76 protein-coding genes and 1 pseudogene are annotated in these 88,207 nt (G+C 73.1%); 29 read left to right on the forward strand and 48 right to left on the reverse strand.

Features of this window, described 5'->3' with window-relative positions; genetic code table 11:
- Nucleotides 1-414 precede the first annotated feature (414 nt).
- Entirely contained in the window at nt 415-1,419 is a 1,005-nt protein-coding gene (locus P3T41_RS31110) for a stage II sporulation protein M (RefSeq protein ID WP_280693922.1), read from the reverse strand.
- A 185-nt stretch (nt 1,420-1,604) separates the two neighbouring features.
- Here P3T41_RS31110 and P3T41_RS31115 point away from each other — a divergent pair, with 185 nt between their 5' ends.
- Complete coding sequence (locus tag P3T41_RS31115) at nt 1,605-2,492, forward strand: RDD family protein (protein ID WP_280693923.1); 888 nt, start codon at nt 1,605-1,607, stop codon at nt 2,490-2,492.
- Nucleotides 2,493-2,502: 10 nt separating this feature from the next.
- Here P3T41_RS31115 and P3T41_RS31120 read toward each other — a convergent pair whose 3' ends face one another.
- Nucleotides 2,503-3,132: a hypothetical protein gene (locus P3T41_RS31120; protein ID WP_280693924.1), complete on the reverse strand. Its 630-nt coding sequence runs from the start codon at nt 3,130-3,132 to the stop codon at nt 2,503-2,505.
- Between the two features lie 91 nt (nt 3,133-3,223).
- Between P3T41_RS31120 and P3T41_RS31125 the strand changes: the two genes are divergently transcribed.
- Nucleotides 3,224-3,745, forward strand: a complete 522-nt coding sequence (locus P3T41_RS31125; protein WP_280693925.1) for a SigE family RNA polymerase sigma factor — start codon at nt 3,224-3,226, stop codon at nt 3,743-3,745.
- Complete coding sequence (locus P3T41_RS31130) at nt 3,745-4,803, forward strand: hypothetical protein (protein ID WP_280693926.1); 1,059 nt, start codon at nt 3,745-3,747, stop codon at nt 4,801-4,803. The genes P3T41_RS31125 and P3T41_RS31130 overlap by 1 nt, the downstream gene beginning before the upstream one ends.
- A gap of 76 nt (nt 4,804-4,879) precedes the next feature.
- Here P3T41_RS31130 and ahcY read toward each other — a convergent pair whose 3' ends face one another.
- From ahcY to P3T41_RS31160, 6 genes are all read right to left on the reverse strand, one after another.
- The gene (ahcY, locus tag P3T41_RS31135; protein ID WP_280693927.1) at nt 4,880-6,328 is read right to left on the reverse strand and encodes an adenosylhomocysteinase; all 1,449 of its coding nucleotides are present in this window, start codon (nt 6,326-6,328) and stop codon (nt 4,880-4,882) included.
- Nucleotides 6,329-6,567: 239 nt separating this feature from the next.
- Nucleotides 6,568-7,773 carry a mannose-6-phosphate isomerase, class I gene (gene manA, locus P3T41_RS31140; RefSeq protein WP_280693928.1) on the reverse strand — a complete coding sequence of 402 codons (1,206 nt, stop codon included), beginning with the start codon at nt 7,771-7,773 and terminating at the stop codon, nt 6,568-6,570.
- A gap of 78 nt (nt 7,774-7,851) precedes the next feature.
- Complete coding sequence (locus tag P3T41_RS31145; RefSeq protein WP_280693929.1) at nt 7,852-9,057, reverse strand: SIS domain-containing protein; 1,206 nt, start codon at nt 9,055-9,057, stop codon at nt 7,852-7,854.
- Nucleotides 9,058-9,095: 38 nt separating this feature from the next.
- Nucleotides 9,096-9,278, reverse strand: a complete 183-nt coding sequence (locus P3T41_RS31150) for a Trm112 family protein (RefSeq protein ID WP_280693930.1) — start codon at nt 9,276-9,278, stop codon at nt 9,096-9,098.
- A gap of 94 nt (nt 9,279-9,372) precedes the next feature.
- On the reverse strand, nt 9,373-10,764 hold the full coding sequence (locus P3T41_RS31155) for a phosphomannomutase/phosphoglucomutase (protein WP_280693931.1): 1,392 nt from the start codon (nt 10,762-10,764) through the stop codon (nt 9,373-9,375).
- 161 nt (nt 10,765-10,925) lie between these two features.
- Nucleotides 10,926-11,297, reverse strand: coding sequence for a DUF3499 domain-containing protein (locus tag P3T41_RS31160; RefSeq protein WP_280693932.1), 372 nt, complete (start codon nt 11,295-11,297; stop codon nt 10,926-10,928).
- A gap of 139 nt (nt 11,298-11,436) precedes the next feature.
- On the opposite strand from P3T41_RS31160, the gene P3T41_RS31165 reads away from it, so the two are divergent.
- On the forward strand, nt 11,437-11,922 hold the full coding sequence (locus P3T41_RS31165) for a metallopeptidase family protein (RefSeq protein WP_280693933.1): 486 nt from the start codon (nt 11,437-11,439) through the stop codon (nt 11,920-11,922).
- Between the two features lie 26 nt (nt 11,923-11,948).
- Here P3T41_RS31165 and P3T41_RS31170 read toward each other — a convergent pair whose 3' ends face one another.
- The 3 genes from P3T41_RS31170 to P3T41_RS31180 all read right to left on the reverse strand — a co-directional run bounded on the left by P3T41_RS31170 (nt 11,949) and on the right by P3T41_RS31180 (nt 18,120).
- Nucleotides 11,949-13,574: a DUF5719 family protein gene (locus tag P3T41_RS31170; protein ID WP_280693934.1), complete on the reverse strand. Its 1,626-nt coding sequence runs from the start codon at nt 13,572-13,574 to the stop codon at nt 11,949-11,951.
- Nucleotides 13,571-17,437 (reverse strand): glycosyltransferase family 2 protein, encoded by a 3,867-nt coding sequence (locus tag P3T41_RS31175; protein WP_280693935.1) that lies wholly within the window; start codon nt 17,435-17,437, stop codon nt 13,571-13,573. The genes P3T41_RS31170 and P3T41_RS31175 overlap by 4 nt, the downstream gene beginning before the upstream one ends.
- A 413-nt stretch (nt 17,438-17,850) precedes the next feature.
- Entirely contained in the window at nt 17,851-18,120 is a 270-nt protein-coding gene (locus P3T41_RS31180; protein ID WP_280693936.1) for a WhiB family transcriptional regulator, read from the reverse strand.
- Between the two features lie 796 nt (nt 18,121-18,916).
- Here P3T41_RS31180 and P3T41_RS31185 point away from each other — a divergent pair.
- Genes P3T41_RS31185 through P3T41_RS31195 form a run of 3 tightly spaced genes read left to right on the forward strand, consistent with a single transcriptional unit; the run spans nt 18,917 to nt 21,818 of the window.
- On the forward strand, nt 18,917-19,543 hold the full coding sequence (locus P3T41_RS31185; protein WP_280693937.1) for a cysteine dioxygenase family protein: 627 nt from the start codon (nt 18,917-18,919) through the stop codon (nt 19,541-19,543).
- A gap of 20 nt (nt 19,544-19,563) precedes the next feature.
- On the forward strand, nt 19,564-20,523 hold the full coding sequence (gene cofD, locus P3T41_RS31190) for a 2-phospho-L-lactate transferase (RefSeq protein ID WP_280693938.1): 960 nt from the start codon (nt 19,564-19,566) through the stop codon (nt 20,521-20,523).
- A complete protein-coding gene (locus P3T41_RS31195; RefSeq protein WP_280693939.1) occupies nt 20,520-21,818 on the forward strand; it encodes a coenzyme F420-0:L-glutamate ligase in 1,299 nt (432 codons plus the stop codon). The genes cofD and P3T41_RS31195 overlap by 4 nt, the downstream gene beginning before the upstream one ends.
- Before the next feature lie 73 nt (nt 21,819-21,891).
- Here P3T41_RS31195 and P3T41_RS31200 read toward each other — a convergent pair whose 3' ends face one another.
- Entirely contained in the window at nt 21,892-22,809 is a 918-nt protein-coding gene (locus tag P3T41_RS31200; protein WP_280693940.1) for a DNA-3-methyladenine glycosylase 2 family protein, read from the reverse strand.
- Between the two features lie 31 nt (nt 22,810-22,840).
- The gene (locus tag P3T41_RS31205) at nt 22,841-24,028 is read right to left on the reverse strand and encodes a peptidoglycan recognition protein (protein ID WP_280693941.1); all 1,188 of its coding nucleotides are present in this window, start codon (nt 24,026-24,028) and stop codon (nt 22,841-22,843) included.
- 181 nt (nt 24,029-24,209) lie between these two features.
- Here P3T41_RS31205 and P3T41_RS31210 point away from each other — a divergent pair, with 181 nt between their 5' ends.
- Nucleotides 24,210-24,986 carry a TIGR03089 family protein gene (locus tag P3T41_RS31210; protein ID WP_280693942.1) on the forward strand — a complete coding sequence of 259 codons (777 nt, stop codon included), beginning with the start codon at nt 24,210-24,212 and terminating at the stop codon, nt 24,984-24,986.
- A 45-nt stretch (nt 24,987-25,031) separates the two neighbouring features.
- Here the strand turns inward: P3T41_RS31210 and P3T41_RS31215 are convergent, their stop codons facing one another.
- From P3T41_RS31215 to P3T41_RS31230, 4 genes are all read right to left on the reverse strand, one after another.
- Nucleotides 25,032-25,631, reverse strand: coding sequence for an acyltransferase (locus P3T41_RS31215; protein ID WP_280693943.1), 600 nt, complete (start codon nt 25,629-25,631; stop codon nt 25,032-25,034).
- 26 nt (nt 25,632-25,657) lie between these two features.
- Nucleotides 25,658-26,689, reverse strand: a complete 1,032-nt coding sequence (locus P3T41_RS31220; RefSeq protein ID WP_280693994.1) for a glycosyltransferase family 2 protein — start codon at nt 26,687-26,689, stop codon at nt 25,658-25,660.
- Between the two features lie 153 nt (nt 26,690-26,842).
- Nucleotides 26,843-29,410: an FtsX-like permease family protein gene (locus tag P3T41_RS31225; RefSeq protein ID WP_280693944.1), complete on the reverse strand. Its 2,568-nt coding sequence runs from the start codon at nt 29,408-29,410 to the stop codon at nt 26,843-26,845.
- Between the two features lie 17 nt (nt 29,411-29,427).
- Entirely contained in the window at nt 29,428-30,216 is a 789-nt protein-coding gene (locus P3T41_RS31230) for an ABC transporter ATP-binding protein (protein ID WP_280693945.1), read from the reverse strand.
- 303 nt (nt 30,217-30,519) lie between these two features.
- Between P3T41_RS31230 and P3T41_RS31235 the strand changes: the two genes are divergently transcribed.
- Nucleotides 30,520-31,659: an LCP family protein gene (locus P3T41_RS31235; RefSeq protein WP_280693946.1), complete on the forward strand. Its 1,140-nt coding sequence runs from the start codon at nt 30,520-30,522 to the stop codon at nt 31,657-31,659.
- A gap of 109 nt (nt 31,660-31,768) precedes the next feature.
- Here the strand turns inward: P3T41_RS31235 and P3T41_RS31240 are convergent, their stop codons facing one another.
- Both P3T41_RS31240 and P3T41_RS31245 read right to left on the reverse strand, forming a co-directional pair.
- Nucleotides 31,769-32,455, reverse strand: coding sequence for a DUF4232 domain-containing protein (locus tag P3T41_RS31240; RefSeq protein ID WP_280693947.1), 687 nt, complete (start codon nt 32,453-32,455; stop codon nt 31,769-31,771).
- Between the two features lie 162 nt (nt 32,456-32,617).
- Entirely contained in the window at nt 32,618-33,781 is a 1,164-nt protein-coding gene (locus P3T41_RS31245; RefSeq protein WP_280693948.1) for an acyl-CoA dehydrogenase, read from the reverse strand.
- Between the two features lie 197 nt (nt 33,782-33,978).
- On the opposite strand from P3T41_RS31245, the gene P3T41_RS31250 reads away from it, so the two are divergent.
- The gene (locus P3T41_RS31250; RefSeq protein WP_280693949.1) at nt 33,979-35,319 is read left to right on the forward strand and encodes a UDP-glucose/GDP-mannose dehydrogenase family protein; all 1,341 of its coding nucleotides are present in this window, start codon (nt 33,979-33,981) and stop codon (nt 35,317-35,319) included.
- Between the two features lie 41 nt (nt 35,320-35,360).
- Nucleotides 35,361-35,816, forward strand: a complete 456-nt coding sequence (locus P3T41_RS31255) for a CoA-binding protein (RefSeq protein ID WP_280693950.1) — start codon at nt 35,361-35,363, stop codon at nt 35,814-35,816.
- Nucleotides 35,817-35,822: 6 nt separating this feature from the next.
- Here the strand turns inward: P3T41_RS31255 and P3T41_RS31260 are convergent, their stop codons facing one another.
- The 3 genes from P3T41_RS31260 to P3T41_RS31270 are packed head-to-tail and all read right to left on the reverse strand — an operon-like array spanning nt 35,823 to nt 38,705.
- Nucleotides 35,823-37,022 carry a dipeptidase gene (locus tag P3T41_RS31260; RefSeq protein WP_280693951.1) on the reverse strand — a complete coding sequence of 400 codons (1,200 nt, stop codon included), beginning with the start codon at nt 37,020-37,022 and terminating at the stop codon, nt 35,823-35,825.
- A 13-nt stretch (nt 37,023-37,035) separates the two neighbouring features.
- Nucleotides 37,036-37,569, reverse strand: a complete 534-nt coding sequence (gene purE / locus P3T41_RS31265; protein ID WP_280693952.1) for a 5-(carboxyamino)imidazole ribonucleotide mutase — start codon at nt 37,567-37,569, stop codon at nt 37,036-37,038.
- On the reverse strand, nt 37,566-38,705 hold the full coding sequence (locus P3T41_RS31270) for a 5-(carboxyamino)imidazole ribonucleotide synthase (RefSeq protein ID WP_348533711.1): 1,140 nt from the start codon (nt 38,703-38,705) through the stop codon (nt 37,566-37,568). Before P3T41_RS31270 ends, purE begins: the two co-directional genes overlap by 4 nt.
- Nucleotides 38,706-38,948: 243 nt before the next feature.
- Between P3T41_RS31270 and P3T41_RS31275 the strand changes: the two genes are divergently transcribed.
- Nucleotides 38,949-39,491, forward strand: a complete 543-nt coding sequence (locus P3T41_RS31275; protein WP_280693953.1) for a GtrA family protein — start codon at nt 38,949-38,951, stop codon at nt 39,489-39,491.
- A gap of 3 nt (nt 39,492-39,494) precedes the next feature.
- On the opposite strand, the gene P3T41_RS31280 is transcribed toward P3T41_RS31275, so the two are convergent.
- Both P3T41_RS31280 and P3T41_RS31285 read right to left on the reverse strand, forming a co-directional pair.
- Complete coding sequence (locus P3T41_RS31280) at nt 39,495-40,736, reverse strand: ATP-binding protein (RefSeq protein ID WP_280693954.1); 1,242 nt, start codon at nt 40,734-40,736, stop codon at nt 39,495-39,497.
- Nucleotides 40,737-40,753: 17 nt separating this feature from the next.
- Nucleotides 40,754-41,428 carry a response regulator transcription factor gene (locus P3T41_RS31285; RefSeq protein ID WP_280693955.1) on the reverse strand — a complete coding sequence of 225 codons (675 nt, stop codon included), beginning with the start codon at nt 41,426-41,428 and terminating at the stop codon, nt 40,754-40,756.
- A gap of 446 nt (nt 41,429-41,874) precedes the next feature.
- Between P3T41_RS31285 and P3T41_RS31290 the strand changes: the two genes are divergently transcribed.
- Nucleotides 41,875-43,386, forward strand: coding sequence for an oligopeptide:H+ symporter (locus P3T41_RS31290; RefSeq protein WP_280693956.1), 1,512 nt, complete (start codon nt 41,875-41,877; stop codon nt 43,384-43,386).
- A 74-nt stretch (nt 43,387-43,460) separates the two neighbouring features.
- Here the strand turns inward: P3T41_RS31290 and hutI are convergent, their stop codons facing one another.
- The 6 genes from hutI to P3T41_RS31320 all read right to left on the reverse strand — a co-directional run bounded on the left by hutI (nt 43,461) and on the right by P3T41_RS31320 (nt 50,591).
- Nucleotides 43,461-44,627: an imidazolonepropionase gene (hutI, locus tag P3T41_RS31295; protein ID WP_280693957.1), complete on the reverse strand. Its 1,167-nt coding sequence runs from the start codon at nt 44,625-44,627 to the stop codon at nt 43,461-43,463.
- Nucleotides 44,628-44,660: 33 nt separating this feature from the next.
- Nucleotides 44,661-46,082, reverse strand: coding sequence for a formimidoylglutamate deiminase (locus P3T41_RS31300; RefSeq protein ID WP_280693958.1), 1,422 nt, complete (start codon nt 46,080-46,082; stop codon nt 44,661-44,663).
- Nucleotides 46,070-47,257, reverse strand: coding sequence for an allantoate amidohydrolase (locus P3T41_RS31305; RefSeq protein ID WP_280693996.1), 1,188 nt, complete (start codon nt 47,255-47,257; stop codon nt 46,070-46,072). Before P3T41_RS31305 ends, P3T41_RS31300 begins: the two co-directional genes overlap by 13 nt.
- A 17-nt stretch (nt 47,258-47,274) precedes the next feature.
- A complete protein-coding gene (gene hutU, locus P3T41_RS31310; protein WP_280693959.1) occupies nt 47,275-48,945 on the reverse strand; it encodes a urocanate hydratase in 1,671 nt (556 codons plus the stop codon).
- Nucleotides 48,946-49,280: 335 nt separating this feature from the next.
- Complete coding sequence (locus P3T41_RS31315) at nt 49,281-49,631, reverse strand: hypothetical protein (protein WP_280693960.1); 351 nt, start codon at nt 49,629-49,631, stop codon at nt 49,281-49,283.
- Nucleotides 49,632-49,721: 90 nt separating this feature from the next.
- Nucleotides 49,722-50,591 carry a MurR/RpiR family transcriptional regulator gene (locus P3T41_RS31320; protein ID WP_280693961.1) on the reverse strand — a complete coding sequence of 290 codons (870 nt, stop codon included), beginning with the start codon at nt 50,589-50,591 and terminating at the stop codon, nt 49,722-49,724.
- A gap of 167 nt (nt 50,592-50,758) precedes the next feature.
- Here P3T41_RS31320 and P3T41_RS31325 point away from each other — a divergent pair, with 167 nt between their 5' ends.
- Nucleotides 50,759-51,211 carry a hypothetical protein gene (locus tag P3T41_RS31325; protein ID WP_280693962.1) on the forward strand — a complete coding sequence of 151 codons (453 nt, stop codon included), beginning with the start codon at nt 50,759-50,761 and terminating at the stop codon, nt 51,209-51,211.
- A 24-nt stretch (nt 51,212-51,235) separates the two neighbouring features.
- Here the strand turns inward: P3T41_RS31325 and hutH are convergent, their stop codons facing one another.
- The gene (gene hutH / locus P3T41_RS31330; RefSeq protein WP_280693963.1) at nt 51,236-52,810 is read right to left on the reverse strand and encodes a histidine ammonia-lyase; all 1,575 of its coding nucleotides are present in this window, start codon (nt 52,808-52,810) and stop codon (nt 51,236-51,238) included.
- A 126-nt stretch (nt 52,811-52,936) separates the two neighbouring features.
- On the opposite strand from hutH, the gene fdhD reads away from it, so the two are divergent.
- Nucleotides 52,937-53,869 carry a formate dehydrogenase accessory sulfurtransferase FdhD gene (gene fdhD / locus P3T41_RS31335; RefSeq protein ID WP_280693964.1) on the forward strand — a complete coding sequence of 311 codons (933 nt, stop codon included), beginning with the start codon at nt 52,937-52,939 and terminating at the stop codon, nt 53,867-53,869.
- Nucleotides 53,870-54,617: 748 nt separating this feature from the next.
- Here fdhD and P3T41_RS31340 read toward each other — a convergent pair.
- From P3T41_RS31340 to P3T41_RS31350, 3 genes and pseudogenes are all read right to left on the reverse strand, one after another.
- Nucleotides 54,618-55,706: pseudogene (locus P3T41_RS31340) on the reverse strand (sensor domain-containing diguanylate cyclase); the annotation flags it as partial.
- Nucleotides 55,707-55,992: 286 nt separating this feature from the next.
- The gene (locus P3T41_RS31345) at nt 55,993-57,129 is read right to left on the reverse strand and encodes an adenylate/guanylate cyclase domain-containing protein (RefSeq protein ID WP_280693997.1); all 1,137 of its coding nucleotides are present in this window, start codon (nt 57,127-57,129) and stop codon (nt 55,993-55,995) included.
- 216 nt (nt 57,130-57,345) lie between these two features.
- Complete coding sequence (locus P3T41_RS31350; RefSeq protein WP_280693965.1) at nt 57,346-58,242, reverse strand: biotin--[acetyl-CoA-carboxylase] ligase; 897 nt, start codon at nt 58,240-58,242, stop codon at nt 57,346-57,348.
- 199 nt (nt 58,243-58,441) lie between these two features.
- On the opposite strand from P3T41_RS31350, the gene P3T41_RS31355 reads away from it, so the two are divergent.
- From P3T41_RS31355 to P3T41_RS31375, 5 genes are all read left to right on the forward strand, one after another.
- Nucleotides 58,442-60,046 (forward strand): acyl-CoA carboxylase subunit beta, encoded by a 1,605-nt coding sequence (locus P3T41_RS31355; RefSeq protein WP_280693966.1) that lies wholly within the window; start codon nt 58,442-58,444, stop codon nt 60,044-60,046.
- 133 nt (nt 60,047-60,179) lie between these two features.
- Nucleotides 60,180-60,404 carry an acyl-CoA carboxylase subunit epsilon gene (locus P3T41_RS31360; RefSeq protein WP_280693967.1) on the forward strand — a complete coding sequence of 75 codons (225 nt, stop codon included), beginning with the start codon at nt 60,180-60,182 and terminating at the stop codon, nt 60,402-60,404.
- Between the two features lie 48 nt (nt 60,405-60,452).
- Nucleotides 60,453-61,052, forward strand: coding sequence for a nucleoside triphosphate pyrophosphatase (locus tag P3T41_RS31365; RefSeq protein ID WP_280693968.1), 600 nt, complete (start codon nt 60,453-60,455; stop codon nt 61,050-61,052).
- 66 nt (nt 61,053-61,118) lie between these two features.
- Nucleotides 61,119-61,874 carry a hypothetical protein gene (locus P3T41_RS31370; protein ID WP_280693969.1) on the forward strand — a complete coding sequence of 252 codons (756 nt, stop codon included), beginning with the start codon at nt 61,119-61,121 and terminating at the stop codon, nt 61,872-61,874.
- Nucleotides 61,875-62,099: 225 nt separating this feature from the next.
- On the forward strand, nt 62,100-63,875 hold the full coding sequence (locus P3T41_RS31375) for a biotin carboxylase N-terminal domain-containing protein (protein ID WP_280693970.1): 1,776 nt from the start codon (nt 62,100-62,102) through the stop codon (nt 63,873-63,875).
- Nucleotides 63,876-63,981: 106 nt separating this feature from the next.
- Here the strand turns inward: P3T41_RS31375 and P3T41_RS31380 are convergent, their stop codons facing one another.
- Both P3T41_RS31380 and P3T41_RS31385 read right to left on the reverse strand, forming a co-directional pair.
- The gene (locus P3T41_RS31380; RefSeq protein WP_280693971.1) at nt 63,982-64,941 is read right to left on the reverse strand and encodes a DeoR/GlpR family DNA-binding transcription regulator; all 960 of its coding nucleotides are present in this window, start codon (nt 64,939-64,941) and stop codon (nt 63,982-63,984) included.
- Between the two features lie 162 nt (nt 64,942-65,103).
- On the reverse strand, nt 65,104-66,558 hold the full coding sequence (locus P3T41_RS31385; RefSeq protein WP_280693972.1) for an NAD(P)H-quinone dehydrogenase: 1,455 nt from the start codon (nt 66,556-66,558) through the stop codon (nt 65,104-65,106).
- A 125-nt stretch (nt 66,559-66,683) separates the two neighbouring features.
- On the opposite strand from P3T41_RS31385, the gene P3T41_RS31390 reads away from it, so the two are divergent.
- From P3T41_RS31390 to P3T41_RS31400, 3 genes are all read left to right on the forward strand, one after another.
- A complete protein-coding gene (locus P3T41_RS31390; protein ID WP_280693973.1) occupies nt 66,684-67,121 on the forward strand; it encodes a gamma-glutamylcyclotransferase in 438 nt (145 codons plus the stop codon).
- A 185-nt stretch (nt 67,122-67,306) separates the two neighbouring features.
- Nucleotides 67,307-68,128 (forward strand): purine-nucleoside phosphorylase, encoded by an 822-nt coding sequence (locus tag P3T41_RS31395; RefSeq protein ID WP_280693974.1) that lies wholly within the window; start codon nt 67,307-67,309, stop codon nt 68,126-68,128.
- A gap of 181 nt (nt 68,129-68,309) precedes the next feature.
- Nucleotides 68,310-69,992 (forward strand): phospho-sugar mutase, encoded by a 1,683-nt coding sequence (locus P3T41_RS31400; RefSeq protein ID WP_280693975.1) that lies wholly within the window; start codon nt 68,310-68,312, stop codon nt 69,990-69,992.
- A gap of 71 nt (nt 69,993-70,063) precedes the next feature.
- On the opposite strand, the gene P3T41_RS31405 is transcribed toward P3T41_RS31400, so the two are convergent.
- The gene (locus tag P3T41_RS31405) at nt 70,064-70,744 is read right to left on the reverse strand and encodes a PH domain-containing protein (RefSeq protein WP_280693976.1); all 681 of its coding nucleotides are present in this window, start codon (nt 70,742-70,744) and stop codon (nt 70,064-70,066) included.
- Nucleotides 70,745-71,107: 363 nt separating this feature from the next.
- Here P3T41_RS31405 and P3T41_RS31410 point away from each other — a divergent pair, with 363 nt between their 5' ends.
- Nucleotides 71,108-72,907 carry a carbohydrate-binding module family 20 domain-containing protein gene (locus P3T41_RS31410; protein ID WP_280693977.1) on the forward strand — a complete coding sequence of 600 codons (1,800 nt, stop codon included), beginning with the start codon at nt 71,108-71,110 and terminating at the stop codon, nt 72,905-72,907.
- Nucleotides 72,908-73,203: 296 nt separating this feature from the next.
- Here P3T41_RS31410 and P3T41_RS31415 read toward each other — a convergent pair whose 3' ends face one another.
- Nucleotides 73,204-73,518: a hypothetical protein gene (locus tag P3T41_RS31415; protein WP_280693978.1), complete on the reverse strand. Its 315-nt coding sequence runs from the start codon at nt 73,516-73,518 to the stop codon at nt 73,204-73,206.
- Nucleotides 73,519-73,700: 182 nt separating this feature from the next.
- Between P3T41_RS31415 and P3T41_RS31420 the strand changes: the two genes are divergently transcribed.
- On the forward strand, nt 73,701-74,402 hold the full coding sequence (locus tag P3T41_RS31420; RefSeq protein ID WP_280693979.1) for a hypothetical protein: 702 nt from the start codon (nt 73,701-73,703) through the stop codon (nt 74,400-74,402).
- A gap of 64 nt (nt 74,403-74,466) precedes the next feature.
- On the opposite strand, the gene P3T41_RS31425 is transcribed toward P3T41_RS31420, so the two are convergent.
- Together P3T41_RS31425 and P3T41_RS31430 are read right to left on the reverse strand one after the other, a co-directional pair.
- Entirely contained in the window at nt 74,467-75,306 is an 840-nt protein-coding gene (locus P3T41_RS31425; RefSeq protein WP_280693980.1) for an ABC transporter permease, read from the reverse strand.
- Nucleotides 75,303-76,214, reverse strand: a complete 912-nt coding sequence (locus P3T41_RS31430) for an ABC transporter ATP-binding protein (RefSeq protein ID WP_280693981.1) — start codon at nt 76,212-76,214, stop codon at nt 75,303-75,305. The genes P3T41_RS31425 and P3T41_RS31430 overlap by 4 nt, the downstream gene beginning before the upstream one ends.
- A gap of 145 nt (nt 76,215-76,359) precedes the next feature.
- Here P3T41_RS31430 and P3T41_RS31435 point away from each other — a divergent pair, with 145 nt between their 5' ends.
- Together P3T41_RS31435 and P3T41_RS31440 are read left to right on the forward strand one after the other, a co-directional pair.
- A complete protein-coding gene (locus P3T41_RS31435) occupies nt 76,360-76,821 on the forward strand; it encodes a hypothetical protein (protein ID WP_280693982.1) in 462 nt (153 codons plus the stop codon).
- Nucleotides 76,818-77,180, forward strand: coding sequence for a transcriptional regulator (locus tag P3T41_RS31440; protein WP_280693983.1), 363 nt, complete (start codon nt 76,818-76,820; stop codon nt 77,178-77,180). The genes P3T41_RS31435 and P3T41_RS31440 overlap by 4 nt, the downstream gene beginning before the upstream one ends.
- Here the strand turns inward: P3T41_RS31440 and P3T41_RS31445 are convergent.
- From P3T41_RS31445 to lxmK, 8 genes are all read right to left on the reverse strand, one after another.
- Nucleotides 77,177-79,708, reverse strand: a complete 2,532-nt coding sequence (locus P3T41_RS31445) for a M16 family metallopeptidase (protein ID WP_280693984.1) — start codon at nt 79,706-79,708, stop codon at nt 77,177-77,179. The genes P3T41_RS31440 and P3T41_RS31445 overlap by 4 nt on opposite strands.
- Complete coding sequence (locus P3T41_RS31450) at nt 79,705-80,691, reverse strand: hypothetical protein (protein WP_280693985.1); 987 nt, start codon at nt 80,689-80,691, stop codon at nt 79,705-79,707. Before P3T41_RS31450 ends, P3T41_RS31445 begins: the two co-directional genes overlap by 4 nt.
- The gene (locus P3T41_RS31455; RefSeq protein ID WP_280693986.1) at nt 80,688-81,341 is read right to left on the reverse strand and encodes a flavoprotein; all 654 of its coding nucleotides are present in this window, start codon (nt 81,339-81,341) and stop codon (nt 80,688-80,690) included. The genes P3T41_RS31450 and P3T41_RS31455 overlap by 4 nt, the downstream gene beginning before the upstream one ends.
- Entirely contained in the window at nt 81,338-82,300 is a 963-nt protein-coding gene (locus P3T41_RS31460; protein WP_280693987.1) for an LLM class flavin-dependent oxidoreductase, read from the reverse strand. Before P3T41_RS31460 ends, P3T41_RS31455 begins: the two co-directional genes overlap by 4 nt.
- A 132-nt stretch (nt 82,301-82,432) precedes the next feature.
- A complete protein-coding gene (locus tag P3T41_RS31465; RefSeq protein ID WP_280693988.1) occupies nt 82,433-82,636 on the reverse strand; it encodes a hypothetical protein in 204 nt (67 codons plus the stop codon).
- Nucleotides 82,637-82,679: 43 nt separating this feature from the next.
- A complete protein-coding gene (locus P3T41_RS31470; RefSeq protein WP_280693989.1) occupies nt 82,680-82,889 on the reverse strand; it encodes an LxmA leader domain family RiPP in 210 nt (69 codons plus the stop codon).
- 141 nt (nt 82,890-83,030) lie between these two features.
- Complete coding sequence (locus tag P3T41_RS31475; protein ID WP_280693990.1) at nt 83,031-84,005, reverse strand: T3SS effector HopA1 family protein; 975 nt, start codon at nt 84,003-84,005, stop codon at nt 83,031-83,033.
- Nucleotides 84,002-85,123 carry a class V lanthionine synthetase subunit LxmK gene (gene lxmK, locus P3T41_RS31480; RefSeq protein WP_280693991.1) on the reverse strand — a complete coding sequence of 374 codons (1,122 nt, stop codon included), beginning with the start codon at nt 85,121-85,123 and terminating at the stop codon, nt 84,002-84,004. The genes P3T41_RS31475 and lxmK overlap by 4 nt, the downstream gene beginning before the upstream one ends.
- Nucleotides 85,124-85,296: 173 nt before the next feature.
- Here lxmK and P3T41_RS31485 point away from each other — a divergent pair, with 173 nt between their 5' ends.
- Nucleotides 85,297-87,030: an ABC transporter ATP-binding protein gene (locus tag P3T41_RS31485; RefSeq protein ID WP_280693992.1), complete on the forward strand. Its 1,734-nt coding sequence runs from the start codon at nt 85,297-85,299 to the stop codon at nt 87,028-87,030.
- On the forward strand, nt 87,027-88,207 hold a 1,181-nt coding region (locus P3T41_RS31490; protein ID WP_280693993.1), incomplete at its 3' end, for an ABC transporter ATP-binding protein. The genes P3T41_RS31485 and P3T41_RS31490, both read left to right, overlap by 4 nt.

Genomic DNA, 88,207 nt, shown 5'->3' on the forward strand with positions numbered 1-88,207 from the left:
GGATGTCAACATATCTGGCGTTGACTTTTGGCACGCTGTTGAGTTCTCAAGGAACGGACACTTCCTTCGCAGCCACTTCCGTGACCCCTCCGGGCGCTTCGTTCTTTCGTGTTCTCAGCTTATCAGATCCGATCCGCACCGTTTACCGGTCGTTTTCTTCTCCGAATTCCCGCTGAGGGGATTCCCTTCGGCTTACCAGCAGAGCTTATCAAAGGATTCGCACTGCTTTTGCCTGGGGCAATTTGACTTGCCGGGCCGCATCCATGGACGCGTTTCCTCAGCCTGTCGTGTCGTAGACCCTACAACCGGCCGACCCTGTTGTCCAGTCGACCTAACCGTTCGAATCTACTAGCCGACCGGACCCGTGTCAACGGCTCTGGCGGCGTGAAGAGAAGACTACCAGGTCAGAAGGGGTCAGCCCGCCACCGGCTGGAGGTCCGCACGATCGGCGGCGGCCACGTCGCCGGTCTCGCCTGCGGCGGCGGCGCGGCGGCCGAGGACCAGGGCGTAGAGCAGGAAGAGCGTCTCGGCGGTGACCCCGATGCCGACCCGGGCCCAGGTGGGGAGGCCGGAGGGGGTAACGAACGCTTCGAGCAGGCCGCTGACGAAGAGGACGGCGGTCAGGCCCATGGCCATGCCGATCGTGGCGCGGCCCTGTTCGGCCAGGGCGACGGTGCGCGGGCGCGGGCCCGGGTCGATCACGGTCCAGCCGAGGCGCAGCCCGAGGCCGGCGGCGACGAAGACCGCAGTGAGTTCGAGCAGGCCGTGCGGCAGGAGCAGGCCGAGGAAGAGGTCGAGGCGGCCGGCGGAGGCCATCAGGCCGACGCCGATGCCCAGGTTGAGGATGTTCTGGGCCAGGACGTAGAGGACCGGCAGGCCCAGGAAGACGCCGAAGACCAGGCACTGGGTGGCGACCCAGGCGTTGTTCGTCCAGACCTGGGCGGCGAAGGAGCTGGCCGGGCGGTCGGAGTAGTAGGCCTGGTAGGCGCCGCCTGGGCGGGTCATCTCGCGCAGTTGGCTGGGGCTGGCCAGGCTGTCCCGGACTTCGGGGTGCGCGGCCACCCACCAGGCGATCAGCGCGGCGCCGAGCAGCGAGACCAGGGCTATCGGGAGCCACCAGCGGCGGGAGCGGTACAGGGCGGCGGGGAAGCTGACCGTGAAGTAGCGGCCCACGTCGCGCCAGCCGGCGACCCGGCTGCCGGTGACGGCGTTGCGGGCGCGTGCCACCAGCGTGGTCAACCGGCCGACCAGGGCCGGATCGGGCGCCGTGGCCTGCACCTTGGCCAGGTGGCCGGTGGTCCGCTGGTAGAGCGCGACCAGTTCGTCGGCCTCCGCGCCGGTGAGTTTGCGCCGCTTGCTGAGAGCCTCCAACCGCGCCCACTGCGCCTGGTGGGCGGCGACGAAGACGTCCAGGTCCATGCGGGTCACTCCAAGGTGGGCGGTGGCGGCGCGGGGTCAACGGCTGGGGTCAGCTTGCCAGAGGTCGTCGCGGGTGGGCTGGGAGCCTTCCCCGGCTTTCGGGCGGCCCCGTATGTTGGGCACCTGAAGATCGGGGGTCGGGCGGCTGCTCTGCTCCGTGACGTCGAGTGGAACGGGCTGGTGCGGTGAGCGACCTGGTGACGGGTGAGGCCGTGGTCCTCGGACTGCGGCCGGCGAAGTTGCCGAGCCGGGCGCTGGCCGTACTGCTGGACCTGGTGGTGGAGTTCGCGGCGTTCTTCCTGCTCTCGCTGTTGTCGCTGGTGCTGCTGCCGGGCCTGGACGGGGCGGCCGCCGCGGCGCTGGTGATCTGCCTGATGGTCCTCCTCCTGGTCGCGGTGCCGGTGCTGGTGGAGACGCTGTCGCGCGGACGGTCGCTGGGGAAGGCGGCGCTCGGGCTGCGGGTGGTGCGGGTCGACGGCGGGCCCGCGGGGTTCCGGCACGCGCTGGTCCGGGCGCTGGTCGGGGTCTTCGAGATCATCCTGCTGACCGGGGTACCGGCCGCGCTCTGCTCGTTGGTCTCGACCGACGGCCGGCGGCTCGGCGACATCTTCGCGGGCACCCTGGTGGTGCGCGAGCGAGTGCCGGAGACGGCCGCACCGGGGCTGGCCGTCGCGCCGCCGCCGCAGGTGCTGGCCGCGCTGGGCGCCGATCTGGTCCGGCTCGACCTGTCGACCGTGCCCCCTGGGCTCTGGCTGGCGATTCGCCAACTGCTGAACCGGGCAGATCAGTTGGATGCCCAGGCGGCGCTCGGGATGGCGCAGCGGCTGGCCGGTGACGTGGCCGAGCGGACCGGCTGGCCGGTGCCGGCCGGGCTGCATCCGGCGCTGTACCTGGGCGCGGTGCTGACCGAGCGGCAGCGCCGGGAGTGGCAGCGCGCGACCGGCACGGGTGCCGTGCCCAGCCCGCCGCCCGCACCCGGCCCCGGCGCACCCACCGCCCCGGCCGCACCCACCGCGCCGCCGGTGCCGCCCGCCTCCCCCGCCGTCGACGGCGGGTTCTCGCTGCCCGGCTGAGCCGGCCGCGTCACTCCCAGCTCGGCCAGGCGTTGGGCGGGTTGTCCAACTCCTCCAGTTCGATGCCCGGGGCCGCCAGCAGCACGTCGCCCGCGAGGTGCAGTTCGCGCTGCTCGCCGGTCTCCAGGTCGGCCACCTGGTAGCGCTCGACCAGCAGCGGGCCGCTGTCGGTGGCGTGCTGCTCCACGCTCTGCAGGGTCCAGCCCTGGTCGAAGGTCCGGGGGGCCAACGCGGCGCCGCTGAAGGCGACCAGTCGCACCCGCGCGCTCGCGCCCTCGGCCGGCCGCAGCAGGCGGGCGGTGGCGATCAGGAAAGCGGGCGAGTCGCCGGCGAAGCCGTGGGCGCGGTCGTGCCCTTCGGTGGCCGCGGCGCCGGTCGGGTCGGCCGGGTCGGTACGCACCCAGGCCACCCCGTCCACGGCTCCCCCGCGGACCTGCCAGCCACCGGAGCGCAGTTCCATCCGCAGCGGGCGGGCCCGGGAGTCGAGCGTGAGGTCGACGGTGCCCAGCGGCGTGCCGTCCGGGGCGTAGGACTTGCCGACGTAGCGCCAGCCGGCGGGGCCGGGCGCGCAGCTGAACCGTTCCTCGCCGAGGGGGGTGCCGTCGTGCGGGTCGTGGAGGGAGTAGCGGCCGGTGGGCATGGTCAGCAGCCTACGTGCAACCTTTCGCAGTGCGGTCGCATCAGTGTGGCGGGCAGTGCGGGGAGCACTCCCCGGAGAGGAGTTGCCGGCGATGGCGAAGCCGAAGCGCGACGCGGAATTCATTGAATTCGCCAGCACCAGGGCCACTTGGCTACGCGGTGTCGCGTACTTGCTCTGTGCCGACTGGCACCGGGCGGATGACCTGGTGCAGGAGACGATCACCAAGCTGTACGTCCACTGGCCCCGGCTGGCGCGGGTGGAGAACATGGACGGCTATGCCAGAAAGGCCCTGGTGAACACCTTCCTTTCGGAGCAGCGCTCGCCATGGGAACGGTGGCGGGCCCGGTGGCAGGCGCAGGAGCTGCCGGATGCCCCGGTGTTCGCGCCCGACCTGGACGCCTCGGTGGACCTCAGGGAAGCGCTGGCCGCACTCCCGCCGCGGCAACGCACGGCGGTGGTGCTCCGGTACTACTGCGATCTGACGGTCGAGCAGACTGCCGAGGCGATGGGCTGCTCCACCGGAAACGTCAAGAGTCAGACCTCACGGGGGATCGACGCGCTGAGCCGCCGCCTGCTCGCGGGTCCGGCGACAGTGGCAGAGGGGGTTGTGTGATGGATTTCGACCTGAGCACGGGGTTGGCGGAGCTGGTGGGCTCGCCACCGCAGCAGAGCGTGGTGGACGTGGCCGCCGCGGTCCGGCAGGGGCGGTCGCGGCGGCGGCGCCGGAGGCTGGGGGTCGCGGCCGCGAGCCTGGCCTTCGCAGTCGGCGTCTCGGGGCTCGCGTTGGCGCTGCCAGGGCAGGGGCACGGTGTGACGGCGGCCGCTCCGACGACGACGGCCCCGGCTGATCTTCCGCCGGACACCGGGCACGATCCGCTGACCACCGAGGTGCAGTTCGGCTGGCTGCCGGACTGGGCGCGCGGCAGCGACGGCATCGGTTACTCCGCCGACTACCAGGGCCCCTCGCCGCAGGCCTTCGCCATGGTGCGCGGCAACCCCGCCCGGGGCTTCTCCGAGCTGCGGCTGACCCTGCTCCCAGCCGGGCAGGTGCCCGACGCCACCAAGCTGAACGGCCGTCCCGCGCAACGCTCCGCGGCACCGCAGGTCAACGGGGGCACGGCGTACTGGCTCACGCCGAGCGCGGACCCCAGGCTCCCGACGGACGAACACGCACTGCGCTGGCTGACGTCTTCGGGGCGGTGGGCTGAGCTCCAGGGCCAGTGGGGCGAGGACGCCGGCGCGACCGCGGTGGTGCTACGGGTGGCAGCCGGCGTGACCTACGGGAAGTGGGCGGTCCCGCTGCCAGTGCGACTGACCGGCCTGCCGGCCGACTTCAAGGTCGCGCTCGCCACCCTGGCGCCATCGATGAACGGCAGCGACTGGACCGTTGCCGTGGCGATGACGGTGGGGAACTCGCTGGTGACGATCAACGTCGGCCCCTCCCTGCCGCTGCCGCCGTCGGGCTCCCCGTACCCGGGCAAGTCGATCCACAACGGTGGCTATCCCGGAGCGCCGGGCTGCATCTCTCAGGCCGGTCTGGACGCCTGCGTCGACAGTCCACCTGGATACGAGACGGCGCTGCAGGCGGTCGGCGGGGTGCACGGGGTGGCGGACCGGCTCGTGCTGCTGGGCGGCGACCGGGCCAGCTGGACGACCGAAGTGACGAACTGATCCCCGAAGACGGCCGGGCGGCCGGTGCTCCCACGGGGGTGGGGCACCGGCCGCCCGGTTCGGTCGAGCCGACGGCTCAGTAGCGGTACTGCTCCGCCTTGTACGGGCCCTCGACCGGGACGCCGATGTAGTCGGCCTGGTCCTTGGTCAGGACGGTGAGCTTGACGCCCAGCGCGTCCAGGTGGAGGCGGGCGACCTTCTCGTCCAGGTGCTTGGGCAGCACGTAGACGCCGATCGGGTACTGCTCGGTCTTGGCGAACAGTTCGATCTGCGCGATGGTCTGGTTCGCGAAGGAGTTGGACATCACGAAGGACGGGTGACCGGTCGCGTTGCCCAGGTTCAGCAGGCGGCCCTCGGAGAGCACGATGATGGTGTGGCCGTCCGCGAAGCGCCACTCGTGGACCTGCGGCTTGACCTCGGTCTTCACGACGCCGGGCAGCTTGGCCAGGCCGGCCATGTCGAGCTCGTTGTCGAAGTGGCCGATGTTGCCGACGATCGCCTGGTGCTTCATCTTCACCATGTCCGAGGCGAGGATGATGTCCTTGTTGCCCGTGGTGGTGATGAAGATGTCGCCGATCGAGATGACCTCGTCCAGGGTGGTGACCTGGTAGCCGTCCATCGCGGCCTGCAGCGCGCAGATCGGGTCGATCTCGGTGATGATGACCCGGGCGCCCTGGCCGCGCAGCGACTCGGCGCAGCCCTTGCCCACGTCGCCGTAGCCGCAGACGACCGCGACCTTGCCGCCGATCAGCACGTCGGTGGCGCGGTTGATGCCGTCGATCAGCGAGTGGCGGCAGCCGTACTTGTTGTCGAACTTCGACTTGGTGACCGAGTCGTTGACGTTGATCGCCGGGAAGAGCAGCTTGCCGTCCCGGTGCATCTCGTACAGGCGGTGCACGCCGGTGGTGGTCTCCTCGGTGACGCCCTTGATGGTGGCGGCGACCTCGGTCCACTTGCGCGGGGACTCGGTCAGGGTGCGGTTGAGCAGCTCCAGGATGATCCGGAACTCGTCGTTGTCGGCGGTGGCCGGGTCCGGCGCGGCGCCGGCCTTCTCGAACTCGACGCCCTTGTGGATCAGCAGGGTGGCGTCACCGCCGTCGTCCAGGATCATGTTGGGCGTCTGGCCGTTCGGCCAGGTCAGCGCCTGCTCGGTGCACCACCAGTACTCCTCCAGGGTCTCGCCCTTCCAGGCGAAGACCGGGACACCGGCGGGGTTCTCGACAGTGCCCTCGGGGCCGACCGCGATCGCGGCGGCGGCGTGGTCCTGGGTGGAGAAGATGTTGCAGGAGCACCAGCGGACCTCGGCGCCCAGCGCGGTGAGGGTCTCGATCAGCACGGCGGTCTGCACCGTCATGTGCAGCGAGCCGGTGATCCGGGCGCCGGCCAGCGGCTGGGTGGCCGCGAACTCCTTGCGGATCGACATCAGGCCGGGCATCTCGTGCTCGGCGAGCTGGATCTCCTTGCGACCGAACGGGGCCAGGGAGAGGTCGGCGACCTTGAAGTCACCGGTGGTGTTGCCGGACATGCGGGGTACTCCTCGCTGCGTGGGGCCGATGCGTACGGGTGTGCTTGACGGCGGCGCGGCACCCGAGGGACGCCACTCCGCTGCGCGGCACAATCCGTCGGAGGACCTCTCTCCCTCGACCCGGGCCACACCCGGATCGACCGCCATCAGCAGCGACGTTTGGCACTGGTGACGAATCTACACCGAGGGCGCGCGGGGCCGGGGGCGGTTCGACCGGTTTCGGCCGCGCGCGGCGCCGGTCAGAGCGTGACGGTGGCGCGGAACAGCGTGCCGGTGCCGGTCAGCGTGGTGGCCGTGCCGGTGGCGGGCAGGTAGGCGGACTGACCCCGGGTCAGCTCCAGGCTCTGCCCCGCGGCGTCGGTCAGGGTGACCGAGCCCTCGGTGCAGAGCAGGATCTGGGCAGTGCGGCCGGCCACCTGGCGCTGGGCGCCGGCGCTCAGCACGAAGCGGGAGAGGCGGAACTCGTCGATCGGGACCGGGAACAGCTCCTCGCCGTCCTCGCTCGCGACCGGGCGCCGCACGCCCGGGTCGCCGGCCTCGAAGACGACCACCCTGAGCAGCTCGGGGACGTCGATGTGCTTGGGGGTCAGCCCGCAGCGCAGCACGTTGTCGGAGTTGGCCATGATCTCCACGCCGGTGCCCTTGATGTAGGCGTGCGGGACACCCGCGCCGAGGTAGAGCGCGTCACCGGGCTGCAACCGGACGAAGTTGAGCAGCAGCGCGGCCAGCACCCCGGCATCGCCCGGGAAGTGCTTGGCGGCGTACGCGTAGCCGGCCCAGGCGGGCGCCCAGGGCGAGGCGGGCTCGGCGGCCAGCGAGCGGTCCAGCGCCTCGGCCAGCTCCTTGACGGTGACCGCCACGACCGCGGGGTCGGTGGTGAGCATGGTGGCCAGCGTCTCGCGCAGCGCCTGCTCGGCGGGCTTGGTGCGCAGCAGGTCGATCAGCGGGGCCAGGCCCGGCAGGCCCAGCCGCTCCATCAGGTCGGCGGTGGCCAGCGGGTCGCGGAAACCGCATAGCCCGTCGAACTCGTCCAGCGCGCAGATCAGTTCGGGCTTGTGGTTGGCGTCCTTGTAGTTGCGGCGGCCCGCCTCGACCGGGATCCCGGCGGCCTCCTCCGCGGCGAAGCCGGCTCGGGCCTGGGCCAGGTCCGGGTGCACCTGGAGGGAGAGCGGGATCTCGGCGGCCAGCACCTTGAGCAGGAACGGCAGGGTCGGGCCGAACTTGGCCACGGTCGCGGCGCCCAGCTCGGCGGCCGGGTCGGCGGCGATCACCTGGTCCAGCGGCAGCGGACCCGCGCCGCGGTCCACCCGGGACGGCCCGCCGGGGTGGGCGCCCAGCCACAGTTCGGCCTGCGGCTCACCGGTGGGCCGCTCGCCGAGCAGGGCCGGGATCGCGGTGGTCGAACCCCAGGCATAGGGGCGGACGGTGTTGGCGAGGCGGTCCATCTGGCGGCCCAGCTCCTTGCTTCGGCTGACGTGTGCGGTGGTGACGTGTGGGGGACCCTGACGGTAGCCCACCGGGATTCAGCGCTGCTCGGCCAGGCCGAGGTAGACGGCGGCGAAGTCGGTCAGCGCGATCAGCTCGGCCAGCGCGTGCAGTGGTTCGGAGCGGGTGCCGGTCAGCTCGGTCAGCCGGACCTCGTGGTCGGCGGCCAGCCGGCGGGCCCGGCGCACCGTGGGGCCGGCGGGTGCCGGTTCGGGCGCGGCCTCGGGCGCGGCGGGCTCGGCCGGCTCCGGCTGCGGGACGTGCCGCAGCACCAGGACCTGGACGGCCAGCGGGTCCGGCTCCTCGACGCGGTCGCGGAAGAAGTCCCCGGGGTCGGCGCCGGCACCGAGCTGCCCGGTGATCATGCCGCGATGGGCGCTCAGCACCTGCGGCAGCTGGCCGGCGACGGCGGGACGCCCGGCCCGGTCGGCGAGCATCGCGGCGAACCGCTCGGCGGCCACCGCGGCCAGCGGCCCCTCGCTCCACAGCAGCGGGACGGTGCCGGAGAGCTGGGCGGCCAGGTCCTTGGCGGGGTTGAGGTAGGCGGCGGCGTCCGGGCGGTGGCGGACCGCCAGCTCGTCCAGCAGGTCGGCGGCGGCCTCCAACTCCCGGTCCGGGGCGTTCAGTACGCCGATCCGGTCGGCCAGCGCGAGCAGCGGGGTGAGGTGGGCCCAGAGCGCGCCGAAGTCCTCGGAGGGCAGGTCGGGTTCGGCCGCCTCGGCCCGCCCGTCCGCCTCGTCGCCGGCCGACGGGACGTACGGCAGCGGCAGCGCGCGCACCTGGAGCGCGGCCTCGGCCAGCGGGCGGTCCTCGGGCGCGATCACCGCGATCGCGCAGCCGCGCGCGTAGGCCTGCTCGGCGAGGCTGATCAGGCCGGCCTCGGTGCCGTCGGCGGAGGCCAGCACCAGCAGGTCGTTCGGCCCGGCCCAGCCGGGCAGTTGCCAGCTCAGGCCGTCACTGAAGAGCGCGGCGGGCAGCGCGTCCGTCGGCGGCAACGGCTGGACCAGGGTCCCGGTGCCGGACAGCGCGGCCAGCGCCTGACCGGCCGTCAGCACGCTGCCGTGGCCGGCCACCAGGATGCCGCGCGGGCGGCCGTCGGGCCGCAGCCCGGCCAGGCCCGAACTCTGGGCCTGGCGCAGCGCGGTGCGGATCCGGGCGCCGGCGCCGGCGAGCGCCAGCAGCGCGTGGTCCCGGTCGGCGCGCTGGAGGGCGGCCGGGTCGTCGAGCAGGCTGTCGTCGAGCATGCGGCTGGACCTCCGGGTCCGGTCCGGGTGTCGGGGGCTCAGGCGGGGCGGCGGGCCTCGTCCACGAGCAGCACCGGGATGCCGTCGCGAATCGGGTAGGCCAGGCCGCAGTCGGCACCGGTGCAGGTCAGCTCGGGCTGGTCCGCTGCGGTCTCTTCGCGCAGCGCGGCATGGCAGCTCGGGCAGACCAGGATCTCCAGCAGGAAGGGTTCGAGCGTCATGATCAGGGCTGCTCCGTTTCGAGGTGGACGGCGGGACGCGAGGCGCCCCGGCCGGTGGGTCCACCCTACCGGCCGGGGCGCCTCGGGTTGAGGATCAGGCGAGGACGATCGCCAGCACGCCGTCGCGCAGTTCGGCCATCTTGGCCGGGTCCTTGGCCTCGACGTTGAGGCGCAGCAGCGGCTCGGTGTTGGAGGCGCGCAGGTTGAACCACCAGTCGGGGCCGGCGACGGTCAGGCCGTCCAACTCGTCGACACTGACGCCCGCCAGCGAGCCGTACGCGGCCCGCACCTCGGCGGTCTTGCCCGCCTGGTCGGCGACCTCGCTGTTGATCTCGCCGGAGGCCGCGTAGCGGTCGTACTCGGCGGTCAGCGCGGAGAGCGTGCCGTCCTGGCCGCCGAGCGCGGCGAGCACGTGCAGCGCGGCCAGCATGCCGGTGTCGGCACGCCAGAAGTCGCGGAAGTAGTAGTGCGCGGAGTGCTCGCCGCCGAAGATCGCGTCGGTCTCGGCCATCCGCTGCTTGATGAAGGAGTGGCCGACCCGGGTGCGCACGGCCTTGCCGCCGTGCTCGGCGACGACCTCGGCAACGGTCCAGGAGGTGATCAGGTTGTGGATGATCGTCGCGTTCGGCTCGCCGTTCGCCCGGGCCCGGGCCAGCTCGCGCACCGCGACCAGGGCGGTGATCGCCGACGGGGAGACCGGCTCGCCGCGCTCGTCGATCACGAAGCAGCGGTCGGCGTCGCCGTCGAAGGCCAGGCCGATGTCGGCGCCGACCTCGCGGACCTTGGCCTGCAGGTCGACCAGGTTCTTCGGGTCGAGCGGGTTGGCCTCGTGGTTGGGGAAGGTGCCGTCCAGCTCGAAGTACATCGGGACGACGTCCAGCGGCAGGCCGGCGAGGACGGTCGGGACGGTGTGGCCGCCCATGCCGTTGCCCGCGTCCACCACGACCTTGAGCGGGCGGATCGAGGTCAGGTCGACCAGACCGAGCAGGTGGTCCGCGTAGCCGCGCAGGGTGTCCTGCTCGGTCAGCACGCCCTGCTTGGTGCCCTCGGGCGCCGCCGGGACGGTGACGCTGTTATCGGCACCGATCCAGCTCTGCACCAGCTCGCGGATCTCGGCCAGCCCGGTGTCCTCGCCGACCGGGGCGGCGCCCTTGCGGCACATCTTGATGCCGTTGTACTGCGCCGGGTTGTGGCTGGCGGTGAACATCGCGCCGGGCAGGTCCAGCTTGCCGCTCGCGTAGTAGAGCTGGTCGGTGGAGCAGAGGCCGATCTCGGTGACGTCCGCGCCGTAGCCGGCCGCGCCCTCGGCGAAGGCCCGGCTCAGGCTCGGCGAGGAGGGACGCATGTCGTGTCCGACCACGATCGCGGTCGCACCGGTGACCTGGACGAAGGCGGCCCCGAAGGCCCGGGACAGGTTCTCGTCCCACTGGTCCGGAACGACGCCTCGCACGTCGTACGCCTTGACGAGCTGCTTGAGGTCGCGCACTGCGGCTCCACCCTTGTTGTCTCTCGGAACGGGCTGTCCCTGGAACGGGCTCCGTAGGCCCACGGTCACGATACGTCGCGCCACGAACACGGCATGACCGCAGGGGTGTCCGGCCCGGGCAGTGGGCAGCGTACCGGGTGGCGGTGGCGGCGACTTAACGCTCAGCTGTCGGGCGAGCGCAGCACCCGCAGGTGACCGCGGCGGCCGACCTGGGCCGGATCACCCTCGGCGGGGCGCACCGGGCGCGGGCCGCGCTCCTGCGGGCGGGCCGCCTCGCGCACCGCGTTGGCCAGCGCTTCCAGGTCGTCGCTGCTGCGGCGCAGCGGTCCGCCCTCGGTGGCCAGACGGACCACCTCCCAGCCGCGCGGGGCGGTCAGGCGCTCGGCGTGCTCGGCGCACAGGTCGTAGCAGTGCGGCTCGGCGTAGGTGGCGAGCGGGCCGAGCACCGCCGTGGAGTCGGCGTACACGTACGTCAGGGTCGCCACGGCCGGTCGGCCGCACGCGGTCCGCGAACAACGACGTACAGGGCTCACGAGGGTGGACGGTACCGCACCGGCGGCCGACTGGCTAAGACCCGGGGGCGCAAGCCGGTTCGTGTCGCGTCCGCGGGCGCTCGGATCGGTGTTCGCGTGGTCCATTTCCTGGCCTCCTAGGGCTAGGCTCGTGATTGATATGGACAGCTCCACACCGCCCCCGTCCGCGCCCAGGCCGCCTGCCGGGGCCCCGCCCGCCGGGTCGCCGCGCGCTCGGCGCCGCGACCGGCACGGCCGCGGGCTGCGCGGACCACTGGCGCCGCCGCAGGTCCCGATCTCGCTGAGCCGCTCCGAGCTTTTCGAGGACTACGTCCGCGAGTCGGTGGAGCGACTGGAGCGCCGCTGGCCGCAGTTGATCGACGTCGAGTTCGAGGTCGACGAGGTGCCCGAGGCACTGCCCGGCGAGCCCGACCCGGTGCCCGACGGCGGGGTGCCGCTGGGCAAGGTGGTCCCGGCCGGGCAGGGCCGCAAGAGCCGGATCGTGCTCTACCGCCGGCCGGTGGAGATCCGCGCCAAGTCCCGCGAGGACCGGGCGGCACTGGTGCACGAGATCCTGATCGAGCAGGTCGCCGAGTTGCTCGGGCTGTCGCCCGACGCCATCGACCCCCGGTACGACGAGGAGTGACGCACCGCCCGGGCGCCCGGGCGGGCTCAGTGGACGAGCACTCCCGGGTCCTGGGCGGCCTGCGGGATCTGGACGTAGCTGTGGTCGTCCTGCAGGGCCTGGATGGTGAACATCGGGATGCCGCTGGTGGTGACCGCCAGCATCCGGGCGGCCGTCACCGGGCCGCCCGACTCGGTCTCGATCGTGACGCCGAACGAGCCGTTGCCGCCGGACGGTTCGGGTGACCCCATGGCGACCGTGGCACCCGCCGGAACCTGGACCTCCTTGCTGGTCGGGGTGCCGCCGCCGGTGCTCGCCGAGGCCGTCACCCGGACCGTGGCGGCGTCACCCGTCGAGGTGATCAGCAGAGTGGACGCACCACCTCCCCGGGTGTCGGCCACGCTGGCCCGCTTGCCCACCGGCGCACTGCCGGTCAGCCAGGCCGAGTCGCTCTTGCCGTTGGCGGCCCGGTCGATCCGCAGCGTGGCCACCACCGGGGTCGGGTGGGCCTTGTCGGTCGGGGTGAGCCGCAGTGCGGAGGCCTGCTGACGGGTGATCTGGCCACCGAGGTCGACGGCGGTCACCATGCCGGCCTTGACGTGGATCGTCTCGTGGCCGGCCGGGGTGAACCAGCCGTTCGGGCCGGAGAGTTGGATGTTCAGGTCGGCGTCGTCGGTGCCGCCGGGGGCGGCCACGACCAGCCGGGCCGCCGAGAGGTCGCCCGGCATGCCGGGCAGCACCACGCTGGGTGCCGGGTCGGCCGAGGCGGGGATCCAGTCGGCGCCGGCCGAGCCGTCGGCCGCGTGCAGGAAGGCGCCGACCCGGCCGCTGCGGACGGTCACCTCCACCGCGAGGTCGCTCACCTGAGCGGGGATCACCGTGGTCAGCAGCACGGACAGCGAGCTGCCGGACGGGACGGTCAGTCCGGTGCCGGCGTCGCTCTCGATCGGCCCCTGGTCGCCGTAGAGCCGCAGGTCGACCACGGCCGGGGTGCTCGCCACGTTGGTCAGGCTGACGTAGTCCTTGCGGTTGCCCGCGGTGCTGGCCCCGGCGAACCAGAAGTGGGTGCCGGAGGGCTCGCAGTTGACGCCGGACATGCCCTGGCCGTGCGAGTCGGTCACGGCGGTGGTCTGGGTGACCGTGAAGCCGGGGGCGAAGGCGCCGGTGGCGGTCGCCGAGGTGCCCACCGCGGTGTCGCCGTTGTCGGCCTGGCCGGCCACCGGCACGCCGGGCTTGGCCAGCGCCACCAGGGCGTTGGCGGCCTGGGCCGGAGCCTGACCGGGGGCGGCGGACGGAGCCGGCGAACCCGACGGCGCGGGCGAACCGGACGGCGCCGGCGGAGCCGACGGCGCGGCGGTCGACGGCGGCGCCACATCGCTCACCGTCGCGCTGCCGCCCTGGGCGGGCCCGCCGCTGCCGGGGGTGAACGCGGTGATCTGGGTGTTGCCGGTCACCCCCTGGATCGGCTGCGGGCAGACCAGCGCGGTCCGCTCCACCTGGGCGCCCACCGGCTGCCCGGTCGGCGGGGCGGCGGGGGCCGCCGGCGGACGCAACTCGGCGACCCCGAAGACCAGGGCGAGCACGGCGGCGCAGGCCAGCAGCGACAGTCCGGTGCGACTGCCACCCTGGGCCGCGCCGATCGAGCGGCCCAGGGAGGGGACAGGGAGTTTCATCGCGGGTCAGCTCCGTCGTGGTGCGGGTGGCCGCCGTAGGAGGGGTGCTCCGGGTCGTAGGGGCGGCCCTGGTCGGGCAGCCAGGGCTGCGGTTCGCCGCCCTGGTAGCCCTGCTGGTCGTAGCCGCCGTAGCCGTAGTCCGCCGCCGGATAGGGCTGCTGGGCCGCGTACGGGTCGCCCTGGTAGCCGGGCTCGGCATACGGCTCGTACGACGGCTCGGTGGCGTACGGCTCCGCCGGGTACTGCTCCGTGGCGTACGGCTCCCCGGCGTACTGGGGCTGCGCGGGGTAGCCGGCCTGGTAGGACTGCTGGGCCGCGTACGGGTCGTAGCCGTACGGGTCGGCCTGCTGGAAGTCCTCCCCGCCGTACCCGCCCTGCTGGTGGTGCGGCTGCGCGTACGGGTCGGGGTGGACCGGCGCGGGCTCGGCCTGCTCGGGGTGTCCGGGCCCGCCGGTGGGCTGCGGCGGGATGCCCTGGACGGTGCCGTAGACCCCGAGCTCGCCGTCGGCCGGCTCCGCCGCCTCGCCCTCGCTGCGTTCGGCCAGCCGGCGGGCCCGGCGGCTGCCGGGAACCGGAGGCTGGGCGGCCTGGGCGGCGGCCAGCGCGGCGGCGGCCACCACCTCCTCGGGCAGGTCGTCGTCCTTGGTGCTGCGCCGCCCGGGCAGCGCGAGCACCAGCACGGTGACGCCGAGCAGCAGTTGCAGCCCGATCCAACCGGTGTGCAGCAGCGGGGTGGCGCGGCTGACGCTGAGCTTGCCGCCGCCGGCCGGCAGTTGGAAGCCCTGCGCCCAGCCGTCCAGCGTGACCGGCGTGAGCGCGGTGCCGTTCAGCGTGGCCCGCCAGCCCGGGTCGGCCTGCTCGGCCAGGTGCAGCACCCGGCCGGCGGGGCCGGCCGGGATGGTCGCGTCGACCGACTCGGCGGCGGCGGGCACCGGGACCGGCGCGGCGTTCGGCGCGGTGATCACCACCCGGGTCGCCGGCAGGCCGTTGACCTGCCAGAGGGCGGAGCCGTTGTCCTGGCTGAGCGCGACCAGGCCGGGGGTGGTGTCCAGCACGTTCTGGACCTGGCCGACCATCGGGCCCTGCACCACCACGTACGCCACGCCGAAATTGGCCAGCGCGGCGGCCTGGTCGGCACCGGAGCCGGCCAGCAGGCTGCCGACCAGCTTGGTCAGCCGGTCCTTGGTGTCGCCGCCGGTGTCCACGGTGCCCTCGGCCTGACCGAGCGTCAGGCCGGCGCCGCGCACCACGGTGAAGCGCACCGAGCTCACCCGGGCGTCGCCGGTGAGCACCAGGGTGTTGGACCGGTCGGTGGTCCCGGCCTCCTCCGCGATGAAGGCGGGCACCTGGCCGGCACTGGTGCGGTGCACCGGGCCGTCGGCGCCGCTGACGGCCCACCACAAGCCGGTGCCCAGCGGGGCGAGCACGGCGGTGAGCACCACCAGGGCGGCCACCGGCTGGCGCCAGCCGAAGGCGATCCCGGCGACCCGCGCGTTGGCGCCGTCGGCGCCGATCGCGGCGGCGGCCAGCAGCGCGATGCCGGCCAGCAGGGTGGCCGGGCCGGCCCAGGCGGCGATCGGCAGGCCACCGGAGGCCGGGGTGACGCTGGTGCCGGCGACCGCGACGGCGAAGACCAGCCCGGCGCCGGCCGCGGCCCAGGCCGCCAGCACGGCGCGCCTGCGGTCGGCGCGCAGCAGGGCGGCGAGGGCGGCCAGCAGCACGCCGACCGAGAGCCAGGCCGGCGGCACCCCGGCGCCGCCGGGGTTGACCAGCAGCAGGTCCAGCGGGGTGGCGCGGTGGCCGCTGAAGACCGGCAGACCCGCTTCGAGCAGCAGTCGCGAGGGGTGCGCGAGCACCTGCGGGAACCAGGGCGCGAGCACCAGCACGGGCAGGCCGAGGATCACCGCGACCCGGGGGCCGAGCAGCCGCACGGCACTGACACCGCTGCCGTAGGCGCCGCCGCGCAGGATCGCCACCACCAGCGCGGCCAGCGACAGCGGCAGCGCTATGGCCCAGGACAGCGGCACGAAGGCGGTGCACACGGTGAGCAGCAGGACGGTCATCCAGGTGGAGCGCCAGCCGGGGCGCAGCCCTCGGGCGGCGGTCTCCCGGCGGATGCCCAGGCCCGCCGAGACGGCGGCGGCGCGGGCCAGCGGCGGCAGCAGCACGGCGAGCACCGCGGTGCCCAGCCGGCCCTCGGCGATGGCGCCGGTGGCGGCGGGCAGCAGCGCGTAGGTGGCGCTGGCCCAGGCCCGGACCAGCTTGGAGCCGAGCAGCGGCCGGGAGACCAGGTAGGCGCTGACCGCCGAGAGCGGGACGGAGAGCACCAGCAGCAGGGTGATCGCGAGGTCGGCGTGGTCGAAGAGCACCCAGGAGAGCACCGACAGGACCGCGAGGTAGGGCGGGGCGGTGGCGGTGGAGCCGGTGCCCACCGGGTGCCAGCTGCTCGCGTACATGTCCCACAGGCCGGACGCGCCGTCGGAGGCGGGCAGCAGCGAGCCGCCCTGCAGCGCGCCGGAGCCGAGCAGGTTGCGGCCGGCGACCAGCGCGAAGACCAGCAGGGCAGCGAAGAGCACCGGGGCCGGACGCCGGGCCAGGCGCTTGAGCAGCGCGAACTGCTCGATCTCCAGGACCTCGCTGTCCTCGTCGCCGCCGGTGGCCTCCACCGAGCCGTGCCGGCCGATCGAGTTGTCGTCCCCGCCGCCGATGCCGAGCGAGCTGATCGCGCCCTCGATGGCCAGGCGCGCGGTGGCGCCGGGCGGCGGGAAGAGGCCGCGGTCGTCCAGCGCGTCGTAGGAGCGGGTTCTGGCCCGGCGTTTGCGGGCCAGCAACAGCCGGGGCAGCCGGACCAGTTCGTGGCCCAGGCCCGCGATCTCGTCCAGTGCCTGGCGCGGGTCCTTGCCGACCAGGTTGGCCAGCACCCGCAGCAGGGTGCCGAGCACCAGCCGGAGCAGCACGTACGGGAAGACCAGCCGCCGGGAGTTGGCCAGCAGGGTGTAGACCGCGCCGGCCTTGTCGACCCGGTGCGGATGGGCGGCGCCGCAGTCGATCGCGCGGCGCTCACGGCTGGCGGCCTCGGCGTGCCGCAGCACCGCGTCGGGCGCCACCACGACCCGGTGGCCCGCGGCGTTGACCCGCCAGCAGAAGTCGGTGTCGTCGCGCATCAGCGGCAGCGCCTTGTCGAAGCCGCCGAGCTGCTCGAAGACGTCGCGGCGCACCAGCATGCCCGCGGTGGAGACCGCGAGCACCGGGCGGACCTGGTCGTGCTGGCCCTGGTCCTGCTCGCGCCGGTCCAGGCCGGTCCAGCGGCGCCCCGAGCGGGCGATGCTGACGCCGACCTCCAGCAGCTGGCGCCGGTCGTACCAGCTGCGCAGCTTGGGGCCGATCACGGCGGCGGACGGGGTGGTGTCGGCGACCTGCAGGAGCCGGCGCAGCGCGTCGGTCTGCGGCTCGCAGTCGTCGTGCAGCAGCCAGAGCCACTCGACCGGCTGGGTCTCGCGCGGACCGCCGGAGCTCAGGTCGTCCTCGGCGGAGAGCGGGTCGCCGAAGTCGTCCCAGCCGCCGGTGACCGGGTCGTAGCCGGACGGGTCGAGGCTGTAGGGGAGGTCTTCGGGGCGCAGCGGCGGGCTGTTGAAGACGGCCTCGGCGACGGCGGTGCCGAAGCCGGCCCGGCGGCCGAGCAGGGTGGGGCCCGACTCGGGCAGCCAGTCACCGAGGGTGTCGCGCAGCAGTTGCGGGGAGGTGTCGGTGCTGCCGGTGTCCACCGCGAGGATGCGCTGCACCTGGCGGTCCTGGCCGAGCAGGCCGGCCAGCGCCTGGGGCAGCCAGCGGGCACCGTCGTGGCTGACGATGACGGCGGTCACCAGGTGGCGCGGGTACGCGGGCGGTCGGCCGCTCCCGGGCCAGCCACGGTTCGCCGCCGCGGGCGGCTGGGGCCCCGCGGGCGGTTGTGGGCCTGACGGCTGGTCTGGGTAGCCGTGCTGCTGGCTGTAGGCAGTCATCGAGTGCGCGGGCCCCGGTTCCGGTGGACGGCAGGTGGCGCACCACACTAACGGCTTCGGCTGAGCGCGCTGTTCACCCGGTGGGGGGCTGTGGGGGCGCCGACCTGGTCGGCGGCGGGCGGGGGCCTCGATCGGCGCGGCGAAATGCAAAAGCGCCCCGCCGTCCGGGCGAGGCGCTTGCACAATCGGGTGGACACTGCACAGATTCTGCGAAGAGGAAAGCAGACAAGCTGACCGTATGAATCGGACAGCTGTTCTGGTGTTCGATTACCTCTTCAGACCGCGCTCTTCTTGAGCCGCCGGCGTTCGCGTTCGGAGAGGCCTCCCCAGATTCCGAATCGCTCGTCGTTGGCGAGGGCGTACTCCAGGCATTCGGACCGCACCTCACAGGCCAGGCAGACCTTCTTGGCCTCGCGAGTGGATCCGCCCTTCTCGGGGAAGAACGACTCCGGGTCGGTCTGGGCGCACAGCGCACGCTCCTGCCAGCCGAGTTCCTCTTCCTCGTCGATGTCCTCACCGATCAACAGCTCAAAGAGCTCGCTCATTGGCGCGCCTCCTCTGCCCCTCTTGGCGTCCCCGTGCGTGTGTGCCGCAGGCCATGGACGTCTGCTCCGGTTCGGCCGAACGACACGACTGAAATTACATGTGCGTCACTCTGGCTCAGTCAAGCCGAGCTCTGGTATTGGGTCGTGAATTCACTCCCCGGAACCAAGGCGCTACAAATAGTGTACATATCCGGACAGAACGGACTTTCCGCAGCTCGCGGCCACGAAGCCGCTCCGAAGCCCGCCCGCCCCGCCTTCACGCAGACGTGAGCAGACGTGAGCGGAGACGTGAATCGAGCCGCTCCGGTTGCCGAGGACGCCCTCCGTGCCATCAAGGGCGGAGGGCGCCACCGGCGGCGACAACCGGCGCGGTCGCCGACGCACCGCTCCGGCCTGGGATCAATCCGGTCAACCGGCTGCCTTCCCGGAGATCTATGGATCAAAACCCCGAGTGGGACTTATCACCCGATTCGGCGTTTCGACCCGAATGTCCCTCTGATGGCCGTACGGGCGACTTGACACGAAGCCCCCGAAGCCTGTCTCCTGTAGCGCATGTCAGAGTCCATCGCCCCGCGGAGCCGCCACAGCGCGCTCCGGCGTGCCGCGAGCACTCTGTGTTGCCCTCGTCGCTCCTGTTGTCGTTAGGCGCGTCGACTCCCCGCGCCGTTCTCCGTGAACGGCTCTCCCGGCCTCGACGTGCCGCACCAGGACCACGAGGCCGTCCGCGTTTCCGGCACCTGTACCGCGGATCCGGCTGATCCCCCTCCTCACCGACCAGCCGCCGAGGATCCCGCTGATGCGTACCCGACTCCGCCCCCGCAAGCGCAACCGTGACCGTAACAAGCTCGCCCGCAAGGCCACCGCCCTGGCCACCGGCGCGGCTCGGCTGCCCGCGCCGACCGGGCCCGGCTGGGCCGACGGGCTCAGCGACGTGAGCATCGCAGGCGACCCGCTGGCCTTCCCCCACCTGGCCCGCACCGACCTGCCCCGGCACCCCGGCACGGTGGCCGACCACGCCCGGCTGGTCCGCGAGATCGCCGCCGACCACACCCGCTGGGCCCCGCTGGTCCGCTACGACGCGCTCACCCGCTGGTACGCCCGACTCGAGACCGGCCCCGGCTACGAGGTCTGGCTGCTCAGCTGGCTGCCCGGGCAGAGCAGCGGACTGCACGACCACGGCGACTCCTCCGGCGTCCTGACGGTGGTTCAGGGCGAGCTGGTCGAGCGCGCGCTCACCCCCGGGGGCGAGACCACCCGCACGCTGCGCCCCGGTGGCCGCAGGGTCTTCTCCCCCGGCTACCTGCACGAGGTGGTCAACGCGACGCTGGAGCCGGCCGTCAGCATCCACCTCTACTCCCCCGGTCTGACCGAGATGACGCAGTACGGGACGGCCGTTGCCGAGTTGGCGTCCGAACTGCCCTGAGCGTTTGGCAGGATGGGCGCATGCGTATCGTGGCACTGGCGGGCGGGATCGGCGGGGCACGCTTCCTGCGCGGCCTCAAGGACGTGGTGGCGCCCGGGGACGAGATCACCGTCATCGGCAACACCGGGGACGACATCCACCTCTTCGGTCTCAAGGTCTGCCCCGACCTGGACACCGTGATGTACACCCTCGGCGGTGGCATCCATGAGGAGCAGGGCTGGGGCCGGGCCGGGGAGAGCTTCGCGGTCAAGGAGGAACTGGCCGCCTACGGGGTCGGCCCGTCCTGGTTCGGGCTGGGCGACAAGGACTTCGCCACCCACATCGTGCGCACCCAGATGCTCGCCGCCGGCTACCCGCTGAGCGCCGTCACCGAGGCGCTCTGCGACCGCTGGCAGCCGGGCGTGCGCCTGCTGCCGATGAGCGACGACCGGGTGGAGACCCACGTCCGGATCACCGACGACCAGGGGACCCGGGCGATCCACTTCCAGGAGTACTGGGTCAAGCTGCACGCGGCCGTGGACGCCGAGGCGATCATCCCGGTCGGCGCGGACACCGCGAAGCCCGCGCCCGGGGTGCTGGAGGCGATCGGCGCGGCCGACCTGATCCTCTTCCCGCCGTCCAACCCGGTGGTGAGCATCGGCACCATCCTGGCCGTGCCCGGCATTCGGGAGGCGGTCGCGGCGGCGGGCGCGCCGGTGGTCGGGCTCTCGCCGATCATCGGCGGCGCGCCGGTGCGCGGGATGGCGGACAAGGTGCTGGCGGCGGTCGGGGTCGAGGCCTCGGCCTCGGCCGTGGCGCTGCACTACGGGGCCGATCTGGTCGACGGGTGGCTGGTGGACGTGGCCGACGCCGGCTCGGTCGCCGAGGTCCAGGCGGCCGGGATCAGCTGCCGGGCCGTGCCGCTGCTGATGACCGACCCGGCGGCGACCGCGGCGATGGCCCGGGCGGCGCTGGAGCTGGCCGAGCAGGTGGGCGGGTGAGCCGCGCGCTGGAGGTGCTGCCGGTCCTGGGCCTGCCCGAGATCGAGGCGGGCGCCGACCTCGGCGCGCTGATCGCCAAGGCCGTCGAACTGCGGCCCGGCGACATCCTGGTGGTCACCTCGAAGATCGTCAGCAAGGCCGAGGACCGGCTGCTGCGGGCCGAGGACCGGGAGGCGGCGATCGACGCCGAGGCGGTGCGGGTGGTGGCCCGGCGCGGGCGCACTCGGATCGTGCAGAACCGGCAGGGCCTGGTGATGGCGGCGGCCGGTGTGGACGCCTCCAACACCGCACCCGGCACGGTGCTGCTGCTGCCGCTGGACCCGGACGGCTCGGCCCGCGAGATCCGGGCCCGGATCCACGAGTTGACCGGCCGTCGGATCGCCGTGATCATCACCGACACCTTCGGCCGCCCCTGGCGCAACGGGCTGACCGACGTGGCGATCGGCGCCGCCGGCCTCGACGTGCTGGACGACCACCGCGGGCGGCTGGACAGCCACGGGAACACGCTGAACCTGACCACGACCGCCGTCGCCGACGAACTGGCCGCCGCCGGCGACCTGGTGAAGGGCAAGGCCAGCGGCACCCCGGTCGCGGTGGTGCGGGGTCTGGGCACCCTGGTCACCGAGGCGGACGGCGACGGCATCCGCCCGCTGATCCGGCCGATCGAGGACGACATGTTCCGGCTCGGCACCTCGGAGGCGGTCCGGGCCGCCGTCACGCTGCGGCGCACGGTCCGGGAGTTCAGCGACGAGCCGGTGCACCCGGACGCCGTCCGGCGCGCGGTGGCCGCCGCCGCCACCGCGCCGGCGCCGCACCACACCACGCCCTGGCGGTTCGTGCTGCTGGAGTCGCAGACCTCACGCACCGAGCTGCTCGACGCCATGCTCGCCGCCTGGCAGCGCGACCTGCACGAGCTGGACGGGTGGGACGAGGCGAAGATCGCCCGCCGGACCGCGCGCGGGGACGTGCTGCGCAAGGCGCCGTACCTGGTGGTGCCGTGCCTGGTGATGGACGGCTCGCACAGCTACCCGGACGCGCGGCGGGCGGCGGCCGAGCGCGAGATGTTCACCGTGACGATCGGCGCGGCGGTGCAGAACCTGCTGGTCACCCTCTCCGGCGAGGGGTACGGGACGGCGTGGGTGTCGTCCACCATGTTCTGCCGGGACACGGTGCGCGAGGTGCTCCGGCTGCCCGACGGGTGGGACCCGATGGGCGCGGTGGCGGTGGGTCGGCCGGCGGCGGTGCCGCAGGACCGGCCGGCCCGGGCGGTGGAGCCGTTCATCGCGGTGCGCTGAGCAGGTGCCTTGAGCGGTGCGCTGGGCGGTGCGCCGGGCGGTGCGCTGAGCGGCTCGAAAACACGAGGTGGGCTCACCGCCGCCGGTGGTCGTTCGGCGCCAGCCGGGGGCCGTAGCGTGGTGGGCGCAGGCCGGTGAGGGCGATCAGGCGGCAGACCCGGTGGCGGTGCGGGGCGTAGGGGGCGAGCAGGGCGAGGAGTTCGGCGTCGTCGGAGCGGGGGCGTCCGGCCAGCGCCCAGCCGACGATGTTCGGCAGGTGGAAGTCGCCGACCGAGACCGCGTCCGGGTCGCCGTTGCTGCGTTGCAGGGTCTCGGCGGCCGTCCACTCGCCGATGCCGGGAACGGTGGTGAGCCGGGCGAAGGCCTCGGCGTGTGCCAGGCCCGTCGCCTGCTCCAGCCGGGGGGCGAGCCGCACCGCGCGCTGGATGGTGGCCGCGCGCTTGGGGTCGACGCCGGCGCGGTGCCACTCCCAGGACGGGATCAGCGACCACTCGCGAGCCGACGGCGCCACCCGCATGCCCTCGGCCGGGCCGGGCGCCGGGGTGCCGAAGTCGCGCAGCAGCAGGCGCCAGGCGCGGTAGGCCTCGTCGGAGGTGACCTTCTGCTCCAGGATCGCCGGGATCAGCGACTCCAGGACCAGCCCGGTGCGGCACAGCCGCAGCCCCGGGTGGGCGCGTTGGGCCTCGCGGGTCGGGCCCGGCGGCAGCGGCGGCAGCTCCGCGGGGTTGTCGGCCTCGCCGAGCAGCACGGGCAGCCGGTCGAGCAGCCAGCCCGCGCCCGGCCCCCAGGCCCGGGCCTCGACCTCGCCGTAGCGGCCAGTGACGCACAGGGTGCCAGGGCCGGCCGGGGTGCGGGACGCCCGCCAGAACGCACCGTCCCCGGTGACCCGGCAGGCCGGGTCACCGGGGCCGCGACGCAGCGGAGCCAGGGTGCGGTGCAGGTCGAGCGGGTGGCCGGGCAGCCAGCGCCGTTCGAGCGGAACGTCGTTCACCCGTCCAGTCTGGCCCGTGCCACTGACAGGCTCAGCGGCTCTGGAGGTGGGCGGCCCAGTTGCGGATGTCCGACAGCCGGGAGAACAGGTCGTCGCCGGGGCAGTCGGTGTTGAAGGCGTCCCGGTGGCCGGAGATGGCCGCGAAGGTGTGCGCGGTGCCCTCCGGGTAGCGGCTGCCGCTGCTGGCGGACGTGAGGGTGGCGCTGCCGCGCGCGTCCCGCCCGGTGAGGCCCAGCTTCCAGGCGGCGATCTTGGCGATCCCGTCGACCTGGGCCTGCGGCGGCGCGGCCGACTGGTAGGTGCCGAGCGCCGCGACGCCCGTCGAGTCGGTGTTGAAGCCCAGCGTGTGGGCTCCCAGCACCGGGCGGGACACCCCGCCGGCCCGGCCCTCGAAGATCGTCCCGCAGCGGTCGACCAGGAAGTTGTAGCCGATGTCGCGCCAGCCGTTGGAGACCACGTGGTACTGGTAGATCGACCGGATCACCTTGGGGCTGTCCGAGCAGCTGTAGTCGTTGCCGGTGTCGGTGTGGTGGACGAAGACCACCTTGACGTCCCCGGTGTAGACGAACCCGGGGTCGCGCAGGCTCTCGTCGGCTCCCCAGCCGCCGCGGGTCACGATGCCGGGCCGCGGTGCCTGGTGGGCGACGGCGGGCAGCACCCGGGAGTTCGCGGCGGCGTCCGCCGGTGGCTCGGCCGACGGTGCGTCAGGCGCCGCGGCCGCCGGCGCGTCTCCCGGGTCGACCAGTTCCACCCGCAGCCCGGCCGGCAACTGCCGGTCGCCGGTCACCCGGACCTCGACGCCGTCGCTCGGCCCGACCCAGAGCGGCGCGGTGGCGCCGCGCGCCCGCGGGCCGCGAAGTTCGGCGGCGTCCTGGTCGGGGCGGTCCTCGGAGTCGGACGAGAGCGCGCGCCAGTCGCTCCAGGGCTGTGAGCGGCCGCCGCGGGCCACCGGGTGGGTGCGGACTTCGACGCTGCCGTCGAGGGTGGCCGTCGGGTCGTCCCAGCTGACCCCGAGCAGCGAGTAGCCGGTGGTGCCGCGCGCGCCGATCCCCCGGGACACCACACCGCCGGCGCGGCCGGCGGGGAGTGGGGCGAGCGGGAGCGTCACGGTTCTGGCCGGGGAGGAGGCCGGCGTCGCCGGCGCCTCGGTGGCCGCCGCCGGGACGAGCAGCGCGACGGAGCAGCCGAGGCCGAGCAGGTACGCAAGAGAGATCCGCATAAAAGGGATAATGCGGGCATACGCCGGTGCCCGCCACCCGCCCCGGCAAACCGATCTGACGGTCGTTCGACAGACTGTTCGGACCATCGGCACGGCAACCGCCACCGGCGCCCCGACGCCACGCCCCCGACCCCGGACCCCCTCCCCCGCGACCACCGTCAGGCCGTAGGCTGGGCGCACCATGACTGCGCCTTTCGCTGCCGACGCCCGTACCCCCGCCGAGCTGCTGCGAGCCGCCCTCGGTGAGGACTCCGCCCGTCCCCTGGTCACCTTCTACGACGACCGCTCGGGAGAGCGGGTCGAGCTCTCCGTGAAGACCTTCGACAACTGGGTCGCCAAGACCGCCAACCTGCTCCAGGACGAGCTGAACGCGGGCCCCGAGGACCGCGCCGCGCTGCTGCTGCCCGCGCACTGGCAGACCGCGGTCTGGCTGCTGGCCTGCTGGTCGGTGGGCGTCACGGCGGTGCCCGGCGGCGATCCGGCCGAGGCCGCGCTGGTGGTCAGCGGGCCGGACGGGCTGGAAGCCGCGCAGGCCTGTTCCGGCGAACGGGTGGCGCTGGCGCTGCGCCCGCTGGGCGGGCGGTTCCCGCAGCGGCCCGAAGGATTCCTCGACTACGCGGCCGAGGTGCCGGGTCAGGGCGACCGGTTCGCGCCGTACTCGCCGGTGGACCCGCAGGCGCCCGCGCTGGAGACCGCGGTGGACGGGCTGCCGCTCAAGCTGACGGGTGAACAGACCGTGGCGCTGGCCCGCGAGGGCGCCGCCCGGCTCGGCCTGGAGCGCGGCGCGCGGGTGCTCAGCACGCAGTCCTTCGACAGCTGGGCCGGCCTGGAGGCCGGGCTGCTCGCCCCGCTCGCGGCCGGCGCCTCGGTGGTGCTCTGCCGGAACTCGGCGGAGCTGACCGAGAAGCAGTGGGCGGCCCGGATCGAGGCCGAACGAGTGAGCCTGCGGCTGCCCTGAGCGCTACCGCCCTGCGCCGGGCCGCAACCGTGCGCTGAGCGGTCGTCAGGAGACGAGCGCCAGCAGCCCGTTGGCCTCCGCGTAGGCCTCGCCGGTGCGCGGGCAGCGCCAGCGGTCCACGCCGAGCCGGCGCAGCGGCTCCCCGGCCCGTCCGACCCACGCGGTCCTGCGGGCCGGGACTCCGGCCACCAGTGCGAAGTCCGGCACGTCCCGGTGCACCACGGCGCCGGCCGCCACCAGCGCCCAGCGCCCGACCGTGACCCCGGCCACCAGGACCGCGCGGGCGCCGATCGAGCAGCCCTGACGCAGCGTCACGCCCCGGGCCAGCCAGTCGTCCACACCCTTGAGCCGGCCGTCGACCGCCACCGAGCGCGGGTAGAGGTCGTTGGTCAGCACCGCGGCCGGGCCGATGAACACCCCGTCCTCGACCACGGCCGGCTCGTAGACCAGGGCGTGGTTCTGCACCTTGACCCGGTCGCCGAGCCGCACCCCGGGGCCGAGGTAGACGCCGCGCCCGATCACGCACTCGGCGCCGACCACGACGTCCTCGCGGATCTGGGCGAGGTGCCACACCGTGCTGCCCGCCCCGATCCGCGCCCGCGGATCGACGTCCGCGCTGGCTTCGATACGCACCGCCTCGGTCATACCACTGACGGTAGCGGCAATACCCCTCAGCCGGTACGGGACGGAACCGGCTCGGTGCGCGGTGCCGTGCTGGCGATCACCTTGGCCGCCAGCCTGCGCGGCGAGGTGAGGAAGCCGAAGCCCCAGCTGAAGTGCATGGTCGCCAGCGCCACCGGCAGCTGCAGCCGGGCCTTGCCGGACAGGCCCCGGCCTTCGAGCAGCGAGCCGCCGAGGATCCCGAGGGCGTAGCCGGCCGGCACCACGTAGAAGGCCGGGTGCACCGCGGCCCCCAGCACCAGGCCGAGCAGCACCGCGACCAGCGCGCTCGGCGGGGCCAGGTAGCGCAGGTTGACCGAGCCGCGGTGGTAGCGGGTGACCACCCGGCGCCAGCGGCCGTAGTCCTTGTACTGCTTGGCGAGCGCGCGCACGCTGGGCCGCGGCCGGTAGGTGACCTTGAGCTGCGGGGTGAACCAGATCAGGCCGTCGTCCTGGCGGATCCGGTAGTTCAGCTCCCAGTCCTGGGCGCGGATGAACTCCTCGTTGTAGCCGCCGAGGCGTTCCAGCACCTCGCGGCGGAAGACGCCGAGGTAGACGGTCTCGGCCGGGCCGGCCAGGCCGCCGGTGTGGAACGCGGCGTTGCCCACGCCGATCTTGGCGGTCATCGCGGCGGCGACGGCCTTCTCCCACTCCGTCTCGCCCTCGGCGTGCATGATGCCGCCGACGTTGGCCGCGTCCATCTCGCCGAGCAGCCGCACGGCGGTGGTGATGTAGCCGGGGGTGAGCAGGCCGTGGCCGTCCACCCGGACCACGATCGGGTGGGAGGAGGCGCGGATCGCGGCGTTCAGCCCGGCCGGGGTGCGCCCGCTGGGGTTCGGCACGGTCCGCACCCGGGGGTCCGCGGCGGCCAGCTCGGCCGCGATCGCGTCGGTCCGGTCGGTGGAGGGACCGAGTGCGATCACCACCTCCATGGCCCCGGCGTAGTCCTGCTCCAGGATGCGCCGGACGGCGGTGCGAAGGTGTCGTTCCTCGTTGAGCACCGGCATGATCACGGAGACCGCCGGCAGCTCCTCAGCAGCCATGTCGTTCATCGCGCCCCACGGTACCGGAAACGGGTGAACAGCCAGAGCCGGGCGCTCCTCCCCCGCGGGAGCGCCCGGCCTGGTGGCTGACGGATGGTCAGCTGGGAGAACGCTGGGAGCCGGCCGAACTCCGACCGGCTCCCAGCCGCTGGTTCAGCCGCTCGCGATGGCCGCCAGCACGTTCATCCGAGCGGCCCGGAAGGCCGGCAGCAGGGCGGCCAGCAGGCCGACCACCGCCGAGAGCAGCAGCACCACCACGATGGTGCCCACCGGGACCGACAGCACGTTCAGACCGGAGTTGCGCAGCACCCGCTGGGTGGTGATGCCCCAGCTCAGGCCCAGGCCGGTGCCGAGGATCGCGCCGAAGAGGGCGATCACCACCGACTCCAGGCGGATCATCCGGCGCAGCTGACGGCGGGACAGGCCGATCGCCCGCAGCAGGCCGATCTCCCTCGTCCGCTCGACCACCGAGAGGGCCAGCGTGTTGACCACGCCGAGCACCGCGACCATGATCGCCAGTCCGAGCAGCCCGTAGACCAGGTAGAGCAGGGTGTCCACGCTCTTCTGGACGAGCTTCTTGTAGCCGGCCTGGTCCTGCACCGAGACCTGCGGGTAGGCGTTCAGCGAGTCCTGGAGGGCGGTCAGGGTCTTCTCGACGTCCGCCCCGGCCGCCGCCTTGCCGAAGACGACCACGTCGGTCGGCTGCTGGTCGGCCGGCACCGCCTGGTCGACGGTGTCGATGGTGGCGAAGAAGTGCCGGTCGAAGATCTGGTTGCCGGTGCTGGTGACCAGGGCGATCGGCAGGCTCTGGGTGCGGCCCTTGCCGTAGTCGATGCCGATCCGGTCGCCGACCTTGAGGCTGTTGTCCTTGGCGAAGTTGGCATCGACCGTGATCCCGCCGGCGGCCAGGCCGTTCACGCTGCCGGAGCTGACCGGCAGCGAGAAGTCCTGGGCGAAGGTGGGCGAGACGGCCGAGACCAGCTGGTCCACGCTCTTGCCGCCGGGCAGCGTGAAGGTGGCGGGCAGTTCCCGCTGCTCGGTGACATGGGCCAGGCCCGCGGTGCCCTTGGCGGCGGCGATCATCGGGGCGGTCAGCCCGCCGTGGTTGACGGTGATGATGTAGTCCGCGCCCACCGACTTGTCGATCTGCGCGCTGGTGGAGCTGACCATCGAGTTGGTCACCACCGAGGCACCGGTGACCAGGGCCAGGCCGATCATCAGCGCGGCCGCGGTGGCGCCGGTGCGCCGGGGGTTGCGCAGCGCGTTGCGCTGGGCCAGCCGTCCGGCCGGGCCGAACAGGGCGGGCAGCACGGCGCCGAGGAGCCGGATCACCACACCCGCCAGCAGCGGGCCGAGGATCACGAAGCCGATCAGCGTCAGCACCAGGCCCAGGCCCAGGTCGGAGCCGCCGGCGGCGAGCTGCTTGGCGGTGGCCCCCGCCGCGAGCAGCGCACCGCCGCCGAGGGTGACCAGCAGGCCGAGCGCCATCCGGATCTTGTTGGAGGCGCCTTCGCTGGGCGTGCCGTGGTCGCTCAGCGCGGCCATCGGGGAGACCTTGCCGGCCCGGCGGGCCGGGATCCAGGCGGCCAGCACGGTGATCACGATGCCGACCAGGTAGGAGGCGATCGGGACGCTCGCGCTGATGTCCAGGGAGGTGGACAGGTTCATCCCGGCCAGCTTCATCAGCTGGATCAGCAGCAGTGCGATGCCCAGGCCCGCGGCCATGCCCAGGGTGGAGCCGATCACGCCGAGCAGCAGCGCCTCGATCAGCACCGAGCGGTTGACCTGCTTGCGGCTGCCGCCGAGCGCCCGCAACAGGCCGATCTCACGGGTGCGCTGGGCGACCAGCATGGAGAAGGTGTTGATGATCAGGAAGGCGCCGACCAGCAGCGAGATGCCGGCGAAGCCGAGCATCACGTACTTCATGAAGTCGAGGAAGGAGCCGATGCCCTTCTGGTTGTCGGCCTTCTGCTCGGCGGCCGTCTTCGCCTGGTAGTCGCTGCCGACCACCGCGCCGACCTCGGCCTTGAGCTGGTCGTCGGTCTTGCTGCCGTCGCCGTAGAGGTCGATCGAGGTGTAGCCGCCGGTGCTGCCGAGCAGGTCCTGCTGGGCGGTCGGCACGTCGGTGAAGGCCAGCGCCGCACCGGGGTTGGTGCCGGTGAAGGTCGCGATGCCGGAGATGGTGAAGTCGAAGGTGCCCTGGTCTCCGATGATCCGGATCGGGTCGCCCAGGTGCAGGTTCGCGTGCTTGGCGGTGTCCGCGTCGATCATCATCTGGCGCGGCCCGGACGGGGCGCTGCCGGAGGTGACCGTCATCGCGGGGTGCGGCCCGGGGACCCAGGCGCCGACGATGGTCGGAGCGCCGCCGGTGGGGCCGACCGCCTTGTTGGTCTTCGGGTTGACCAGGGTGGCGCTCTGCACCGAGACGCTGCCCTCGGCGCTCTTCACCCCGGGCTGGGCGGTGAGCTGCGCCAGGGTGGTGGCCGGGACGGTGAGCGTCTTGCCGCCGGTGTCGGCGGCGTTGCCGCCCTTGGGGGGCGCCGGGCTGACCTGGACGTCGGAGGCGGTGCTGGCGAAGAGCTTGTCGAAGGTGCTGGTCGCGGTGTCGGAGAAGACCAGGGTCCCGGAGACGAAGGCCACCGAGAGCACGATCGCGATCAGCGACAGGACCATCCGGCCCTTGTGGGCGAGGAGACTGCGGAGTGAGGTCTTGAGCAGCATGGTGTCGTGGCCCCGGCTCAGCTGGTGCGCTTGCCGTCGAAACGGCGCATGCGCTCGAGGACGGAGTCGGCGGTCGGACCGTGCATCTCGTCGACGATCACCCCGTCGGCCAGGAACAGCACCCGGTCCGCGTAGCTCGCCGCCACCGGGTCGTGGGTGACCATCACGATGGTCTGCGCCAGCTCGTCCACCGAGCGGCGCAGGAAGGTCAGCACCTCGGCGCCGGAACGCGAGTCCAGGTTGCCGGTCGGCTCGTCACCGAAGATGATCTCCGGACGCGCCGCCAGGGCCCGGGCCACCGCGACCCGCTGCTGCTGGCCGCCGGAGAGCTGGGTCGGACGGTGCTTCAGCCGGTCGGCCAGCCCCACCGTCTCCACCACCTGCTGGAGCCAGGCCGGATCGGCCTTGCGCCCGGCTATGTCCATCGGCAGCGTGATGTTCTCCAACGCGTTCAGCGTCGGCAGCAGGTTGAAGGCCTGGAAGATGAACCCGATCTTGTCACGCCGCAGCCGGGTCAGCTGCTTGTCCCGCAGGCCGGTGATCTCGGTGTCACCGATCCAGATCCGACCCTCCGAGACCGTGTCGAGACCTGCCAGACAGTGCATCAGGGTCGACTTGCCCGACCCCGAGGGACCCATGATCGCGGTGAACCGACCACGTTGGATGTCGACGTCGACGGCGTCCAACGCCGTCACCCTGGTCTCGCCCGAACCGTACGCCTTGGTCACCTGCCGCGCCGCGGCGGCGCTGGCGGACGGCCCGCCAGGGTTCTCGGAAGCCTGCACGGCTGTGGATGCCGTCGTCACGTCTGCTACTCCTAGGTCGGTGTCCCCCGAAGCCTGGCCCCCTTGACAGTCAGGGCCGAGCCGATACGTCAAACCTAGAGGGTGCGGTCCGACCGCTCGTCATCCGGCGGGAGGACCCGGGATGACGAGAGATGTACGGGTCGGCAGCGGTGCCCCCTAGGGGACGCGGGGCACGGCCCTCAGGGGCGCACGGCCGGGCGCGGTGGCGGCCGTGCCCCGAAACCGTCGCGCCTGTGCACCAGCTCTGCTACAGGCACCCGGCTCATGGGTGCCCGACCGGACGGATCGGGCATCCTCGGGGACATGAACACGTGGCAACAAGGTGGTCCGAGCGGTGGTGGCGGCGGGTACGGCGGTCAGGGCGGTCAGGGCGGTGCGCCCGGCGGTGCCGAGCCGCCGTTGCCGCCCTCGCTCGACCCGCACGGCGCCGGGGCCCGACCGAGCGGTCGCCGGCGGTGGCGGCGCGGCCGGGTCGTCAAGTACACGGTGCTCGGCGTGGTCGGCGCGCTGCTGGCCACCGGCGTGGGCACCTACTTCTGGGCCGACTCCAAGCTGCACCACCAGGACGTGCTGGCCGACTACGGCAACCGCCCGCCGGCGGGCCAGGGGACGAACTGGCTGATCGTCGGCTCGGACAGCCGCGACGGCCTGTCGGACGCCCAGAAGCAGAACCTGCACACCGGTTCGGACGTGGGCAAGCGCAGCGACTCGATGATGATCCTGCACATCGGCGCCCACGGGAACACGCTGATGAGCATCCCGCGCGACTCCTGGGTGCCGATCCCGGCGCACCTGGACACCTCGGGCAGCGGGAAGACCATCAAGGCCACCACCTCGAAGATCAACTCCGCCTTCGACAACGGCGGCGGCCCGCTGCTGGTGCAGACCGTCGAGCAGAACACCGGCATCCACATCGACCACTACGCCGAGGTCGGCTTCGCCGGGTTCGTCGGCATCGTGGACGCGGTGGGCGGGGTGAACATGTGCATAGCCCAGGACATCCAGGACAAGGACTCCGGGCTGAACCTGAAGGCCGGCTGCCAGACCCTGAACGGCACCCAGTCGCTGGCCTTCGTCCGCCAGCGGCACCAGATGGCCGACCAGGACCTGGGCCGGATGCGCAACCAGCAGAAGTTCCTCTCCGCGCTGGCCCACCAGGCGGCCTCGCCGACCACGCTGCTCGACCCGTTCACCGTCTACCCGCTGATCGGCTCCGGGCTGGACACCCTGATCGTCGACAAGAACACCGGACTGACCGACCTGGCCACGCTCTTCGAGGCGATGAAGACGGTCAGCAGCGGTGGCGGCAAGAGCATCACCATCCCGATCGGGAACGCCGACTACCACACCAGCACCGGCGAGTCGGCGGTCAAGTGGAACCAGAGCGAGGCCACCCAGGTCTTCGACGCGATCAAGAACGACACCGCGGTTCCCACCTTCTGAGTCTCCTGACCCTGCTGACCTGCCGAGCAGAACAGTTCTGAGCACAGCCGACGAAGCCCTCCGGCCCCGGACTGACGGGGCGGGAGGGCTTCCGGTCTGCCGGCGCGCGCTACGAGGTGAAGACGACACCCTCGTTGCTCGGCTGGAGCGTGCCGACGGTGAACCCCGCGGCGGAGACGGCCAGTTGCGGCAGCGGCTTGCCGTCCGTGCCGAGCACGCTGGCGGTCAGCTGGGTGGTCTCGTCCGGCGGGGTGATGGTCACCCCGGCGAGCACGTGGCAGCTGGGGTCGGCCTTGTCGCAGGAGTTCCACTTGAGGCCGGAGAAGGCGGTGGTGCCGGGCGCGAGCTTGGCGGCGACCGACTGGCCCGGGTAGGCGACCCGGTTGGTGCCCAGCGTCACCGGGCTGTTGTCGGCCAGCAGACCGCCGTAGCCGAGGTAGCCGTACACGGTGCAGGTGCGCGAACCCTTGTTGGTCAGCATCACCATCGCCTTGCCGGGGAAGTCCGGCTGCAGCTGGATGTCGGCCGTCAACTCGTTGGTGTGGCAACGCTCCGAGACGGCGGTCGGCTTGGCGCTGCCGGCCGGAGCGGCGGGCTTGGCGCTGCCGACCGGAGCGGCCGGCTTGGCCGTGGACTTGCCGCCGGCGGCCGCCGAGGGCGCCTGCGATGCGGCGGGCGCGACCGTGGCGGGCGGGTTGGCGTTGCTGGTCGACGGAACGTCGTCGTTGCACGCGACCGCGCCCAGCGCCAGCGCGACCGTGGTGGCCGCGATCGCCGCCGCCTTGCTGACCTTCATGACTGCTCCCCTGCGGGTGTGGTGTCGTCTTCTCCCCTCACGACGCTCTTGTCCGACACCCAGTTCGCTCTCATCCGTCCCAGCCCCGTAACACGCGTAACAGACGCCGACCCCCGCGCCCTGGACGGGACGCGGGGGTCGGCGGACGTGCGTGACGGCCGGTCAGGCGCTCGGCAGGTTACGGGCCATGACGATCCGCTGCACCTGGTTGGTGCCCTCGTAGATCTGGGTGATCTTGGCGTCGCGCATCATCCGCTCCACCGGGTAGTCACGGGTGTAGCCGTAGCCGCCGAGCAGCTGGACGGCGTCGGTGGTGACCTCCATCGCGACGTCCGAGGCGAAGCACTTGGCGGCCGCGCCGAAGAAGGTCAGGTCGGCATCGACGCGCTGCGACTTGGCGGCGGCGGCGTAGGTGAGCTGGCGGGCCGCCTCCAGCTTCATCGCCATGTCGGCGAGCATGAACTGGACGCCCTGGAAGTCGCCGATCGGCTTGCCGAACTGCTTGCGCTCCTTGACGTAGCCGGCGGCGTAGTCCAGCGCACCCTGGGCGATGCCCAACGCCTGGGCGGCGATGGTGATCCGGGTGTGGTCCAGGGTCTTCATCGCGGTGGCGAAGCCGGTGCCCTCCTCGCCGATCATGCGGTCGGCCGGGATCCGGACGTTGTCCAGGTAGACCTCGCGGGTCGGCGAGCCCTTGATGCCGAGCTTCTTCTCCGGTGCGCCGAAGGAGACGCCCTCGTCGCCCTTCTCCACCACGAAGGCGGAGATGCCCTTGGAGCGCTTCTCGGGGTCGGTGACCGCCATCACGGTGTAGAACTCAGAGACGCCGGCGTTGGTGATCCACCGCTTGACGCCGTTGAGCACCCAGAAGTCACCGTCGCGCACCGCGCGGGTCTTCATGCCGGCCGCGTCCGAACCGGCGTCCGGCTCGGAGAGGCAGTACGAGAACATGCCCTCACCGCGGGCCAGCGCGCCCAGGTACTTCTGCTTCAGCTCCTCGGAGCCGGACAGCTGCACCGGCAGCGAGCCGAGCTTGTTGACGGCCGGGATCAACGAGGAGGAGGCGCAGACCCGGGCGACCTCCTCGATCACCAGGACGGTGGCCAGCGCGTCGGCGCCGGCGCCGCCGTACTCCTCGGGCACGTGCACCGCGTGCAGCTCGTTGGCCTCCAGCGCGTCCCGGGCCTCCTGCGGGAAGCGGCCGTGCTCGTCCACGTCCGCCGCGAACGGGGCGATCTTGGCCTCGGCGAGCGCGCGGACCGTCTCGCGGAGCATCTCGTGCTCCTCCGAGATCCGGAAGAGGTCGAAATCGGCGTTGCCAGCCATGGTCTGCTGCCCCTCTGCGAAACGACGTTAATTACCGTTAAGTAGATGCTCATTCTAGGCCCGGGGGGCCCGATGACCAGACGTGACGTCGGTGACATGCCGACGGGCGGATACCATCGGGTCGCTGCACCTCAGTCCTTGTCCGATCCTGCTCTGCATGCCGGTCATACCCCGGCAGCCCGCGAAGGGGAAGCCCCGTGGCCCTGCGAATCTCGGTGATCGGTACCGGCTATCTCGGCGCCACCCACGCCGCCGCCCTCGCCGAACTGGGCTTCGAAGTACTGGGGCTGGACATCGACCCGGACAAGCTGGCCGCGCTGTCGGCCGGCCAGGTGCCGATGTACGAGCCCGGCCTGTCCGAGCTGCTGGTCAAGCACGTCGTCGGCCATCCGGACTCGACCGAGCGGCTGCGCTTCACCTCCTCCCCGCAGGAGGTCGCCGAGTTCGCCGACATCCACTTCATCTGCGTGAACACCCCGCAGAAGAAGGGCGAGTTCGCCGCCGACATGTCCTACGTCGACCTCGCGGTGGACCAGCTCGCCCCGCACCTGACCCGACCGGTCCTGGTGGTCGGCAAGTCCACCGTCCCGGTGGGCAGCGCGCACCGGCTGGCCGAGCGGCTGGCCGCGCTGGCCCCGGCCGGCGACGGCGTCGAGCTGGCCTGGAACCCGGAGTTCCTGCGCGAGGGCCACGCGGTCGGCGACACCCTGCACCCCGACCGGATCGTGATCGGCGTGCGCGAGGGCGGCCGGGCCGAGGCGCTGCTGCGCCAGGTGTACGCGATCCCGCTGGCCGACGGCGTACCGATGGTGGTCACCGACTACGCGACCGCCGAGCTGGTGAAGGCCGCCGCCAACTCCTTCCTGGCCACCAAGATCTCCTTCATCAACGCGATGGCCGAGGTCTGCGAGAGCGCCGGCGCCGACGTGACGCTGCTGGCCAAGGCCCTCTCCTACGACGAGCGGATCGGCGGCCGCTTCCTCAACGCCGGCCTCGGCTTCGGCGGCGGCTGCCTGCCCAAGGACATCCGCGCGTTCATGGCCCGGGCCGGGGAACTGGGCGCCGACCAGGCACTGACCTTCCTGCGCGAGGTCGACTCGATCAACATGCGCCGCCGCTCCCGGATGGTGGAGCTGGCCCGCGAGCAGTGCGGCGGCGGCTTCCTGGACCGCCGGGTCGCCGTGCTCGGCGCCTCCTTCAAGCCCGATTCGGACGACATCCGCGACTCGCCGGCGCTCAACGTGGCGGCGCAGATCCAGCTGCAGGGCGCGCAGGTCACCGTCTACGACCCCAAGGCGATGGACAACGCCCGCAAGATGTTCCCCTCCCTCTCCTACGCCGACTCCGCCATCGAGGCGGTCACCGGCGCCCATGTGGTGCTGCACCTGACGGAGTGGCAGGAGTTCCGCACGCTGGACCCGGTGGCACTGGGCGAACTGGTCGCCGAACGGCGCCTGCTGGACGGCCGCAACGTGCTGGACGCCGAGCACTGGCGGGCGGCGGGCTGGACCTACCGGGCGATGGGCCGGCCGAGCTGAGGCCTCGGAATGCCGGGTCCGGCAGTGCTGTTGGACCGCGTATGACCGACTTCCGTGACCGCGACTTCCGTGACAGCGACTTCGGCGACCGGGACTTCCGCGACCGGGCGACCGTCCGCGAGATCCTCACCGCCACCGGCGACACCTGGGCCGTGGTGGGCCTGTCCAACAACACCCGGCGCGCCGCCTACGGGGTGGCCCAGGTGCTGCAGCGTTACGGGAAGCGGATCGTGCCGGTGCATCCCAAGGCCGAGACGGTGCTCGGCGAGCCCGGGTATCCGACGCTGGCGGACGTCCCGTTCGAGGTCGACGTGGTCGACGTCTTCGTGAACAGCTCGCTGGCCGGCGAGGTGGCCGACCAGGCGGTGGCCAAGGGAGCAGAGGCCGTCTGGTTCCAGCTCGACGTGATCGACGAGGACGCGTACCGGCGGACCACGGCCGCCGGGCTGCGGATGGTGATGGACCGCTGCCCGGCGATCGAGATCCCGCTGCTGTGACGCTTCTCAGCCGTCCTGGCCGTCCAGCTGCTCCAGGGTGGCGATGGAGGGCTTCCGGGTGACCGCCTGCTCGCGGGCCGCGTCCTCGGCGGCGCGCAGCACCCGCACCGCGTTGCCCCAGGTGAGCTTGGCGAGGTCGGCCTCGGACCAGCGGCGGTCGAGGAGTTCGGCGATCAGGTTGGGATAGCCGGAGACGTCGTCCAGGCCGGCCGGGGTGAAGGCGACACCGTCGAAGTCACCACCGATGCCGAGATGGTCGACGCCGGCCACGTCGCGCATGTGGTCCAGGTGGTCGGCGACGGTGGCCGTGGTGGCGATCGGGCGCGGGTCGTCGGCCTCGAAGGCGCGCAGCACCTTCATCGCGTCGGGGGTGTGCGCCAGGGCGTGGAATCCCTGCGCCTCCAGCGCCCGGGCGGCCCGGTCGGTCCAGCCGTGCGCCTCGGCCGAGATGAACTGCGGCACGAAGGTGACCATCGCCACGCCCCCGTTGGCGGGCAGCTGGGCGAGCACGTCGTCGGGGATGTTGCGCGGGTGATCGTGCACCGCGCGCGAGGAGGAGTGCGAGAAGATCACCGGCGACTGGCTGACCCGCAGCGCGTGGCGCATGGTGTCGGGCGAGGTGTGCGAGAGGTCGACCAGCATGCCCAGCCGGTTCATCTCCCGGACCACCTCCTCGCCGAAGCGGGTGAGGCCGTGGGCGGCCGGCTCGTCGGTGGCGGAGTCGGCCCACGGGACGTTGTCGTTGTGCGTGAGCGTCATGTACCGCACGCCCAGCTGGTAGAGCGCGCGCAGGGTGGCCAGCGAGGAGTTGATGCTGTGTCCGCCCTCGGCCCCCATCAGCGAGGCGATCCTGCCCTCGGCCCGGGCGGCTTCCATGTCGTCGGCCGTCAGGGCGAGCCGCAGCCGGTGCGGGAAGCGGTCGACCAGCGCGCGCACGAAGTCGATCTGCTCGAGGGTCGCGGTGACCGCCCGGTCCCCCGCCAGCTTGGCGCTGACGTAGACGGACCAGAACTGCGCACCGACCCCGCCGGCCCGCAGCCGGTCGAGGTCGGTGTGCAGCCGGCCGCGCTGGTCGGCGGCCAGGTCGATGGCGTCCAGGTCGTAGCCGACCTGGTTGCGCATCGCCCACGGCAGGTCGTTGTGGCCGTCCACCACGGGGGCGGCGGCGAGCAGGGTCCGGGCGATGTCCAGCCGATCAAGGGTCATGGACCCCATCCTGCTACCGGCTGAAGCCGAAGGAAGCGGAACCCGCCACCTTGGCGCGCAGCTTCTTGCCCTTCTCGGTGGCCTGGGCGTTCAGCTCCGCCTGGAACTCGGTCATCTTCTCGCTGAGCTCCGGGTCGAAGGCGGCGACCATCCGCACCGCCAGCAGGCCCGCGTTGCGCGCGCCGGCCACCGAGACGGTGGCCACCGGCACGCCGGCCGGCATCTGCACGATGGAGAGCAGGCTGTCCATGCCGTCCAGGTAGCGCAACGGGACCGGGACGCCGATCACCGGCAGCGGGGTCACCGAGGCCAGCATGCCCGGCAGGTGGGCCGCACCGCCGGCGCCGGCGATGATCGCCTTCAGGCCGCGCCGGTGGGCCTGCTCGCCGTAGCCGATCATCTCGCGCGGCATCCGGTGCGCGGAGAGGACGTTGACCTCGTACGGCACCTCGAACTCGTCGAGCGCCTGTGCGGCGGCCTCCATCACGGACCAGTCGGAGTCGGAACCCATCGCGATGCCGACGAGCGGCGTGGTGCTGCTGGTCATTCGGTGATCGTGCCTCTCAGGTAGGCGGCCGCGTGGCGGGCGCGCTCGCGCACGTCCTCGAGGTCGTCCCCGAAGACGGTGACGTGGCCGACCTTGCGGCCGGGCTTCACGTCCTTGCCGTACATGTGGATCCGCAGGCCCGGGTCGCGAGCCATGCAGTGCAGGAAGGCGTGGTACATGTCGGGGTAGTCGCCGCCGAGCACGTTGACCATCACGGTCCACCTGGCGCGCGGGCGCGGGTCGCCGAGCGGCAGGTCGAGGACGGCCCGCAGGTGGTTCTCGAACTGCGAGGTGACGGCGCCGTCGATCGACCAGTGGCCGGAGTTGTGCGGGCGCATCGCCAGTTCGTTGACCAGGATCCGGCCGTCGCGGGTCTGGAACAGCTCGACCGCCAGGTGGCCCACGATGTCCAGCTCGCCGGCGATCCGCAGCGCCAGTGCCTGGGCCTGCCCGGCCAGCTCCGGGTCCAGCTCGGGAGCCGGCGCGGTGACCTCGGCGCAGACGCCGTTCTCCTGCAGGCTCTCCACCACCGGATAGGCGACCGCCTGACCACTGGGTGAGCGGACCACGTTCGCGGCCAGTTCGCGCAGGTAGTCGACCTTCTCCTCGGCCAGCACCGCCACGCCGGCCAGGAAGGGCGCGTGCGCCTGCTCCTCGTCCTCGACGACCCAGACGCCCTTGCCGTCGTAGCCGCCGCGCACCGTCTTCAGCACGACCGGGTAGCCCTCGCCCTCGTGGGCGAAGGCCGTGACGTCAGCCGGGTCGGCGACCAGGCGGTGGCGCGGGCAGGGGGCGCCGATCGAGTCCAGCTTGGCCCGCATCACACCCTTGTCCTGGGCGTTCACCAGCGCGTCGGGGCCGGGGCGCACCGCGACGCCGTCGGCCAGCAGGGCGCGCAGGTGCTCGGTGGGGACGTGCTCGTGGTCGAAGGTGATCACGTCGCAGTCGGCGGCGAAGCGGCGCAGCGTCTCCAGGTCCCGGTAGTCGCCGAGCACGGTGTCGGCCACCACCTGCGAGGCGGAGTCCTGCGGGGTGTCGGCGAGGAGCTTGAAGCGGATGCCGAGCGGGATGCCCGCCTGGTGCGCCATGCGGGCAAGCTGCCCGCCGCCTACCACGCCCACCGTTGGAAATTTAATGCTGCCCGGGAAAGTCACCCTGCCAGGATATCCGGGCAGCTCCCACGGGGTGAACGCCCGGCCACGGGTAGGCCGGGCGGGACGGTGGCAGCGGATCGCGCGCGGGAGGGTCGTGCGGGAGCCGGTAGCCTGGATGGCCGGACCCGACCGGGGCACTGAGCTGATCATGTGCCCTCGCCCGCAAGCCACTTCCGCCCCGAGCCATGGCAGGCTCCGGGGAGCAGCCGCACAGGAGACCACCGGATGAGCAAGCACAGCGCGCAGCGCCGCACCTCCTTGACCCAGCGGCTGCGCGGCGTCTCCGGCGAGGTCATGAAGTTCGCGGTGGTCGGGCTGGGCGGCATCGTGGTGAACTTCGGCGTCTCCAACGCGATGATCCACGCCACCCACTGGGCGCCGGTGCGCTGCTCGGTGATCGGCACCGTGGTGGCGATCCTGGTCAACTACGCCGGCTACCGGTACTGGGTGTACCGGGACAGTGACGCGGCCTCGCGCCGCCGGGAGATCACGCTCTTCCTGGTGTTCAGCGGGATCGGCCTGCTGATCGAGAACGGCACGGTCTGGTTCACCACCTACACCCTGGGCATGACCGGCACCCTCGCGCTGAACGCCTCGAAGATGGCGGGCACCGGCGTGGCCACGCTGTTCCGCTTCTTCTCCTACCGGACCTGGGTCTTCAAGGCGATGCCGGAGCTGGCCGAGCACGAGCAGCAGCCGGCCCAGCCGGTGGTCGCGCAGGCCGAGCGGATCCTGGTGGCCGAGGAGAGCGCGCAGTACATCAAGTGACCGTCAGGCCGCCACGGCCCGGTTGAGGAAGAGTGCGAAGACCGGCGGCTTGAGCGAGAGCAGTTCGAGGCGCCCGCCGTCCGCCTCGGCCAGGTCACGGGCCACCGCCAGGCCGATGCCGGTGGAGTTGTGCCCGCTGACGGCCCGCTCGAAGACCCGGTTGCCCAGCTCGGCCGACACCCCCTGGCCCTCGTCCTGCACCTCGACCACCACCGAGCTGCCGGAGGGCCGCACCCGCAGGGTGACCGTGCCGGCGCCGTGCATCAGCGAGTTCTCGATCAGCGTGGCCAGCACCTGGGAGACGGTGCCCGGGGTGCCCAGCGCGACCACCCCGCCCAGGCCCTCGATCACCAGCCGCCGCCCGGCGCCGCGCATCGTGGCCGCCCACTCCTCGCGCTGCTGGCGGATCACCTCGTCCAACTGGAAGCCGCCGGTGCTCGGGCCGTGCGTGTCGCGCTGGTTGGTGAGCAGCCGCTGGACCACGTCGGTCAGCCGTTCCACCTGCTGCAGCGCGATGGTGGCCTCCTCGCGGACCGTCTCCGGCTGGTGGGCGAGCGCGGTGATCTCCTCGAGCCGCATGGAGAGCGCGGTCAGCGGGGTGCGCAGCTGGTGCGAGGCGTCGGCGGCCAGCCGGCGTTCGGCGGTGAGCATCCGGCCGATCCGCTCGGCGCTGGCGTCCAACACCTCGGCCACCCGGTCCAGTTCGGGCACCCCGAAGCGGCGGTCGCGCGGGCGCGGATCGCCGGAGCCGAGCCGCTCGGCGGTCTCGGCCAGGTCGGTGAGCGGGCGGGCCAGGCGCCGGGCCTGCCAGACCGCGAGGGCCACCGCCGTCTGCACGGCCAGCAGCGTCACCAGGCCGAGCAGCAGCAGCATGTCGCCGATCTCGCGGGTGACATCCGTGCGGGACTGCTCGACGGTGACCGTCTCGCCGCTGGGTCCGGGCTCGGTGGCCTTCAGCGGGTTGCCCTTGGGCCGGTCGCCGATGGTGATCACCGGCTGGCCCGGGATCCGGATCTCGGCGTAGTCCCCCTCGATCGCCTGGGTGCCGATCCGCTCCTGGGTGACCGGCTCGCCCGCCGCCAGCCGGCTCTCCACCAGTCCGAGCAGCCGCACCGCCGCGGCGTCCACCCGGTCCTGCGCGGTGTTGACGATGCTCTGCTTCTCGACCAGGGCCAGCGGTACGCAGAACACCACCACGACCACCAGGACCACGCCCAGCAGCGAGTTGATCATCCTGCGCTTCACGCGGTGGTGCCCCGGCCCTAGTTCTTCTCGAAGCGGAAACCCACGCCGCGCACGGTGGCGATGTAGCGGGGGTTGGTCGCGTCGTCGCCGAGCTTCTTGCGCAGCCAGGAGATGTGCATGTCCAGGGTCTTGGTGGAGGTCCACCAGGTGGTGTCCCAGACCTGACGCATGATGTCCTCCCGGGTGACCACCCGGCCCGCGTCCCGGACCAGCACCCGCAGCAGCTCGAACTCCTTGGCGGAGAGCGTCAGTTCCTCCTCGCCGACCCAGGCGCGGTGCGACTCGATGTCGATCCGCACGCCGTGCGCGCCGGTGGAGAGCGAGTCGACGTTGCCGCGCCGCAGCAGGGCCCGGACCCGGGCGAGCAGTTCGGCCAGCCGGAACGGCTTGGTGACGTAGTCGTCGGCACCGGCGTCCAGGCCGACCACGGTGTCCACCTCGTCGGCGCGGGCGGTGAGCACCAGCACCGGGCAGCTCTTGCCGTCCGCGCGCAGCCGGCGGCAGACCTCCAGACCGTCCATCTGCGGCAGGCCGAGGTCGAGGACGACCAGGTCGACCTCCTCCTCCAGGCCCGCCTCCAGGGCGGCCGGACCGTCCTCCCGGACGAGCACCTCGTAGCCCTCGCGACGCAGGGCACGGGCCAGCGGTTCCGAGATAGCCGGGTCGTCCTCGGCGAGCAGCACACAGGTCATGTGCGAATCGTAGTCGGCCCGGGGCCCCGCGATCAGACCCGCACGGGCGCGCGCGAGCGGATCGCCCCGGGCTACCGGCTGTGAAGTAGTTCACAGCGGGTAGTCGGCGGGCCGGATCAGGTAACGGCCGAGGCTGGGGCGGGCACCCGGTGCGAGCGCAGATTCTTCCGTTGGACCTTGGCTTCGAAGGAGCTCATCCTGTCGTACCATCGATTTCTTGCCTCCGGCCCGGCCAAGCCCCTGCGACCGTTATCTAATTGGTGGCTTTTGTCATCCCATGTCGCCGAAAATCGGGACGTACAGTGGTCCGGTCCCCGTGTCATGCGCTGCGGAATCCCCACCTGCCCGAGCAGCGAGCAGGAACCCCGCGGTGCTCGGACCCGCCCGCCTTCCCACCCCCCTGGGCGAAGCGGTGTCCCAGACAGTCAGGCAAGGAACAACTACTGATGGCGTCAACCACCACCATGGGCGCCGGCGTCCAGCCGGCCACCCCTTCTGGCGGCAAGACCTTCTTCGGGCACCCCCGAGGACTGGCCACGCTCTTCATGACCGAGACCTGGGAGCGTTTCAGCTTCTACGGCATGCGGGCACTGCTCGTCGTCTACATGATCACCTCGCACGCCCACGGCGGCCTGGGCATGAAGGTCGCGCTCGCCACCGCGATCTACAGCGTCTACAACGCCATGGTGTACCTGCTGGCCCTGCCCGGCGGCTGGATCGCCGACCGGTTCTGGGGCGCCCGCAAGACGGTCGCCGTCGGCGGCGGCATCATCATGATCGGCCACTTCCTGCTGGCCGTGCCGGCCGAGGCCTCGTTCTTCGTCGGCCTGGTCTTCATCGCGGTGGGCTCCGGCCTGCTCAAGGCCAACATCTCGACGATGGTCGGGCACCTCTACGACGGGCCGAACGACCCGCGTCGCGACGGTGGCTTCACCATCTTCTACATGGGCATCAACCTCGGCGCCTTCGCGGCGCCGCTGGTGATCGGCACCGTCGGCCAGAGCGTCAACTGGCACCTGGGCTTCGCGCTGGCCGGCATCGGCATGGCGCTGGGCCTGGGCCAGTACCTGCTGGGCAGCCGCCACCTCAGCCCGAAGAGCAGCGTGGTCTCCTCGCCGATCACCCCCGTCGAGAAGAGCGCGATCCTGCGCAAGGCCGGCCTCTGGCTGGCGCTGGCCGTGGTCTTCTACGGCGTCGTGGTGCTCTCCGGCCACTTCACCATCAACTGGGCGGTCTGGCCGCTGTCCATCGCGGGCATCGCGATTCCGGTGGTCGTCTTCGCCCGGATCAAGCGGGACAAGGACCTCGACGCCCACGAGCAGTCCAAGATCAGCGGCTACGTCTGGTTCTTCATCGTCGCCGCCGTGTTCTGGATGATCTACGACCAGTCCGGTTCCACGCTGAGCGTCTTCGCCGACCAGAACACCAAGCTGTCGATCTTCGGGGCGCACTTCCCGTCCAGCTGGTTCCAGTCGCTGAACCCGCTCTACATCATGGCGCTGGCCCCGGTCTTCGCCTGGCTCTGGGTCTGGCTGGCCCGGCGCGCCAAGAACCCCAGCACCACCATGAAGTTCGCCATCGGCCTGCTGCTGATCGGCGCCTCCTTCCTGGTGATGATGCTGGCGATGGCGGCGGCCTCCGGCGGGGTCAAGGTCACCCCGCTCTGGCTGGCGCTGGTCTACCTGGTGCAGACGGTCGGCGAGCTGTCGCTCTCCCCGGTCGGCCTCTCGGTCACCACCAAGCTGGCGCCGGCCAAGTACGCGAGCCAGATGATGGGCATCTGGTTCCTGGCCGTCACGGCGGGCGACTGCGTCGCGGCCATCATCCAGCTGGGTCTCGGCAATGCCACCGGCAGCACCTGGTACTTCGCCCTGCAGGGCGTGGCGGCGATCATCGCCGGCGTCGCGCTGGTGATGTACCGCAAGAAGGTCATCCGGCTGATGGGCGACGTGCACTGACACGCCCGCACCCGTAGCCGAGAGGCCCGGTACCCGTTCACGGGTACCGGGCCTCTCGGCATGCGCCTACCGGCTCAGACCTCCCGCACGCCCGCCCGCCAGACCGCCGCCGTCAGCGGCACGCCCGGGCGGTAGGCCAGGTGGACCGGGGAGGGGGCGTCGAGCAGCAGCAGGTCGGCGCGGGTGCCGGGGGCGATCCGGCCGATGTCGGTGCGGCGCAGGGCGCGCGCGCCGCCCAGGGTGGCGGCGTGCACCGCCTCGTCGGGGGTCATGCCCATCTCGCGGACCGCCACCGCGATGCAGAAGGCCATCGAACTGGTGAAGCTGGAGCCGGGGTTGCAGTCGGTGGAGAGCGCGACGGTGGCTCCGGCGTCGAGCAGCCGGCGGGCGTCGGGGTAGGCGGCCCGGGTGGAGAACTCGGCGCCCGGCAGCAGGGTGGCGACCGTGCCGGACCCGGCCAGTGCCGCCACGTCCGCGTCGGTCAGGTGGGTGCAGTGGTCGGCGGAGGCGGCGCCCAGCTCGACCGCGAGCTGCACACCGGGCCCGTGGGAGAGCTGGTTGGCGTGCACCCGGGGGGTCAGGCCGCGCTCGATCCCGGCGGTCAGGATCGCCCGCGCCTGGTCGCCGTCGAAGGCGCCGTTCTCGCAGAAGACGTCCACCCACCGGGCGTGCGGGGCGCAGGCGTCCAGCATCTCGCCGGTGACCAGGTCGACGTAGCCGGCCGGGTCGTCCGCGTACTCGGGCGCGACCACGTGCGCGCCCAGGTAGGTGGTCTCCGGGGTGTGCCCGGCGGCGATCCGCAGCGCCCGGGCCTCGTCGGCGACCGTGAGCCCGTAGCCGGACTTGCACTCGACGGTGGTGGTGCCCTGGCGCAGCGCCTCGCCGATGAACCGGGCCAGGTTGGCGTCCAGTTGATCGTCGCTGGCGGCCCGGGTGGCAGCCACCGTGGTGCGGATGCCGCCTGCCGTGTAGGCCTGGCCGGACATCCGGGCGTTGAACTCGGCGGTCCGGTCACCCGCGAAGACCAGGTGGGCGTGCGAGTCGACGAAACCGGGCAGCAGCGTCCGGCCCTCGGCGTCGTGGACCCGGTCGGCCGCGGGGGCGTCGGCGGCCCGTCCGGTCCAGGTGATCACCGAACCGTCGATCACCACGGCGGCCTGCTCGACGAGGCCGAGCAGGCCGGGGTGTGACGGGTCGTTGGTGACCAGTGCGCCGATGTTGGTGATCAGGGTGCTGGTCATGAGCCCTTCAGAGGTGGTTCGTGCCGGGGAGGTTCAGGAAAGCAGGGCCGCGATGGAATCGCGCAGCGCTGACGGGACGTCGGTGACGGCCTGGTGCACCCCGTCGACGACGATCCGTCGGCCGCCGACCACCACGTGCCGCACGTCCGCCGCCGTGGCGGCGAAGACGGCGGTCTCGGCGCCCAGGTGCGCGGCCGGGCCGGCGGTGCGCACCGAGTCCAGCGCCAGCACGGTGAAGTCGGCCAGCGCCCCGGCCTCGATCCGGCCGGCCTCCGGCCAGCCGAGCGAGGCGTGGCCGTCCTCGGTGCCGGCCCGCAGCAGCGCGCCCGCGGTCCAGTGCCCCCGGGTGCGGGCGCGCAGGCGCTCGTTGAGCTCCAGCGCGCGGGCCTCCTCGAACGGGTCGATCACGGCGTGGCTGTCGCTGCCCAGGGTGACCGGGCAGCCGCCGCTGGCCAGCCGGCGCGCCGGACCGATGCCGTCGGCCAGGTCCCGCTCGGTGGTCGGGCACATGCAGATCACCGTGGAGGAGTCGGTCAGCAGCTTGACGTCCTCCTCGGTCAGGTGGGTGGCGTGCACGGCGCTGGTGCGCGGCCCGAGCACCCCGTGGTCGGCGAGCAGCCGGGTCGGGGTGACGCCGTGCGCGGTCAGGCAGGCGTCGTTCTCGGCGGTCTGCTCGGACAGGTGCACGTGCAGCGGCGCCTTGCGCATCGACGTCCAGTGCGCGATCGTGCTCAACTGCTCGGCCGGCACGGCGCGCACCGAGTGGATCGCGGCGCCGAGCCGGGCGTGCTCGCGGGGCGCCAGCGCGCTCGCCCGCTCGGCCCAGGCCTCGGCGTCGCCGTCCCCGAACCGCAGTTGAGGCTTGGTCAGGTCGGCGCCGAAGCCGGAGGAGAGGTAGCAGGTGTCGAGCAGGGTGATCCGGATCCCGGCCCGGGCGGCGGCCTCGATCAGCGCCTCGCCCATCGCGTTGGGATCGTCGTAGCGGGCGCCGCCCGGGGCGTGGTGCAGGTAGTGGAACTCGCCGACCGAGGTGATGCCGGCCAGCGCCATCTCGGCGTAGACGGCGGTGGCGAGCGCCAGGTAGCTGTCCGGGTCGAGCGCGCCGGCGAACCGGTACATGGTGTCGCGCCAGGTCCAGAAGGTGCCGGAGCCCACCTGCACGGTGCCGCGCAGCGCGCGGTGGAAGGCGTGCGAGTGGGCGTTGGCCTGGCCGGGGACGAGCAGGCCGCGCAGCCGCACCGCGTGCGCCGGGCAGGGCCCGCTGTCCGGGGTGACCGAGGCGATCCGGCCGTCCGCCGCCACCTCGATCAGCACGTCGGACTCGACCACCGGACCGTTGACGTGCGGCAGCCAGGCGTGCTCGGCCCAGTAGCTCTGGGCTGGTTCGGCGCTCTGGGCTGATTCGATGCTCTGGGCCGGTTCGGTGTTCTGGGCGCACTGTGTCACTGATGACATGCCAGGTCCTCCAGGACGTCCGCGAGTGCCGCCACACCCGCGAGGCAGTCGGCCACCTCGGCATGCTCGGCCGGGGAGTGCGAGACGCCGCTCGGGTTCCGCACGAACAGCATGGCGGTCGGAACGGCGGATGCCAGGATTCCGGCGTCGTGTCCCGCGCCGGTGGGCAGCACCGGGACGCCGCCGAGGGTGGCGACCAGCCGGTCCCGCAGCGGGACGTCGAAGTCCACCACCGGCGTGTACGACTCGCGGCTCAGCTCGACCTTGACGCCGTCCCGCTCGCCGCGCTCGGCGGCGGCCTGCTGGATCTGCTCGACCAGCGCGTTCAAGGTCGCCTCGTCGGCGGCCCGGGAGTCCAGCCAGCCGCGCACCAGCGAGGCGATCGCGTTGGTGCCGTTGGGCTCGACCGCGATCTTGCCGAAGGTGGCCAGCGCGCCGGCCAGCCTGGCCTTCTTGCGGGCCGAGAGCACGGTGTTCGCGTAGGTGATCATCGGATCGCGGCGGTCCTCGATCCTGGTGGTGCCCGCGTGGTTCGCCTCGCCGTGGAAGTCGAAGCGCCAGCGGCCGTGCGGCCAGATCGCCCCGGCCACCCCGACCGGCTGGTCCTCGCCCAGGTAGCGGCCCTGCTCGACGTGCAACTCGACGAAGGCGCCGATCCGGGACAGCCGCTCGTGGTCGGCGCCGATCGCGCTCGGGTCCTGGCCGGCCTGCTCCATCGCGTCGGGCAGCCGCCGCCCGCCCGCGTCGCGCAGCTCGTACGCCTGCTCCGGGGTCAGCAGCCCGGCGCTGAGCCGGGAGCCGACGCAGGCCACGCCGAACCGGGCGCCCTCCTCGTCACCGAAGTTGACGATCGCCAGCGGCTTGCCGAACTCGGCGCCGCGCGAGCGCAGTTCGTCCAGCGCGGCGAACGAGGAGACCACTCCGAGCGGGCCGTCGAAGGCGCCGCCGTCCGGCACCGAGTCCAGGTGCGAGCCGGTGACGATGGCGCCCTCGCCCTGCGGGTCGCCCAGCCAGGCCCACTGGTTGCCGTTGCGGTCCAGCTCGTAGCTCAGGCCGCGAGCCCGAGCCTGCTCCTCGAACCAGGCCCGGCACTCGGCGTCGGCGGCGTTCCAGGCGTGCCGGCGGTAGCCACCGGAGGCGGCGGAGCGGCCCACGGGGAGCAGCTCCGCCCACATCTCCTCGAAGGACGGGATCACAGTTCACCCATGGGGATGCGCACACCGCGCTCGGCGGCCACTTCGTCGGCGCGGTCGTAGCCGGCGTCCACGTGCCGGATCACGCCCATGCCCGGGTCGTTGGTGAGCACCCGGCGGATCTTCTCGCCCGCCAGCGCGGTGCCGTCGGCCACCGTGACCTGACCGGCGTGGATCGAGCGGCCGATGCCGACGCCGCCGCCGTGGTGGATGGAGACCCAGGAGGCGCCGGAGGCCACGTTGACCATGGCGTTGAGCAGCGGCCAGTCGGCGATCGCGTCGGAGCCGTCCAGCATCGCCTCGGTCTCGCGGTACGGCGAGGCCACCGAACCGCAGTCCAGGTGGTCGCGGCCGATCACGATCGGCGCGGAGAGCTCGCCGCTGGCGACCATGTCGTTGAACCGCTCGCCGGCCTTGTCGCGCTCGCCGTAGCCGAGCCAGCAGATCCGTGCCGGCAGGCCCTGGAAGTGCACCTTCTCCTGCGCCATCTTGATCCAGCGGTGCAGCGACTCGTTCTCCGGGAACAGGTCGAGCACGGCCTTGTCCGTCTTGGCGATGTCCTGCGCGTCGCCGGACAGCGCGGCCCAGCGGAACGGGCCCTTGCCCTCGCAGAACAGCGGGCGGATGTAGGCCGGGACGAAGCCGGGGAAGGCGAACGCCCGGTCGTAGCCGGCCAGCTGGGCCTCGCCGCGGATCGAGTTGCCGTAGTCGAAGACCTCGGCGCCGGCGTCCTGGAAGCCGACCATGGCCTCCACGTGCTTGGCCATCGACTCGCGCGAGCGGACGGTGAAGTCGGCCGGCTGCTCGGCGGCGTAGCGCGCCATGTCGTCGAACTCGACGCCGATCGGCAGGTAGCTCAGCGGGTCGTGAGCGCTGGTCTGGTCGGTGACGATGTCGATCGGCGCGTCCATCGCGAGCAGCTGCGGGAAGAGCTCGGCGGCGTTGCCCAGCAGGCCGATCGAGAGCGGCTGCTTCTTGTCGCGGGCGGCGGTGGCGAGCTCCAGCGCGTGGGCCAGGTTCTTGGCCTCGACGTCCAGGTAGCGGTGCTCGATCCGGCGGGAGATCCGGGACGGGTCGCAGTCGATGCAGATCGCCACGCCGCCGTTCATGGTGACGGCCAGCGGCTGGGCGCCGCCCATCCCGCCGAGGCCGGCGGTCAGCGTGATGGTGCCCGCCAGCGTGCCGTTGAACTTCTTGTTCGCGACGGCGGCGAAGGTCTCGTACGTGCCCTGCAGGATGCCCTGGGTGCCGATGTAGATCCAGGACCCGGCGGTCATCTGCCCGTACATGGTGAGCCCGAGGTTCTCCAGCCGCCGGAACTCCTCCCAGTTGGCCCAGTCGCCGACCAGGTTGGAGTTGGCGATCAGCACCCGCGGCGCCCACTCGTGCGTCTGCATCACACCGACCGGCCGGCCGGACTGGACCAGCATGGTCTCGTCCTGCTTCAGCGTCTGCAGCGTGCGCACCATCGCGTCGTACGAGCGCCAGTCACGCGCCGCCTTACCGGTGCCGCCGTAGACGACCAGCTTGGAGGGGTGCTCGGCCACCTCGGGGTCGAGGTTGTTCATCAGCATCCGCAGGGCCGCTTCCTGCTGCCACCCCTGGGTGCTGAGCTTCGTCCCACGCGCCGCGCGCACCTCGCGCGGACCACTCGTCTGCTGCTCCGCCATGCTGCCGGTCTCCTTGCGGATGGATTCATTCAGGATTTGTAAGTCTGAATATATCCAAACACCCGGCTCCCGACCAGACCCTGCCCGCATCCGATCAGTCTCGAATCCCCGGACGGCCAGGGCGCTACTCCGAAGCTCGCGAACACCAACTGCTCGGCCCATCCCATCGACAGTTGAGGACGCGGTGACGGCACCGATCACCGTGCGACCCGGTCGGCTTCGCGGGGCGGCCGAACAGATCGAGGACACCACGAGGCAACCCGTCCCGCTGCCCGCGCCGCTGCCCGGCGAGCTGCACACCGACGGCCTCCCCCGCTACGGGACCCGACGGTGCCTCAGGCCGCCTCGTCGCCGCCCCAGTCGATGCCGATCTCGGCCAGCCACTGGCGGTCGCGCGCGGCCGTCTCGGGGGATTCGGGGGCCGCCTCGGCCGGGAGCATCGGCATCGACGGCGGGCGCGGGATCTCCTGGATCGGGCCCAGGCCGTAGCGTTCGGCGGCGGTGCCGGGAGGTGGGGCGGGGTCGACCAGGCCGATGTGGACGGCGCTCTCGTCGCCCGCCTCCAGGATGGTCAGGCCCGGTCCGGGCGGGCCGAGCGCCACCCGGCGGCCGCAGGCGGGGCAGGCCCACTCCTCGGCACCCGAGGCGAGCCGACCGACCGGTCGCATTTCGTGGATCACGCGCATGGCGGACACCCCCGTTCGTCCCAAGGAGGGGATGCCCGGTCCGCGCGGTACTACTCCAGGCGGGCGTCGATTGCCGGTCGGTCCAAGCGACTAGTCGAGGAAGAGTCCGCGCGCCGCGGCCGACTGCTCGATCGACTCCAGCCGGGCCTCGGCGCCCGGGAGTTCGTCGCACATGCTCTGCAGCAGCACCCGGCCGAGCACCATCGGCGCGCACGCGGTGTCGAAGACCAGGCCGGTGCCGACCTCGGCGGGCAGCAGCAGGTCGGAGAGCGCCGCGACCGGGGCGAAGGAGCTGTCGGCGACGGTGAGCACGGTCAGGCCGCAGTCACGGGCCACCGTCAGCGCGTCCATCAACTCGCGCGGGTAGCGCGGCAGGGCGAAGCAGAGCAGCGCACTGGCGCCGGCGGCGGCGGCCTGTTCGATCCGGTCGGCGAGCATCGAGCCGCCCTCGTCGAGCAGCCGGATGTCCGGGTGCACCTTGGCGGCGAAGTAGGCGAAGCCGCGGGCCTGCGCGGAGGCGGCCCGCAGGCCGAGCACCGGCAGCGGGCGGGAGGCGGCCAGCAGCCGGGCGGCGCGGACGATCGGCTCGGGGTCGGCGAGCAGCTCGGCCAGCCGGCGCAGGTGGGCGATCTCGGCCAGCACGGCCTGCTGGTGCTCGTTGCGCACCACCTCGGAGGGCGACTCCGGCGGCGCGGCCGGCTCCCCCACCCCGAGGTCGCGCAGCCGCTTGCGCAGCGCCGGATAGCCGTCGTAGCCGAGCGCGACCGCGAACCGGGTGACCGAGGGCTGGCTGACTCCGGCCAGCTCGGCCACCTCGACGCTGGACAGGAACGGCGCCTCGGCGGCGTGCCGGACCAGGGCGTGCGCGATCCGGCGCTGGGTGGGGGTCAGGCGGTGGCCGTCGAAGAGCTCCAGCAGCCGGGCGGAGGGTGCCGGGGACGACTCGGTGTTGGTCCTCATGGTGCGTCCCTTTCGACGGGCTTCGACGTACTGTGCAGCAGGTGCGGCGCGGGGGCAATGGCGTCTCGTCCGCCGGGACGACCCGGGCTCAGGGTCACCCTGATTTCCCCCTGAGAGGCGCGGCGGCGGCTTTACCGGAGCCCGCCGCGGGCGCCACCCTGGGTGCCATGGATCCTCGCCACGACAGTGGTCCCTCGGAGTTCCGGGCCGACCTCGACGCCGCGCTGCAGACCCGCAAGGAGCTCGGTGCCGACTACGAGTCGGCGCTGGTCGACTCCTTCCTGTCCCGGGTCGACGCCCGGCTGGACGCCCGGGTCGAGCAGCGGGTCGCCGAGCGCCTCGCCGCCCTCGGGCCCGGTGGTTACGGGCCGCAGCGGCCCGACCGCCAGGACCGCCAGGAGCGCCGACGCGGCTGGGGCGGCGGCAGCAAGCTGCCGTTCCTCTCGCTGGTCTTCGCCGTCCCGCTGACCGCCATCGGCGCCAGTGCGGGGATCACCGGCATGCTCGCCACCTGGGTCGGCATCGTCGGCGTCAACTTCGCCGCCGCGTTCAACAACCGGCAGGAGCAGGAGCGCGAGGAGCGGCAGCGCCTGAGCGCCGCCCGTGGTGAGTGGGCCTGACCCCCACTCACCAGGGGCGGTGGGTCAGGCCAGCGGCCCGGTGACCTGCTCGACGGCCTTGACCAGCGCGCCGGAGGCGACCAGCGCCTCGGCCGCGTCCAGGTCGGGGGCCAGGAAGCGGTCCCGGCCCGCGCCGCCGACGCCGGCCTCGCGGGCGGCTGCGACCGCGGCCGCGGTGGCCGGGGCGAGCCGGGCGTTGCCGTCGACGGTGCGGATCTCCAGGGCGCGGGCCGAGGCGGTCAGCTCGACCGCGAGGATCCGGCCCAGGTTGTCCACGGCCTGGCGCAGCTTGCGGGCGGCGGACCAGCCCATCGAGACGTGGTCCTCCTGCATCGCCGAGGACGGGATCGAGTCCACCGAGGCGGGGACGGCGAGCCGCTTGTTCTCGCTGACCAGGGCGGCCTGGGTGTACTGAGCGATCATCAGACCGGAGTCCACGCCCGGGTCGTCGGCCAGGAAGGCCGGCAGGCCGTGCGAGCGGCTCTTGTCGAGCAGCCGGTCGGTGCGGCGCTCGGCGATCGAGCCGAGGTCGGCGGCGGCGATCGCCAGGAAGTCCAGCACGTAGGCGACCGGGGCGCCGTGGAAGTTGCCGTTGGACTCCACCCGGCCGTCCGGCAGCACCACCGGGTTGTCGACCGAGGCGGCCAGCTCGCGCTCGGCGACGGTACGGGCGTGCGCCAGGGTGTCGCGGCCGGCGCCGGCCACCTGCGGGGCGCAGCGGATCGAGTAGGCGTCCTGGACTCGCGGCGCGTCGTCCTGGTGGTGCCCCGTCAGGCCGGAGCCCTGGAGGACGGCGAGCATGTTGGCGGCGCTCAGCGCCTGGCCCGGGTGCGGGCGGATCGGGCCGTGCAGCTCGGGGGCCAGCACCTTCTCGGTGCCGAGCAGCGCCTCCAGCGACATGGCGGCGGTGATGTCGGCGGTGGTGAAGAGGCGGGAGAGGTCGGCGATGGCCATCACCAGCATGCCGAGCATGCCGTCGGTGCCGTTGATCAGCGCCAGGCCCTCCTTCTCCAGCAGCTCGACGGGCGTGATGCCGGCTGCGGCGAGCAGCTCGCCGGCCGAGTGCTCGGCGCCGTCCGGGCCGTAGGCGAGGCCCTCGCCCATCAGCACCAGCGCGCAGTGCGAGAGCGGGGCGAGGTCGCCGGAGCAGCCGAGCGAGCCGTACTCGCGCACCACGGGGGTGATGCCGGCGTTGAGGATCGCGGCCATCGTCTCGGCGACCAGCGGGCGCACCCCGGTGCGGCCGGAGGCCAGCGTCTTCATCCGCAGGAACATCAGCGCGCGGGTGACCTCGCGCTCGACCGCCGGGCCCATGCCGGCGGCGTGCGAGCGGACCAGCGAGCGCTGCAGCTGGGCCCGCAGCTCCGGGCTGATGTGGCGCACGGCCAGCGCGCCGAACCCGGTGGAGACCCCGTAGACCGGGCGCGGCTCGGCGGCCAGCGCATCGATCCTGGCGCGGGAGACGGCCATCTCGGCCAGCGCGTCCGGACCGATTTCGACCCGGGCGTTGCCACGTGCCACGGCGAGCACGTCTTCGGCGGTGACGTCGGCCTTGCCGACCTGAACGAGCGGCGCGTCGGCGGCCGGAGCACTGTGCATATCCATATGCACTATCAGATCAGCTGAATGAAGATATGACAACCGTGGGGGCATCCAAAAACCCGGATGCCTCATGCTGGTGGGTGACGGCGGGCAAGGGCACGGGCGCGAAGGGTGTGGGGCGGCATGACACGGGCGACGGCACGGCGGCGGGTGGTCCGGCTGCGCGGCGCGGAGCGCTCCCCGCGCCCGGACGCGCTGGCGGCGGAGGAGCCGCTGGAGATCCGGATCGGCGGCGAGGCGCTGACCGTCACCATGCGCACCCCGGGCGACGACTTCGACCTGGTGGCCGGCTTCCTGGTCGGCGAGGGACTGCTGCACCGGCGCGACCAGCTGGCGGCGCTGCGGTACTGCGCGGGGACGGACGCTGACGGGCAGAACACCTACAACGTGGTCGACGCCACCCTGCGCGGCGCCGACAGCCTCCCGCTCTCCGCGCACCGCAACCTGCTCACCACCAGCGCCTGCGGGCTGTGCGGGCGGGACACGGTGGACGCCGTCCGCACCCATGTGCGGTTCAAGCCCGCCGACGACCCGCTCACCGTCCGCCCCGAGCTGCTCTACCGGCTGCCCGACGCGCTGCGCGCCGCCCAGCGCACCTTCGACTCGACCGGCGGGCTGCACGCCGCCGGCCTCTTCACGGCGGCCGGCGAGCTGCTCTGCGCCCGCGAGGACGTCGGGCGGCACAACGCGGTGGACAAGGTGATCGGCTGGGCGCTGCGCGAGGACCGGCTGCCGCTCACCGGGCACCTGCTGCTGGTCAGCGGCCGGGCCTCGTTCGAGCTGACCCAGAAGGCGGCGCTGGCCGGGCTGCCGCTGCTGGCGGCGGTCTCGGCGCCCTCCTCGCTGGCCGCCGACCTCGCCGAGGAGCTGGGGCTGACCCTGGTCGGCTTCCTGCGCGGGGAGAGCGCGAACGTGTACACCCGGGCGGACCGGATCACGGGGGACGGGGGCGCCGCGGAGCAGATCAGCACGGAGCAGATCAGCGCGGACCGGATCACCGCGGACCGGATCACCGCGGACTCGTCAGCCAAGTCGACCATCGACCACCGCACCTGACGCCCCCTCACCCCGGCGGCGGCGAGGCCGGCCCCGAGAGCGCCACCGCGACCAGCGTCCGCAACGCCGCGGCGACCTGCCCCAGCGGCAGCGTGGCGTCGTCGGCGAAGAGCTCGACCAGCCAGCCGCCGGCCGGGTTGGCACCGCCCGCCGCCACCATGCCGCGGTAGCCGCCGACCACCAGCACCGCCTCCTCCGCCGCGTCGTTGCCCGGGGCGCCGGTCCGCAGCGCGAAGCTGCCACCGCCCACCGCGCGCCGGGTGAGCGGGTAGTGGTCGAGCTCGAAGATCGCGTCGGGTGCCTCGATCCGGGCCCGCAGGCTCTCCGCCCGGCGGGCCGCGCCCGGCGACAGGCCGCGCCCGGCCCGCGGGGTCGGGCCACTGGTCATCCGGTAGACCGCGTGCTGGGCGGTGTGCATCAGGCGCGAGCCCGGCGGCACGTAGGAGATCCACCAGGCGACCGCGTCCAGCAGCCGGGTCGCCGTCTCCGCGACGGTGGCCAGCCGCCCCAGGGTGTCGGCCGGATGGTGCACCCGCGGCCCGTTCTCCTGGTCCAGCGCGGCCAGCACCACGGTGAGCAACTGCCCGGGGTCGGCGCTGTGCGCGGCGCCGCGGAACCGGCGGCGGTCCCCGTGCGGGCCACGCGCCACCCCGGCCGCGCGGCCGCGGGCGTCGGAGCTGCGGTGGTGCGGGTCGGCGGCGTCCGCGAGCAGCACCGTCGGGTCCGGCGTCAGACCGGGCCCGTGGCTGCGCCCGGCCACCACCGGGTGCGCGGCCCGGGCGGCCTTGGCCCGGTACTGGGCCGCGTCGGCGAGCCGGAAGAGCCGGTCGGAGGTGGTCACAGGGCCGATCGAGTCGCCGGTCGAGGCGATCCCGCAGGCCACCCCCTCCCCGTCGGCCAACTGCAGCGCCTTCGCGCACAGCTCCTCGGCCACCGCCACCACCTCGTCCGCCTTCTGCCCCTGCGCCAGCAGACAGAACTCGTCCCCGCCGAGGCGGGCGGCCAGGGAGCCCGGCAGCTTGGCACCGGCCATCGAGAGCTGCCCGGCGAAACGTTCCAGCAGCCGGTCGCCCATCTCGTGGCCGTGCAGGTCGTTGATCCGCTTCAGCCCGTTGACGTCGCAGACCACCAGCGTGACCACGGTGTTGTCCCGGTTGTGGTCGGCCAGCGCGCTCTCCAGCCGGGCGTCCACCGCGCGCCGGTTCGCCAGCCCGGTGAGCGGGTCGGTGAAGGCCAGCCGGCGCAGGTCGGCCAGCCGCTCGGTCTGCGCCAGGCCGGCCGAGATCTGGGCCGCCAGCAGGGTCGCGTACTGCGCGTCCGCCTCGGTGAAGAGCGGCAGTTCGGCGCCGCGGGCCAGGTAGAGCTCACCCCAGGCCTGCCCGTGCAGCACGATCGGCGCCACCAGGCAGCAGGTCCGCCCGCGCCGGCGCAGTCCGGCGGCGCGTTGCTGGCAGAACGCGCCGGCGCCCGGGTGCGCGTACCCGCCGTAGCCGGCGTGCTCGGCCGGGACCAGGTCCTCCGCCGTCTGCACCCAGGCCCTGGGCAGCCGCCCGGTGCTCCAGTGCTCATCCAGGTAGGTGACGATCTCCGGGAAGTCGGCCACCGGATACGACTCGTCCTCGGGGATCTCCTCCTCGCCGGCCGCCAGCTGACCGTGGTTGACCAGCACCCGCAGTCGCCCGGACTCGCGGTCCCAGACCGAGACGGCGGCCATGGTCGCCTCCAGCGCGCCGGTGGCCCGCACGGCGGCGGCCCGCACGGCCTCCAGCGCGCTCTGCGCGCCGGCCATGTCCTGGGCCAGCTCGACCACCGCCTGTAGCCGGCGGTCCAGGCCGATGGCCGTCACCTGGTCCAGCCGCTCGGCCCGCTCCTCGGCGTCCGCGCCGCTCCCGCTCCCCCGGTCGCCCCCGTCGCCGTGGGCGCCGCTCCGGTCGCCCCCGAGGCCGCCGGTGTCTCCCAGCTCCGCCATCACCTGCGCACCGCCCACGTTCACCCCTGCCGCTGAATCCGGTACTCCCGCGTTCGGGACCAGACTAGGAGGGATTGCCGAGGATATGCCCGGTTTACCGGAAATGCCCGGAATCCACGCGATTGAGCTGCTATCGTGCCGACTTTGCCCGGCGCTACCGTGCCGGCTTCGCCCGGCGGCTCAGCAGCCACGGCTCGACCAGCCCGAGCCCGCGCACCGGGCGGCGCCACATCGCCTGCAGCTGGAAGCGCGGCGCCCCCGCCGCGCCCGCCGCGCGACCCATCGAGCCCAGCGGCACCCCGGAGTGCGCCGCGAGCGCGTCCGCCAGCTGCGCCTGGGTACTGCCCGTCCCGTCCGCCGCGCCCTGCGCGGCCGCCCCGGCCTGCTCCAGCGCCGCCGCGAACTCCCCGTCGATCAGCACGGCGTCCCGCTGCGCGATCGAGGTGAGCCGGCTGGCCAGGTTGACGGTGGTGCCGAAGACGTCGCCCATCCGCGAGGTGACCGTGCCGAACGCCATGCCGACCCGCAGGGCCGGGATGTTCTCCTCGTCGGTCAGCGTCTCCACCAGGCTGAGCGCGATCTCGGCCGCGGTCACCGGGTCCTCGGAGACGAAGAGGATCTCGTCGCCCAGGGTCTTGATCAGCCGCCCGCCCTGACCGGCGATCAGGTCGGCGCAGGTGGACTCGAAGGTCTCCACCAGCTCGCCGAGCTCCTCCTCCTCCAATCGCCGGGACAGCCGGGTGAAGCCGACCAGGTCGGCGAAGCCCACCGCGAGCCGGCCGCTGGTGATCTCGGTGTCCTCGGCCGCCTGCACCACCCGTCCGGTGACGGCGGCCAGCTGCCGGCGCCAGACGTAGATCAGGAACTGCTCCAGTTCCGGCAGCAGCAGCTCGACCAGCGGGTAGGCCACCTCGGCCCTGGTCAGCCCCGGTTCGGCGGCCTGGGTCAGGTTCTCCAGGAAGGTGTCCATCTGCCAGCCGGCCAGCCGGGCGGTGGTCTGGCCGGTGGAGCGGGCCACCTGGATCGCCATCGACTCGTTGATCAGCCCGGACTCCACCAGACCGGCCAGCCGGCGCAGCGCGATCACGTCGCCGTCGTTGAGCGCCCGCTGCTGGCCGATGTCGGGGAAGCCCATCGCACGCCAGAACCGGGTGGCCAGCTCCATCGGCACCTCGGCGGTGCGGGCCGCCTGATAGGGGGTGTACCGGCGCGGCGCCCCGAGGATCAGCTCCTCCAGGTCGAGCGCGACGGTGTGGTCCGCCTCGTCGGGGCCGTCACCGCCCCGCGCGATGTCGTCCGGCCCGAGCCCGCCGTCGTCCTCTGCCACCGGTCCGTCCCCGTGCGGTCGCCGCACTTGCCGTTGAGTTCCCGTCCTTCGTGAGGCACTCCGCCGCCCGGGGACGTGGCGCGCCTCACACCGTTGCCAGGTGGAATGGTCGCACGGAATTCGCCGATCCGGGGCATCCGGACCTGACGAACCCGCGTCGCGACGCCGTCGAACCGGTGCTCAGCCGGTGCGCGGCTGGGGTCGCAGATGCACCACGTCGCCCGCGCCGACCGACTGCCGCGCGCCGTCCACGCCGCGCACCACCAGGCGCCCGTCGGCGTCCAGCGCGACCGCCTCGCCGCGCAGTTCACGCTCCCCGGGCAGTTGCACCACGACCTGGCGCCCCAGCGTGGTGCAGCGCCGGGTGTAGGCCGCCAGCAGCCCGCTGGTCTGCGGGTCGCCGGCCGCCGCCTGCCACTCGCCGTACAGCTCGGCGAACTCGCGCAGCAGCGCGCGCAGCAGGGTGGTGCGGTCGGTGACCTCGGCGCCGACCAGCGCGAGCGAGGTGGCGGTGGGCACCGGCAGCTCCTCCTCGCGCAGCGACACGTTCAGCCCCAGGCCCGCGACCACGGCCTCGCCGGTCAGCTCGGTGAGGATGCCGCCGATCTTGCGCTCCTCACCCGCGTGCTCGACCTGTAGGTCGTTGGGCCACTTCAGGCCGACCTCCACCCCGGCCACCCGGTGCAGCGTGGCGGCCGCCGAGACGCCGACCAGGATCGGCAGCCAGCCCAGCCGCTCGCGCGGCACGGAGGGACGCAGCAGCAGCGACAGGAAGAGGCCGGACCGGGCCGGGGCGCTCCACCTGCGGTCCAGCCGGCCGCGCCCGGCGTTCTGCCGCTCGGCGATCAGCACCGCGCCCTCGGCGGCGCCGTCCCTGGCCCGGGCGGTCAGGTCGCTGTTGGTGGAGCCGGTCTCCTCGACCACGTCGAGCGCGGTCCACAGGCCACCGGGCAGCAGCAGGTCGTGGCGCAGCACGGCGGCGTCCAGCGGCGGGCGGTCGAGGTCGGTCCAGGGTGACGGGCCGTCGTGGCCGAAACCACGCAGTCCGCTGCGGCGGGGACGATCTGGCTCGGTCATGGCCCTAGCGTATGGGGGGCGAACGGGCCGGCCCCAGGCCGACCCATCGTCCCGCAGAAACGCTGATTAACACACTGTGTCGCTGGCCATAACGCGAAGGGCGCGGGGCTGGCTACGCTACCGGACGGTAGTCCTCGGCATCGTCCGGTTCGGACTCCCCCACCCTCCAACGCGCCTCTCACGTGAGGAACTCCACGGGATGACCGACGTGCCCACCGACCAGTCGCTGGACCCGCACACCACCGCCGGCAAGCTCGCCGACCTGCGCCGCAGGATCGACGAGGCGGTGCACTCCGGCTCCGCCGCGGCGGTCGAGAAGCAGCACGCCAAGGGCAAGCTGACAGCCCGTGAGCGGGTGCTCGAACTGCTCGACGAGGACTCCTTCGTGGAGTTCGACGAATTCGCCCGGCACCGCTCGACCAACTTCGGCCAGCAGAAGAACCGGCCGTACGGCGACGGCGTGGTCACCGGCTACGGCACCGTGGACGGCCGTCAGGTCGCCGTCTTCGCCCAGGACTTCACCGTCTTCGGCGGCTCGCTCGGCGAGGTGTTCGGCGAGAAGATCGTCAAGGTGATGGACTTCGCGCTGAAGACCGGCTGCCCGGTGATCGGCATCAACGACTCCGGCGGCGCCCGGATCCAGGAGGGCGTGGTCTCGCTCGGCCTGTACGGCGAGATCTTCCGCCGCAACGTGCACGCCTCCGGGGTGATCCCGCAGATCTCGCTGATCCTGGGCCCGTGCGCGGGCGGCGCGGTCTACTCGCCGGCGATCACCGACTTCGTGGTGATGGCGGACCAGACCTCGCACATGTTCATCACAGGGCCCGACGTGATCAAGACGGTGACCGGCGAGGACGTCGGCATGGAGGAGTTGGGCGGCGCCCGCTCGCACAACACCAAGTCCGGCAACGCGCACTACCTGGCCGCGGACGAGAAGGAGGCGATCGAGTACGTCAAGAGCCTGCTCTCGTACCTGCCCTCCAACAACCTGAGCGACCCGCCCGGCTTCCCCGAGGAAGCGGACCTCACGGTGACCGAGCAGGACCTCGAACTCGACACGCTCGTGCCGGACTCGGCGAACCAGCCGTACGACATGCACACCGTGATCGAGCACATCCTGGACGACGGCGAGTTCCTGGAGACCCAGCCGCTGTACGCCCGCAACATCATCACCGGCTTCGGCCGGGTCGAGGGCCAGCCGGTGGGCGTCGTCGGCAACCAGCCGCTGGACCTGGCCGGCTGCCTGGACATCGCGGCCAGCGAGAAGGCCGCGCGCTTCGTGCGGACCTGCGACAGCTTCAACATCCCGGTGCTCACCTTCGTGGACGTGCCCGGCTTCCTGCCGGGCACCGGCCAGGAGTGGGACGGCATCATCCGGCGCGGCGCCAAGCTGATCTACGCCTACGCCGAGGCCACCGTGCCGCTGATCACCGTGATCACCCGCAAGGCCTTCGGCGGCGCCTACGACGTGATGGGTTCCAAGCACCTGGGCGCCGACCTCAACCTGGCCTGGCCCACCGCGCAGATCGCCGTGATGGGCGCCCAGGGCGCGGCCAACATCGTCTACCGGCGCGAGCTGGCCGACGCCGCGGCCGCCGGCGCCGACGTGGACGCCCGCCGGGCCGAGCTGGTCGCCGAGTACGAGGACACCCTGCTCAACCCGTACCTCGCCGCCGAGCGCGGCTACGTGGACGCGGTGGTCGCGCCCTCCGAGACCCGCCGGCACATCGTGCGCGGGCTGCGGGCGCTGCGCGGCAAGCGCGAGGTGCTGCCGCCCAAGAAGCACGGGAACATCCCTCTGTAGGGCTCGCCCCACCTCCCCGCCGAGCGACTGGGCTGCGACGCAGCGGAGGGTGGGGGTGGCCGAGGAACGAGGCCGCACCCGCCCGCAGCGCAGGAGCAGCCCACCAAGCGGCCCTGTGAACGGAAAGGACCCGATGATGCCCCCCATCCAGGTGCTGCACGGGCAGCCGACCCCCGAGGAGCTGGCCACCGTCCTGGCGGTGGTCCAAGCCCGGGCCGCCGCCGGCGCGGCCGCCGCCGAGGCGGCGCGTCGCTCGGCGAGCGGCCCGGCCTCCCCGTGGACCGACCCCGCCCGGCGCGTCCGCGCCACCCCCCGCCCCGGCGCCCACGCCTGGCGGACCTCCGGTTGGGCCCACTGACCGACCGGCCGGCGTAGGGCCGCGCTCCGCTGCCCTACGCTGGCCCGCATGACCGATCGCCGTACCCTCGTGCTCGCCTCCGCCTCCCCCGCCCGGCTCGGGCTGCTCCGCCAGGCCGGGTTGGACCCCCGGGTGATCGTCAGCGGAGTGGACGAGGACGCGCTGAGCGCCGCCACCCCCGCCGAGCTGGCCCTGGTGCTCGCCGAGGCCAAGGCCGCCGCGGTGGCCGCCGACCTGACCGAGGGCGAGCTGGTGATCGGCTGCGACTCGGTCCTCGAACTCGACGGGCAGGCGCTCGGCAAGCCCGCCGACGCCGCCGACGCGCTGGCCCGCTGGCGCTCGATGCGCGGGCGCAGCGGCGTGCTGCGGACCGGGCACTGCGTGATCGACTCCGCGAACGGCCGCCAGGTGTCGGCCACCGCCTCCACCACCGTGCACTTCGCCGAGCCCGACGACGCCGAGCTCGAGGCCTACGTGGCCAGCGGCGAACCGCTGCACGTGGCCGGGGCGTTCACCCTGGACGGGCGCTCGGCCCCGTTCGTCCGCGGGATCGAGGGCGACCACGGCAACGTGATCGGCCTGTCGCTGCCGCTGCTGCGCACCCTGCTGGCCGATCTAGGGGTGCGGATCACCGATCTCTGGGGTTGAACCATGGGCCCCTACGCCACCGCGCCGCTAGGCTGGCGCCGCCAGTCAAGGGGGAGGTCGGTGGCGATGACGGACCAGCTGTTGAACATCATGATCGGCCTGCTCACCAGCGCGATCGGCGCCGGCCTCGGCTGGCTGGCCCAGTCGCTGCGCCGCCGCCGGCGGACCGAGCGGCGCCGGGCCTTCTTCGGCATGCCCGCGGGCACCGACTGCCTGCTGGTGGTCAACCGGCAGGCCAGCGCGAAGACGACCAGTGTGCACCGCGACGACGTCTCCGCGCTGATGGAGCTGGCCGTACTGGTGAACTCCTGCGGTGCCCGACCGCAGATCATGGCGCACGACGAGGTCCGCCAAGGCCTCGGCGACAAGGCCGAGTTCTGTGTCGGCGGCCCGAGCAGCAACGACCGGACGGCGGCGCACCTGGGCTGGCGACTGCCGGGCGTGCGCTTCGACCACGAGCGGGACGGCGCCGGGGCTGCGAACCACACGATCGTGGTCGGCGAGCAGGAGTTCCACCTGGTTCACGACAGCCGGGACGCCCCCGGCTGGAGCTACGCCCTGCTGGCCAGGCTCGACCCGGGCGGCGGCGGTCGGCCGGTCTTCCTGATATCCGGTCAGGTCGCCATCGCCAACCACGCCGCGGTCCGCTATCTGGTCTCGCACGAGCGGCAGTTGACCCGGCGCCACGGCGCGCACGGGACCTTCGCACTGATCCTTCGGGTGGTCAACCCGACCAGCTACGGCCCGGACGTGGTCGAGCAGTTCGCCGACGTCACCAGCGCCGCCGCGGCGCCGGCCGCCGGCAGCGGGAGCGCCGGATGACCCCGCCCTGTGGTGAACGCCACGGCCCCGCCGGCCGGCCGCCCGGGCGGTCGAGACTCCCGCTAGCAACCGGGCGTACCGTTGCCACCTGCGGCCCTCCCGCTCCGTGCGCACATGATCACGATGTGCGTCACGCTCCGTGTGGGCAAGCTCACCACCAGGGGCTACTCGCCGGTACCACCTCCTGATCCCTAAACTCCATCGAGGTTCAAGAAGGGAGCCACAGTGCGCAAGGTGCTCATCGCCAACCGCGGAGAAATCGCCGTCCGCGTCGCCAGGGCCTGCTCGGATGCTGGAATCGCCAGTGTCGCCGTCTACGCCGAGCCCGACCGGGACGCGCTGCACGTCCGCGCGGCCGACGAGGCCTACGCTCTCGGCGGCGACACCCCCGCGACCAGCTACCTGGACATCGCCAAGGTCCTCAAGGCCGCCGCGGACTCGGGTGCGGACGCCATCCACCCCGGCTACGGCTTCCTGTCGGAGAACGCCGACTTCGCCCAGGCCGTCATCGACGCCGGGCTGACCTGGATCGGCCCGCCGCCGCAGGCCATCCGCGACCTCGGCGACAAGGTCACCGCCCGGCACGTCGCCCAGCGCGCCGGCGCGCCGCTGGTGGCCGGCACCCCGGACCCGGTCGCCGGGCCCGACGAGGTCATCGCCTTCGCGACCGAGCACGGCCTGCCGGTCGCCATCAAGGCGGCCTTCGGCGGCGGCGGGCGCGGCCTCAAGGTCGCCCGCACGCTGGAGGAGATCCCGGAGCTGTTCGAGTCCGCGGTCCGCGAGGCCGTCGCCGCCTTCGGGCGCGGCGAGTGCTTCGTCGAGCGCTACCTGGACAACCCGCGGCACGTCGAGACCCAGTGCCTGGCCGACCAGCACGGCAACGTGGTGGTCGTCTCCACCCGTGACTGCTCGCTGCAGCGCCGTCACCAGAAGCTGGTCGAGGAGGCGCCCGCGCCGTTCCTGACCGAGGAGCAGAACGCCGAGCTGTACCGGGCGTCCAAGGCGATCCTGCGCGAGGCCGGCTATGTCGGCGCCGGGACCTGCGAGTTCCTGGTCGCCCAGGACGGGCTGATCTCCTTCCTGGAGGTCAACACCCGCCTGCAGGTCGAGCACCCGGTGACCGAGGAGGTCACCGGCATCGACCTGGTCCGCGAGATGTTCCGGATCGCCGACGGCGAGGAACTCGGCTACGACGACCCCGCCATCCGCGCGCACTCCTTCGAGTTCCGGATCAACGGCGAGGACCCGGGCCGCGGCTTCCTGCCCGCGCCCGGCACGGTGACGCTCTTCGCGCCGCCGTCGGGCCCCGGCGTGCGGCTGGACGCGGGCGTGGAGACCGGCTCGGTGATCGGCCCCGCCTGGGACTCGCTGCTCGCCAAGCTGATCGTCACCGGCCGCGACCGCAAGCAGGCCCTGGAGCGGGCCAAGCGCGCGCTGGCCGAGTTCAAGGTCGAGGGCATGGCCACCGCCATCCCGTTCCACCAGGCGGTCGTCGCCGACCCGGCGTTCGCGCCGGAGACGCACGGCTCCGAGGGCCCGTTCAGCATCTACACCCGCTGGATCGAGACCGAGTTCGACAACACCATCCCGCCGTTCACCGGCGGCGCGGCCGAGGGCGAGGAGCCGGACGGCCGGGAGACCGTGGTGGTCGAGGTCGGCGGCAAGCGGATCGAGGTCTCGCTGCCCGCCTCGCTGGGCGTCGGCTCCGCGCCGGCCGCCGGTGCGGCCACCGCGGGCAAGGCCAAGCGCCGGGTGGGCAGCAAGAAGGCCGGCGCCGCGGTCAGCGGTGACACCCTCGCCTCGCCGATGCAGGGCACCATCGTCAAGGTCGCCGTGACGGAGGGTCAGCAGGTCGCCGAAGGCGAGCTGATCGTCGTCCTGGAGGCCATGAAGATGGAGCAGCCGCTCAACGCCCACAAGGCCGGCACCATCGTCGGCCTCAAGGCCGAGGTCGGCGCGAGCGTCAGCAGCGGCGCCGCCCTCTGCGAGATCAAGGACTGACCGGGATCAAGGACTGACCCGGAGCGCCGTCGCGGACTGACCGAGCGTCGGTCCGCGGCGCCTCGTGGCCCGCTGGTTGCTCGTCAACCGGCGGGCCACACCGCGTTCACGGCCGCCCGGCGGCCAGCGGCCGGAAGGCGTGCGTCCCAGGCCGGCGCTGACCGGGCAGCGGGGCCGCGGCGGGCTGCGGCACACCGGGAACCCGGCGGGCCACCCCTGGCGGTGGCGGCTGCGGGTGCCGGTCGGGCCCCGGAGCGGGGTGGCCCGGTGGCTCGGCGGCCAGCCCCAGCGGGGCGATCGAGATCTGCACCCCGCAGTCGGCCAACGCGTCCAGCTCGCGGGCGGTCGGGTCGTGGCCCGCCGCGTGCTCGTCGGTGACCAGGCGGGTGATCGCATCCGTCGGCACGGTCTGGAACATGGTGTCGGTGCCCAGCTTGGTGTGGTCGGCCAGCACGATCACCTCCGCGGCCGACTGCACCAGCGCCCGGTCCACGCTCGCCGAGAGCATGTTGGTGGTGGAGAGCCCGCGCTCGGCGGTCAGGCCACTGCCGGAGATGAAGGCCTTGGAGACCCGCAAGCCGTGCAGCGACTGCTCGGCGCCGCTGCCGACCAGAGCGTAGTTGGACCCGCGCAGCGTGCCGCCGGTCATCACCACCTCCACCCGGTTGGCGTGCGCGAGCGCCTGGGCGACCAGCAACGAGTTGGTCACCACCGTCAGGCCCGGGACCCGGGCCAGGCGGCGGGCCAGCTCCTGGGTGGTGGTACCGGCGCCGATCACCACCGCGTCGCCCTCGTCGACGAGCGTGGCCGCGAGGTCCGCGATCGCGCTCTTCTCGGCGGCGGCGAGGTGGGTCTTCTGCGGGTAGCCGGGTTCACGGCTGAAGCCTCCGGGGAGCACCGCGCCGCCGTGCCGGCGGTCGAGCAGCCCTTCGGCCTCCAGCGCCCGGACGTCCCGGCGGACGGTGACTTCGGAGGTCTGGACGACACGGGCCAACTCGCGGAGCGACACGGCTCCGTTGGCCCGCACCATTTCGAGGATCAACTGGCGACGTTCTGCAGCAAACACAGAACCGACGGTAACCCCCCTGACCGTCCGCTTTCAGGCGTTTGCCGCTAGTAACAGGAACTACTCACCTTCCAGCGGCGCATGACCGTACAATTCGCGCCGCCGCACCCCCGCGCACCCTCCGCCGTCAGGACGAAGCGCCCGCGCATACGGGTGAGCAGGTCAGGATTCGCTCTCCGCCCGCTTACGGATGTGCAGCTGGCGGGCCGCCTCGGCGGTGGAACCGGAGAGCGAGGGGTAGACCGTGAAGGCGCCCGCGACCTGCTCGACCGTCAAGTTGTTGTCCACCGCGAGCGAGATCGAGTGAATCAGCTCGCTCGCGCGCGGCGCGACCACCACGCCGCCCACCACGATGCCGGTGCCCGGGCGGCAGAAGAGCTTCACGAAGCCGTCCCGGATGCCCTGCATCTTGGCCCGCGGGTTGCCGCGCAGCGGCAGCTTGATCTCGACGGCGTCCATCTTTCCGCAGGAGACGTCCGCGGCGGTGTAGCCGACGGTGGCGATCTCCGGGTCGGTGAAGATGTTGGAGGCGATGGTCTTCAGGTTCAGCGGCTGCACCGCGTCGCCCAGCGCGTGGTACATCGCGATCCGGCCCTGCATCGCGGCCACCGAGGCGAGCATGAAGACGCCGGTGCAGTCGCCGGCCGCGTAGACGCCGGGGGCGCTGGTGCGCGAGACCCGGTCCACCACGATCTGGCCCCAGTCGTTGAGCTTGACCCCGGCCTCCTCCAGGCCCATGCCCGCGGTGTTGGGGATCGCGCCGATCGCGATCAGGCAGTGCGTGCCGGTGATCACCCGGCCGTCCGACAGGGTCACCTCGACCCGGTCGCCGACCCGCTTGGCGCTCTCGGCGCGCAGCCGGCTCATCACGTTCATGCCGCGGCGGCGGAAGACCTCCTCCAGCACCTCGGCGGCGTCCGGGTCCTCGCCCGGCAGCACCCGGTCACGGCTGGAGACCAGGGTGACCTTGGAGCCCAGCGCCTGGTAGGCACCGGCGAACTCGGCGCCGGTGACGCCGGAGCCGACCACGATCAGCTCGCGGGGGAGCTCCTCCAGGTCGTAGACCTGCTTCCAGTTCAGGATCCGCTCGCCGTCGGGACGGGCGTCCGGCGCCTCCCTGGGGTGCACGCCGCTGGCGACCAGCACCGCGTCGGCGCGCAGCGACTGGGTGCTGCCGCCGACGGCCTCCACGAGCACCTCGCGCGAGCCGTCGGCGGCCTGGCCGCCGGAGCCGAGCCGGCCCTTGCCGCGCAGCACGGTGACGCCGGCCCGGGTGACCGACTGGGTGATGTCGTGCGACTGGGCGATCGCCAGCCGCTTGACCCGTCGGTTGACCTTGCCGAGGTCGACGCTGATCGCCCGCTCGCCGCCCTCCCCCTCCGGGCGGTCGCAGGCGAGCCTGATGCCGAGCTCCTGGTAGGAGGCGTCGAAGCCGGTCATCACCTCGGCGGTCGCGATCAGCGTCTTGGACGGTACGCAGTCCGTCAGCACCGCCGCCCCACCCAGACCGTCGCGGTCGACGACGGTCACCTCCGCGCCGAGCTGGGCCGCCACCAGGGCCGCCTCGTATCCGCCGGGTCCGCCACCGATGATCACGATCCGAGTCACGTGCACCATTGTCCCGCACACCGAGTTCGAAGCGAGCACCGGCCCGTTGAATTGTCCGGATCACCGAACGGCCGCTCGAGCCGCCGGGCCCACCCGGCCTTGATCGGTTGACCAACTCCCGTAGGCTGACGCCCATGTCGCTCTACGCCGCGTACGCCACTAATCTCGACGCCCGGCAGATGAGCCGGCGCGCACCGCACTCCCCGCTGCGCGGGACCGGCTGGTTGGACGGCTGGCGGCTGACCTTCGGCGGCGAGCAGCTCGGCTGGGAAGGCTCGCTGGCCACCGTGGTCGAGGACGAGAAGGAGCAGGTCTTCGTCTCGCTCTACGACGTGGCGCCGATGGACGAGGAGGGCCTGGACCGCTGGGAGGGCCTGCAACTCGGCATCTACCGCAAGATCCGGCTGCGCGCGCACACCCTGGACGGGGAGGTGCCGGTCTGGACCTACGTGCTGAACGACTACGAGGGCGGGCTGCCGGCCGCCCGCTACCTCGGGCTGATCGCGGACGCGGCGGAGAGCGCGGGCGCGCCGGCCGACTACGTGCTGGATCTGCGGCGCCGACCCTGCTGACGGTGCGGCCCGGACACGCGTGAACCCCTGCCGCAGGTAAAGCCCGGCAGCCACTGGCGGATCCTCCGAAACAGGGTGCCGCGAACCGGCCGTGGCCAGTGTTTTCAGGTCAACCTGGTAACGATCCGGCATGGCGACGCGGGTATGTCTACGCGCGTAGGCATTTGTTGACTATCCTCAGTCCTGTGAACGCTTCTCCTCAGACCGCCGTGTCCGCCGACCCCTACGCCGCCGCTCAGACCGCCGCCGCCCGCCTGCGCGAGCTGACCGGTGTCGAGCAGCACGACGTCGCCCTGGTGATGGGCTCGGGCTGGGTGCCGGCCGCGGACGCCCTCGGCGAGATCGTGGCCGAGTTCCCGGTCACGGACCTCCCGGGCTTCCCCGCCCCCGCCGTCGCCGGCCACGCCGGCAAGATCCGCTCGGTGAAGATAGGCGACAAGTTCGCCCTGATCTTCCTCGGCCGCAACCACTACTACGAGGGCCACGGCGTGGCCACCGTGGTGCACGGGGTGCGCACCGCCGCCGCGGCGGGCTGCGGGACCATCGTGCTGACCAACGGCTGCGGCGGTCTGCGCGAGGGCTGGGTGCCCGGCCAGCCGGTGCTGATCAGCGACCACATCAACCTGACCGCGGACTCCCCGATCGTCGGCGCCAACTTCGTCGACCTCACCGACCTCTACTCCAAGCGGCTGCGCGAGCTCTGCCGCGAGGTGGACCCGAGCCTGGACGAGGCCGTCTACGTGCAGTTCCGCGGCCCGCACTACGAGACCCCGGCCGAGGTGCAGATGGCCCGGGTGATCGGCGGCGAGCTGGTCGGCATGTCCACCACGCTGGAGGCGATCGCCGCCCGCGAGGCCGGCGCCGAGGTGCTGGGCATCTCGCTGGTCACCAACCTGGCCGCGGGCATCACCGGCGAGCCGCTGAACCACGCCGAGGTGCTGGAGGCCGGCAAGGCCTCCGCCGAGCGGATGGGCGCGCTGCTGGCGAAGGTCCTGGAGCGGATCTGACCCCCGCCCCTCGCAGACCCGGCCCGGGCGCTCCCCCGCTGCTAACGGGGTGCCCGGGCCGCTCCCGTTTCCCGCGTTCCACCCGTTCCATCCGTTCCACCGTTCGGCCCGTTCCCCTCGTTCCCCGCGTTCCCCTCGTTTCGCAGACCGACCCCCTACCGGATACCGGAGTAGGCGACCCATGGCTCAGGACAGCACCACCGACCTCCTCGCCCGCGCCCGCCAGTGGCTGGCCGAGGACCCCGACGCCGAGACCCGCGAGGAGCTGGCCGCGCTGCTGGCCACCGCCGAGCAGGGCGAGGCGAGCGCACTGGCCGAGCTGGCCGAGCGGTTCGCCGACCGGCTGCAGTTCGGCACCGCCGGCCTGCGCGGCGAGCTGGGCGCGGGTCCGATGCGGATGAACCGCGCGGTCGTCATCCGGGCCGCCGCCGGCCTGGCCGCCCACGTACGGGCGGCCGGGGCGGGCGACCTGGTGGTGGTCGGCTACGACGCCCGCCACAAGTCCTACGACTTCGCCCGTGACACCGCCGCGGTGATGGTCGGCGCCGGCCTGCGCGCCGCGCTGCTGCCGAGCGCGCTGCCCACCCCGGTGCTCGCCTTCGCGATCCGCCACCTGGGCGCGGCAGCCGGTGTGATGGTGACGGCCAGTCACAACCCGCCGCGCGACAACGGCTACAAGGTCTACCTCGGCGACGGCTCGCAGATCGTGCCGCCGGCCGACGCCGAGATCGCCGCCGAGATCGACGCGGTGGCCTCGCTGCACGACGTGCCGCTGGCCGCGGCCGGCTGGCAGGTGCTCGGCGAGGACGTGCTGGACGCCTACCTGGCCCGCGCCGTCACCGTGGTCGACCCCGCCGGGCCGCGCGAGCTGGAGGTGGTCTACACCCCGATGCACGGCGTGGGCCGCGACACCCTGCTGGCCGCGTTCAAGCAGGCCGGCTTCCCGGCCCCGACCATGGTCGCCGAACAGGCCGAGCCGGACCCGGAGTTCCCCACCGTCGCGTTCCCCAACCCGGAGGAGCCGGGCGCGATGGACCTGGCCTTCCGCACCGCCGCCGAGCACGCCCCCGACCTGGTGATCGCCAACGACCCGGACGCGGACCGCTGCGCGGTGGCGGTGCCGGACACGGCCGCGGCGGCGGGATGGCGGATGCTGCGCGGTGACGAGGTCGGCGCGCTGCTGGGTGCGGCGCTGGTCGCCAAGGGCGTGACGGGCACCTTCGCCACCACGATCGTCTCCGCCACCCTGCTCGGCCGGATCGCCGAGGCCGCGGGCCTGGCCTACGAGGAGACGCTGACCGGCTTCAAGTGGCTCTCGCGCACCGAGGGCCTGCGGTACGGCTACGAGGAGGCGCTGGGCTACTGCGTCGACCCCGAGGGCGTGCGGGACAAGGACGGCATCTCCGCCGCCCTGCTGATCGCCGAGCTGGCCGCCGCGCAGAAGCGGGCCGGACGGACCCTGACCGACCTGCTGGACGAGCTGGCGCTGACCCACGGCCTGCACGCCACCGACCAGCTCTCCGCCCGGGTCGAGGACCTGTCGCTGATCGCCGACGCGATGGGCCGGCTGCGCGAGCAGCCGCCCACCGAGCTGGCCGGGCTGCTGGTGGAGCGGGCGGACGACCTGTCGGCCGGTTCGGCCGAGCTGCCGCCGACCGACGGGCTGCGCTACTACCTGGCCGGGCAGCCGGTGCGCTCGGCGCGGATCGTGGTGCGGCCCTCCGGGACCGAGCCGAAGCTGAAGTGCTACCTGGAGGTCGTGCTGCCGGTCGCCTCGGCCGCCGAGCTGCCGGCGACCCGGACGCGGGCCACCGAGCTGCTGGCCGCGCTCAAGCGGGACCTGGCGGCGGCCGCCGGGATCTGACCCGCAGCCGCTGCCCGAAGACCAGAGGGGCCCGCGACCGAACCGGTCGCGGGCCCCTCTCGTCTGAGCTCTCAGGTGGTGGTCAGCGCCACCAGCGCGACCAGCCCCGCCAGCGTCGGCGCGATCACCCACCAGCACCAGCCGACCGTGACCTCACCCTTCGCGGTGGGACGCACCCCGTTGGTCCTGGCCTTCTCGCGCAACAGGTCCATCACCTGGTCGGCCCAGGCCCGGTTGGAGTCCGGCGCACCGGGCACCACGGTGCGCGGCGGCTTGGGGAGCATGCCGAGCCGCGGCGTGCGCGGGCTCTCGGTGACGGCGGCCCTGGAGGCGTACCGGTTCGCCTTGTTCCGCTGGCGCAGCGAGACCGGCACCGCCCACATCTGGTACGTCTTGCCGCCGGCCAGCAACTCGGCCGAGAAGCCCGCGCGCAGCGCCTCCACCTGCGCCCACGGCACCACGATGGTGCGCAGCGGGTTGCGGACCACCACCCGGTCCTCACCGGCCGAGACCGACGGACGCAGGGTGTAGGCGATCACCGGGAAGGCGAACAGCGGGGCGCAGGCCAGCGCGATCCACGGGGTCTTGCCGCTGCTGGTCAGCATGGCGTCGACAATCAGCCAGCCGGCGATCGCGAGCAGCAGAACGCCGGAGACGATGCCGGGGGTCGAGCGGAAGACGTGATCGGCGTACTTCGGCCCGTCGGCGGGGGCGGCAGAACCCGGGTGGGGCGTGCCGGCGGTATCGGTCATGCTGCGATTCTGCCCCATCGACCTGCCCGCACCCCTGGTCACAAACGTCACTTTTAGGCCGCAACCCGGGGCCGCCGCCGTTCCCACCAGGCGAGTGCCGGTCAACCGGCGGCCGATTCCCGGGCGGCAACAATTTGCCGCAAGTTTCAGCAACTTCTTGCCATCCTCTTGACGCCGCCCGCGCACCGGCGGGATGGTCTAGCGCGCGGTGCACCCCGACGGCCTTGCCAGCCGCCCCGACGCCCCGCCCCACCCCCCATCGGTACCCGCCGTCCACCCGAGCCCCACCCCCGCCCGGCGCAGCCCCGCGAACCTGCGCCGCCGGTCCTCGGCGGGACGGCCCGCCCCCCGGGAGTCATCCCCATGAGACTGCTCCGACGAGACCGGACCAGCCGCTCCGCCGCCTTGGCCGCCGCCACCCTGGTTGCCGGCGCCCTGCTGCCGCTCACCCTCCAGGGCACGGCGCACGCCGCCGCGAACCCGAACGGCGGCGACGTGATCGCCAACCTCTTCGAATGGAACTGGTCCTCGGTCGCCAACGAGTGCACCACGGTGCTCGGCCCCAAGGGCTACGGCGCCGTCCAGGTCGCCCCGCCCGAGGACTCGATCCGCCTGGCGGGCAGCACCCACGCCTGGTGGGACGTCTACCAGCCGGTCGCCTACGACCTGAACAGCCGGATGGGCACCGAGGCCCAGTTCGCCCAGATGGTCACCGCCTGCCACAACGCCGGCGTCAAGGTCTACGCCGACGCGGTGCTCAACCACACCGCCGGTGCCAACCAGACCAGCACCGACTCCTACGGCGGCGCGAGCTTCAACCCGGCGACGTTCACGTACACCAACGTCCCGTACGACAGCTCGGACTTCCACTTCTCGCCGCCCTGCCCCAACGCGGACCTGAGCATCAGCGACTGGAACAACGTCCAGCAGGTGCAGGAGTGCGAACTCTCCTCGCTCTCCGACCTCTACACCGAGAAGGACGACGTCCGCGCCAAGCTGGCCGGCTACCTGAACAAGCTGGTCGGCTACGGCGTCGACGGCTTCCGGATGGACGCCGCCAAGCACATCGCGCAGGCCGACATGGCCGACATCCTCAGCCGGGTGAACAACACCGCCTGGACGGGCAGCCGCCCGTACGTCTACCAGGAGGTGATACCCGGCAGCAGCGGCCAGTTGGCGCCCAGCGCCTTCGAGGGCAACGGCAGCGTGATCGAGTTCACCTACGCCTACGACCTGAAGAGCCAGTTCACCGGCAGCATCGCCAACCTCAAGACCTTCGGGCAGAGTTGGGGCATCGAGCCGAGCAACCTGTCCTCGGTGATGGTGGCCAACCACGACACCGAGCGCAGCGGCCAGACGCTGAGCTACAAGGACGGCAGCAAGTACACCCTGGCCACGCTCTTCGAACTGGCCTGGGGCTACGGAACGCCGCAGGTCTACTCCGGCTTCACCTTCGGCACCAGCGACCAGTCGCCGCCGGCCGACGGCAACGGCTACGTCACCGCGACCGACTGCACGACCGGCGCGTGGACCTGCACCGACCGCAACCAGGGCATCGCCAACATGGTCGGCTGGCACAACGCCGCCCAGGGCCAGGCGGTGGCCAACTGGTGGGACAACGGCGGCAACGCCATCGCCTTCAGCCGGGGCGACGCGGCCTGGGTCTCCATCAACAACGGTTCCGCCGCAGTGACCCAGACCTTCGAGACCGGCCTGCCGGCCGGGACGTACTGCGACGTCATCCACGGCGACCAGACGGCCGGCGGCGGCTGCACCGGCCCGACGGTGACGGTCGGTGCCACCGGCCAGGCCACCGTGACGGTGGGCGCCGGTGACGCGGTGGCGCTGTACCCGGCGAGCAGGCCGGCCGGCACCGTGGGCGAGACCTTCAACGAGAACAAGACCACGGTCTTCGGGCAGAACGTCTACCTGGTCGGCTCGATCCCCACGCTCGGCAACTGGGACCCGAACGCCGCGATCCCGCTCTCCTCGGCGAACTACCCGGTCTGGGGCGGCACCGTGAGCCTGCCCGCGAACACCGCGTTCCAGTACAAGTACCTCTTCAAGGACGCTTCGGGGAACGTCACTTGGGAGTCCGGCAGCAACCACGGCGCCGCCACCGGCTCGTCCGGCGGCACGCTGAACGACACCTGGCAGCAGTAGCCGAGCCCGCCCCCGCCGAGCGCCGGTCCCCCTGGGGGGCCGGCGCTCAGCCGTTCGGCCTCCACCTCGCGCAGCGCGCCCGGGCCGGCGGCCTCGCAACGCCCCGGAAAAACGCCGGAATGGCCGTTCGGCGGATATGACGTCGAACGGGTTGGGGACTTCCTTAAGCACTTTCCGGACCGGCGTGAACCCCGCCGAACGGCGGGGGGAGAATCATTCCGGAAGCCGATGACAGCCGCAGCCAATTCCCCACCGGAAGGGCGGACGACGGCGCCACCCGAACCCGTTTGGTTAAATCAGTTGCCTTGATCGATAAGTGTGCGGACGAGCCCGGCGGCCTCCTTGAGGCTCAGGCCCTGGTGCGCCGAACGCAGCTCGCGCACCGCCTTCACCTCCGCCGTGCGGGGATCCACCCCGGCGGTCGCCAGGACCTTTCGGGCCCATTCCGGATCGACCGGTCCGCTGGTCGGGCCGAACCCGTCCAGGATCTCCAACGCACGGCGCAGGCCGGGGCGTTCTTCCTGGTCGGCCTCGATCAGTGCCCGCTCCAGGGCCTGCCTGACGGGATCCAGGCGAACCTGGTGGGGACGGTTGGGCAGGGGAAAGAACATCGGACGAGTCCCTCCGTCGAATCGGTCCGGATCAGCCACTGGCGGCCGCGGAACACACCCTACGACTGTCGCGACCTCGGCGGCTATAAACCTGGGGAAACATCGCTTACCATCCTTGGCGTAGGAGAATTCACAGCACCACCGTGACGATCCAGCAGTGCGCCAGTCCTATCGGGGGATAGATGCCGTACCTTGACATGTCGCAGGACGACCACCGAACCATCGTTTCGGACGGTCCCGGGCCCCAGCTGGCCAGAAGGTACGGGCCGGTCGAGGTCCGTGGCCAAATAGAGGATCTGGTCTTCTTCACCCACCACGAACTGCTCATCGCCGAACACCTCGACCGGGTGTCGCCTTCCTATCTGGAGTTCCACCAGTACCTGGTGCTGCGCAGCCTGCGCCGCGGCCTCACCACCCGCTTCCTGCTGAGCATGGGCTCGCTGGAGGACGCCCTGACCCTCGCCTTCCTGCGCCGGATCAGGGCGCAGGGAGCGCAGATCCGTCTGGTGCCCGAGCTCGACCGCACCCTGCTGATCTGCGACGGGCGGGCGGCACTGACCGCCACCGACCCGCGCGACCCCGACTCCGGGGCCATCCTCACCGAGGAGCCCGGACTGGTCTCCGGGATGAGCGCGCTGTTCCGGCTGGCCTGGGAGCGCGCGGCCGAGTTCGACGCGGTGATCGAGCGGCGCGACGCGCTGCCACCGGAGGACCTGGACCTGCTGGCCCTGCTGCTGCGCCCGGGCAAGGACGCCTCCCGGGCCCGGCAGGCGGGCGTCTCGCTGCGGACCTTCCACCGGCGGGTCGCCGACCTCTACCAGCGGCTCGGGGCCGGCAACCGCACCGAGGCGGCGCTCATCGCCCGCGACCACGGCCTGTCCTGACGGACCGCCGCCCCAGGTCCTGGGCGGTGGCCTGCCGGGTACGGCAGGCCACCGCCCCCACTGGTCAGTAGGCGGTCTTGGCCAGCCGCTTCTGCTCGCGCTCCGAGAGGCTGCTGCCGGACTCCCGGCGGGCCATCCGGCGCAGCAGCCGGGGCGCCAGCAGGAAGCCCGCCAGCATCCAGCCGGCCAGCATCGAGGCGGTGCCGAGGTGCTGCCAGCTGTCGGAGACCTCCAGGGCCTTGGCCCCGTCGGGCAGCAGCGCCGAGCGCACCCCCTGGGCGATCCAGCGCAGCGGGAAGACCGAGGCGAGATCGCGCACCCCCGCCGGCAGGTTCCGCAGCGGTGCGAAGGCGCCGGAGATGAACATCAGCCCGACCATCGGCATCATGTAGAGCGCCAGCGCCTCCCGGGCCGGCGGCAGCACCGAGCCGACCACCGCCCCCATCGGGACGACCGCGGCGATCCCCAGCACCAGCACCCAGACCAGCGTCAGCCACTGCCCCGGGCTCTGCGGCAGCTGCGCGTGCAGCAGCAACGCGCCGCCGAAGAGCAGCAGCACGATCGAGGCCGCCATGGTGGCCAGCACGAAGAGGGTCTTGCCGACCAAGTACGCCGTCATGGCGCCGGGTACCCCGCGCAGCCGCAGCAGCGTGCCGTCCTCCCGGTCGCCGAAGAGGAACTGCGGGACCGTCATCAGGCCGAACATGAAGATGGTGGAGGCGATGCCGCCGGCCAGGCTCAGCTGGGTCAGGCCGCCGCCGGACCCGTGGGTGCCCGAGCGCCAGTAGGAGACGCCGAGGAAGACCAGCGGCGTCGACAGGTAGGTGTACAGGTCCTTGCGGCTGCGCAGGATCTGGCGCAGCTCGATCGCGCCGCGGCGCAGACCCAGGGCGAGCGGGTTCACGAGGCCTCCGTGGTGTCCAGGTCGGCGCCGACCATGCCGAGGTAGGTGTCCTCCAGGGTGGGGCGGCGCACTTCCAGGTCGGGGATCGGTCCGCCGAACTCCTGGTGCAGCTCCCAGACCGCCTGCGAAGGGTCGGCGGTCAACAGTCGCCGCGGCTCGCCGTCGGGGCCGCGCCAGCGCACCTCGGAGTCGGCCCGGGCCGCCGCGGCCAGCTCCTCCAGCGTCCCGCAGGCGGTCAGCCGGCCGGACTCCAGGATCCCGATCCGGTCGGCCAGTTCCTGTGCCTCGGTCAGGTCGTGGGTGGTCAGCACGATGGTCGTGGCGCGCTCCTCGCGCAACTCGCGCAGCAGCGCGTGGAAGTCGCGCCGCGCCTCGGGGTCGAATCCGGTGGTGGGCTCGTCCAGGAAGAGCAGCTCGGGGCTGCCGACCAGCCCGAGCGCCACGTCCAGCCGCCGGCGCTGCCCACCGGAGAGGGTGGCCGCGCTCTGGTCGGCCTGGGCTGCCAGACCGACCCGGCGCAGCAGTTCGGCCGGCTCGCGCGGATGCTCGTAGTACCGCGCGAAGTGGTCGAGCAGTTCGGCGACCCGCCACCGGCCGTGGTCGCGGTTGGACTGCAGGACGATGCCGATCCGGGCCCGCCAGGCCGGATCGTCCCGGGCCGGGTCCTGCCCGAGCACCGAGACCTCGCCGCCCGACCGCAGCCGGTAGCCCTCCAGCACCTCGATGGTGGTGCTCTTGCCTGCCCCGTTGGGCCCCAGCAGCGCGAACAGCTCGGCCCGGTGGACTCTCAGGTCCAGGCCGTCCAGCACGTCCCGTCGGCCGTAGCGCATCCGCAGGCCCGATACCAGGATGGCCGGCTCCTGCTCGGCCCGGTCCACCGCAGCACGCTGCGGCACAGTCACGGTCATGGCCCCCGCCTCTCCGTCGTACATGCCACTCACGCTAGTACTTGCCTGGCAGGAAAGTAAATGCCAGGATTTCATCATCGACGGGCTGCGGTTCACTGGAACCCGACCGCGCACCGCCGAGCACCCGCACTTGAGGAGGAACGTGATGGCCAGTCACAGCACCGATGCCGCCGATGCCCGCGCAGCGCTGCGCGCCGCCCAGCTGGCCGCTGCCGCCGCCCGCCGGCCCAATCCGCTGCCCGGCTGGTACCCGGCCGCCAGCGGCGGCCTGTTCGGCCTGGGATTCGCGCTGCTCGGGGTGCAGTGCCTGCTGCCCGGCAGCCGCTGGCTGCTCGTCGCGGCGCTCCAACTGGCCGCGGCCCTCGCCCTGATCAGCCACCTGCTGCTGGCCCGCCGGGTCGAGCAGCGGCCCGGGATCATCCCGGCGCTGCCCTCGGGCGTGGACAGCCGCCGGCTCACCGCGGCCTACCTGGCGCCGCTCCTGCTGGGCGGCGCGCTGGCCCCGTTCCTCGGCTGGAGCGGGTTCTTCCTCGGCCTCGCCGCGGCGGGCGCCCCGGCGCACTGGCTGCTGCTGCGCCGCCAGCGCGACCAGGCGGGTGCCGCGTGACCACCGACCGCCCGGCCCCGGTCTTCAACGAGGTGATCCACCAGCCCACCAGACTCGCGGTGGTGGCCTTCCTGTCCGGCTGCACGGACGCCGAGTTCCGCGCCGTGCGGGAGCACTGCGGGGTGTCGGAGTCGGCACTGAGCAAGGTGGTGAGCACCCTGGAGGCGGCTTCGTACGTCAAGGTGCGGCGCGGCTTCGTGGGCAAGCGGCCGCGGACCTGGCTGCGGCTGACGCCGCAGGGGCGGGCCGCCCTGACGGATCATCTGGCCGTGCTGCAACGCATCGCGAGCGAGGCGAGCGCGCTGGGCGCCGCGCTGGAGCAGCAGGAACAGGAGCAGGAGCACGCCGAGCAGGGCTAGGGCCTCGCCAGGTCGGCCAGCGCCGACGGGTCGCCCAGCAGGACCCCGTCGCGCAGGCCGCCGAACAACTGCCCGGCGGCAGAGGCCACTTGATCTGCCCGCAGCTCGGCCAGCCGCTCGGGCAGGGCCGCGAGGTCGGCCGGCTGCCAGCCGAGCACGCCGAGCCGGGCCAGGCCGTCGGCCAGCGCGGCCGGGGCGTCGAAGACCGCGGACACCTGGCCTACGCAGAAGTCCACCGCGCGGGCCAACTCCGCCGCGTCGGGCCCGTCCTGGGCCAGCCCTTCGGCCTGCGCCCGGACCAGCCGCAGCAGCTCGCCGGCTGCCGGGCGCGCCACCCGCGCCCGGACCCAGGCGCGCGGCCGGCCGAGGAAGAGGTCCCGGCCGGCCCGTAGTTCGCCGACCGCGCCGCCGAGCGGGCCGGCCGCGATCGCCAGCCGTGAGCCGTGGTAGCCGCCGTAGAGCGCCGTGGCCAGGAACCGCGCCGCCTGGTCGGCGCCGGACGCGGTCTCGGCCGCGCAGAGCAGCAGCCGCACCTGCGCCGCACCGGCCCGCTCGACCAGCCGCAGGCCCTGGAGCGGACGGGCCGGGGTGACGCAGGTGCGGTCCGCTGCGGACGCCGGCGGCGCCAGCCGACTCGCAAGGTCCGACACCCGATCCAGCAGCTCGGTGGCCGACCGGTCGGCGACCACCGCCAGGCAGCAGCCGGCGCCGGCGCGCGCACCGGCCGCCGGTGCGACGAGCAGGTCCAGGGCAGGCTCGGCACCGTCCGCCGCCGCACCGTCCGCCGCCGCACCGGGCGACGCGGCAGGCAGCGCGGCCGGCAGTGCGGCGAGGCCACGAGCCAGCGCGAGCAGGGCCGTGAGCGCGCCGTCCAGCCCGCCAGGCGGCGCAGCCGCCACGGCGTCCAGCCAGAGCCCGTCGGCGGCGACCGCCGCGGTCGCCGAACCGCCCGCCCCACGCAGCAGTTCCTGGGCCGCGGCCGCCACCCGCGCCGGAGCGGTCAGACCGACCACGCCCAGCGGCACCCGCAGCCGCAACTCGGCGACCACGGCCCGCCGGTCCTCCAGCGCCAGCACCCGCGTCCCGTCCGGCAGTGCGAGCGAGCCGCTGGAGCGCGGCTCGGCCCGCCGGGTCGGGCCGATCAGCGGGACCGGACGCGGCCGGCCCGGCGGCCGGGCGGGCCGCGGCGCGGGCTCGGCCGCCGCCGCTCGCCCGGCCGGATCGGCCGCCGGCACGGGCCGCGAACGCGCCGCTCCAGGCTCCAGCACCAGGACCGCCGGAGGCTGCGCCAGCAGCACGGCGGCGGCGCCCGCCGTCTGCTCCGGGCCGAGCGCGGCGAGCCGGTCGGGGAGTTCGTCCAGCAGCTCGGGGCGGCCCAGCAGCACCTCGAGGCGGCCCAACGTCCGTGCCCTGGCGCGCAGTTCGGCGTGCTCCCGGCGCAGCTCCAGGCCGAGCCGGCGGGCCGCCTCCGCCACTGCGACCGCCGGCACCCCAGGGCCGCCGGTGCCCGCGAGCCGGCCGAGCGCGGAGCGGACGGCCTGCGACAACTCCTCCGGGGCCCGCCCCGCCGGCAGCAGTGCGGCCAGCACCAGCGCGTCGGGGGTCCGCGCGTCCAGCGGTCCGAAGAAGCCGCAACTGCCGCTCGGCCGCCAGGGGTCGGCCAGCACCGCGGGCAGCAGCCGGGAGAGCAGCAGCACCGCCAGGTAGCCGGGCAGATCCCGCTCCGGCCCGGCGATCCGGTAGCCCAGCGCCACCGCCGGGGTCGGCAGGCCGGGCTCGACGCAGGTCAGCCGGCGCTCGGCGCTCGGCGCCGGCTCGTCCAGCTCGGGCCGCGGCGGGGCCGGGCGGGCCGCGATCGAGCCGAAGTGCCGCTCGATCAGCTCCAGTGCCCGCTCCGGCTCGAACCCGCCGACCAGGGTGAGCACGGCGTTGCCAGGGGTGTAGTGCAGGTCGAAGAAGTCGGCGCAGTCGTCCAGGCCGAGCCGCTCCAGCCGCTCGATCCGGCCGAAGCCGTCATGGGCGTTGCGCCGCCGCTCGAAGAGCACCTGAGGCAGCAGCGGCCAGGGGAAGCCGCCCAGCGGGCGCGTCACCGTGCGCTCGGTGATCTCCTGGCCCACGCCGACGAGTTGCTCGCGCAGGGTCCGCTCGGTGAAGCGCGGCGCCCGCATCCGGTCGGCCTCGCTGAACAGCGCCCGCTCCAGCGCCCCGGCCGGGACACTCTGGTAGTAGTCGGTGTAGTCCTGGTGGGTGGTCCCGTTCGCCTCGGCGCCCAGGCGCTGGACGTGCTCGTAGAAGCGGCCGTCCGGCAGGCTCGCGCTGCCGCGGAACATCAGGTGCTCGAAGAGGTGGGCCAGGCCCTCCTGCTCGGGCCGCTCGGAGCGGAAGCCCACCCCGTAGGTGACGCAGACGGCCACCCGCGGCACCCCGGGGTGCGGTGCCAGCAGCACCCGCAGGCCGTTGCCGAGGGTGTGCCGCAGCAGCTCCGCCGTCCGGTCGCGTGGCGCGGAGACATCCTGACGTACCGTCAACTCTCTTCTCCCGAAGCACGGACGAGCGTGGGTCGCTGGTCGATGAGGAAGCCCAGGAAGGCGGCGTAGCGCAGCGCCACGGCCGGGTCCCAGGCCACGTAGGCGCTGAAGTCGTGCAGGTGCAGCGCGGTGCGCAGGGCCGCCGCACGGTGCCAGCGGTCGCCGAGGTCCGCGCCGTAGCCGGCCGTCAGTGCGGTCAGCAGCGACTGCCAGCGCCGGTGGTCGCCGCCCTGCTGCCAGGCCAGCTCGACCAACTCGCCGGTGAGCCAACCGAGATCGAGGTACCAGGGGGCGCGGCACAGGTCCTCGCCGGTGAGCAGCTCCACCGAGCCGCCGGGGCCGAGCACTGCCGCACCCAGACTCGGGGCGCCGTGCACGAGCACCGCGCGCTGCCCGTCGGCGGCGGCCGCCGCGCACCAGCGGCGCAGCCGGCCCAGGCGGCGCTCGCCGAGCCGCTCGCGCAGCAGCAGGCCGGCGCGCGGGGCGCCGGTCCCCTCGGCCACCGGGCCGAGCGGAGCCGCGTGGCCGCCGGTCGGGGCCGCGGCGAGCCAGTCGGCGAGCCGCCGCAGGCCGGCCGGCGGGCCGGCGGGCACCACGGCCGGCGGCCGCAGGCCGTGCAGCCGGGCCAGCAGCGCGCCGAGCTCGCGCAGCGCTCGGGCCGCCTCGGCGTCGGGCCCGGTGCGCAGCAGCCGGGCCGCCAGCGACTCCGCCCCGCCCACCCGGTACTCGCGGGCCGTGCCGCGCACCTGCCCCAGCACCAGCCGGGTCGCGGCGCTGCCGGTCAACTCCCCCAGCTGCGCGACCAGTTCATCCGCCAGCGGCTGGAAGCCGACCGGCGCGAGCGGTCCCGGTACGCGGGACCAGTGGAACCCCGCGCCCGGGGCGGCCACCGGGCCGGCCCCGGGCGCGGGGAGCGCGTGGATCTCGGTCCGCAGCAGGCCGGTGCCGTACGCGGCGACTCGGGTGGGGTGCGCCCCGCTCATCGGCCCGGGTCCGTCGGCCCGCCCGTCAGCCCGTCCGCCGCCGTACGCAGGCGTTCGAGCTCGCCGATCGCCGCCGGAAAGAGCGCGGGCGCCCAGGCGTCCTGCCGACCGGTGGTCAGGCTGGCGGCCGGCCGCGGGGTGAGCACCGCGGTGTTGGGCCGGGCCGTCAACGCCGCGACGTGTGCGACGCAGGCCGGGCTCTGCCAGCCGCCGGGCGGCAGCGCGGGCGCGACCACCAGCGGTGCGGTGGTGCACTGGGCGGCGAGCAGCGCGGGGCTGTCGGCCAGCCCGAGTGCGAGGCGGGCCAGGAAGTGGAAGGAGGCCGGGTAGACCAGCACCGCCTCGGCCCACTCGGCCCACTCGACGTGACGGGCGGTCAACTCGTCCTCGGGCCACAGGTCCAGCAGGGCCTCGCCGGTGCGCGCGCCGGTCATCCCCTGCCGGGTGACGAACCGCTGCGCGCTGCGGGTCAGTACCGGTTGGACGCGCAGCGCGGGATAGAGCTCGCCGAGCCAGTTCAGCCAGAACGGCATGGTGGCGGCGGAGGAGGAGCCGGTGACCACCAGCAGCAGCCGCGAGAGGCCGAGCGCGGGCACGCCGACGGGGCCCGCGGGCTGCGGGGCGGCCTGGTCTGCCTGGTCGGCGGTCACGCCGCCGCCCGCACGATCAGGTCCAGCTCGGCCAGCGTCGCCTGCGGCCCGTGCAGCTGGTGGACGCCGGTCAGGTTGACCACCACCTCGTCGACCCCGGCCGCCCAGTAGGCGCGGATCGAGGCGGCCAACTCCTCGACGCCGCCGTACAGGAACGCCTGGCCCGCCAGCAGCGCCTTGGCGCCGGCCGCCAGGTCCTGCGGGTCGGTCTCGATCCCGGAGCGGCGCAGCATGTCGCGGTAGTGCGGCATGCGCAGGTGCCCGGAGTTGCTGGCCAGCGCCAGCCGCACCGGATCCCGGTCCGGTCGCGCCAGCGCCATCGGCACCATCGCGACCAGCCGGGGCGCCGGCCGGCCCGCGGCCGCCGCGCCCGCCCGCAGGGCCGGCAGCACCACCTCGCCGAGGTAGTCGGCCGAGGTCAGCCAGCTGATCGCGACATCGGCCAACTCCCCAGCCAGCTCGGCCATCCTGGGGCGCAGCACCCCGAGTCCGACCTCGACCGGCGGGGTGGGCAGCGGGTGCAGCCCGGTGTGCATCGGGAAGTAGGCGCCGTCCTGCTCGGCCGGTTCGCCGTCGAGCATCCGGCGCACCGCCGTGACGTACTCCCGCACCGCGCCCAGCTGGCTGCGGTAGGGCGCGCCCAGCAACTGCTGCTGGAAGACCTGCGCGCCCGGCCCGAAGCCCGCGACCACGGGGTGCCCGGTGGTCGCGGCCAGCGAGCGGGCCTGGAGCGCGGCCTCGTAGGGGTGGCGCAGCGGCATCAGGGTCACCCCGGTGCCGACCGGCACCCGGAAGCCGGCGCCGGCGGCGAAGGCGAAGGACTGGAACGGTTCGACCAGGGTCGCCTGGCCCTGCCACAACCGGTGCGCCGGGCTCCACTGCACGTAGGCGGCGTACGGGACGATGTGCTCGGGCCGGTGCGGTACGAACGGCACGAGAACGGAAAGGACTGCCACCATCTTCTCCAGACCCAGGAAGCGGGCGGCCGTCGCGGTGGGTGGCGGTTGCCCGGCACCCACCGCGACGGCCCGTTCAGCGACCGGGGCTCAGCGCCCCGGTCCACTGCTCAGCGGACTCGACTCAGCAGCCGTTCAGCAGCCGTGGTCGAACGTCGCGGTCACGGCCTGGGAGACCGAGAAACCCGCGGCGGCGCTCTCCACGGTGTAGACGACGCTGGCGATGCAGGCCGGGGTGGTGGCCGGGGCGTCCGAGAGGGCGTCCGCGGTCAGGCCCTCGACGCTGACGTAGGTGCCGTAGCTGGAGACGAGCTCCATGGCGATCGTGTTCTGGGACATGGTGATGCTCCTTCAGGTGGTCGAGCGGTAGCTGGACGGGGTGTCAGCAGCCCTTGTCGAAGGTGGAGGTGACGAGGCTGACCGCGGCCGAGGCGCCGCTGGCGCAGGCGCCCGAGCTCTCCAGGCTGATCACGGAGACGCAGACGAAGGTGGTGGCCGGGGCGTCCGAGGCCGCCACGGCGCCGAGCTCGGCGGCGTCGGTGTACGCCCCGTAGCCCGCCACCAGCTCCATCGTGGTCAGGTGCTGGCTCATGTTCCGCTCCTCTTGATACGTGGTGTCGCAGCCGGCGCCGCCCGGCCGGGTGGGGCCGGGGGCGCGGCTTGGACTGGAAGCGGGAGGGCGCGTGCACTCGTCCCCCCGCAACCACCCCAAACCGGGTGGCGCGGCCGGTGCTCAGTCGAGCACCGGCGGTGAGGTGCTGTTGGCGGCCGGATCGGTGACGGCGATCCGGGCCGCGGTGAAGTGGTCGGCGACCAGCTCGGGCAGCGGGGCGCCGCCCTGGCGGTGCTCGATCAGCGCCTGGGCGAGCACGCCCGCCCGGTGCTGGCCGAAGCTGAGGCCGCGCATCCCGGGCCGCGGATCCGTCGGCTCCCAGGCGGCGGCGATGCCGGGCGCAAGGCGGCGGGTGAAGAGCGAGACGTCGGCTCCCAGACCCGGCAGGCCGACCAGGGCGGCGGCCAGCTCGGTGGCCAACTCCCAGGAGCCCTCCCGCAGATACACCACCAGGGCGTCCCGTCGCGGGTAGAGGACCCGGGTGGAGACCACCTTCGCGCGGTAGCCGGCCCGCGCGTCGTGCAGGAAGGCGAGCGCGGCACGCCAGACCTCGACGCCCGGGTCGGGCTCGGTGAGGTGGACGTAGACCCGCAGCACCGGCCCGGCTCCGGCGGCCGGCCGCTCACCGTCCACCAGGAAGAAGCCGGGAGACAGCGCCGGGCGCGCCGCCGCGGCCCGCACGGTGACCGGCTGACCGGCCGTCAGGGCGGCCGGCTCTGCCGGGGCCAGGATCCGCTCGCGCGGCGTCCAGACCCGCACGCCCTCGCGGCGCAGCAGGACCGGCCCGTCCGCGCCCACCGGCACCTCCTCGACCTGGGCCGTCACCGTCGTGGTCCGGTTGGGCACGGCCGCGGCGAGCACCTGCTCGAAAGCGGCGTCGCGCAGGTGGAAGGGGATCGAGCCGGGTTCCGGGTCGAGACCCGCGTGCAGCACCTCGTACATCGCGGTGGAGAGCAGCCGCTGGAGCTCGCGCGGGTGCTCCGCGGTCAGTTCGCGGTGGCCGACGGTGGCGGCCGAGAGGTCCTCGGCGATCCACACCTGCTCCACCGCCCGGGCCAGTTGCTCCGGCAGGCCGGTGGTCTGCGGGGCGGTCATGCGGTCTCCTCGAATCCCAGGGTGGCGGCGAACTTCGCGGGCTCCAGCAGGGCGGCCCGGCCGACGCCGGCGGCCGCGCGCTCGATGCCGGACAGGCGCGCGGTCCGGGTGGCGCTCGCCATCAGCCGGTCCAGCGTGTGCCAACCGGCGAAGGCGGTGGCGCGCTCGGCCAGGCCGGGGTCGACCTCGGGGCGCACCGCGCGGTACCCGCGCCAGAAGGCCACGGTGCGCGGCCGCAGCCGGGCGAGCTTCTCGACGCCGCGCCGCAGCACCGTCTCGTGGTCCAGCTCGAAGTCGACGAACGCCGTGGAGCCGGGCGCCGCGTCGCCGCGCGTGGTGACGATGTCCAGCACCGAGCGGTAGAGCCACTCCCCGGCGAAGCTGCCGACGTCCCGCGCGGGATCGGCCAGCCGGAATTCCTCCCAGTCGGTGACGTAGAGCTCGCCACCGGAGACCAGGAATTGGTCGAGTCGCAGATCGCCGTGCGTCGGAACGCGCGGCGCCGCATTCTCCGCGGCCAGCAGCGCGGCGATTCCCTCGGCCAACCGCGGGTCGTTCTGGAAAAGGCTCCAGGCCGATATCTGACCAAAACTGATGGTGTCGAAGAGCTTCTCCGGAATCCCCCGCAGGAGTTCCAGGGAGGGCAGCGGCAGCCGGCTCCGGTCGAGTCGCTCGGCCGGGTCCGGCGCCGCCGCGTGCAGCGCCCCGATGGCCTGCCCGGCGGCGAAGGCGAGTTCGTCGTCGAAGCTCTCCTCGACCATCAACTGGGCGCCGCTGCGCGGCTCGTCGAGGTAGCCGAAGGCCACCAGGCGGGCGGGCTCGTCGCAGCCCAGCAGGCGCGGTCGGCGCAGCTCAGCGGCGTCGACCCGGTCGGCGAAGGCCTCGAAGGCGAGCAGTCGCGCCAGCCGGGCCGCGACGTCCGCCGGAGCGCCGACCAGGCGCTTGACGAAGACCTCACCGCCGCTCTCGGTCGGCCCCAGCCAGGCGAGGTTGCGGCCCGGCGCGGTCCTGACCCGGTCCCGGTCGAACGGCCCGTGGCCGAGCCGGCGGAGCAGCGCGTCCACCTCCGGCACCATGGCCAGATCCGGCGCGGCATATCCCTTGTTCGCCAGATCCATCGTTCCCCCGCAATCGCTCCGGCGTCGTCCGTCGACCAGAACACTGCCACCCGGTGAGTTCGGGGACCAGGTGTCCCGGTGACAGTTCGCTGCCAATCGGATGGCGTCGTCATGCCTTACCCGGGAGGCCGATCGGGGCCCCGCGAATCCACTGTTCGAACTACGGTTTTCCCGTGCTCATACAACTGCTCAAGGGCCGGCTGCGGACCCGGCTGAAGCCGGTCCTGCTGCTGGTCGCGCTCCAGGCGGCGCAAGCGGTCGCGACCCTCTACCTGCCGACGCTCAACGCCGACCTGATCGACCACGGGGTGCTCACCGGCGCGGTCGGGCACATCCTGCGGGTGGGCGCGGTGATGACCGCGATCACCCTGGCGCAGGTCTGCTGCGCGCTCGGCGCCGGGTACCTGGGCGCCGCCGTCGCGCTGGCCGTCGGGCGGGACCTGCGGACCGAGGTCTTCGCCCGGGTGCACGCCTTCTCCGCCCGCGAGGTGGCCCACTTCGGCGCCCCCTCGCTGCTCACCCGGACCACCAACGACCCGCAGCAGGTGCAGGCCGTCCTGCTGCTGGCGCTGACCCTGCTGGTACCGGCCCCGATCATGTGCGCGGGCGGCATCGTGCTGGCCCTCGACCAGGACCTGCCGCTCTCCGGCCTGCTGGTGGCGGCGGTGCCGGTGCTGGGTGTGCTGATCGGGCTGATCATGCATCGGATGGGGCCGCTCTCGCGCGGCCTCCAGGAGCGGGTCGACACGGTCAACCGGCTGTTGCGCGAGCAGATCGCCGGGATCCGGGTGATCCGGGCGTTCGTCCGCGACGACCACGAGCAGCGCCGGTTCGCCGCCGCCAACGGCGAGTTGGCCACGCTGTCGCTGCGGGTGGGCCGGCTCGGCTCGCTGCTGGGCCCGGCGGTGATGCTGGTGGTCAACCTCTCCAGCCTGGCCGTGCTCTGGTTCGGCGCCCAGCGGATCGACCACGGGCAGCTGCGGCTCGGCGCCCTGACGGCCTTTCTCTCCTATCTGACCCAGATCCTGATGAGCGTCATGATGGCCACGCTGCTCTTCATGGTGGCGCCGCGGGCCCAGGTCTGCGCCGAGCGGATCCATCAGGTGCTGGCCACCGAACCCGCGCTCGCCGCACCGGCCCGACCGGTCACCGCCGCCCCGGCGCACGGCCGACTGGAGCTGGTGGACGTGGAGTTCCGCTATCCGGGGGCCGAGGCCCCGGTCCTGCGCGGCGTGCGGCTGACGGTTCGCCCGGGCGAGACCACCGCGGTGGTCGGCAGCACCGGCAGCGGCAAGAGCACGCTGGTGCAGCTGGTCCCGCGGCTGCTCGACCCGACAGCGGGCCAGGTGCTGATCGACGGGGTGGACGTGCGGCGGCTGGACCCGGCCGCGCTGGCCGCAACCGTCGGCTGGGTGCCGCAGCAGCCCCAGCTCTTCACCGGCACGGTCGCCGAGAACCTCCGCTACGGCCGCCCCGGCGCCACGGACGAGGAACTGTGGCAGGCCCTGGAGGTCGCGCAGGCCAGGGAGTTCGTCGCCGCCCTGCCGGCCGGGCTGGCCACGCCGGTGGCCCAGGGCGGCGCCGGCCTGTCCGGCGGCCAGCGCCAGCGGCTGTGCATCGCACGGTCCCTGGTGGTGCGCCCGAAGGTGCTGCTGCTCGACGACGCGTTCGCCGCACTGGACGCCGGCACCGACGCGGCGCTGCGAGCCGCACTCCAGGAGGCCACCGCCTCGGCCGCCGTCCTGCTGGTCGCCCAGCGGATCAGCACGGTGCTGGCGGCCGATCAGATCGTGGTGCTGGACCGCGGGCGGGTGGTCGCCACCGGCACCCACCACGAGCTGCTGGCCGCCAGCACCACCTACCGGGAGATCGCGTTCTCCCAACTCGCCGAGCAGGAGGCAGCATGACCGCCCGTCCGCAGGACCACCGCCGCCAGCTGCTCGGGCTGCTCCGCCCCGAGCTGCCGGCGGTGCTCGGCTCGCTCGTACTCGCCGCCGCCTCGGTGGCGCTCTCCGTGCTAGCCACCCGGCTGCTGGGCCGGGTCACCGACCTGATCGCGGCGGGCCTGCTGGGCCGCTCGCTGCCCGCCGGGCCGACCAAGGCCCAGGTCATCGAGGTGCTGCGGCAGCGGGGCCAGGGCCGGCTGGCCGATCTGCTGGCTCCGCTGCGCGTGGTCCCCGGTCACGGGGTCGACTTCACCGCGCTGGCCCACCTGCTGCTCTGGGCCCTGGTGGTGTACGCCGTGGCCGCGCTGCTCGGGGTGCTCCAGGGCCGGCTGGCCGCCCGCACGATCCAGCGCACCGCGCGGCGGCTGCGCGCCGAGGTGGCGGCCAAGCTCTCCCGGCTACCGCTGAGTTACTTCGACCGGCAGACCCGGGGCGAGGTGCTCAGCCGGGCCACCAACGACATCGACAACCTCGCGCAGGCCTTCCAGCAGACGATCGGCCAGCTGGTCACCTCGGCGCTGGGCCTGGCGGCCGCGCTGGTGATGATGGTGTGGATCTCCTGGCTGCTCGCGCTGGTCGCCCTGGTCACCGTGCCGGCGGCGGCGTACCTGGCAACGGCGGTGGGGCGGCGGGCCCGGCCGCAGTTCGCCGCCCAGTGGGCCGCCACCGGCCGGCTCAGCTCGCACGTCGAGGAGATGTACACCGGCCACGGCGTGGTGCGGGCGTTCGGGCGCCGGGACGAGTCGCTGCTGGCCTTCGAGGAGCAGAACGAGGAGCTCTACCGCACCGGACTGAAGGCGCAGTTCATCTCCGGGATCATCCAGCCCGCGATGATGTTCATCGGCAACCTCAACTACGTCGCGGTCGCCGTGGTCGGCGGGCTGCGGGTGGCCGGCGGCGCGCTCTCCATCGGCGACGTGCAGGCCTTCATCCAGTACTCGCGCCAGTTCAGCCAGCCGCTCACCCAGATCGCCGGGACCTCGACGCTGGTGCAGTCCGCCCTCGCCTCGGCCGAGCGGGTCTTCGAACTGCTGGACGCCGAGGAGCAGTCCGCCGAACCCGAGCGCCCCGAGCGCCCGGCCGAACTGCGCGGCCTGGTCTCCTTCGAGGACGTCGCCTTCCGCTACGACCCCGACAA

This window comes from Kitasatospora sp. GAS204B (genome assembly GCF_029892155.1).
Lineage (GTDB): Bacteria > Actinomycetota > Actinomycetes > Streptomycetales > Streptomycetaceae > Kitasatospora.

What these genes read in the sequence shown, in the direction of transcription:
- P3T41_RS31130 (WP_280693926.1), top strand. Translation starts at nt 3,745, where the DNA reads ATGGATTTCGACCTGAGCACGGGGTTGGCGGAGCTGGTGGGCTCGCCA.
- P3T41_RS31465 (WP_280693988.1), bottom strand. Translation starts at nt 82,636, where the DNA reads ATGTCCCAGAACACGATCGCCATGGAGCTCGTCTCCAGCTACGGCACC.
- P3T41_RS31215 (WP_280693943.1), bottom strand. Translation starts at nt 25,631, where the DNA reads ATGACCGAGGCGGTGCGTATCGAAGCCAGCGCGGACGTCGATCCGCGG.
- P3T41_RS31470 (WP_280693989.1), bottom strand. Translation starts at nt 82,889, where the DNA reads ATGAGCCAGCACCTGACCACGATGGAGCTGGTGGCGGGCTACGGGGCG.
- hutU (WP_280693959.1), bottom strand. Translation starts at nt 48,945, where the DNA reads ATGGCGGAGCAGCAGACGAGTGGTCCGCGCGAGGTGCGCGCGGCGCGT.
- P3T41_RS31350 (WP_280693965.1), bottom strand. Translation starts at nt 58,242, where the DNA reads ATGACCGAGCCAGATCGTCCCCGCCGCAGCGGACTGCGTGGTTTCGGC.
- P3T41_RS31315 (WP_280693960.1), bottom strand. Translation starts at nt 49,631, where the DNA reads ATGCGCGTGATCCACGAAATGCGACCGGTCGGTCGGCTCGCCTCGGGT.
- P3T41_RS31320 (WP_280693961.1), bottom strand. Translation starts at nt 50,591, where the DNA reads ATGAGGACCAACACCGAGTCGTCCCCGGCACCCTCCGCCCGGCTGCTG.
- P3T41_RS31180 (WP_280693936.1), bottom strand. Translation starts at nt 18,120, where the DNA reads ATGAGCGAGCTCTTTGAGCTGTTGATCGGTGAGGACATCGACGAGGAA.
- P3T41_RS31125 (WP_280693925.1), top strand. Translation starts at nt 3,224, where the DNA reads ATGGCGAAGCCGAAGCGCGACGCGGAATTCATTGAATTCGCCAGCACC.
- P3T41_RS31170 (WP_280693934.1), bottom strand. Translation starts at nt 13,574, where the DNA reads ATGAAACTCCCTGTCCCCTCCCTGGGCCGCTCGATCGGCGCGGCCCAG.
- P3T41_RS31420 (WP_280693979.1), top strand. Translation starts at nt 73,701, where the DNA reads ATGCCGTACCTTGACATGTCGCAGGACGACCACCGAACCATCGTTTCG.
- P3T41_RS31435 (WP_280693982.1), top strand. Translation starts at nt 76,360, where the DNA reads ATGGCCAGTCACAGCACCGATGCCGCCGATGCCCGCGCAGCGCTGCGC.
- ahcY (WP_280693927.1), bottom strand. Translation starts at nt 6,328, where the DNA reads ATGTCCGGCAACACCACCGGTGACTTCAAGGTCGCCGACCTCTCCCTG.
- P3T41_RS31120 (WP_280693924.1), bottom strand. Translation starts at nt 3,132, where the DNA reads ATGCCCACCGGCCGCTACTCCCTCCACGACCCGCACGACGGCACCCCC.
- lxmK (WP_280693991.1), bottom strand. Translation starts at nt 85,123, where the DNA reads ATGGATCTGGCGAACAAGGGATATGCCGCGCCGGATCTGGCCATGGTG.
- P3T41_RS31430 (WP_280693981.1), bottom strand. Translation starts at nt 76,214, where the DNA reads ATGACCGTGACTGTGCCGCAGCGTGCTGCGGTGGACCGGGCCGAGCAG.
- P3T41_RS31225 (WP_280693944.1), bottom strand. Translation starts at nt 29,410, where the DNA reads ATGCTGCTCAAGACCTCACTCCGCAGTCTCCTCGCCCACAAGGGCCGG.
- purE (WP_280693952.1), bottom strand. Translation starts at nt 37,569, where the DNA reads ATGACCAGCAGCACCACGCCGCTCGTCGGCATCGCGATGGGTTCCGAC.
- P3T41_RS31300 (WP_280693958.1), bottom strand. Translation starts at nt 46,082, where the DNA reads ATGTCATCAGTGACACAGTGCGCCCAGAACACCGAACCGGCCCAGAGC.
- P3T41_RS31275 (WP_280693953.1), top strand. Translation starts at nt 38,949, where the DNA reads ATGAGCAAGCACAGCGCGCAGCGCCGCACCTCCTTGACCCAGCGGCTG.
- P3T41_RS31240 (WP_280693947.1), bottom strand. Translation starts at nt 32,455, where the DNA reads ATGAAGGTCAGCAAGGCGGCGGCGATCGCGGCCACCACGGTCGCGCTG.
- P3T41_RS31460 (WP_280693987.1), bottom strand. Translation starts at nt 82,300, where the DNA reads ATGGTGGCAGTCCTTTCCGTTCTCGTGCCGTTCGTACCGCACCGGCCC.
- hutH (WP_280693963.1), bottom strand. Translation starts at nt 52,810, where the DNA reads ATGCACAGTGCTCCGGCCGCCGACGCGCCGCTCGTTCAGGTCGGCAAG.
- P3T41_RS31390 (WP_280693973.1), top strand. Translation starts at nt 66,684, where the DNA reads ATGTCGCTCTACGCCGCGTACGCCACTAATCTCGACGCCCGGCAGATG.
- P3T41_RS31370 (WP_280693969.1), top strand. Translation starts at nt 61,119, where the DNA reads ATGACGGACCAGCTGTTGAACATCATGATCGGCCTGCTCACCAGCGCG.
- P3T41_RS31325 (WP_280693962.1), top strand. Translation starts at nt 50,759, where the DNA reads ATGGATCCTCGCCACGACAGTGGTCCCTCGGAGTTCCGGGCCGACCTC.
- P3T41_RS31305 (WP_280693996.1), bottom strand. Translation starts at nt 47,257, where the DNA reads ATGTGGGCGGAGCTGCTCCCCGTGGGCCGCTCCGCCGCCTCCGGTGGC.
- P3T41_RS31385 (WP_280693972.1), bottom strand. Translation starts at nt 66,558, where the DNA reads ATGGTGCACGTGACTCGGATCGTGATCATCGGTGGCGGACCCGGCGGA.
- manA (WP_280693928.1), bottom strand. Translation starts at nt 7,773, where the DNA reads ATGGACCGCCTCGCCAACACCGTCCGCCCCTATGCCTGGGGTTCGACC.
- P3T41_RS31410 (WP_280693977.1), top strand. Translation starts at nt 71,108, where the DNA reads ATGAGACTGCTCCGACGAGACCGGACCAGCCGCTCCGCCGCCTTGGCC.
- P3T41_RS31475 (WP_280693990.1), bottom strand. Translation starts at nt 84,005, where the DNA reads ATGACCGCCCCGCAGACCACCGGCCTGCCGGAGCAACTGGCCCGGGCG.
- P3T41_RS31285 (WP_280693955.1), bottom strand. Translation starts at nt 41,428, where the DNA reads ATGACCTGTGTGCTGCTCGCCGAGGACGACCCGGCTATCTCGGAACCG.
- cofD (WP_280693938.1), top strand. Translation starts at nt 19,564, where the DNA reads ATGCGTATCGTGGCACTGGCGGGCGGGATCGGCGGGGCACGCTTCCTG.
- P3T41_RS31165 (WP_280693933.1), top strand. Translation starts at nt 11,437, where the DNA reads ATGGACAGCTCCACACCGCCCCCGTCCGCGCCCAGGCCGCCTGCCGGG.
- P3T41_RS31255 (WP_280693950.1), top strand. Translation starts at nt 35,361, where the DNA reads ATGACCGACTTCCGTGACCGCGACTTCCGTGACAGCGACTTCGGCGAC.
- P3T41_RS31150 (WP_280693930.1), bottom strand. Translation starts at nt 9,278, where the DNA reads ATGACGCTCGAACCCTTCCTGCTGGAGATCCTGGTCTGCCCGAGCTGC.
- P3T41_RS31355 (WP_280693966.1), top strand. Translation starts at nt 58,442, where the DNA reads ATGACCGACGTGCCCACCGACCAGTCGCTGGACCCGCACACCACCGCC.
- P3T41_RS31260 (WP_280693951.1), bottom strand. Translation starts at nt 37,022, where the DNA reads ATGACCCTTGATCGGCTGGACATCGCCCGGACCCTGCTCGCCGCCGCC.
- P3T41_RS31400 (WP_280693975.1), top strand. Translation starts at nt 68,310, where the DNA reads ATGGCTCAGGACAGCACCACCGACCTCCTCGCCCGCGCCCGCCAGTGG.
- P3T41_RS31360 (WP_280693967.1), top strand. Translation starts at nt 60,180, where the DNA reads ATGATGCCCCCCATCCAGGTGCTGCACGGGCAGCCGACCCCCGAGGAG.
- fdhD (WP_280693964.1), top strand. Translation starts at nt 52,937, where the DNA reads ATGACACGGGCGACGGCACGGCGGCGGGTGGTCCGGCTGCGCGGCGCG.
- P3T41_RS31290 (WP_280693956.1), top strand. Translation starts at nt 41,875, where the DNA reads ATGGCGTCAACCACCACCATGGGCGCCGGCGTCCAGCCGGCCACCCCT.
- P3T41_RS31365 (WP_280693968.1), top strand. Translation starts at nt 60,453, where the DNA reads ATGACCGATCGCCGTACCCTCGTGCTCGCCTCCGCCTCCCCCGCCCGG.
- hutI (WP_280693957.1), bottom strand. Translation starts at nt 44,627, where the DNA reads ATGACCAGCACCCTGATCACCAACATCGGCGCACTGGTCACCAACGAC.
- P3T41_RS31145 (WP_280693929.1), bottom strand. Translation starts at nt 9,057, where the DNA reads ATGCTCGACGACAGCCTGCTCGACGACCCGGCCGCCCTCCAGCGCGCC.
- P3T41_RS31245 (WP_280693948.1), bottom strand. Translation starts at nt 33,781, where the DNA reads ATGGCTGGCAACGCCGATTTCGACCTCTTCCGGATCTCGGAGGAGCAC.
- P3T41_RS31235 (WP_280693946.1), top strand. Translation starts at nt 30,520, where the DNA reads ATGAACACGTGGCAACAAGGTGGTCCGAGCGGTGGTGGCGGCGGGTAC.
- P3T41_RS31415 (WP_280693978.1), bottom strand. Translation starts at nt 73,518, where the DNA reads ATGTTCTTTCCCCTGCCCAACCGTCCCCACCAGGTTCGCCTGGATCCC.
- P3T41_RS31110 (WP_280693922.1), bottom strand. Translation starts at nt 1,419, where the DNA reads ATGGACCTGGACGTCTTCGTCGCCGCCCACCAGGCGCAGTGGGCGCGG.
- P3T41_RS31450 (WP_280693985.1), bottom strand. Translation starts at nt 80,691, where the DNA reads ATGAGCGGGGCGCACCCCACCCGAGTCGCCGCGTACGGCACCGGCCTG.
- P3T41_RS31205 (WP_280693941.1), bottom strand. Translation starts at nt 24,028, where the DNA reads ATGCGGATCTCTCTTGCGTACCTGCTCGGCCTCGGCTGCTCCGTCGCG.
- P3T41_RS31405 (WP_280693976.1), bottom strand. Translation starts at nt 70,744, where the DNA reads ATGACCGATACCGCCGGCACGCCCCACCCGGGTTCTGCCGCCCCCGCC.
- P3T41_RS31210 (WP_280693942.1), top strand. Translation starts at nt 24,210, where the DNA reads ATGACTGCGCCTTTCGCTGCCGACGCCCGTACCCCCGCCGAGCTGCTG.
- P3T41_RS31220 (WP_280693994.1), bottom strand. Translation starts at nt 26,689, where the DNA reads ATGGCTGCTGAGGAGCTGCCGGCGGTCTCCGTGATCATGCCGGTGCTC.
- P3T41_RS31185 (WP_280693937.1), top strand. Translation starts at nt 18,917, where the DNA reads ATGCGTACCCGACTCCGCCCCCGCAAGCGCAACCGTGACCGTAACAAG.